The sequence below is a fragment of the Enterococcus sp. AZ171 genome (assembly GCF_051714005.1).
GTDB classification, from domain to species: domain Bacteria; phylum Bacillota; class Bacilli; order Lactobacillales; family Enterococcaceae; genus Enterococcus_B; species Enterococcus_B pernyi.
In genome coordinates, this window is the sequence record NZ_JBIORA010000001.1 from 1297071 (window position 1) to 1412413 (window position 115343).

A 115343-nucleotide genomic window follows, 5' to 3' on the forward strand; every position below is an offset into this window, starting at 1 on the left:
ATAGTAAAGAGAAATTCTATACAGAAGAAGAACTTCAATTATTCATGAACCATAATCGTGAGAATATGCGTTTAGCTGGGGAAGCGATCACCTCAGGGGAGATCAAACTGAATCCCGCTTACAAAGACAAACAACGGATTGCTTGTGAGCATTGTCCGTTCAGAAGTATTTGTACGTTTGATGTCATGCTCAAAGAAAATAATTATCATCGTTTAGAAAAACTGGATAAAGATGAAGCATTGCGCAGAATACTAAAAAGGAGTGAAGACGAGTGACATCAATTCCTTTAAAACCGGAAAATGAACGTTTTACCGATGAACAATGGCAAGCGATTTTTGACCAAGGCGACAACCTACTTGTTTCGGCTTCCGCTGGCTCAGGTAAGACGACTGTGTTAGTCCGCCGAGTGATCGAAAAGTTAAAAATGGGTGTCAATATCGACGAGTTGCTGATCGTGACGTTTACAGAAGCGGCAGCAAGAGAAATGAAGGAACGGATCCAAGTAGCCTTGCAAGAAGCAGTGAATAGTGAAAGTGATCCGGTCTGGCAAAAACATTTTACGAAACAGCTCGTTTTACTACCCACCGCCAATATCTCGACACTCCATGCGTTTTGTTTAACGGTGATCCGTAAATATTACTATTTGATCGATATCGATCCAGTCTTTCGGATGTTGACGGATGAAACGGAAACGATCTTGATGAAAGAAGATGTCTGGGATGAGATCAGAGAACAACTTTATGCAGAAAATCGCGAAGCTTTTTTTCAGCTGACGATGAACTTTTCAAATGATCGCTCAGACGATGGTTTGACTAACCTCGTGTTTTCTCTCTATGATTTTGCCAGAGCGAACCCTGATCCGTTGGCTTGGTTGAATCGTTTACCAGAAGCATATCGGCTAGAAGAGGGATTAGCAGCTTCTGCATTGTACCAAGAACAGATCCGACCGCTCGTCTTGGCTGATTTACTTCATTGTACGCAGCTATACGAAGAAATGGTCGTTTTGGCACAAGAAGAAGGACTTGAAAAAATGTTTGATCAAGTCTCACAAGAACAAGCGAGTATCCAACAAATCTATGAACGTTTCCTGAGTGATGAGTTGGACGAAGCTTACCAAGCTTTAGAAAACCTGACGTTTTCGACCTTCAAAAGTAGTCGGAAAGCAGAGTTGAACGAGCGTTCTGCTGAAGTAAAAACCTTGAGAGACCGTGCCAAAAAAATCTTACAACAAATTGGCAAAAACTACTTCCCGGTTTCACCTGCACAAATTGAAGAGTTGAGTCAAAAAGCGTTCCCCCTCGTGGAACAAATGACCGAAGTCACTAAGCTTTTCATGGAAGGCTTCAGTGCGCGCAAACGTGAAAAAGGCGTACTAGATTTCAATGATCTGGAACACTTGGCGTTACAAATATTGACGAAACAAACAGAGGAAGAGTGGCTACCAAGCGAAGCATCGGTTTATTATCGCAGAAAGTTTAAAGAAGTCATGGTCGACGAGTACCAAGATGTCAATCAATTGCAAGAAGAATTGCTCTATTGGGTCAGAGAGCCAGATGAGGAGAGAGGCAATCTCTTTATGGTGGGAGATGTCAAACAGTCGATCTACTCCTTCCGTTTAGCAGATCCAACTCTATTTATCAATAAATATGAGAAATTCTCGGAAGAAAAAGGGGGACGACGAATCGTCTTAGCTGAGAATTTCCGTTCACGGCAAGAAGTCTTAGCGTTTACTAATTTGATTTTTGAACAGCTGATGGACCCAGCAGTTGGACAAATCGCTTATGATGAAGCGGCTCGGCTAGTTCTAGGTTTTTCTGGGTTTCCAGAAAATGAACGATTTGCACCAGAAGTCTTGATCTATGAAAAGAAACAAGAAACGACAGAAAGCGAGTTGCCGATGGACGAGATGTTGGAAGACAAAACAGAAGGGGAACTCTTGATGACTGGTTTGAAAATCCGTGAATTGATCGATTCAAAATTCATGATCTACGACAAAAAAAGTCAAGAAGAGCGCCCGATCGAATTCAAAGATATCGTGTTATTGACACCAACGAAGAAAAATAATTTGACGATTTTAGAAGTATTCAAAACGTTTGATATTCCGTTGGAACTCAATGATGCCCAAAATTATTTCCAAGCGACAGAAATCAGGATCATGATTTCATTGCTCCAATTGATCGACAACCCTTATCAGGATATCCCATTAGCTTCAGTGTTACGTTCACCAGTCGTGGGCTTGATCGAACCAGAGTTAGCACGTATCCGATTAGCCGATAAGGCGCATACTTACTATGATGCAGTCTTAGCTTATCAAAATAATAACCAAGATGAATTAGCGGCTAAATTGCTTCATTTCAATGAGCAACTGGAACAATGGCGAGAGTTAGCGCGGCGTTCTTCGATCACGGACTTATTATGGGAAATCTATTACCAAACAGGGTATTTAGAATATGTCGTTGGGTTGCCAGCTGGTGCACAACGTCAAGCGAATCTGTATGCGTTAGTGGATCGTGCCAAAGCTTATGAACAAAGCTCGTTTCGTGGTCTCTATCAGTTTGTACGATTTATTGAGAAAATGCAGGAGAAAGACAAAGACTTGGCGGAACCAGTGATTGCTTCTAGTGACAATGCCGTTCGTGTCATGACTATCCATGCAAGTAAAGGATTAGAGTTCCCCATCGTTTTCTTATTAGATATGACGAAGCAATTCAATCTGCAAGACTTGAAAAACCGTTATGCCTTCGAAGAAAAACTAGGTGCGGGCGTGCGCTACATGGAGCCAGACACGCGGGTCTTGTTTGATACATTGCCTTATCAAGCCATCAAATTAGCCAAACAGAAGAAATTGCTTTCCGAAGAAATGCGTAAATTATACGTAGGACTGACTAGAGCAGAGCAAAAATTGTTTATTGTTGGTTCGTACAAAAGCAAAGAAGACACGTTCAAAGCCTGGTCAGAAGCAAGTGAGCAAACGGATGTAGTGTTAGATCCTGTGATTCGCCTGAAAAGTTCGAGTAGCTTGATGAATTGGATCGGTTACAGCTTGATCCGTCATCCTAAAATGACCGAATATTTTCCAGAAGTCATGCCTTTACCACAACTGAAAAATTCACCGGGAGATTTTACGATCACCTGGATGGATCAACAAGAGATTTTAACCCAACGCCAAGCATTGACAGTCAAAGGAGAGCAAGCAGAAGAGCAAAAAGGAGATCTAACCCCATTAACGACTGAACTACAAGCACGTTTAGCCTTCAGTTATCCTTATGAGGCTTCTGCACAAACAACGAGTTATCAATCAGTTTCTGAGATCAAACGGTTGTTTGAAGATCCAGACGACTCTCCAGAGGCACGTTTGACTTGGGAAAGCAGTGATAAAAAAGCCTTTGCTCAGCCTTTCAGGTATACGCAAGACCAATTAGCTGAACCACGCTTTGTACAAAAAGAGCGCAAAGTTTCTGCCACAGCTGTTGGGACAGCAACACATTTTCTGTTACAAGTCCTACCATTGGAACAGTTGACGAAAGAAAGCATCGAAAAAGAACTGACGACCCTCGTCAAAAAACGTTTAGTCGATGAACAAGTAGCGAAACGTGTGCCAATTGATTCCATCTTATGGTTTTATGAATCTACCCTTGGCCGATCACTGATCGAACATCCAGAAAAAGTGAAACGCGAACAACCATTTTCAATGCTTCTACAAGCAGAAAAGGTATTCGATCACTACCCGAATGAAGACGATGAATTATTGATCCATGGGATCGTCGATGGATATCTTGATTTTGGGGAGTATGTGCAGCTTTATGATTTCAAGACTGATTTTATTTTACATCCTGAAAACCCAGAGGAAATCACTAAGGTCATCAGCAAATACCGCGGGCAATTGAACTTATACCAACGGGCATTGAGTGAAGCGTTGAATAAACCCGTTCAAGATGTCTTTTTGGTTTTGTTACAGGCGAAGAAAATAATAAATCTTAATAAAGAATAAGAAGTGAGCAAACTGGACTTACACTTTGTAAGTAATATGCTATACTCATGAAAAGAGGTGAGTAAGATGGAGCTAACACAGACAGAATTCATTCTGTGTCCCAAATTTGAAAAAACATTCTCGATTTTAGGGAAAAAATGGAATGGATTGATTATCGATGTATTACTCGAAAATGGTCCGCAGCGCTTTGTTGATCTCTCTGCAAAAATCCCGATGGTCAGTGACCGTGTCTTGGTCGAACGATTAAAAGAGCTTGAAAAAGAAAAGATCGTTACCCGTAATTTTTCGTGTAATGAATCCAGTCGTTCAGAATATATGCTGACAGAAAAAGGGGCAGATCTACAAAAAGCGATGGTCCAGTTGCAGCTTTGGAGTGAGAAATGGGTCACACCCGAAGAATGCAGTTGATTTTGCATCAAAAATCTTGTACACTAGTTTTTAGTTGAATAGACAAAAAGAATGTTGACGAAAAAGAGTAGTTTGGCTAAACCAGTATAGGGAGATCTGTCATGGACTGAAAGCAGATCCTGTGTTTGAAAAATGAAGTTCACTTTCCGAGTTCGTCTGAGAGATTTTTCAGACCGGCAGTATGTCTGTCGTTATTAAAATGAGTGTACGATCTCGTTGGGATCGTAAATTAGGATGGTAACGCGAAGACCTCGTTCCTTGATAGGAATGAGGTCTTTTTTGTAGTTGAATTTAAAGGAGGAAATCGCATGTCTTTACAAGCACAACTCGAAAGCTTGAAAGAAGCAACGATCGTCAAGATCAAGCAGGCGCAGGATTTGAAAGAACTAAATCAAATTCGTGTCGAAACATTAGGGAAAAAAGGACCGATCACTGAGGTCTTACGTGGAATGAAAGATCTAAGTGCCGAAGAGCGCCCGAAAGTGGGAAGCTTTGCCAATGAGATCCGTGATCTATTGACACAAGAAATCGAAGAAAGAAAAGCAGTCTTGGAAACCGCTGCAATGAATGAAGCATTAGAAAAAGAAACCATCGATGTAACGCTTCCAGGTAGCTCAGTCAAACAAGGTACACGCCATATCTTGACGCAGATCATGGAAGAAATCGAAGATATTTTTATCGGTATGGGGTATCAAATCGTTGAAGGATATGAAGTCGAGTCAGACCACTATAACTTTGAACGAATGAATTTACCAAAAGACCATCCGGCACGTGATATGCAAGATACTTTTTATATCTCAGAAGAAATCTTGATCCGTACGCATACGTCGCCTGTGCAAGCACGTACCATGGAAAAACATGATTTTTCAAAAGGTGCGCTACGCATGATCTCACCAGGAAAAGTTTTCCGACGTGATACTGATGATGCAACACACAGCCATCAATTCCATCAAATCGAAGGATTGGTGATCGACAAGAACGTGACGATGGGTGATCTAAAAGGAACACTTGAAGTCGTGATGAAGAAAATGTTTGGTGAAGATCGCCAGATCCGTTTACGCCCAAGCTACTTCCCATTTACAGAACCATCTGTTGAAGTCGATGTCAGCTGTTTCAAATGCGGTGGTTCAGGCTGTAACGTCTGCAAACACACAGGTTGGATCGAGATCTTAGGTGCTGGTATGGTTCATCCAAATGTCTTGGAAATGTCAGGGATCGATCCTGAAGAATACTCCGGATTTGCTTTTGGACTTGGCCCAGATCGTGTCGCAATGTTACGTTATGGGGTCAACGATATTCGTAATTTCTATCAAAATGACTTGCGCTTCTTAAGTCAGTTCAAGGGGGAGTAAAAGAATGTTAGTATCATATAAATGGCTGAATCAATACGTTGATTTATCAAATGTGACACCGCAAGAACTTGCAGACAAAATGTCAGTCACAGGAATCGAAGTCGAAGGTGTAACTGTACCTGAAGAAGGCTTGAAGAAAATCGTTGTCGGAGAAGTGAAGGAATGTATTCCACATCCTGATTCGGATCATCTATCGATCTGTCAAGTCGACATCGGCGAAGAAGAATTATCACAAATCGTTTGTGGCGCACCAAATGTCAAAGCAGGAATCAAAGTCATCGTGGCTTTACCAAATTCACGGATTGCGGGCAATGTCAAAATCAAAAAAGGCAAGATGCGTGGACAAGTCTCGAATGGGATGATCTGTGCCTTACAAGAAATCGGTTATTCTGACAGTGTCGTACCGAAAGAATATTCAGAAGGCATCTACTATTTGCCACAAGAAGCGGTCAATGGAGAACCAGTCTTTTCTTATCTAGATATGGACGATGCTATCATCGAACTATCGATCACACCTAACCGTGCCGACGCATTATCAATGAGAGGTGTGGCATATGAAGTTGGCGCGATCTACCGCCAAAAACCAACATTCAATGATGAAAAGTTAGTAGAAGTTGAACGTAAAGCTTCAGAGAAAATTGCGGTAAAAGTAGAAGACGAAGAATTGGTACCAGCATACCAAATCCGCATCATTGAAAACGTCAAGATCCAACCGAGTCCACAATGGTTACAAAATATCTTGATGAATGAAGGAATCCGACCAATCAATAACGTCGTTGATATCACAAACTATATCTTATTATTGTTCGGTCAACCGTTACATGCATTCGACTATGATAAGTTAGGTTCAGAAGAAATCGTGGTGCGTCATGCAGCAGAAGAAGAGAACATCGTGACGTTAGATGGCGAAACGCGTTCATTGACTTCAGAAGACTTGGTCATCACAAATGGACAAGTGCCAGTGGCTTTAGCTGGAGTAATGGGCGGACAAGACTCAGAGATTACGGAAACAACGACAACCGTTGCGTTAGAATCCGCTTTATTCGATCCCATCTTGATTCGCCGCACAGCCAAACGTTTCAATTTACGTAGTGAATCATCTGCGCGCTTTGAAAAAGGCATCAATAAAGGAACCGTCGGCGAAGCAAGCGATGTTGCAGCAGCGATGATCGTTGCTTTAGCAGGAGGAGAAGTGTTACAAGGAGCGGTCAAAGGTTCTGAGTATCAAGCAAAAGAAGTCGAAGTACAGATCACATTGAAGCGCATCAACCAGTACCTTGGCACAATCTTAAATGTCGCTGAAGTAAGTGAGATCTTTGAAGCATTAGGATTCGGCTATCACCTCGATGGAGAAACTTATACTGTTGTTGTACCTCCAAGACGTTGGGATATCCAGATCGAAGCAGACATCATCGAAGAAGTGGCACGTATTTATGGGTATGATCGTTTACCTTCAACGTTACCAAGCGGCGAAACAGTTGCAGGTAGTTTGACACAAGAACAAGCGACAACACGAAAGATCCGTACATTACTTGAAGGCAGTGGTCTAACTGAAGCCATTAGTTATGCACTGACAACGGAAGATAAATCACGTCAATTCGCTTTGAAAGAAACAGCCATCACTCGCTTGGATTGGCCGATGAGTGAAGACCGTTCTGTCTTACGTATGAACTTGATCAGTGGTCTTTTGGATAACGTCCAATATAACACGGCACGTAAAAATTCAGATGTCGCATTTTATGAAGTAGGTCGCGTCTTCTATCAAGAAAACGATCCATTGACTCATCTACCACAAGAAGTCACTCACGTAGCTCTTGCGGTGTCTGGCACATGGGAAGAGAAGAGTTGGCAAAGTAAGCCACAAGCGGTTGATTTCTTTACAGTAAAAGGAATATTAGAAAATGTATTCGAACAACTTTCCATCAATGAGGAAATCACTTATCAAGCGTTGACAACGATCGATGAACTTCACCCAGGTCGGACGGCGGCCATTTATTTAGGTGAAACAATGATCGGGTTTGTTGGTCAAGTGCATCCTATGACTGCTAAAGCTTACGATATTCCAGAAACTTATGTGGCAGAGTTTGATTTAGCCACAGTTGTGGAAGCATCACAAAAAGGCATCACTTTCCGACCAGTCACAAAATTCCCAAGTGTGACGCGTGACATTGCGATGTTAGTAGCTGAACAAGTGACGAATCAAGAAATCGTTCGCACAATCCAAGCAGCTGCTGGCCGATTCTTGACAAATGTCGAACTATTCGATGTCTACCAAGGAGCAAATATTGAAGCAGGGCATAAATCAGTCGCCTATACGTTAAGCTTTGAAAATCCCGAAGCAACGTTGACAGATGAAGAAATCAACCAAGCAATGAGCAAGGTTGAAAAGGCGTTGACAGAAACAGTTGATGCAAGTATTCGTTAAACCTTAATAATAGAAGAAAAAACTGGGACAAAAATCATTCAATGATTTTTGTTCCAGCTTTTTTGTGTGATTACTGATTGAAATAATTGATGCCCATTGCCGCTTTCACTTCAGAAAGTGTGGCTGCCGCAACTTTAGCCGCTTCTTCACTACCATGACGTAAGATATCCATCACGGCTTGTGGGTCCTTCGCCAATTCTTCACGACGTGCGCGGATCGGTGCGAACTCTGCTTCTAATACGTCGATCAAGTAACGCTTGATTTTCACGTCACCGAGTCCACCACGACGATAGTGGGCTTTCATCTCTTCGATTGCTTCTTTGTCTGTACCAAAAACATCTAAGTACGTAAAGACCATATTGCCTTCGACTTGTCCTGGATCTTGGACATGGATGTGATTTGGATCAGTATACATACTCATCACTTTTTTCTGTAAAACATCCGCAGGGTCAGAAATGTAGATGCCATTTCCTAATGATTTACTCATTTTTCCGTTACCATCGATCCCAGGTAAACGACCCATTCCTTTAGGAGGGAAGACGGCTTTCGGTTCAACTAGTACTTCTCCATAAGTGTGATTGAAACTTTGGACGATCTCTTGCGTTTGTTCCAACATTGGTTTTTGGTCTTCACCAACTGGCACTAGATTCGCTTTGAACGCAGTGATGTCAGCAGCTTGTGAGACAGGGTAGATAAAGAAGCCTGTTGGGACACTTTCGCCAAATTTCTTTTGCTCGATCTCCGTTTTAACAGTCGGGTTACGACGCACACGACCAACACTTACTAAGTTTAAGTAATACATTGTCAACTCAGCTAATTCAGGGATTTGCGACTGGATAAACAATGTTGATTTGGCAGGATCTAAACCAACCGATAAGTAATCTAAAGCAACTTCTAATACATTGGAAGACACTTTTTCAGGGTCTTTCGCATTGTCAGTCAATGCTTGCATATCTGCGATCATTACGAACAACTGATTGTTCTCATCCGCTTGCATTTCTACACGTTTTTTCAAAGACCCGACATAATGGCCTAAGTGTAGTTTGCCAGTAGGACGGTCTCCTGTTAAAATAATATTTTTCAAAAAAGAACACCTCTTTGTAATTTCTAAGACTAATACTTAATATCTTACCGTTTTTTTGCAGAATTAACAACAGGATAAACCGAAAATCATTGAAAAAATCAGTCAGGAAATCGTTATTTATACAAATGGTAAAAGAAAACGGACAAAGGAATTTTCTTGGAAACTTTACAAGTTGCTTCGCTTTCGGATATAATGTGTTCTATTATATATCTTTAAATGAAATCTTACTAAATAATAATGGGAGTGTAATGTTATGACAATGATTAAATTTGATAGCGTGGAAAAGTATTACGGCAAATTCCATGCGTTGAAAAACATCAATCTTGAGTTTGAAAAAGGGGAAGTTGTCGTTGTCATTGGTCCATCAGGATCAGGAAAAAGTACGATGCTTCGCTGTATCAACGGCTTGGAAACAATCACTTCAGGAAAGCTTTTGATCAATGATGTCGATATTCGCGATAAAAACACAAAATTGACGGAGATTAGAAAAAATGTCGGAATGGTCTTTCAACATTTTAATCTTTACCCCAATAAAACAGTTTTAGAAAACATCACATTGGCACCAATCAAAGTATTAAAACAAGATGAGGCAACTGCTGTAAAAAATGCGGAAAAGTTTTTAAAGACAGTCAATATGCTAGATAAAAAAGATTCCTATCCTTCCATGTTATCTGGTGGACAACAACAGCGTGTAGCGATTGCTCGCGGCTTAGCGATGAATCCCGAAATGCTGTTATTTGACGAGCCAACATCTGCCTTGGACCCAGAGATGATCGGTGATGTATTGGACGTAATGAAAAAATTGGCAAGAGATGGCATGTCAATGATCGTGGTCACACACGAAATGGGCTTTGCGAAAGAAGTGGCAGACCGTGTCATTTTTATGGCGGACGGACAAGTATTAGAAGATAGTCGCGATGTACGAAATTTCTTCGATGATCCAAAAGAGGAACGTGCAAAACAATTTATCAGTAAAGTAATCAATCATTGATAGGAGGAACGATATGCGTAAGACAACATTCACTCGTTTATTATTTCTTTTTGGGCTAGTATTTCTAGTATTGAGCGGCTGTAAAGGTAGCAGTTTGGCAGAAAAAGATATTTTGACTCGTAGTAAAGAAACGAACGAGATCATTTGGGGTGTCAAATACGATACACGATTGTTTGGGATGATGGATATCGAAAGCCGCACTGTTCAAGGGTTTGATATCGATATCGCCAAAGCAATCACGAAGAAGATTTTAGGAGAGGACGGAAAAGCAGAGTTTGTCGAAGTCACTTCTAAAACAAGAATCCCATTATTAAAAAATGGGAATATCGATGCCATCATTGCGACGATGACGATTACCGAAGAACGTAAAAAGCAAGTCGATTTCTCTTCAGTTTATTTTGACGCCGGACAATCATTGCTCGTTGAAAAGGGTAGTCCCATCAAAAGTGTGGAGGATTTAAACGCTGAAACGACTGTTTTAGCGGTAAAAGGCTCGACTTCAGCTGCCAACATCAGAGAACATGCACCTGATGCGCGGATCTTGGAGTTAGAGAACTATGCAGAAGCATTTACTGCCTTACAATCGGGGCAAGGTGATGCCATGACGACAGACAATGCGATCTTACTCGGAATGGCAGCGGAGAACCCTAGCTATGAATTAGCAGGTGGAACATTTACCAAAGAGCCTTATGGTATTGCAATCAACAAAGGACAAGAAAATTTCTTAGATGCAGTCAACCAAGCATTAGCGGAAATGGTTGAAGACGGCACCTACGATAAGATTTATGAAAAATGGTTCCCAGATACGACTCAGGGAAAAATTGATTAAGGAGGGAATACAATGAGTGAATTGATACAAACTTATGGGCCAGCCTTCCTTGATGGATTTAAAGTAACGATCCTATCAAGTGTCTTGGCACTTTTATTCAGTTTGATCATCGGAACGTTGATGGCGATTTTTCAATTGTCACACAATAAATGGATTCGTGGTTTAGCGAAAGCCTATGTTGAATTTTTTAGGAATATCCCGTTATTGATCATCGTGATGTTCTTCTATGTCGTATTACCACTTTATTGGATCAGCTTTGATGGTTTTCAAGCAGGAACGATCGGGCTGACGATCTATACTTCCGCATTTATTGCAGAAACCGTTCGTTCGGGCATCCAAACTGTGCCAAAAGGTCAAATGGAGGCTGGTCTTTCATCAGGATTTACTTACTCAGAGACGATGCGTTACATCGTATTGCCACAGGCATTTAAAATCGTTATCCCACCATTAGGCAATCAATTTATCAATTTGGTCAAAAATTCATCGATTTTAGCAATTGTTGCTGGTTTGGATATCATGTATCAAGGGGATTTGATCGCTAGTGAAACTTTCAACACGTTTGATACCTATATCATCGTCGGTTTATTTTACTTGATCATTACCTTACCATTGTCTTATTTGATGGTTTATCTTGAGAAAAAATGGGCAGTTCGTTCATAGAAAGGAGAATCTCAATGGATTTTAGTGGTGCATTTTCATGGATGAATATTCGCTTTTTACTGGAAGGACTAAAAGTAACGATCGAAGTTTCGCTCTTCTCCATCATTTTTAGTTTTCTGATCGGTGGGCTGACAGGTGTTCTTCGTTTTGCGAGTATTCCTTATTTATCAAAAATAGTAGGTTTGATTATCGACATCATTCGTAATCTGCCATTATTGCTGATCATCTTTTTCACTTATTTTGCTTTACCGCAAATCGGTATCCAAATGAACATCTTTTGGTCAGCAGTTGCAGCATTGACGATTTTTGAATCTGCCATGTTATCAGAGATTTTCCGTGCAGGTTTGAATGCTGTGCCGAAAGGTCAGATGGAAGCAGGGCTTTCCACGGGATTAAGCTATGTGGAAACGATGCGTACGATCATCATGCCGCAAGCATTTAAGTCAATGATCCCTGCTATCGTCAGTCAGTTGATCTCGTTGATCAAAGACACTTCTTTAGCGGTGATCATCTCGTTGCCAGAATTGACACACCAAGCGCGGATCGTCTACGGTCAAAATACCAATTATGTCTTACCAATGTTCGTTATGATGACTTTCATGTATTTTGTCGTATGTTACGCACTTTCTTTACTTTCTTCTTACCTAGAAAGAAGAAAGTATAGTTATTAGTAGAAAAAATCGTATTTTAAATGGGAATTAAGAAGGAATCCACGAAATTTTTTTAAAAATTTTTTGTGGATTCCTTCTTACGTTATCCAAAAAATCCATCGGGACACGTGTTGAGTCGTCATGTGGAAAAAGAGCAGGAAAGCAGATTGTAGGACTTGATAAATCACGTCAAAAAGTCCACAATATAGAAGGTAGAATTTTTTTGAAAAAGGATGATTCGATTGACAGATAAACGTCCGATCGGTTTTATTGATTCAGGAGTTGGCGGTCTTACAGTCGTCAAAGAAGCATTGAAGCAATTGCCGAATGAAAACATATTATACGTTGGCGATACCGCGCGCTGTCCATATGGACCAAGACCAGCAGAGCAAGTGATCGCTTATACATGGGAAATGACGAATTATTTAGTTGAAAAAGGCATAAAGATGCTTGTGATTGCCTGTAATACGGCAACTGCGGTCGCTTTAGAAGAAATCAAAGCAACACTCTCGATTCCAGTGATCGGTGTGATTTTGCCAGGAACGAGAGCGGCAGTCAAACAAACGAAAAATCACCAAGTAGGGGTGATTGGAACAATTGGAACCGTCAAAAGTGCCGCTTACGAGACGGCCTTGCTGGATAAAGCACCCGAACTGAAAGTCACCAGCTTGGCGTGTCCAAAGTTTGTGTCAGTCGTAGAAAGTAAAGAATACCGATCATCAGTCGCTAAAAAAATCGTGGCCCAAACTTTGGCTCCATTAGAATTAAAAGGGATCGACACCTTGATTTTAGGTTGCACCCATTATCCACTCCTTCGCCCGATCATTCAGAATGTTATGGGGGATAAAGTCATGCTGATCGATTCAGGAGCAGAAACGATTGGCGAAGTTTCGATGTTACTTGACTATTTTGAAATCAGTAATTCACCACAAAATGCCCGAACGCTTTGTCAGTTTTATACGACAGGATCAGCTAAAATGTTCCATGAGATTGCCCAAGATTGGTTAGGATTAAAAGAACTGATCGTTGAATCGATTGATTTAGGAGGAAAAGAGCAATGATGCGTCATGACGGAAGAAATGTCCAAGATTTACGTAAAATCACGATTGAAACAAATGTGCTGAAGCATCCAGAAGGATCAGTTTTGATCAGCTTTGGCGATACGAAAGTGATTTGTGCGGCAACGGTTGAAGAGACAGTCCCCCCGTTTTTAAAAGGGACTGGTAAAGGATGGGTGACAGCAGAATACAGTATGTTGCCCCGCGCCACGAATACGAGAAATCGTCGTGAAAGCAGCAAAGGTAAGTTAAGTGGACGGACGATGGAGATCCAACGTTTGATCGGTCGTTCGTTGCGTGCGGTCGTCGATCTCGAGAAACTTGGTGAACGCAGTATCATCGTTGATTGTGACGTGATCCAAGCAGACGGTGGCACCCGAACAGCAAGTATTACCGGTGCATTTGTGGCTTTAAGATTAGCTATCGAAAAATTATTACAGAAAAAAGTGTTAGCGAATGATCCAATCAAAGAACATTTAGCCGCCATCAGTGTAGGGATTTTAGCTGATGGGACATGTGTGACTGATTTGGATTATCACGAAGACGTTGCAGCAGAAGTCGATATGAACTTAGTGATGACGGAATCGGGCAAATTTGTGGAAATCCAAGGGACAGGCGAAGAAGCTACCTTTGATGGTGAACAATTGAACGAAATGCTTGTTTATGGCAAAACAGCGATCGAATCACTGATTTTTGAACAAAAAAATGTTTTGTTGAGTGAATGGTCAGACACTACGCCTGAACCGACAGAAAAAACGATTGTGATTGCTACTCGAAATGCAGGCAAAGCAGAAGAATTCCGTACCTTATTTGCGAAAGAAGGCTATACAGTCAAAACATTGTTTGATTATCCTGAGATACCTGATGTCGAAGAAACAGGTACAACATTCGAAGAAAACGCTCGGTTAAAAGCAGAAACGATTGCTCAAGTATTGAACCAGCCAGTATTGGCGGATGACTCTGGCCTGAAAGTCGATGTGTTAGGTGGTAGACCAGGAGTTTATTCTGCCCGTTTTGCTGGCGAACATAAGAGTGATGCGGCAAATAACGCAAAATTACTTTTTGAATTAACCGATGTAGCTGATGAAGAACGCACCGCACAATTTCATTGTACGTTGGTTTTCGCTGAGCCAAATAAAGAAAGTTTAGTAGTGGAAGCAGAGTGGCCTGGACGAATTGGTCGGATACCTAAAGGCGAAAATGGTTTTGGCTATGACCCTTTGTTCATTCCTGATGGGTACACTCAAACAGCGGCAGAAATCTCAAGTGAAGAAAAAAATAACCACAGTCACCGAGGCTTGGCTATGGCAAAACTAAGCCAAGTTTGGCAGGGATGGTTGGAAGGAGTGGAGTAGATGCGCTATTTAGTCGTTAGTGACAACCATGGGGATCGAGCAATCATCAAAGAATTGGTGACCCAGTATCAAAATCAAGTTGATTATTTCTTTCATTGTGGCGATTCAGAACTTGACGCAACAGATGAAGTTTGGGAAACTTATCTCGGTGTACAAGGCAATTGTGATTTCGGCACAGACTTTGAGACCAAACGAGTTGTAGATACTGGGCTTGATCGGGTATATATGACGCACGGCCATTTATCGAATGTCCGCTTTGGTTTGACTCAGTTAGCCCTTGAAGCAAAAGAGCAACAAGCAACGATTGCTCTTTTTGGGCACACCCATCAACTAGGGTGTGAATTTGAAGAAGGTATCTTGTTCTTAAATCCAGGAAGCATTTCCCAACCTCGAGGAATGATCCAAATCCCAGCTTACGCAATCATTGAGAGTACGAAAGAGACACTTGCTGTCCAATACTATAATCGATCACACAAAAAAATCGATAACATGGCATTTGAATATAAACGCTGACAAACAAACTCTAATTTTTGCTAAAAAAAGAAATGTTTGTATAGATTTTGCATCCGTTTTCGGTAAAATAGAGATATTGAAAGAATTTGAAATGGAGGGCCAATACATGATTGGACCAATTGTAAGAGAGTTATTACTGCAAAATCAAGAGACATTTTTGGTTCCAGCAGAAAACGTGGCAAATGTTATGTATCAACATCCGTTATCGCATGGACTATTAGTTTTATCGAAAGTTGGCTACACTAAAATCCCTGTCTTAGGGAAAGATGATCGCTTTGTTGGTCTAGTCAGTCTGTCGAATGTTGTCAATAAGATGATGGACCTACAAACAATCAGTATGGAACCATTAGAAGGCCTAACAGTTGCTGATGTAATGGAAACCGATGTACCAACCATTGATGAAAATTGGGAACTAGAAGAAGTTCTTCATTTACTAGTGGATGCTTCGTTCTTGCCAGTTGTCACAGAGGATAAAGTGTTCAAAGGAATCATCACACGAAAAGAGTTATTGAAAGCAGTCAATTACATGGTACACGAATTAGAACGTCAAAATATTGTATCACCAAAAATAGATGTAGATGATTTAAGAGAAAGAATCGATATCGTTAGTTAAAGGTAATTGATCCTACTCACAAAATAGAAAGACATAAAACAAATGAAGCGACGCCTAAAAGTTAGATTATATTTCTAACTTCTGGACGTCGCTTCATTTGAAGTATTAAGGAATGGCACGAGTGGGAATAAAGTTTGTCCTGAGAATCAAATAATTTAGTCATTTTAGACATTTTTCTAATGATTAAAAAAAGAGGTCAAACCTAAACACTTCTGTTCATTCGGTTTTAGATGGTAGGAGAGGGCTAATGTCCCACTCCCAGCGTAGACACTACATAAACTATTTCAACACGATCGGTGTATTTGGGATGCTGTAACCGGCAGCTGTCAGTTCTTTGACATATGAACTCAAAAATTCTTCTTTCAATTCGAACTGTTTACCATTTAAAACGTAACAAATTGTCCGAATCGCAAAGTTACTGTTGCCGATATCGACCAATCCAAAGATCGATGGCTCAGTTTGTAATTCTTCTTCGTATTTTACAGCTAACGTTTCATTAACTTTTTGAATGATCTCATAGATCTTATCATAGCCTTCTTCCGGAACGATCCGAATATCAAGAACGACTTGCATATTGGAACGAGAAAGGTTACTGATCGTTGTGATACTACGGTTTGGAATGAAGTGGACGGTACCGTCAACACCTTTGAGTTGCAGTGTCCGGATACCAACGGATACCACGGTTCCTTCGATCGTAAGATTCGTTAATTTGACATAGTCGCCAACGTCCATTTGTTGTTCCATGATAATAAAGAAGCCAGTGATCACATCACTCATAAAGCCTTGTGCGCCTAAACCGATGGCTACTCCGGCAATCCCTGCTCCGGCTAATAGTGAACCAATCGGCACACCGATCACGGATAGGATGGCATAAATAAAGAAAAAGCCAATCGTATAATTGAAAATGGTATTTAAAAGACTTTGTAACGTTTTTAAGCGGCTACCGTTAAGAACGGTTTTTTTTGAATATTGTTTAAAAGATTTGTCGATCAAGTATTTACCGATTCGATTAATGAGGCCAAAAAGAATAATCAAAAAAATAAGGAATAATCCTTTTTGGATCATTGTAGAAAAAATCCCATCCCAATCAATATTATTCCAAAAACGTTGGAACGCATTGAGTTGACTAACCGCTTGATCAGTCAAATTTTCTCCAGTTGAGCTTGTTGTTTCTGCTGTTGCAATGAATGAAAACATAAAATCCCCTTTTCTAATTAGTCTCTTTTGTATTGTAACAAGAACAGCATAAAAATCAAAATAAATCATTAGATAAGCTACCAATCACACTTGCAATAACAAGTGGTTAAAATAAACGATGACAAATGGGAGAGATAGTGCTAAAATATTTCAAAACTGACGATTGGTGGTATGAACATGCAAATAGATTGGGATAACTTAGGATTTTCTTACATCAAAACACCTTGGCGCTACGTTGCCAAATGGAAAGATGGAGAGTGGGAAAAAGGCGAATTGACCGAGGATAATTATCTGTCACTTCATGAAGGATCGCCCGCACTTCACTATGGCCAACAGTGCTTTGAAGGATTAAAGGCTTATCGCAGAAAAGATGGAAAGGTCAATTTATTCCGTCCAGAGCAAAACAGTCGTCGCTTGAACCAGAGTGCCAGACGTTTATTGATGCCCATGGTTCCAGAAAAAATGTTTGTTGATGCAGTAAAAGAAGTCGTAAAAGCAAATGAAGCCTTTGTGCCACCTTATGGTTCAGGAGCAACGTTGTATTTACGGCCTTTCCTGATCGGGGTTGGAGAAAACATTGGTGTTCATCCAGCGCCTGAGTATTTGTTTGTTGTTTTCTGTACGCCTGTAGGAGCCTATTTCAAAGGTGGATTAAAACCAACGAACTTTATCGTTTCTGACTATGACCGAGCGGCACCTAATGGAACAGGAGCTGCCAAAGTAGGAGGGAACTACGCAGCAAGTCTATTACCGGGGACTGAAGCGAAAGAATTAAATTATTCAGATTGCGTTTACCTAGATCCAGCGACGCACACAAAAATTGAAGAAGTCGGCGCGGCGAATTTCTTTGGTATCACTAAAGACAACCAGTTCATCACACCGCAATCGCCTTCGATTTTACCAAGTATTACGAAGTATTCCTTGTTGCAGATTGCGGAAGAACGTTTGGGGCTTAAAGCAGTTGAGGGAGACATCTACATCGATCAACTTGATCAATTTGCAGAAGCAGGTGCGTGTGGAACCGCAGCGGTGATTTCACCGATTGGTGGAATCTACTATAAAAATGATTTACATGTCTTTTACAGTGAGACAGAAGTAGGACCAGTAACTAAGCGTTTATATGATGAATTGACGGGTATCCAGTTTGGGGATATCGAAGCACCAGAAGGTTGGATCGAAGTCGTCGAATAATGACTGGCTTTAAAAATAACTACAAAAAAATCAGCTCTCACATTGGAGGGCTGATTTTTTATTGGATCAAGATAAGTGAACACCTTTATCTACGTAAATGATATCACCGATGATCCCGCTAGATAGGGGGCTGATCAAGAAAGCACAAGTATTTCCGACTTCTTCGATCGTCACCCCTTGTTGATCGGGGGTGCGTGATTCGGATAACTCGATCAATTTTTGGTAATCCTTCACACCAGTAACTGCTAACGTTTTGATCGCACCAGCAGAGATCCCGTTGACACGGATTCCTTTAGGTGAGAATTCAGCGGCTAAGTAGCGAATGGCAGCTTCTAGTGAAGCTTTTGCAATTCCCATCATATTATAGTTAGGGATCGCTCGTTGTGAACCAAGATAAGACATACTTACGATGCCGCTGTTGGGAGCTAAGTACTTTTGGGCATACTTCGATACAGCGATCAATGAATAGCTGCTGATGTCTTGTGCTAATTGATAACCATCTCTTGAAATATCAGAAACATTACCTGAAAGCTCTTCTTTGTTGGCATAAGCAACAGCGTGGACCAAACCATGGATCTCACCGGCATATTCACCAATCGTATCCATCGCTTTTTCGATGCTCTCATCGCTAGCAACATCACACTCTACAGTGAAGGCATCTTCACCGACTAATTTGACTAGCGATTTCTTCATCCGTTCATTTTGGTACGTATAGATGATCTCAGCGCCTTGTTGCATCATTGCTTCTGCACAACCCCAAGCAATACTGCGTTTATTCGCAACACCCATGATCACGATTTTTTTTCCTTCTAAAAAAGACATATAGACACTCCTTTGATTCAATAAAAGTTTTGTTTGACGATAATATAAGTGCAAAAAAATAACTTCTTGATTTCTTATTATTCAGTAAAATGCTTTGATTGTCAAACTATTTTTTTGATGAATAAAAAATGATTGCCAAATAATCAAGAATATGATACTTTGATAATCAAAGTATTAATTACGGCAATTGCCCGAAAGAAGGAGTAAACTATGTCATACGCATTATCAGCAACGGAAGTAATGGATCTTATTCCAAACCGTTACCCAATTTGTTACATCGATTACGTGGATTCGATCGATTCAGGAAAGAAGATCATTGCAACAAAAAATGTAACGATCAATGAAGATTTTTTCCAAGGTCATTTCCCTGACAATCCTGTCATGCCCGGAGCGTTGATCCTAGAAACCCTTGCACAAGCAGGTTCGATCTTGATTTTAAAATCAGAAGAGTTCCTAGGGAAACGTGCGTATATCGGTGGGATCAACAAAGCAAAATTCCGTCAAAAAGTCGTTCCTGGGGATGTGATGAAGTGTCATTTTGAGATCATCAAAATGAAAGGACCTGTAGGGACTGCGATTTCTGAAGCTTTTGTTGACGATAAAAAAGTGTGTGAATGTGAATTTACATTTATCGTCAATGAGCAAGCATAAAGATAAAAATAAACTTTAGGAACCCATAGAGAGGTTCTAAAAATATCAATAGATATGGCAATAGGGGAGTGGGAAGTAGCTTTCCGCAAAAAAGAATCATCTTCTGAATAGTTTTCTATTCTTAGATGATCTTTTTTTGTCTATTTAAGACTGTTTTGAAAATGTTAAGTTTTACTAAAGATGAAAATAAAAAATAGTTGTAAAGTCCCAGTCATCAAAAGTTTTTTTAGTGAAAAAGGGAGTGGGACATTCGTTCATCTCACCCACCTATAACCGAATAAACGGCGGGAACAAAAGTAACCTCTTCGAAAAATAAGGCGCCATCCACAAAAATTTGAAAAACAATTTTCGTGGATGGCGCCTTATTTCTCGAGGCTGAACACTTCTGTCACGACCTCAAAGTGATCAAATGTGTGTTTATTTTGCTTCCTGTAAGATGTTGATTTTTTCGATCTTCACATCTTCTTTTGGCTTATCTGAGCTATCTGTTTCGACAGCAGCGATCGCATCAACGACGTCCATACCTTCAACGACTTGACCAAAGACAGTGTATTCACCATCTAAGCTAGGGTAGCCGCCATTTTTATAAGCGTCAATGATAGCTTGTGGGTAATCATCTTTCAATAAACCATCATGCATGTCATCAGAGTTTTGTACGATGAAGAATTGGCTGCCATTACTATTCGGGTCTTGTGTACGAGCCATTGAAAGGGCGCCGCGGATGTTATACAGTTGGTTTGAGATCTCCGTTTCGAAACCTTCTCCCCAAATACTTTCTCCGCCAGTTCCGTTCCCTTCAGGATCGCCACCTTGGATCATAAAGTCTTGGATGACACGATGGAAAGTGACGCCATCGTAATAGCCATCTTTAGCATGAGTCATAAAGTTCTCCACAGCTTTTGGTGCAAGCTCTGGGAATAGTTTGATCTTGATCGTTCCTTTAGTTGTGACCATTTCAACTAGATCTTCGTTATCAGCGACTTCTGTATTCAATTGAGGTAACTCTAAAGAATTTAAATCGATGCTTTCTACAGTGCTAGTCTCTGTTGTTTTTTCTGTAGATTCTTTTGTACTTGAAGACGCGGTATCTGAACCGTTCGACGTACAACCAGCTGCAAATAATAGCGTTGCAGCCATACTCATAGTTAAAAATAATTTTTTGTGTTTCATAAGTAATTCCTTTCTTTTTTAGTTCGTTGTTATCTTTAATGATAGCAAATTATCAGATAAATACCTACACTTTTTCGAACAATAAGCGAAATTATTTAATAAATAGCAAAAGGTGTAGACCATTTGAAAGCGGTTTGTTATAATGTAAGTGGATACAAAAACGCACATCCAGGAGGGTATCAACACATGGGAAAATTAGGAATTTCAATTTATCCAGAACGTTCAACGTTTGAAAAGGACAAAGAATATTTAGATTTAGCACATAAATACGGATTTAAACGTGTATTCACAAGTTTATTACAAATTGCAGACGATAAAGAAAAAGTCTTAGCAGACTTTAAAAAGGTAGTCGATTATGCCAATCAATTAGAGATGGAAGTCATGGTGGATATCAATCCAGCTTTATTTGAACAGTTAGAGATCTCTTATGATGATTTATCGTTCTTTGATGAGATGGGCGCTGACGGCATTCGTCTTGATATTGGATTTACTGGAGCTGAAGAAGCAAAAATGACTCGCAATCCATACAATATCAAAATTGAGATCAACATGAGTTCAGGCACGAATTATGTTGACAATATCATGAGCTATTCGCCGAACACAGATAACTTACTAGGTTCACATAACTTTTACCCTCATCGTTATTCTGGTTTAGGATATGATCATTTTGTCGCTTGTTCGGAGAAATTCCGCAAATATAATTTGAATACGATGGCATTCGTAAATTCACAAACAGCCGACTTTGGCCCATGGCCGACACAAGACGGACTTTGTTCACTAGAAGACCATCGTGATCTTGAAATCGCGACGCAAGTCAAACACTTGATGTTGACAGGTTTGATCGATGATATCTCAGTAGGAAATGCTTATGCGAGTGAAGAGGAATTACGCTCAATGTCTGAAGCCTTCTTTGCAAGTTATCCTACATTAAAAGTGGATGTAGCAGACGATATCACAGAAGACGAACGTATTTGTCTATTCGACAACCTTCATAGTTATCGTGGAGATCGCTCAGAGTATATCTTGCGTTCCACGATGACACGCATCTATTACAAAGACAAACCATTCCCAGCGCATAATACGAAAGATATGACCCGTGGGGATGTATTGATCGATAACGTTGGTTATGGTCAATATAAAGGCGAAACACAAATTGCTTTAAAGGAAATGAAAAATGATGGGCGAGTGAATGTCGTCGGACGTATCTCAGACGATGAGTTATTCTTACTTGATTTCTTAAAACCATGGTCAAACTTCAAGTTGATTGAAAGTAAATAATTATACAATTAAATATTGAAAAGACCCGTAAAGCTTTGATCGCTTTACGGGTCTTTCAATGACGATTATTATTTATTCTAGATTGCATCACACGTCCTCTTTGTTTATACTAATTATAGACAGTACATCAATGTGAAAGCAAGGAAGGTATAAGATGAAACTTTGGATCAAAATTTTAATCGGCGTGACATTACTCGTGACAGTCGTATTAGTCTTTGCGGGTAATTATTTTTATAACTATGCCGTTGTTCCTTCAGAAAAAGACTTTTTAGAAGGCGATACTCCTGGCACAACAAAAACAAATGAAGAATCGAGTGCACAATCTTGGTTTGCGAATCCTGACAATCGTAAAGAGTGGCAACAGATATCTACGGATGGGTTGAAGCTATCAGCCATTTATCTACCAGCAACAGACAGTCATAAGACGGCGATTGTGGCTCATGGATATATGGGCAATGCAGAAACGATGGCAAATTACGCAAAGATGTTTCATGATCTTGGCTATAACGTATTAGTACCTGATGCGCGTGGACACGGAAAAAGTGAAGGGGATTATATCGGCTTTGGCTGGCACGAACGGAAAGATTATGTGAAATGGATCGATCAAGTGCTTGAAACAAACGGTCAATCGGAAGAAATCGTTCTATACGGTATTAGTATGGGGGCAGCGACGGTGATGATGACTAGCGGAGAATCACTGCCTACAAATGTTAAAGCGATCATCGAAGATTGCGGTTATTCCTCTGTTAACGAAGAATTGGCTTATCAGCTCAATGAATTATTTAGCTTACCGCCGTTCCCACTGATCCAAGTAACCAGCTTGATGACAAAAATCAGAGCCGGCTATTTCTTTGGGGAAGCTGATGCGATCAAACAATTAGAAAAAAACCAATTACCGATGCTGTTTATCCATGGGGATGCGGATACATTTGTTCCTTACGAAATGTTGGACAAAGTCTACCAAGCGACGAACGGACCAAAAGAAAAATATATCGTCCCAGGAGCAGAGCATGCCAAAGCATATTCGATCGATCCTGAGAATTATCAAAAGACTGTAAGTAGTTTCCTAGAAAAATATGTAAAATAACTGTTGTGACCAAAGTGTTTCTTAAAGAACTTTAAGAACTTTCTTGAAACTTTTGGTCACAACGTTTTATTTTGTCTCCATTCGTTCTTGCAGTAAAATAAAGAAAGAGTCAGGTATTTCCGTGAAACTTTCAGTTTAATGATGGACAAACGGGCCATTCACCGATAAAATAGACAGGACTTGTGTTTATTGTGGAAATTCAGGTAGTCAGTATAGTTAGAATAGATAAAAGGAAATAGGAGGACGATAATATGTCCATGTTTTTAGATCAAGTAACAATCGACGTGAAGGCTGGTAAAGGCGGAGACGGGATGGTTGCGTTTCGTAGAGAAAAATATGTACCTGATGGAGGACCGGCTGGTGGTGATGGCGGTCAAGGAGGCGATGTGATCTTAGTCGTTGATGAAGGCTTACGCACGTTGATGGACTTCCGTTTCAACCGTCACTTTAAGGCTCAGCCCGGTGAAAATGGCATGAGTAAAGGGATGCATGGACGTGGTTCTGATGATACGTATGTCAAAGTCCCTCAAGGAACAACTGTACGTGATGCAGAAACAGGGGCACTCTTAGGAGATTTGATCGAAGATGGTCAGACTTTAGTAGTAGCAAAAGGTGGCCGCGGCGGTCGCGGAAATATCCGTTTTGCTTCTCCAAGAAACCCTGCGCCGGAAATTGCTGAAAACGGCGAACCCGGCCAAGAACGTAAAATCGAATTAGAATTAAAAGTACTAGCAGACGTAGGTCTCGTAGGTTTTCCTTCGGTTGGGAAATCGACCTTGCTTTCTGTGATCTCTTCGGCAAGACCAAAAATCGGGGCGTATCACTTTACTACCCTTGTACCAAATCTAGGGATGGTCACTACAAGTGACGGACGTAGTTTTGCGGCAGCGGATCTTCCAGGACTAATCGAAGGAGCTTCACAAGGCGTCGGATTAGGCACACAATTTTTGCGTCATATCGAACGTACTCGTGTCATTTTGCATGTGATCGATATGAGTGGAATGGAAGGGCGCGATCCTTACGAAGATTACTTGGCGATCAACCATGAGTTGTCTTCTCATAACTTGCGCTTGTTAGAGCGTCCACAGATCATTGTAGCAAATAAGATGGATATGCCGGATGCAGAAGAAAATCTAGTGAAATTCAAAGAACAACTAAATAAAAACAAAGAAGATGAATTTGCCGATGACATCCCAGTATTCCCAATCTCTGGTGTGACTCGTAAAGGACTGGATGCCTTACTGAATGCGACAGCTGATCTGTTGAAAGTAACACCAGAATTCCCATTATACGAGGAAGAGATCGAAGAAGAAACCGTTCATTATGGCTTCAATCCAGAAGGTCCTGAATTTACGATCGATCGTGAACCAGATGCGACATGGGTATTGTCAGGTGAGAAAATCGAGAAGTTGTTCCAAATGACTAACTTTGACCACGATGAAACGGTGATGCGTTTTGCTCGCCAATTACGTGGGATGGGTGTCGATGAAGCCTTGCGTGCCAGAGGTGCAAAAGATGGTGACTTGGTGCGTATTGGTGAGTTTGAGTTTGAATTTGTCGAATAATATTAGATACACCACATATTTAAGTGACTAGATAGCCGTTCAGTTCCAAGTTGTAAGGCAAAATTTGAGAAAATGATCGTTCATTTTTTTTGGTTTTGACTTACTCTCTTAGGAGCAGGCTTTCGTAGAACCTTTATCGGATTTGAGGAGTTGACGAATGTCAAACTCCTTTTTTTGTATACTGCGTTATTTTTTAAAGGTTTTCCCTTTTATTTTTGTTTATTCCAAGGTACACTAAAAGAAAATGAGAAAGAGGCGATCTTCATGAGCAAACGAGTGATCATATTGAATTTTGAGTTAGAAAGTCAAGCTTACCAAGCATTTTCCGAAATCAAGAAGCTTCACATGACGAGAGCGATCAAAGGCGAACAAATGGCGGTCATCAGCCATCAGTCTAATGGCGCCCATCAATTCAAAATCGAAGACTTCTTAGATTTTACTGGGAACAATAAATCCTCTAAAGGTGGTCTGATCGGAATGCTAGTTGGCGTTTTAGGTGGCCCATTAGGGATCTTGCTAGGATGGTTTGCGGGCGGAATGATCGGTGCGAGCCAAGATGCCAAGGAAATCAAAGATGCACAAACGGTGTTTGATTTTGTTGGAAATAAGATCGGCGAAGGCGCAACAGGTCTGATCTTGATCGCAGAAGAAGAGGACAACCGACCATTGAACCAACTTGTGATGATGGAATTAGGTGGAGAAATCACTCGATTGGATTATGAAGAAGTAGAACAAGACGTTCATGATGCAACTGAGGTAGAAAAACATGCAAAAGAAACAGCGCAGAAAAATTGGGATGAAAAGCACAAAAAGCCAACCGATAGCTCAGAGGATACTACGCCTTCTGAATAACGATAAAAAGAATGGATGTAAGAATAGTGGTACTTATTCACTCTTTTCATTTATAGGGACAGTCTTCTAAAAATTATCCTGCGAATTTCAGTTGATTGTCGGCTGATTTTACCCTAGAATTAATAAGAATGAATAGAAAGTTAGGTAAATTATGGAACTAGAATTTTTAGGTACAGGCGCAGGGGTTCCTGCTAAACATCGAAATGTCTCAAGTATCGCATTGAAACTTTTGGACGAGCGAAATGAGATTTGGTTGTTTGATTGTGGGGAAGGCACGCAAATGCAGATTCTACGAACAAATATCCGTCCAAGAAAAATAGAAAAAATATTTATCACTCATCTCCATGGGGATCATATTTTTGGTTTGCCAGGTTTAATCAGTAGTCGCTCTTTTCAGGGTGGCGAAACACCATTAGAAATCTATGGCCCTAAAGGAACGGAAGCATTTGTACGCAATGCGCTGACGATTTCTCAAACTAAACTAGGCTATCCCCTTGTTTTTATTGATTTATCAGAAGATCAAGCTATTTTTGAAGACGCACACTTTTCTGTGTATGCAAAAAAATTAAGCCATGGCATCGATAGCTACGGATATCGGATCGTTGAGCATGATCACAAAGGCGAATTACAAGTGGATAAGCTTAAAGAACTGAATATTCCAGCTGGTCCCATCTATGGAAAACTAAAAAAAGGGGAGACGGTCCAATTAGACAATGGCCAGCTCATCAATGGACGCGATTTTGTCGGTCCAGATAAAAAAGGACGAATCGTGACCATTTTAGGAGATACTCGAAAAACGACCAATTCTGTTATATTAGCAAAAAACGCAGATGTCTTGGTGCATGAAAGTACGTTTAATAAAAACGAGGCGAGAATGGCCCATAATTATTTCCATTCAACGACTCATCAAGCCGCAGAAGTGGCAAAAGAAGCAAATGTCCAAAGATTATTACTGACCCATATCAGTGCGAGATATCTAGGAAAAGCAACACAAGAACTTGAACAAGAAGCGCAAGAAATCTTTCCAAATACAAAAGTCATGAAAGATTTTGAGGTTGTGGATGTTCCGTTTCAAGAGGAGGAAAAAAGTTGAATTTAGAAAATAAAGTCGTTTTAGTCACTGGTGGCTCTGGTGGTTTAGGTGCACAAATCTGTTATGAAGCAGCAAAACAAGGAGCAATCGTTGTCACGTGTGCGAGAAGAATCCAACAAATTGGCGAAGTGATGGCGGTTTGTCAAGAACTAAGTGGAAAACCAGCATACGCGTTTCAACTAGATGTTAGTAATCCAGACAGCGTAGATGAATTGTACGACAAGGTGATGACTGAGGTCGGTCGTGTTGATATCTTAGTCAATAATGCTGGATTTGGTATCTTTGAGGATTTCTTATCCTTTGACTTAGGAAAAGCCTACGATATGTTCGAAGTCAATGTCTTGGGGATGATGGTATTGACACAAAAATTTGCGATCGATATGGCAGAAAGACGTCAAGGACATATCATCAATGTGGCATCCATGGCAGGAAAAATGGCGACAGCTAAATCTACGATCTATTCTGCTACTAAATTTGCTGTTTTGGGCTTTTCAAATGCGTTACGTTTAGAGTTGAAGCCACTAGGAGTCGCAGTCACTACGGTAAATCCCGGACCAATCGAAACGGAATTTTTTGATAAGGCTGATCCAAGTGGTAGTTATTTGGAAAAAGTCGGTCATTTAGTTTTGGATTCAACTAAATTAGCACAAACGATCGTGCGAGCGATGAAGCATCCTAAACGTGAGATCAATCAGCCGGTATTGCTAGAAATCGCGTCTAAATTTTATGCACTTTTCCCAACCATTGGGGATTATTTTGCAGGTGGAATTTTTAATAAAAAGTAGGTGAAGTAAATGAAAAAGCAAGGTAGTGTGATCGTTGGTTTTTTACTTGTACTTGTCATTGTCGTGTTCGCTGTATTGAACAATCAAAATGTTCCTGTAAGCTTTGGATTTGCTTCTTTTAATGCGCCATTGATTCTAGTGATCATTGGTTCAGCATTGATTGGTGCATTGATTGTATTTTTAACAGCCTTTACGACACTATGGCAACAGAAGAAACAATTAAAACAATTAACAAAAGAATTAGCAGAGAACCAAGCAGATATCCAAAAGAAAATCGAAGAGGCGACAGAAGAACAACAAAGACAATTTCGAAATGAACGTGCGGAACTTGAAGCGGCCTATCAAGCAGAATTACAAGCAAAGCAAATACAGATCGAACAAATGCAAACACCTTCTGAATCACCTTCTCAAACACCAAAGCAAAGCGTCAATTACTTTGATTGATCATGGATAGCTGATGTTTTTTTGAAAGTAAATAGAATAAAGTGGTAGAAATCACTGTATCAAAAATCAAATAGAGGATTTATTACTCAATTTCTAAAAGGCAACCAAAGTAGGCAAACGAATCTGTTTTGTCTACTTTGGTTTATTTAAGTTGGAGATGTCAGAATCTAATCTTCTGAAATTCTTTTTTTTAGAGAAGACGTTTGCTATAATGACTAAGTTAGGGGTGAGTATGTGAGACGAGCAAATTTTGATTGGAAGGTCAATGAAACAACACCTTCTGAATCTTTTATCCAAATAATCAAACAACAAGGATTGTCTCCTCTGATCGGGCAATTGCTATGGCAAAGAGGATACCGAGAGGAAGAAAGTATCCATCGGTTTTTACATCCAAAAGAGCAAAAGTTGCATGATCCATATTTGATGTTTGATATGGACAAGGCAATCAGCCGTATCCAAGAAGCCGTGATCAATGGTGAACAAATCTTAGTTTACGGAGATTATGATGCAGATGGCATCACCAGTGCGACCGTCATGAAAGAAACGTTAGAATTGCTTGGTGCCCAAGTGGAAGTCTTTTTACCTAATCGATTTGAACATGGGTATGGACCTAATCTAACCGTTTATCAAGAGAAAATAGCCGCAGGGACTCAATTGATCGTGACTGTCGATAATGGGGTAGCTGGGCATAAAGCAATTGCTTATGCACAACAGCACGGAGTAGATGTGATCGTGACAGATCATCATGAGTTGCCTAGTGAATTACCAGCGGCTTATGCAATCATCCATCCCCGCCATCCACAAGGCAATTATCCTTTTGGAGAATTAGCAGGTGTCGGTGTCGCGTTTAAAGTAGCGACCGCTTTGTTGGAAGAACCACCAGCAGAATTTTTAGATTTAGTCGCAATTGGCACAATCGCTGACCTTGTCTCTATGACTGATGAGAATCGGACGCTAGTGGCGTTAGGTTTAGAGGCAATTCGTCATACCGAGCGAGTAGGCTTACAGGCACTGTTTGCGAAAAGTAGTGTACGTACGAATGAAGCGGATGAAACGATGATCGGTTTTTCGATTGCCCCGCGCTTGAATGCCATCGGCCGGATGGGAGACCCTAATCCAGCAGTTGAATTACTAGCCACATTCGACGAAAGTCAAGCTCAGACATTAGCCGAGCAGTTACAAACGGTCAATGAAGAACGTAAAGCGATCGTTGAGCAAATCACCTCAGAAGCATTGGCGATGATCAATGAAGAGAACCAGATCCATTTATTAGCACATCCAGGCTGGCATGAAGGGGTACTAGGGATCGTTGCAGGAAAAATCATGAATCAAACAGGCAAACCAACAATCGTGCTAGGCATCAAAGACCAGTCCGTTGCAAAAGGATCAGGTCGAAGTATCGAAGCGTTGAATCTTTTCGATATGCTGAATGAGATGCGTGAATTGTTTACATTTTTTGGCGGCCATCACGCAGCAGTCGGATTAACAATGCCAGCGGAAAATATCCCTGAGTTACAAGACCGGATGAATGCCTATATAGAAGAAAAGCAAATCGACTTGTCTAAAGGTCCTGTGTTGGTGATCGATGAAATCGTCTCCCCAAAGGATGTAACGGTCGAACAAATCGCTACATTGAAATTACTGGCACCATTCGGAACAGATAATCCTGTACCTAACTTTTTATTCAAACAGGTTGCAGTCGAAAATGTAAAACGAATCGGTTCGAACCAACAGCACTTGAAGCTTTCTTTAGTGGATGAAGATAGTCAATTAGATGCTGTCGCGTTTGGTTTTGGCCCACAAGAAAATGAATTTGTAGATGATTCGCTTGATATTGTAGGACAATTATCGATCAATGAATGGAATGGGCGCAAAAAACCGCAGCTGATGGTTTCTGACTTTGCAGTAGAAGGATTGCAAGTATTTGATTGGCGGGCGAAACGTTACCGAACATTAGCAAATGAAATCGAAAGTCCGTTCTATTTAGCGTTTGATGAAGCATCGATCAAAGAACTAAATGAGTCGATACAAAAACACATCATTCATTGGACAGATAAAGAAATGATTCAATCATGGATTCAGGAAAATGACCCAAACGCATTAGTCGTGATCGATTGTCCAACCGATTTGAACGACTTGAAAGAGATCTTATCATTTGGGTCCTTTAGCCGAGTTTACTTTTTAGGTATTTCTGTTGATGAAGCATACTTGAACGGTGTAGGAACAAGAGAACAATATGCTCGACTCTTCAAATTGATCCATGCGCAAGAACGGATCGATATCAGACATAAATTAGGTGCAATGGCCAACTATTTAAAAATTCCACAAAAATTATTAATTTTTATGATACAGGTGTTTTTTGAGTTGAAGTTTGTTACAATAAACAATGGTGTTTTGGAGAAAGTCGCAGATCCGGCGAGTCATCTATTGACTGCAAGTGACCGCTATCAGGAGCGATTGAAAAAAATCAAATCAGAGGAATTCTTACTATTAAGTGACATTCCCACAATAAAAAAATGGTTAACAACCTAGGAGGAAACAATAAAGTGGATTTAAAAAATTATATTGCCAGTATTCCTGACTATCCGTCCAAAGGAATTATATTTAGAGATATCTCGCCATTGATGGCTGATGGAGATGCTTATCGTGAAGCAACGAAGCAAATCGTTGATTATGCGAAAGAAAAACGTATCGATATGGTCGTTGGACCAGAAGCACGTGGATTTATCGTAGGGTGTCCAGTGGCTTACGAATTAGGCGTGGGCTTTGCTCCTGTGCGTAAAAAAGGAAAATTACCTCGCGAAACGATCGAAGTCACTTACGGGCTTGAATACGGTACAGATACCTTGACGTTGCACAAAGATGCAATTCAACCAGGACAAAGAGTCTTGATCTGTGATGACTTATTAGCAACAGGTGGAACGATCAAAGCAACGATCGAATTGATCGAAGAACTTGGCGGAGTTGTTGTGGGTTGTGCCTTTTTGATCGAGTTGATGGATCTGCATGGTCGTGACAAAATCGAAGGCTACGACATGATTACTTTGATGGAGTATTAATCAAATAAAATATTGAACAGAAAACCCCCTTCCACAAACGGATGAATCGTTTGCGGAAGGGGATTTTCGTTGGATGAGTAGCCTCAATTTATTGATGGAACAAATGTGTGCAAGGAGTAGGTAGTCAGTTTGTCGTTAAAAAAAGCAAACGAGCGATCATCGTTTGCTTGGACGGATTTTTCATAGAAGCGATCTTATTTACTTTTACGAGTGCCTGGAGCTGTAATAGGTTTCGTGATAGAAGGAGTCTTCATGGGATTGACGACGTTGTGATTGACGGTATTTTTTTTCATCCCACAACATAAACCACAATGTAAACAAAGGAACAAAAACCAACAGCGCTGTACGTAGACCAAAATTACCAATAATAATACCTAAAAACAAAACGATCAATACTAAACCAAAACGTCTCATTGATTTCATGATTTTCACCTCTTTATAGAATGCGAACAAAAGTTCGTATCATTAGTATACGAACTTTTGTTCGGTTTGTAAAGAGGGAAGTTCAAAAAGAACAAAGATATCTACTAAAAGAGGAAAAGACGAGCTTGAGATCATGATCTCAAGCTCGTAAATAAATAACTGAATTTTCTTTTTTATCAATAAATATGACTACGGTACAGACCAACGACACGACCTAAGATCGACACCTCATCTAAAATGATCGGTTCCAGTAAATCATTCTCGGGTTGCAAACGGAAATGATCTCTTTCTTTATAGAACCGTTTGCAAGTTGCTTCGTCTTCTGCAGTCATCGCAATCACGATATCACCATTTTGTGCAGTTTCTTGTTTACGGACAATGACATTATCGCCATCCAATATCCCAGCATTGATCATACTTTCTCCTCGGATCGTCAACATGAACAGACTGCCTTCTTCTGAGGAAAGGTTTGGTGGGACTGGAAAGAAGTCAGAAGCTTCCTCGACAGCTAGTATCGGCTCTCCGGCAGTAACAACGCCGAGAACAGGGATCGTCGTTGGGCGAATCCCAATTTTTGATAATCCTTGTTGCGTCAATTCGATTGCACGTGGTTTCGTAGGGTCTCTTTGAATAAAGCCTTTTTTCTCTAATCGGGCAAGATGACCATGGACTGTCGATGTGGAAGAAAGCTGAACAGCTTCTCCGATCTCACGGACAGTCGGTGGATAGCCTTTTTGGGTCACTTGTTCGTGAATATATCGTAAGACTTCGATTTGTCTTGTTTCAGTTTGTCGGGCCACAAGGTACACCTTCTTTCACTTGATAACTAAATAGTACCATAGAAAATACATGATTTCAAACAAATGTTCGCATTAAAGACTATTGATGTAGTTGTTTTTTTTTCGTTTTTTATATAAGATGTAGGAGAAGCAAAAGCGAGGAGGAATAGTTGTGTTATCGCCTGAAAAAATCGAACGTATCAATCAGTTAGCTAAAAAGAAAAAAGCAGAAGGATTGACACCAGCTGAAGTCAAAGAGCAAAAGGAATTACGAGAAGCATATCTGACAGCCTTTCGTTCTGGCATGAGACATCATATTGAAGGGATGAAAGTGGTTGATCCCGATGGAAATGATGTCACACCAGATAAATTGAAAGAAATCCAGAAGAAAAAAGGCCTCCACGACCGAAATAGCAAGTTTTAGTAAAAAAAACTAAAAGTCGTTGCTTTTTCAGAGGAGATACTATAAAATTAGAAGTAGAAATATAGGTAAAAAAAACCTAAATTACAGGAGGGGTTACATTGTTTGATAAAATTGATCAGCTTGGTGTGAATACGATCCGTACATTGAGTGTCGATGCAGTACAAAAAGCAAATTCAGGACATCCGGGGTTACCAATGGGTGCCGCGCCAATGGCTTATGCCCTTTGGACGAAACACTTGAAAGTGAATCCGAAAACTTCTAAAAACTGGGCAGACCGTGACCGTTTTGTCTTATCTGCGGGACATGGTTCAGCGATGTTGTACAGCTTGTTGCACTTAGCAGGGTACCAAGTGACGATTGATGACTTGAAACAATTCCGTCAATGGGAGTCAAAAACACCAGGACACCCTGAGGTCAACCATACGGACGGCGTCGAAGCAACGACTGGTCCGTTAGGACAAGGGATCGCAATGGCTGTGGGGATGGCAATGGCAGAAGCGCATCTAGCAGCGACCTACAACAAAGATCAATTCAACGTCGTTGATCATTATACCTATGCGTTATGTGGCGATGGCGACCTGATGGAAGGTGTGTCTCAAGAAGCAAGTTCGATGGCTGGACATATGAAATTAGGAAAATTAATCGTTTTATACGATTCAAACGATATTTCTTTAGATGGACCAACCTCAAAAGCCTTCACTGAAAATGTTGGCGCACGCTATGAAGCTTATGGTTGGCAACATATCTTGGTCAAAGACGGCAATGATTTGGAAGCTATCTCAAAAGCAATTGAAGAAGCGAAAGCCGAAACAGACAAACCGACATTGATCGAAGTGAAAACGGTCATCGGATTTGGTGCACCAAACCAAGGAACTTCTGCGGTTCACGGCGCACCACTTGGCTTAGAAGGCATTCAAAAAGCTAAAGAGATCTATGGTTGGGAATACCCTGACTTTACCGTACCAGAAGAAGTGGCGGAACGCTTCCGTCAAACGATGGTTGAAGAAGGCGAAAAAGCTGAAAATGCTTGGCGTGAGATGTTCGCAGCATACAAAGCAGCGTATCCAGAATTAGCGCAACAATTCGAAGATGCTTTTGCTGGGAAGTTACCAGAGAATTGGGATGCCGAACTTCCAACGTACGACGAAGGTGAAAGCCAAGCGAGTCGTGTCTCAAGTAAAGAAGTTATCCAAGAATTATCAAAAGCGATCCCAAGCTTCTGGGGTGGTTCTGCCGATCTATCTGGATCAAACAATACGATGGTGACAGCAGACAAAGATTTCACGCCTGAACACTATGAAGGCCGCAATATTTGGTTTGGTGTTCGTGAGTTTGCGATGGCATCAGCGATGAACGGGATCCAATTGCATGGTGGTACCCGGATCTATGGGGGAACATTCTTTGTCTTTGTCGATTACTTGCGACCAGCTGTGCGTTTAGCAGCGATCCAAAACACGCCAGTTATTTTCGTCTTGACCCATGACTCTGTGGCAGTTGGTGAAGATGGCCCGACGCATGAGCCAGTGGAACAATTGGCTTCGGTTAGAAGTATGCCAGGTGTCCATGTCTTACGTCCGGCGGACGGGAACGAAACTCGTGCGGCGTGGAAAGTTGCGATGGAATCGACAGATACACCAACGATCTTAGTCTTGAGTCGTCAAAATCTACCAGTTCTTCCAACAACAAAAGAAGTGGCGGATGATATGGTTAAAAAAGGTGCCTATGTCTTGTCTCCAGCTAAAAGGGAACAACCAGAAGGAATCTTGATCGCGACAGGTTCAGAAGTGGATCTAGCGGTCAAAGCGCAAAAAGTATTAGCGGAACAAGGAAAAGATGTCTCAGTGGTTTCTATGCCAAGTTTTGATTTGTTTGAACAACAATCTGCAGAATATCAAGAAAGTGTCTTGCCAAAATCAGTGACGAAGCGTGTTGCGATTGAAGCGGCTGCTTCATTTGGATGGGAACGTTATGTAGGAATCGAAGGTCAAACGATCACGATCGATCACTTTGGTGCTTCTGCTCCTGGAAACAAAATACTTGAAGAATTTGGTTTTACAGTAGATAATGTAGTTAACGTCTTCAATCAATTATAGACAAATACTGAAAGCAGTTCGATTGGAGTGCTTGGAGATTTTTTCCAAGCCTCCAATTTTCTATTTTTTTAGATACAAATTAGTAAAAAGGGATTATTGTCGTTACTTTTGTGTTACTTTTTGATTACGTGAAGATTACAAAAAGTAAATAATTGAAGATTCGTTTGAGTTTCAATAAAATAAAACGTATAATTTAAATGATTAAGTTTCGTTTAAGAGGAAGTTTTATTTACTGTTTCATTTGAGGAGGAATTTGAATGCAAGAGCTGAGAACCCGTAGCGCTCGACACCATAGGCCCAAAAGGAAAATGACCATCAATAAAAAAGCCATTGCACCTTTAGTGGGGACAAGCCTATTAGTTGGGCCAATGTTGGTCACAGCAACACCACAAACTGTACGTGCGGATGAGTTAGATGTCGCATCTTCTGCCGATCCGCAAGCATTTATCAATCAAATCGGATGGGCTGCTTCTGAAGTTGCAGCAAGCAATGACTTATATGCATCTGTCATGATTGCACAAGCATTACTTGAAAGTGCTTATGGTACATCTGGATTATCAAGTGCACCATATTACAACTTATTTGGAGTCAAAGGTAGCGCAGGTCAATCTGTGGTATATATGAATACGCAAGAATATTTGAATGGTCAATGGGTAACGATGAACGAACCTTTCCGTCGCTATTCATCTTATTGGGAATCATTCCAAGATCATGCGAATGTTTTACGATCTACTAGTTTTTCGACAGGCGATTATCATTATTCAGGTGTATGGAAAAGTAATACAACCAGCTATTATGATGCAACAGCTTATTTAACTGGACGTTATGCAACAGATCCTAATTACGCATACAAATTAAATGAATTGATCAGCACATATAATCTGACTCGCTTTGATACACCATCAACTGGTTCAACAACAACTAGTACGACAAGTACCACAACGACCAGTACGACAACCTCTACAACGACTGCGACAAGTAGTAACCAAACTTATACTGTCGTCTCTGGAGATACACTTTGGGATATTGCTCAAAAATTTGGTATGTCCGTCGATGATCTGATGGCAAAAAATGGCATGACGATGTCAAATTATTCATTATTGGTTGGACAAGAAATCAATGTCTAACTTTATATCAACTTAAAAATAGAGGCATATCATTGGATATGCCTCTATTTTTTGCTTCTCCAGTAAGAATCACTCGCAGAAGTACCTCTTTTGTATTATGATTAATAGAGAAGCAAATGAAGGGGGAAAAAACATGACACAGATTTATCAGTCGATCACAGAATTGATCGGTAAAACACCTATCGTTCGATTAAATAAGATGGTTCCAGAAGGAGCTGCGGATGTTTTTGTTAAATTGGAATTCTTCAATCCAGGTGGAAGCGTGAAAGACCGTATTGCCTTGAATATGATTGAAAAAGCAGAACATGATGGAATATTGAAACCGGGTGATACAATCATTGAACCAACTTCAGGGAACACTGGTATTGGTTTAGCGATGGTCGGTGTAGCAAAAGGATATCATGTGAAACTTGTCATGCCTGAAACGATGAGTATCGAGCGTCGCTTATTGATGAAGGGCTACGGAGCAGAACTAATTTTGACTCCAGGGACAGAAGGCATCAGTGGTTCAATCAAAGAAGCAAAACGTCTGGCTGAAGAAAATGGGTATTTCTTGCCTCTGCAATTTGAAAACCCAGCTAATCCATTAGTTCATGAAAAAACGACTGGTCCAGAAATCCAAGCGGCGTTTGGTGTGAATGGGTTGGATGCGTTTGTCGCAGGAATCGGTACTGGTGGAACGATCACCGGTGCGGGACACGAATTAAAACGGATCAATCCAGCGCTTAAGATCGTTGGGGTTGAACCAGCCGAATCTGCCGTTTTAGAAGGAAAAGAACCTGGTCCACACAAAATCCAAGGCATCGGAACAGGGTTTGTTCCGGATACGTTAGATACGAATGTATATGATCAAGTCTTATCAGTATCTAGTGAGCAAGCAATGATCACAGCTCGCCGTATGGGGCAAGAAGAAGGTATCTTAGTGGGTGTTTCTGGAGGAGCTGCAGTTGAAGCTGCACTTAATGTAGCTAAAGAACTAGGTGCTGGAAAAAAAGTTCTTGCGATTATTCCTGATAACGGAGAACGTTATTTGTCTACTCCTTTGTATCAGGATATGTAAGTCTACGTGAAAATCTGAATAAAAAGTGTGAAATAATGGTGAAACATCTGTTATTTTACACTTTTTTTGCATAAAATAGGCAAAATTATAAAATTCTTTTCTTTTTCTTTCCATAATATGTAGATTTAAAAAAATAAAAATAGTATGATAATAAAAGAACAATAAGGTGGGGTTTTGTTTATATGGAAAATAAAAAAGTAGAAGCGGCGATCGAGCAGCTGAAAAAAGAAAATATTCGGATTACGCCGCAAAGATACGCAGTTTTAGAGTATCTGATTGAGCATCGTTCGCATCCAACTGCAGATGAAATCTACAAGGCGCTTGAGCATCGCTTTCCTAATATGAGTGTTGCTACAGTTTACAATAATTTACGATTGTTCACATCGATCGGGTTTGTTCAAGAAATGAAATATGGTGATGCATCAAGCCGATTTGATTTTAGTTCACAAAGACATTATCATGTGATTTGCCAAAATTGTGAGACGATCGTCGATTTTCATTATCCAGGGCTAGAAGATATTGAAATGGCGGCGGGGCGCTTAACTGATTTTGAAATCCATGATCATCGTTTAGAATTATATGGGCTATGTCCGAATTGCAAAAAATAAATCGTGCGAACATCTGAAACATCGATAAGGTCAAATGACTTTGTTGATGTTTTTTTGTCTTTTATTTGTGACGTGTAGAAAAACATGGAATACCTACTCCTATGAAACTAAGAGGAAAACACACTAACAGTTTTAAGAAAGGTGAAAATATTTATGCGATTTTTTATGCGATTTCGTATTCATTCACAAGCATAGAGGTGTTAGTTTAAAACATCACAAAAAGAACGTTTGTTTATCAGCGTTTTAAATCGAAAATGCGCAAAATATGATAAGTAAGCACTTGTGAATTCACAAGCATAAAACTGTTGGATACGTTTTAATTTTGCTATAGTAAAAATTGTCAAAGGACAAATCGTTTATCGGAGGGACACACATGAAAGTAGTAGTAATCGGCTGTACCCATGCAGGAACAGCAGCAGTAAAAAGCATCTTAAAAAACAACCCAGAAGCAGATGTTACAGTTTATGAACGTAACGACAATGTTTCATTTTTATCTTGTGGGATCGCATTGTATGTTGGAGGCGTCGTGAAAGACCCAGCAGGCTTGTTCTATTCAAACCCTGAAGAGTTAGCTTCGTTAGGTGCGAAAGTGAAAATGGAACATGATGTCACTGATGTTGACACAGAAAACAAACAAGTCACAGCGAAAGATTTAAAAACTGGCGAAACTGAAACAGTTTCTTATGACAAATTAGTAATGACTACTGGTTCATGGCCAATCATCCCGCCAATCAAAGGGATCGAATCTGAAAATATTCTTTTATGTAAAAACTATAATCAAGCAAACGAAATCATTGCTAAAGCAGAAGAAGCGAAGAAAGTAGTGATCGTTGGTGGTGGTTATATTGGGATCGAATTAGTCGAAGCGTTTGTCGAGTCTGGCAAAGAAGTGACATTGATCGATGGTTTAGATCGTATCTTGAATAAATATCTTGATAAACCATTTACGGATGTGTTAGAAAAAGAATTGGTTGATCGTGGAGTTACTTTAGCTTTAGGTGAAAACGTTTCTGAGTTCATTCCAGATGAGAATGGTAAAGTAAAACAAGTAACTACAGCTAGCCAAACATTTGATGCGGACATGGTTATTTTGTGTGTTGGTTTCAGACCAAATACAAAATTAGTAGAAGGTAAAGTAGAAACATTGCCAAACGGCGCAATCAAAGTAAATGAGTACATGCAAACAAGCAATCCAGATATTTTTGCAGCGGGCGATTCAGCAGTTGTCAATTATAACCCAAGTGGTACGCAAAACTACATTCCTTTAGCAACAAATGCAGTCCGTCAAGGATTGTTAGTAGGAAACAATTTAACAGAGCAAAAAATGGCTTATCGTGGAACACAAGGAACTTCTGGTTTGTACTTATTCGGTTGGACGATCGGTTCAACAGGTGTAACAACAGAAAGTGCCCCAATGAATAACTTGGATGTCCAAGCAACACTATTTGAAGATAACTATCGTCCAGAATTCATGCCAACGACTGAAAAAGTCATGATGGAATTAGTATATGAAAAAGGAACAAATCGTATCGTAGGCGCACAATTCATGTCTAAATACGACATCACTCAATCTGCTAATACGATGTCATTAGCGGTTCAAAATAAAATGACTGTTGAAGACTTAGCTCTTTCTGACTTCTTCTTCCAACCTCATTTTGACCGTCCTTGGAACTACTTGAATCTTCTTGCACAAGCAGCTCTAGGAGAAATCGAGACAGCTCAATAATTGGTCAAAGCGTCATAGACGAGCCATCTGGAAGCAATATTGTTTCCAGTTGGTTCTTTTTTTTGGAACTCAACTGGCTATTTAAAGGTCAAAATTTTTTATTGACACTTTTTGTTTTATTTCTCACGAGACAGGAATGGTTTGTTGCAGACTTCACCAGTTGCAATTAGTTGTTTTCCTTTGTTTTTTTTGTCAAAATAATAGATGTAATTAATTTCCAACAAAGCAGATGTAGTGAGTTGGACTAGAGGAGGATCATTATGGAAAAAGAATATTTTGTACAACAGGATAATTTTATTGAAGATTATAAAAAAGTGACAGGGAATGAAACGATCGATATCGATTCTTTAGCAGAAGAAGTGATCAATCAATTAAATGAAACTCAAGCAGAAGAATTCGTTTTATCTGGAGATGAGACAACAGATGGTGAGGACCATCAATTTCCGTTTAGTCGACGGATCTATACCGATGAAAATGATGGAACATTGAATACAGAGTATACGTATGAAGGACAACCATACGAGCTACGAACGGATGACGAAGTACAATAATAAACGTTCTATCGAGCGTGAGCGTCATTCTCTAAGCTGCTTGTAGATTAGATATGAGACCTTTTCATAGAGGAGAGCATATACTAATACAAGCAGCCTTTTTTTCTAGCATACATATATTCCGAAAAGTGAAAACTAAATATAAAAACCACTAAAACATTTTAAAAAAATTCAACTAATCCTTTCTTGCTTCAATTCTTGTTTTTACGTATACTAATTTTAAAGAGAGGGATAATAATGTTGAATTTAGAAAACTATTTAAAAGCTGGTCAAACGATCGTTTCCAATCTTTTGCTTAAAAATTATCATCGTATCGGCTTACAAGCAGATGAATTTTTATTTATATTACAGTTGCATATGGCACAATCAGAAGGAGATTCATTCCCGGATCTGATGAATATTTCCCAGAATATGGGCGTTAAGCAAGAAAAAGTTTTTCAAATTTTGAATCGATTGGTCAGTGGTCATTTCATAGCGATCGAAACTACACTTATTGATGGACGTAAAGCGGATCGCTATGATTTGACACCAACGTATGTGCATTTAGAAAGATTATTAGAAAAAGACTCTCTAAAGCAAGAAGAAGAAGTCCAAGAAAAAACGACACGTTCAGTCTATCAATTATTTGAACAAGAGTTTGGACGGCCCTTATCCTCTATTGAATTCCAACGGATCGGACAGTGGTTGGAAGAGGACCATTATCATCCGGAGATTTTGAAATTAGCTTTACGGGAGGCTGTATTGAACCAAGCGTATAGTTTCAATTATATCGACCGTATCTTATTATCTTGGGAACGGAAAAATTTAAAAACCAAACAGCAAGTAGAAGAAGATCAAAAACGCAGAAAGCAGCAACTGCTTCAAAAAGAAATCGATCAGCCAGCCCAACAAGAAGAGCTGCCAAAAGTATCATTAAAGAATTGGCTGGAAGAATGGGAGTAATATGTTAGGTAAACAACGTACAATGGAAGCTTTTGAGAAAATGTATGAGATGTTTCCAGAAGCGCATGGAGAATTACAACATAAGAATCCTTATGAATTATTGATTGCCGTCATTTTAAGTGCACAAGCGACAGATGTTTCGGTCAATAAGGCAACACCTGCTCTATTTCAGGCTTTTCCAACTCCTGAGGCGTTAGCTAAAGCCCCACTAGAAGAGATCATTCCTAAAATAAAAACAATTGGATTGTATCGGAATAAAGCGAAAAACATTAAAGCATGTGCGCAACAGCTGATTGATCATTTTGAAGGACAGGTCCCTCAGACAAGAGAAGAGTTGGTCTCATTACCTGGTGTGGGTAGAAAAACAGCAAATGTGGTGCTTGGGGATGCATTTGGGGTGCCAGCTATAGCAGTTGATACTCACGTAGAACGTGTGACGAAACGACTAAGAATCTGTAAATTGGATGCGTCAGTACAAGAAGTTGAACAAACATTGATGAAAAAGGTGCCGGAAAATTTATGGGTAAAAACGCATCATACATTGATTTTCTTTGGACGGTATCACTGTACTGCTAGAAGTCCCCGCTGTGAAGTATGTCCTTTACTGGATATGTGCCAGGATGGCAAAATGCGAATGAAAAATCCTGCAAACAAACACTTAAAATAAGAAAGAAGAGGTCATGACAGAAGTGTTTAGCCTCAATCAATAAGGCACCATCCACGATAATTGTTCGTCCAATTTTTGTGGATGGTGCCTTATTTCTAAATTAGTTACTTTTATTCTTGCCATTTATTCGATTTTTGAATATGTGAGCGGAGGAAAATCCCACTTTTTTTTGTAAAGAAAAAAATGTTGAGAAAAACACATGAGAGTAAAAGAATAAATAATTGTTTATAACATTACGAGCAAATTTGCTGAATGATGCAAACGAGAATTATTTCGACGAAATAAATAATAAAGGATTATCAGGATAATGAAATAAATATGTTATTTTATTATGATGTTTTTATAAAATATGTATGTTTGAATTAGGCAATTATAACACATTTAATTTATTTATTTTGTTTTAAGTATGTTATATTTTTAGTTTTAAATAAAAGAGTTTTCTGTTAGAATTTAATTATAGAGGAGGAATTATATGATTAAAAAAACATTGCTTTTATCAACTTTAGTTTTAACGATGGCTGGATGCGCTACATCTGCCCAAGGAGAAGACTCAACTAGTACAACAAATGAGACACAGAAGGAAACACAGAAGGAAACACAGAAGGAAACACCGATCATTACTCTTTCGGATGTAGAAGAAGCACAACAAGAATGGGCAGAGAATATTATTGCGATTGGTGAAGCTAGTTTGGAAAGTGACGAAAAAGCCGAAGAAAAAGCGCTTGAGACACTGGAAAATCTATATGCTTACGATGACGGTCAAGTGCTCTTCAAACCAACGAAAGCTGCGGAAGTACCATTTCGTGGAACAAAAGATGAAGCACTATCTTATTTTGTTGGTGGGGACATCGCAGAAGATGGTGGATTTGCCTTAGAGCCTTGGACAGATATCCGCTTTGATAATCACGATACGATCTTGAACGGTGATACAGCGATTTCTTCAGGTGTATATTACTTTACTTCAGGGGAGACCAACCAAGAAGTCAAAGTTGAATACACATTTGGTTATATCATGGATGAGGATGGCGACTTGAAAATCCAGTTACATCACTCAAGTGTGCCATTCGGATAAGAAAAAGATGTATGGCTAAATCAACAAAAATGGCTGACTATCCTGCTTGATCTTCTAACGCTTCCACCATGTAAGAGTGATACATAATGTAGGGTAGTCAAACGAATCATCGAAATAAATTATAGGCACCAACTGAAATGATTTTAAGCAATATTTGTAAAACAATTGGAGGATCAAACGAGGTAACTCATTGGTTCTTCAGTTTTTTTTGCTAGGTATCGTATGTAAAAAATCAATAAATTTCTTTTAAATTTATTGGTATAAAATAAATTCAAGAATATAATTATTGGAATTTTACGCATAAATATTCTAACATTAGATTGTACTTGTATTTTTATAATAGTTATTTTAGGTTATCTTTAAAAGAGAACGAAATTTTACTCTGTTTTCATGTCAAATAATTACTATAAAACAACAAGTATCTTTTGTTTTCTAAATAGTAAGAATATTTTTGCTATTTAAAAATGACAGAAAAAGATTGAGGTGATGTTATACTATTTGAATTTTTACATTTCAACTATAGATTGAGGAGAAAATAAATATGCTGCCAGATAAATTAATATTATTATTCATTACAAAAACACAATTTTTACAAATGAAGGTATTAAAAGAAATGAAACATGGAGCAGTCTCAATAAAAAAGCTGGAAGATGAAATGGATCTAACAAAAAGACAAGCAAGGAAGATACTTCAAAATTTGATGAGAGAGTATGATGAAAGTGAAATTTCAAAAAAAACGCACACCTCTTTGATTCTAGATAAAGATGAATTGCGCTGTATGCCACAACTAACCGATACGGAATATCTCGAATTGATCAATATTTTTCAAGAAAGATATTTTGCAGAGTCAAATTTGTATCAGGCATTGTTATATGTGTTGGAAAAAAGGAAATTCAGTGTTTCAGATATCGCAAAATATCTAATCTATAGTGAGTCACATGTATACAAACTTTTAGGAAAGTTGAAAGAATTGTTTCAATTACTAAAAATTGATATTCGATTGATGAAGGTCAATGAAACATTGATTGAGTTAACAGGTAGTGAATCTACTATACGTATGTTGCATTATCTGGGAATTGCAGTCATTTCAAAAGGAAACTATTGGTTGTTCAAAACGATTACACAAGAAGAAGTAATCAACTTACGCTTATCCATCAACTTTGATCATTACCAAAATTTATCTCCGCTAGGGAAAAAGCGTATCAACTATTTATTAGCGGTTAGTTTGATATCATTGAAAAATGGGTACCAAATCCAGGATCTATCCTCAGAACTCGTGGAGCTGGGAGAAACAGTCTATAAGGAGGAGATGGATGCGTGTTTAGAAAAGCTGACTGTCAAAAAGATGATAGATGGCACAAATGCACGAAATGAATGTATCCATTTCGCCTTTCTATCCAACTATTTTGCACAAGATTTAAATAAGAAAGAAGAAAAAGAAGAACTGGGAAGAAAGCTAGGGGAGCTAAAGAAGAATTCAATCGTCACCAAATGTAAAAAATTACTCACGTGCATGATTGATTACTTTCATATACCAGAAACGATTTTTTACCAACTACTCTATTATTTGACAAACAAATTAGTCACTATCCATCATTTGGAATTATATAAATTTATGCCTATATATCATGATGCATTACCAACAAATCGTTATGGAGCCTATATAGAGCGTTGCATCGATAAAAACTTAAAATCTTACCAAAATGAGCCTTCTTACCATCACATCAAAAATAGTTTTGTGCAAGTCATCTTAGGAAGCTTGGCCTCCAACAGTCTTAAATCTGAACATAAAGTTTATGTGGAATTTTTTAACCTTCCAGAATCTAAAAATATAGTCGAAAATGTTATTACTCATTACTACAATAATAAACGAATAAAAATCGTAGAATCGTATGATCATGCTGATATCGTTATTTCGGATACCCATGGATACGAAGATAAAGATTTATTTTATTTTAAGCATATCTCAGATAAGGATTCATGGACGAGGTTGGGATCGTATTTTAATAAAGTCATCGTAAATACGTACAAATTTTGACCACCGATTGACTAAATAACATAATCAGATATGACAAATCGAAGTTATTTGCTAAATCTGTTTATCATCTCTTGGTTTAAATGAACAATAAATGAATAATAGTTTTGATTTTCACAATAAATAAACACTTATTTATAAAGGTTTGTGTTTATTTTATATGTTAATTTGTGATTGATTGAACAATAAAAGCGTGCTATTTTTAAATAAGTTATTATGTTATAAAAATAATGTAACAAAAAAATATTGGAAGGAAGGTATGATATGAAAAAAAGATTATTGGGTAGTGTTGTTTTGGTTTTAAGTCTAGGAGGAATAATTTTTGGTGCGACAAAAGATGTTTCTGCACATGGGTATGTAAGGGAACCAATTAGTCGAGGATACCAAGGGTCATTAGATGCTCGCACCAACTGGACTGCAGCATTTCAGAAATATGGGGCAGTGATCAATGAGCCACAATCTTTAGAAGCATTGAAAGGCTTCCCAGCAGCAGGACCAGCGGATGGACGAATTGCTTCTGCAAATGGTGCATTAGGTTTTGAGTTAGATCAACAAACAGCAACTTTATGGACAAAGCAAGATATCAGTACTGGTCCTAATAATTTCACTTGGCATTTTACGGCAAATCACCGGACCGCGAAATATCATTACTACATCACGAAAAATGGTTGGGATCAAAACAAACCACTTGCGAGAGAGGATCTAGAGTTATTATCGGAAATCGATGGTGGCGGACAATCTTCTGCGAATATTAGCGCAACGCACACAGTCAATATTCCAGAAGACCGAATGGGGTATCACGTTATTTTAGCAATTTGGGATATTAGTGATACTGCGAATGCTTTTTACAATGTGATTGATGCGAATATCAAGAGTAATGGAGCAATACCAGTCGTACCAAATAAACCAACGAATGTCAGAGCAGTGAATACGACAAAACAGTCAGTCTCACTTTCTTGGGATGCACAAGCAGCTGTTGAAAAATACAATGTGTATCGTGACGGTCAACTGATTACTACAACTTCTGCGAACAACTATCAAGATAATCAATTAACAGCAAATACCACGTATAAGTACGAAATCGAAGCAGTATCGTTTACCGGACAAGTATCTGAAAAAAGTGATGCGCTTCAGGTAACAACGTTAGCAGATAACGAAGTAGAAGTGCCAACAAGACCAGGTAACTTACATTCAATGGGGGAAACGATGAACTCAATCTCATTGATGTGGAATCCTTCGAGCCACTCTGCAGGAATCAAAACATATGAAATCTATAGAGATGGCCAATTAGTTGGTCAAACTGCAAATACCACTTATCTAGATACTGGGTTGAATGCGGGGGCTCAGTATACGTATACGATCAAAGCAGTGAGCAATGATTCTATTCGATCAGAGGCAAGCAATCGCTTAGTGATTTCAACAAAAACAAATGAAATTGCACCACCAAGTGAACATCGTCAATTTGAGTTAGGAAGTTTGTTTAATCCTGTGAGATATACTAAGGATGAAATTATTTTTCATGAGGGAAAACTTTATACGACACTAGTTACTCATGATAATTATGGGGACCCATCTTGGGCGCCAGATAGTGCCGCTAGTTTATTTAGAATTAAATAACTTTTAAAAGTCTTTTAGTCTTTTGAATTAATTTAGGATTCCAATAGAATAGCTTTTTTATAGAAAGCTTAAAATCTCAGAGGGCCATTTATTGTAGATAAATAAAAATAGTGGGTTAGTGTTATTAATTACGCCTTAAAGAGGCTATACAATTTGTATAGTCTCTTTTTTATTGTTATCTCTCGAATCTGAAATCTATAAAAAAACTTTAAAAAAACTTCGTCTTCTAAAGAATTTTTTTTCTCTAAGTCGGGAAATACAATACCTCGAAATAAAAAAACAGATTGTTTATAGTGAAGTTGTTATGTGAAAGGGGGAAGGTAAGTGGAAGAGATTCTTGAACGATTAATATCGAATGATTACAAAAAACGTGTCGTATTTATCTTGAATACTTTAGAAAGAAGAAAAAATGTGACCGTTCAATATCTTGCAAAAAGTCTCAAAGTAACTAGAAGAACGATTACCAATGATTTAAAAACGATTCAAGATGAATTTTCCGACACAATTGAAATATTGACTTCCTATAAAGGGGTCAGCATGTTTGTATTGAACCATTTTAAATTATTCGAGAAAAAAAAATCTTATTACATGAATGAAGACTTAGTAAAAGTGACAACAAGTATCCTTACAGGTGAACTGAAGCAGGTGATCGATTGGAGCTGGGAATTACATTACTGTGAGAAAACAGTGATCCAAAAAATGCGAAAGCTAAAGAAAATCTGCCATCAATATGGTTTGAATTTAAAACTTTCACCGGTTGAATTTTTAGGGAAGGAGATCAGAATCAGAAAACTGTTTATTGATCTTTACATTAAATCAGCTTATCTAGAGATCGAAGATTATTGCCCCTATAAAAATGAAATGGAAGAAATAACCAAAATCGTTTTGGCGTTATGTTCGGATGTTTCCCAATCAATCACAAAGAAAATACTTGCTTTAACTTTTATCCGGTTTGGAAAAGATAAATTATATATCCAGTCGCGATTGTTAGATTGGTTTAGAAACAATCCCTTAACGAATCAATTATTCGTTGAATTTATTCAATTAGATTGTTTCAAGACCTATTCTAAAGAAGTCATTTTTGAAGAATGTTGTTTTATAGCTTGTATGATCCATTTACATGAATGTTATTACACAGAGATAGAAAAACACAATAAAGGATTTGCAGAATACTTTGGTTTTTCCGAGACAGTCAAACATTTAGTTTTAGATCTCAAGAGTGTTCTCGGGAATCGGATCCAAGTTGATAATGAGCAACTGTATTCAATTGTTAATTGCTTTTTATTTCAAGAGAAAATCAAACAGGAACTTGAAATTGATTTTTCATATAACGATGAAGAATCGGCGATGTTGATTGATTCAATCAACCGGCGACTATATAAAGAAATGAATACAGTCATCAAAAAAAATAAAGCGATCCAAAAGAATTTCCTTCAAAAAAGATGTGCTTCGTCATTTACTTCTGACTTATTACTTTTCTTATATACGAACAAGGCATGTGAAGTTTTAAGTACAGTTGTTGTTGCATTGAAACGAGGATTTTTAACGGATTTTGCATTAAATGAAATTATTGAAAGATATCTACACACCAGAGCAAGTATCATGTACCAGGAACAATTGGAAACCATTGAAAATCCACTTGATGTAGATATCTTAGTGACAAATATTCTACCATTTCCGTATCAAGTTGGGGATAAAACCAAAATGTTTTATCTACCAGAAAAAGCAGATATTGATCGAACGATGGACGTCGTTTCAGATTTGCTTGTTACGGATTTTAGATAATAAAAAAGATAACTTATGTCGTTTAGGAGGACAAGTTGAAAAACTCAAAGACTTGGTATTATAAATTACTTTTACTATTTTTATTTCTTGTATTCGCGTATACGGCAAATCGGACCATCCTAATTTACGAGAATTTCCGACAACAGACAGAAGATATCGCACAAGTCTTGGTTCGCACAATCGACCAATTGGGACTAGAAGTTAGTCGCTTTGAGTTTGATTTTAGCTATAGTATAGCAAGTATCATTGGTACATTTACAATCGTGGGGGGGCTTGCTCTTGGTATCTTGTATCACTCAGGCATGCCGAAACATACAGAGTTTGAATACGGAAGTGCCAGATGGGGCAACAAAAAAGACATAAAGCCGATGATGGATAAAAAAAAAGACAACAATATCATTCTCACAAAAAGTGAATCGCTGTCTATGTCTGGTCGTATGAAGATCACTAAGTCTAATAACTTTAATCGGAATAAGAATGTTATCGTAGTAGGAGGAGCTGGATCAGGGAAAACAAGGTTCTATGTAAAACCTAATTTGATGCAACTACATTCTTCCTATGTCGTCAGTGATTCTAAAGGACTCTTGTTAAGCGAAACAGCAACGATGTTTAAAGAGGCCGGATATGAAATCAAGGTTTTTGACTTGATCACGCGGGAAAATACAGACTACTATAATCCTTTTACTTACATCCGTACTGAAGACGATATTTTAAAAGTCGTCAACAACTTGATCAAAAATACTTCAGATCCTGAAAAAAAGGGTGGCGATGATTTTTGGGAAAAAGCTGAAACTGCCTTATTGATGGCTACATTCAGTTATCTTTTGCAAGAAGTTGATGAAGAAGATCAAACATTGACGAATGTCGTTGAAATGGTTCGCTTAGCAAACTGTCCAGAGGATGTGCCAGATTATGTTTCCCCACTAGATGTGATTTTCAATGAACTTGAAGAAAAAGATCCTGCCAACTTTGCAGTGGCGCAATACAAAATTTTCAAATTAGCGGGGGATCGTACCGCAAAAAGTATTTTAGTCAGCCTAGGTGTGCGATTATCACCTTTTGATATTCCGAATATCAAAAAAATCGTGAGTAAAGATACTTTAGGATTAGACACCGTTGGGGACAAGAAAACCATTATCTATATTTTATTGTCAGATACAGATACAAGTTTCAATTTCTTAGCAAGTATGTTGTACCAACAATTATTCGATAGCTTAGTTTACAAAGCAGACAATGTCTACAAAGGTCGTCTACCACATCATGTGCGATGTGTCTTAGATGAATTTGCCAATATAGGACAGATTCCAGACTTTGAAAAAGTGATTTCAGTGATTCGAAGTCGTGAGATATCAGTCAATGTGATCTTACAAAACATTAGTCAGCTTAAAAATTTGTACAAAGATACTTGGGAAACAATCATCGGGACCAGTGACGTTTTTCTTTATTTAGGTGGAATGGAGTTAAGCACCCATGAGTATATCTCTAAATTACTAGGAAAGAAAACGATCCAGCACAAGAACGTTAGCATCACCAAAGGTAGTAATGGGAACTACAGTGAAAATTATCAAAAAATGGGTCGGAATTTATTAGATGTAGATGAAGTGGCGAATCTTAGTGGAACAAAAGCGATTTTGAAGATTCGTGGAATAGTTCCGTTTATCTCAGAAAAATATGATATTACGAAACATAAAAATTATAAAAAACTCGGAGATGTGACTCCAAAGAATTGGTACGAACGAAATCAATCACCAGAAAATGAAGAGGAGAATAAATAGAAATGAACAATAACCAACAATTATTACAGGATGTATTTAACTTGATTTCAAGATTTACGATGGTTGGCGGAGGATTATGGATTATTTGGGGAACTGTTATCTTAGCCGGAGCATTAAAAGATAAAAATGGACCACAGCTACAACAAGGGATCTGGCAAGTCGTCGGCGGTGCCTTGATTTTAGTAGCCGCAGTTTGGTTCGTAACTGCATTTGATGTTGGTTCACTTTTAAGTAGGTAAAAAATTTTTTATAGAAAGAAGGTTAATCAGTGCGCTCAGCGATAATGATGCTATTTGATCGAATGATGGAATATTTAAATGGGGACAATATTGCAGAAACCTTAAGCCGTGGTTTGCAAGATTACATGGCAGATGCCTATCGAGTAGCAGGAATCATCCAACAAACGATTATAGCTCCAGTTGCATTTTCAATACTAGCGATATTCATCTTATTTGAATTTCAAAAAATTTCTTTAAAAGTTGAGAATGCAGGTGGTGCTCCAACTTTGGGATTTGAAATGATCATGAAAGCATTTGTAAAATTTATTATTTGTTATATTGTCATCTTAAGAATCCAAGTGATTCTCGATGCCATTGTCGCATTAGGGGCGATGTTAGCAGGGCAAATAATGGCCTTAAATAGAGATGATTTTTTAAGTTCTTATCGCAATGTAGTCGATTCAGCAGTAAGAAGTCTTTCGTGGTGGGAAGTAATGGTCGTATTAATGATTTTTGTTGTTCTATTTTTAGTTTCTTTAGTGGTAGGGGTCTTTATCAATGTCATTGTCTATATAAGATTTTTTGAATTATATATATTTAGTGCGATTGCTCCTATTTCGATGGCGGCATTACCCCACCAAGAATTTTCATCGATGGCAAAAGGATTTTTCAAGAATTTTGCAGCTTCCTCCTTACATGCTGTAATGATCGCATTAGTATTGACCATTTATCCTTTGATTTTTGTGAATTTCTTAAATAGTCATAGGAGTGGCATGTGGTCGCTGATTTTTGGTTTGACGATTTACATGATTGCTTTGATGTTTGCAATAAATAAGACAAAAGGATGGGCGAAAATGATTGTATCCGCCTCATAGAAAGGAATAAAAGTAATGGCAATTGAAGTCAAAGTCCATAAAGATGTACGTGAATATAAAGAGCGGATCGTAGCAGGTATGAGTGTCAGACAACTAGGGTTTCTTTCCGTCGCGGTACTGATTAATATCGTGATCAGTTTTGTCTTTGTTCGCTTTTTTGGTTACTCCATGGACGTGATCAGTTGGCTGATGATTCTCGTTTCAATGCCAATCGTCGCCTTTGGGTGGCTAAAAAAAGAGGGACTGCCTTTTGAACGTTATTTGAAATACTATTTTATTTACCATTTTGATCAAGGAGTAGTTGTGTATGAAGAATCTGATCGGCCCCAATTTAATGAAGGTGAACTTCAGACAAAACAAGAATAAGAAAAATACGCAAGAAGAAAAAAAATCTTTTTTACTTTTTGAAGAAATCTACGATAACGGTATTTGTTTAATTGCTGAGAAAGAATACTCTCTAACGATCAATATTGACGATATCAGTTATCAGCTTTGTTCCGAAGAACAACGTATGCAGATATTCATTAAATATTGTGAGTTTCTAAATTCTTTAGATGCTTCCATAGATTACAAAGTCACGTTAGTAAAAAAGAAAAAAACAGTTGAAGAATTGAACCATGTGCTTTTTAAAGAAAAAAATGAACGATATGATGATAAATACCGCCAAGAAATGAATGACTATTTAAAGTTGAAGATCAACGAAAAGAAAAATGCGTTTGAAAAGAAAATTTTTATCACCTTTACTCAAAAACACGAGAATCAGTCATTTGCTGAAAGAGAGTTATTCTTGGTTGCCGATCAAGTGGATCTATTCGCTCGAAAAATTGGCTCGACGATCCATATTTTAAAAGGAGAAGAACGCAAAAAATTGATTGGTCAAATATTAAACAATGAGAATCACGAATTGCTACCAAAGCGAATCGAGCTTAAATCTGATAAGCGCTTGATCAAGGTGGACGACAAACTAAATCAGACGCTCTATTTGGATGGCTATCCGGCTGAACTATCAGATGAATGTTTGACAGGCCTTATGGAAATCGATGAAGAAATCACTCTTACGGTTAGTTGCAAACCAATACCAATGGCAAACAGTTTCGACTTAGTAAAGACTAAAATGGCGTATATGGATCAGCAAAAAGTGGATGAACAGCGAAAAGCCTTAAATAGTGGGTACGATTATGACATGCTACCGTATGACTTATCTTATTCCATGGATGAAGCAAAAGAGCTTTTAGATTCATTACAAAGCAAAAGTCAGAAACTATTTGAAGTGACCGTATTGATCAATTTCTATGCAGATAATCAGGAAAAGTTAAATAAAATTGCAAGTAAAATCAAGTCGGTAGGCCGAAGATTTGGCTGTACGATCATTGGATTAGCCTATTTACAGAAGTTTGCTTTAAATACAGTGTTACCAATAGGAAAAAATCATATTCCTTTAAATCGCTTATTGGCAACTTCTGCAGTTTCGGCGTTGATGCCATTTTCGATCGCTGAAATGCTCCATGAGAATGGAAATTATTATGGGATCAATTCTGTGACAAAAAATCTGACGATTCTTGATCGGAAAAAACTAATGGCGCCCAATGGGTTTGTCTTAGGTACACCAGGATCAGGTAAGAGTTTTTCTGTCAAACGGGAAATTGTCAATGTTTTATTAAGAAACGCTGAAGATGAAGTGATCGTCATTGATCCTGAATCAGAATATCAGCATATTTGTTCAGAATTTGATGGCCAAATGGTTCGATTGGCTGGTAATTCAAACACCTGCATCAATCCAATGGATATCAATAGTAACTATGGCGATGATGCAGACCCAATCGCTTTAAAAACCCAGTTTTTGATTTCACTTTGTGAGCTGATCACTGGAGGTATTTTAGGATTATCTTCCCAACAAAAAACAATCATCGACCGAGTATGCCGAAAAATTTACCAAGAACAGACGCAGTTACCGACATTAAAAGAGTTTTATATGGCGCTAAATGTACAGCCAGAAGAAGAAGCAAAGCAATTGGCGATTGAATTAGAACTTTACACAGAAGGTAGTCTAGCACTATTTTCTAAAAAAACAAATGTGGATCTGAATAAACGTTTGATTATTTTTGACATCAAAGATTTAGGAAAACAACTCAAGCCGTTTGGAATGTTAGTTGTGTTAGATCAAATTTGGAACCGAATCACGTTGAATCGAGAATCAGGAATTCGTACATGGTTATATATTGATGAATTACAGTTACTCTTTACAAATGAATACTCAGAAAATTATTTCTTTGAATTGTGGAGTAGGGCAAGAAAGTGGGGCGCTATACCGACGGGGATCACCCAAAATGTAGAGACGTTATTGCTTTCGGATCTAGCTAGAAGAATGCTTTCAAATAGTGACTTCGTTGTTATGTTCAATCAAGCAAAATCTGACCGCTCAGAGTTGACTCGTTTATTCGATATATCGGAAGAGCAGGAAAAGTATGTATTGAATGGAAGTGAAGGTACTGGATTGATGGTGTTTGGGGACACGATCATCCCATTTGAAGACCGACTTCCTAAAGAAACAAGTCTCTATCAAATTATGACAACTAAACCTGGTGAAGAGGTAAAGACAAAGCAAGATTATGAGTGAAACATATGACGGGAATAAACAAGAAAACAACAAGCCGCAAGATTTGTTATCAATCAAATTGAACCGTGTCAGTACGAAAGAGCAAAAAAAGAAAGCATTGAAGAAGCGCCTCCGATTAAAAAAACGTCAACAACAATTAGCAAGAAAAAAAAGAGACAACTTACAGCTGAAAAACAGAAATATCGTTGATTTCAAACAACATATGGTGAAGAGCCAGTCAAGAAAAGATCCATTAAGTAAAGGCGTAACAAGCACAAAAACAAACGACAGTGGTTTTAAAAAGCGCTATCTTATGACAAATAAAAAAAAGTTAAACAAAATAAACAGAAATAAAAAACATAGTACCACTAGAGAAAAGGCCTATTTCATAAAGAATAAACATCGCTCACCTAAAGAAATCGATCATGCGCTTTTAGGAATAAAAAAGAGACAAACTTCATCCAATAATATAGGGACGAATCAGCGAAGTCAGCTTTCTACTGATAAAATCAATAAACAAAAACTAGGATCAAAAAAATTTTATCATAAGAAACAAGAAAAGCTTGACAAAAATATTCTCAATCTAGCTGGAATAAAGAATACACTTACTGCGACTAAACAGACCAGAACTAAGAAGCTTGAAGAGAAACTATTCGGCATCAAAGACAAACTTGAACGTAAACATCAAGTATTAAGTAACTCCAACAAAATCAAACGATTAAAAAAGCAAACAAAAATTCCATCGAAAAAAAAATTCAAACCCAAACTGAAAAAAAATCTGGCACAAACAGCCATAGACACAGTTGGCAGGAACAAAGATGGCGAATTAAATATTCTTGGAGTGCTTTTAGTCTTATTTATTATTCTCAAACTAATCCTCATGTTGTTGTCTGTCAAAGTAATGATGATCTTGGCGGTCGTCATCGTCGTCATCGTCGTTATTATCGCCATCTTTAATTTTATCGCTAGTATATTTACTATAAAAACGGAAGATATGGCATTAGCAGAGGCATATGAGCATATCACACTTTTGGATGCCAGAAAGAACAAAGAAGTACAACGGGTTTTTGAAGATTTTTCAGAAAATTCTGAAATTGAAGAAGTTTATTTTGTTGTAAATGGTGTTGCAAGACCAGATAACAATTTTATCTATAGCTCTGATGCAGATACGTACCTCTATTACCTGAATGCAAAATATGAAGATTATAACATCAGTAAACGTATTTCAGCGAGTAGCAATATCTTTGGTGCAACTAGAGTTCGTGGAGAAGTAGAAGGGATCCATGGGTATACCTTTAATTACACGACAGAAATCGAAACAAGAGAAGTACCAATCATTTATCCTGATGAGCCTAATCCAGAAGAGGATGAATCGGAAGACCCTGATGATTCAGAAGAAGATGAGCAACCAGAAGAAGACCCTGATGATTCAGAAGAAGATGAGGAACTAGAAGAAGACCCTGATGATTCAGAAGAAGATGAGGAACTAGAAGAAGACCCTGATGATTCAGAAGAAGATGAGGAACTAGAAGAAGACCCTGATGATTCAGAAGAAGATGAGGAACTAGAAGAAGACCCTGATGATTCAGAAGAAGATGAGGAACTAGAAGAAGACCCTGATGATTCAGAAGAAAATGTGGAACCAGAAGAAAAGCCTGCTGATATAGAAGGAGACAAGGAACTAGAAGAAATTGATGATCTAAATGAAGATCACGAGCCTGAAGAAGACCCAGAGGAGCTGGAAGAAGAATCTGAAGCAAATCAAACGAATGAAGGCCCGACTTTGGACCGACACGTTCCCCCTCATAATGAAGAAGATCGTCCAACCCATCGCACGATAAAAGTGGCATTGATCAATATTGAAATCAAAACAATCAGTCAATTCATTGATGAAAATTCAGACACGATGTCGGAGGAAGAACTAGATAAATTCGGACCAATTCAGGAATTGGACCGATTTGAAAATAAATTGTTTTTGCAAAGTCCTTTTGGTATGAATCAAGATGCCATCGTTGTTCAAAAATATGGCTATCGTGGATCAGATGACAGAAATAGACATAACCACATTGAGCTGTTGGCTCAGCCTGGTACCCCTGTCTACGGGATCGATAATTCTGGATCAGGAAGAGTTCATGCTGCTGGGAATGATTATGTAACTATCAATACTTCTTTGAGTAAAAGAGTTGTTTTGTCTCCATTAAAAAATGTCCGAGTGAGAAATGGAGAATGGGTAGATGCCGATACCCTAGTTGGAGAAACGACCGGGAATTTGAAGGTTGAAGTCATTGAACGTCGAACATTCTGGCCAAACAGACACATTTATCCATCTGCTTATATTTTTGATCTGGAATTTCAATATCCATCTGAGATAGAAGGGTTTACACATAATTCTTCAAGATCGATCTCAGGAAGTCTTAAAAATCCTGGACAAATGATTTTACAATGGGAACATCTTGTTCGAGAAGCCTGTGAAAAGTATGGGATTCCAGAGTATGTCAACATGATCTTGGCAATCATCCAAGTAGAATCAGGTGGTGATGCAGAAAGATTCCCTGACATCATGCAGGCCAGTGAGTCACAAGGTTTGTCTCCTAATACGATCGATGATCCAGAACTATCAATTGATCGAGGCACCCACTATTTTGCGCAATTATTAAGTAAAGCGAGAGAATTACATCTGGATGACCGTGCGGCACTTCAAGCCTATAACTACGGAGAAGACTTTTTAAATTGGTTAGCAAATACCAATAAGCAATATAGCTTCTTTCATGCAGAGTTATATGCAAGAGAAAAAAGCAATAGACAAACCGTTCGTTATACCCATCCAGTAGCTTTAGCACATGGATTTTCATGGCGATATGCTTACGGAAATATGTTCTATGTACCTATAGTAACTAACTATCTATGGCTCGAAAACTCAGATTTCCTTGAGGCCGCAATCAACGAGATTGGCACGATTCAAGGTGAGAAATACTGGCAATGGTATGGATTTGAAGGAAGAGTAGAATGGTGTGCGATCTTTGTAAGCTGGGTAGCAGATCAAGTAGGTTATCTCAATCAAGAAAAAATAATCAAGTCTGCTAACTGTTTAGAAATGATCAACCGGTTAACAGAAAAGGGAAACTATAAGAAAGCTTCAGAGAACTATCATCCACAACCAGGTGATTTGATTTTCTTTGATTGGAATGGAGGTGGTACAGGAAAAGATCATGTGGGAATCGTAGAGTTTTCAGATGGAAATATCATTCAGACCATCGAAGGGAATACTGCCAACAAAGTAGCTAGAAGGACCTATTTCGTCAATGATCCAAGTATTTCAGGTTACGGTATTCTTCAATAAAGAAAGAAAAGGATGAACAATGAAACAAATAAAAAATATAGTTGAGTCAAAAGAAGGTAAAAGAATCGTGTTTATAGCTGTCGGTATTTTCATCGCAATGTTCAGTTTTATTTTTTACTCGCTATTTTTTCATCGCAATACGGATGAAAACGCAGGATCTACTACAAATAGTGAACCCTTGTCTGTAAATGAGCAAAAAAAAGAGGACCTAAATTTAGTGGAAAAAAACGAAGCCTTAGTCTATAGAGGGATTTGGTACTCTGATCGAGCGGATGGCATGGTCTTAGAATTAAAAAATGATGGGACCTATCAGAGTACTGATTGGCTCTCAACCGGTAATTATCGCTTGGTGGATACAAAACTTGTGTTGACCGACAAAGACGAGAAGGAAGTTACTTTTGAGCTGATGACCAGGCTAGGGGAAACGATCTTCTTTTATAAAGACAATGAGGGGGACATTACCTATTTCTATCCAAGTGTTGAATTGATGGAGAAAGCAAAAGAAATGATGGATTCTGGTGGTGATGAAGTGAACGAGATGATTAGTCAGAAATGGAATGACGTGTTACTTCAAGGTAGTTGGACAGGTACAACGATGAATAGTCAAGTGTTGATTGATTTCACAGAAGATACATTTGTTCAACGAAAAGTGGATGACGGAGACGAAATAAGTCGAACTTTTTACTATCGAGTCATTTCTGAAGATATTTCTGAGACGTCATGTGTGTTAGAACTGTCAGTCACCGATGAAAATTCAGCAGTTAAAAAATTTGAAATCACATTAGAAGAAACAGAATTTGGGTATCGCATGAATTCCCTCCCAGGAATGTTTTTATGGGTAAATAATTACGAAAAACCACATCAAGCAGTGCGATTAACTCAAACAGGTGTATATAGGGAAGAAAATACATCATTAGAACAGTTGCTTGAACATCGCTTAAATGGTTAATCGACTCTTAAAAAATTCTTCATTGAATGGAGGAGACCGATGTTTTATAAAAAATATGAAGACTATCTTAAAGAATATCTAAACAAAGATATTTCAATAAAATCAGTAAAACCTCATGAAGAAAAAATATTCAATGAGTTTCAAGCAAAAGCAATATTGGATAGCAACTCTGAAACTTTGAGAGAAGAATTCCACTTCGTTCTAGACTTGATTTCTTCACGAAAAGAAGTGAATGAAGAAAAGACAAATGATTTAAAAAAATCATTTGAAAGAATGATCCAAGGCATTGATCCATCAGACTATAATGCGCTGAGATTCTCCATATATAAATCGCGGATGATGGTCTTAAAAGAAAATATACGTGAGCGAGAAACAAGTTCAAAAGAAGTGCCACCTACTTTTACGTCGAACACATCATTACAAGCATCTGATGAATTGGTAAGTCCTAAATTAGTGGCGGAACAGGAAAAAAGATTTGCAGAACAAGCAACACTCAATAAAAGAGACAACGGAAAGCAAGAAGCTTTATCCAATGAGCAGATAAAAGAGAATGTCGCGACGTACGTAAATTTGGCCCATACTACGAATCAATCTACAAAAGAAGAACAGCACCAAAGACCTAAAGTGAGTGATTTAAAAGAACGATTTGAAAAAGAACGTTCTTATAATAAAGAACCCCATTCAGCTGAAGTACCATCAGGGACAGTCAACCGATTGCGCCAATACTATGAAGGTCTGAATCATTCAACAAATGATCATTCACCATTAGAAAGTCAAAAGTCGTCTAGATGGAGAACCTCGCAAACGAATGATTCACCGAATGTTCAAAATAGGCAAAATCAACCGACAGATCGACAGAACCAAAGAAATGAAGGAACATCATCTTATCAAAAATCTCCTCCATTAAAAGGTACTAGCGAGTTTGTGCGTAGAGGATACGAACGTACAGTCTATACGAATGAATCATCACCCACAAATAAAGCAGAGCCGGATCAAACCGGCATGACGAACGAAGAACTTCAAAGACGACGAGACCGGTTTGGCAATATGCCTGGACCAAGTAACGAACCACCAGTCATAAAGAGAACAACCCAAAGCGAACCGTATAATTATCAGACAGCTACTTATCAAAATCCACCTAGGCAGCAACGAAGTAGTGAGCTAGTGCAAGAAGGTCAAGCTAGTAGGATAGATAACAATGATTCATTGAGGACAAACAATGCAGAATGGAGTCAAACTGGTAGGGCGAACGAAGAATTTCAAAGATATCGAGACCGATTTGGCAATATGCCTGGACCAAGTAATGAACCACCAGTCATAGAGAGAACAACCCAAAGCGAACCGTATAATTATCAGACAGTTGCTTATCAAAATCCACCTAGGCAGCAACGAAGTAGTGAGCTAGTACATGAAGGTCAAACTAGTAGGATAGATAACAATGACTCATTAAGGACAAACAATGTAGAACTGAATCAAACTGGGAGGGCAGACGAAGAATTTCAAAACCTTTTTGCTCGATTTGAAAATCAGACTAGTACAAGCAATGAACCATCGTTTTCCAAGAAAAAGAGTCGTGGAGAGAATGAACATCAAGGAACTTCTTATCAAAGAGCTACCACCCTGCATGGCAGTAGCGAAATCGTACGTAAAGGAAACGGAAGTGCAGTTCATACGAATGATTCAGCATCTGCAAACGAAACAAAATCGAATCAAAACGACATGACGAACGAAGAATTTCAAAACCGTCGCACTCGATTCGAAAATTCCAGTGTAAAAAGTGATAACCACCTTGCATCAGAATCCACGGGTCGAGTGAAAGCAGTGAGAGATCAGTTTGAAAATCCGAACGCCTTTAGCAATGAACGATCAATTCCAGAACCCACGGGTCAAGTGAGAGCAGCGAGAGAACGGTTCGAAAAAGCGAATGTCCTTCGTGATAAGCGACCAGCTCCAGAATCCACGGGACGAGTGAGAGCAGCGAGAGAACGGTTCGAAAAAGCGAATGTCCTTCGTGATGAGCGACCAGCTCCAGAATCCACGGGACGAGTGAAGGCAGCGAGCGATCAGTTTGAAAAAGCGAACGATCATCCTAATGAGCGACCAGCTCCAGAATCCACGGGACGAGTGAAGGCAGCGAGCGATCAGTTTGAAAAAGCGAACGATCATCCTAATGAGCGACCAGCTCCAGAATCCACGGGACGAGTGAGAGCAGCGAGAGAATGGTTCGAAAAAGCGAATATCCTTCGTGATGAGCGACCAGTTCCAGAATCCACGGGACGAGTGAGAGCAGCGAGAGAACGGTTCGAAAAAGCGAATGTCCTTCGTGATGAGCGACCAGTTCCAGAATCCACGGGTCAAGTGAGAGCAGCGAGCGACCGGTTTGAAAAAGCAAATGAGTTTTCTAACAACCGCCCATTTCCAGAATCCACGGGTCAAGTGAGAGCAACGAGCGACCGGTTTGAAAAAGCGAATGAGTTTTCCAACGACCGCCCAGTTCCAGAACCCACGGGACAAGTGAAAGCAGCGAGAGATCGGTTTGAAAAAGCGAATGAGTTTTCTAACGACCGCCTTGCTCCAGAATCCACGGGTCGAGTTGAAGCGATGCGAAGACAGCACGAGTCCAGAACTGGGAGAGAAACTGAAGCTAGTGTCTCTAATGAAACATTACAGCAACAAAATGGCTTGGCTAATGAAAGATTTCGTCAACGCCAAAACCAATTTGAAAATCCTGCTGGAACAAGTAGTGATGGCCCAAAATCGGAAGAAACGGTTATAGCCGATCAGCTAGATCGTAGAAAAGAAACAAGCAACCAACCTACTGCTCTCTCTGCTGATCAAACAGGTATTGTTGATGGTAACACAAAAAAAATCCGTGAATTGTTAGCTGATAAACTCAAATTTAATCCAATAGAGAAAGAACCACCTGAAACAAACACTCAAACAGATAGTTCCCACGCATCAGTAGAGGAATCTTCCTCAGACACTCAAAACAGCCAAATGAGAAATCAGATGAGTGAAGGTGGGGAACCGAAACCAACGAAACTGGATGAAGCGAGCATAGCCACTCGAGGAATGGATAAAAAACAGTCGGAAAACATAACTGATCCTTTAGATAAACTTGGAATAGACGCTAGTAGTAGTACTCTTGGTTTAAATGAGAATGCTTCAGAAAAAACGGATAAAACTACAGAAACCGATTTTATGGATGACGATATAGAATTGCCAGAGTCAGGACCGCATACACAAAAAAAGAAAATCCACACAAAAAAAAGCCGAGCCATTCAAATCGGAAGAATTTTGTTGAACTTACTACCATTAGCATCTTGGCCATTGATCAGCATGTGGGTAACTGGCATTTTAGGTATCGTTCCAATCTACTTTGCTATGTATGGGCTACCACTAACTCTGTTCATTTACGGTACGGTTTTGGCTGCCTTTTATGGGCCAAAACTCATCAACTATATTCGTAAACTTCGTTCTAGAATACAAAACTACCGCCAAGCAGAACGAAATCGACAGAGAAACTTAAAAGATCGAGTGATTGATCCAAAAGAAAAATCAATTCAAAGAGAAACTGCTGCTCATGAGAAAGAAACAGCAAAAACAAAAAAACAGAATCACGCATCAGAAAAAGTTGGTTTTGAAAATCCAGAAAAAGACAAATCTGTAAAGGGCTATTTTAAAAGAAATTGGAAATCTTTTGCGATCATCATTGGTGTTGGCTTAGCTGTAGCAGGAATTGGTATTGCACTGACACCAGTAGTAGCACCATATATCTTTGCGGCGGCCACTTCAACTCCTTTATTTATGTACAAAGCAACTTCAGTTATTGCAATGGCACTTGCGGTTTCCTTTGGTGTGACTGCCTTGAGTAAAGGACTGCATGCACTACAAAGAAAGTTTTATAAAAAAGAAAATCAAACATTAGAAACCACGACACAAAAAGAAACAATCGAAAAAAATTCTTTAGAGGTAGATAAGGATTTTGATAAAGTCTATGAAAAAGTGGATAAGGATGATCGTGCACCTGCCCATGATAATTCTTCAATAGAAAGTGCTGGATCAAAAGAAGATAGAATAAAACTCGCTAGTAATGAAACGAAGTCAATGGAAAAAAGTCCATATGCATGGGTCTATGGTCAAGAGACAGAAAATAAAGCACAAAATGAATCGAATCGTTCAAGTCGGACGAATTCGTTCAATACCCATGAAACACTTCATGTAAAAGCGGATATTCATGAGCCACCGTCACAGTCATTACGTGAAAACCGTGCGACGAATCAATTAAGTGAAGCCGCAAGATATCAGGTAGATAATAGGAAATCTGAAAGTAATCCACAAATTGCTGAACAGAATAAAGGAATCAATCGTCAGCCAGCCGTCAAAGAGGCATTTGATTCAATCAAACAAAAAGCAATTTCAAAGAGTAATAATGTCAGTGGCAAGCCCCTACTGAAAGGTCAAATATCTTTTGAAAAATAGAGAATACGGAGTGATTCAATGAATAAAATCAAACTTATGAGCATATTTAGCGTCATCTTGTTGCTCTTGCATTTTCCAGTGAGTGTTTATGCTGTTCTTAATCCTATTTTTAATCCTGAGATGCTCAATGAAAACCATCAAGGAAAGACCTTGCGAGCATGGTTGTATGACGAAGGAGAAAACGCAATCTCTCAACAAATCAAGGCTATACCACAAGTAGATGGTTCTTTGGGGGTGGATATGGGGGATAGTGTGAGTTTTTCGATTGATATTCCTACCTACGCCTTAGTGGCAGACCGAGGTGGCTGGATTCCAACACTGACGGGAGGTAAGAGTGGAAATGTGTTTGTACCCAATTATTTTTATAAAGAGATGCGTTATGAAAAGGCACCAAATCTGACAGGTGATTTTAGCATAGGTGAGGTGACCGCGTCAAATCTTCCTTTGGGAGTGACCATTAGTAGAGTCGTTGGCTCGACTACGGGAAATTTTACAAAAGTTGATGTGACAGTTACTAGGACTCAGGTGAGTGATATAAATGGTCATACTAACTCAATCAATCTTAACTTGAGTTCGCTTTATTTAGATACATGGGCGAGTGAAACACCAAATTCTAATTCTCCTGGACAAAGTCCGATGAATGTAGGGGGCATCACACTTACTAATCTTAATTTAGGCACATTGTCACTGCGAACAAAAAATTCAATCAGAGTGAGATATATCGATGAGGCAGGAAATGATCTCCAAGAGCAGCTGGTCGAACAAATGGAGGTTGGTCAAAACTATGCGTATACACCTCCAGCCATTCCGGGATATACCTATAGCAGATTATCACCTGGAAGCGTAAGTGCTTCCGGTCAGATGGTAGCTGGTTCGGAAAGACTTGTTGAATTTGTCTATACAAAGAATCCAACGGTAGGCGGAGCAATCACAGTGAACCATGAATTTATCGGTGATCCGACATTGAATACGAGTGAGCGATTCACGGATGTCGGTAATGTAGGCGATCGATTTGATTTGACGCCTAGAACAGAAGTTGGCTGGCAAGTAAAAGGTGAGTTGCCACAAGTGACAGTGATGGAACAAGCACAAACAGTAACCATCCAATATGAACGTCAAACCGGCGGAGCAATCACAGTGAACCATGAATTTATCGGTGATCCGACATTGAATACGAGTGAGCGATTCACGGATGTCGGTAATGTAGGCGATCGCTTTGAGTTGACGCCTAGAACAGAAGTTGGCTGGCAAGTAAAAGGTGAATTGCCACAAGTGACAGTGACGGAACAAGCACAAACGGTAACGATCCAATACGAGCGTAAAGTTGGCGGTCAAGTAGTCGTCAACCACATTTTTGAGGAAGCACCTGAAAAAAATCGAATGGACATTCTACTTGGACGTTGGGGAGAAGCTTTTAAGGCGGAGCCAATGCAAATAGCTGGTTGGGAAGTGAAAGAAACCATCGGCCAACCTACAGGTGTATTTACAGATGAGGAGCAAGAGATAAATTTCATCTATGTTAGAAATGAGGAGCAGCCGATACCAGAGGAAGACAAACCTAATGATAATAAGGAAAAGCACCCTGAAACAAAACCGGTGGACCAAACAACTGACAAAAAAACTTCAACTAAAAATAATGATGGGGTCGCAATCAGAAGAAAAGAAGAGAAGCGTTCGCTACCAAGATTGAATAGTCAAGCAGGAATTTCCTTAACTGTAGTAGGGACGTCAATCGTTGCATTTGTCTTTTGGAAACAACTAAAAAAGCGAACTAAATGTAAAAATAAATGATACCAAACGTTTGATTTAAAGGAGGAGTTCGATGATCACCAATGAACAGCCAGATCCAGAGGTAAAAATGCTACAAAAAACATCCTTGAAAACGCCTAAATTTGGTTTTATGGGACTAAAATATTTAGGACGATTTGTCGTCAAGGTGACGAAGATGATCAAAAATAGAATCACAAAAAAGAAAGAAAAAGAGCAATCACCTTTAGAAGCATCTGCTAATACGACGAAGGCAGCTAAAAAACAACCTGTCAAGCTGGAAGCTGCGAAAGAAAAAGCGCCTGTTGTAAAAAATATCGCAACAAAAACCAATCGGAACCTTTTTCAGTTTTTATACAAATTAGGGACGAACTTCATGAAGGTTGATCTTTTAAAAAGTATAAAAACACTAGGTATCAGTGCAACATCCTCTCAACGAAGAATCAAATCTGCCGAAGTCAAAACAGTGAAAGCGGCAAAACAACAATCCGTTGCTAAAATCAAAAAATTGAGCTTTGCCACAGTAAAAAAAGAGGCAATCAGTAAAAGTAATAAAATCAATCAGTTATCAAAAAATAATCAGTTAACAAGAAGACCATCATTGCAAAGATCATAAGGAATTTTCATGATCAATTTGAACCATCCTGATTGGAGGAGAAAGAATGGAACATGAGCGTATGAGTGATGAACAACGAAGAATCGGCCGCGAAACTAAGCGAATCCAAACAATGAAAAGGATAGAAGAAAACAAGAGAGAGCAAGAACGCGTTTATTTGGAGAGTGTTCGATCGTCAGAGGGATTCAAACGTTCGTTACTAAAGAAAAATAAAAAATAGGAAATAAGTCATTTTGTTCATAAATAATTTCGCAAAGACAGATAAAGGATTTCTTTAAGAAAGTGGGAATGATAATGGATGAACAACTAGCAAAATTAAACCAAAAAATTGCACGTATAAAAGATATCAATGATCCTGAATATGATCGCTTAGTAGCAGAGAGAAATAAGCTGCGACAACAAATCACTGCACAGAATGAAAGACAGTCAACCGCTACATCTAGTACCTCTATAGCTACTGAGGTAAAATCAGACCCTGAGAAGATTGAGCAATTAACGGAAAAAATCTCACGGAAACAAGCCCAAATAGACCGCCTCAAAGATTTGAGTGATCCTCGCTATGAACAATATGAAGCGGAGAAAGCACAGTTGATTCAAGAAAGAGAAGCAGAAAGACTTAAATCAGATCAGGGTAGTAAATCGACAAAAAGAATAGACGTATCTAACCAAATGAAAGAGACGGCACCAATCGTTCAAGCAGATTTAAAACAAGCCAAAAAAATGATCCATCATGAACTTGACGATCAATTTGAAAAATTATCTGTTTTTTTTGATCAATATAAATTTCAGTATGATTCAGCAAAAGATGAAAAAAATATCAATGAGTTAGGTGATAAAATCGCAATGCATAAAAAAAGATATGACTTGAAGATGGATGCTAGTTTCAAGGATTCGGATTTTTATGGCAGGTTTAAACAACATCAAACACAAAGTGAATTAGCACTTGGTAATTTCATTGAAAACTGGAAAGAAAATCAAGGATACTATCGAGATACTCATTCCGTTTTTGAAAACATCCATGAATTAAAAGAAACAATTATAAAAAATCATAGTTTAGAGAAATACAGTATGAAAGTCATCACGAAACAAAATGAATTAACCGAATTACAAAGTAAAAAACAGCGAATCAATTTTTTTAGTAAGTATATTTTTAACCGCGCAAAATATCGTCAATTAAAAAATCAGATCAGTGAATTGAAAAATGACTTAAATATCGCACAAAAAGCTCGATTACTAGCCATGAAAGGCGATTATTCAAAGGCAGAGGCTTTATTCAATGTGAGTGATCGCACGGGGACGTCTCATGAAGTGAAGCAACGAAGACTGACGCAAAAAACATTAACACCTTCCTTAGCGACAAATATCGCCGGTCCCAGTAAGCTACAAAACAAAATGGAAGCAAGCGTAAACAAATCAGCAGAAATCATGCAACGCAAAAGTTCAGAGAAATTGCGTAGTTCTTCCCCTAAAGAGCAACGCGCATAAAAAAAGTATCTCTAATCGCTAAAAATTTTATCGATTAGAGATATCAATGATTAATTGTCTGATGAATAGTCACGTTGTTAATTTATAAGAACTCTAACAAAGAAAGAATATTCGCTTGTTGCAACAGCTAAAAGTTAAGGAGTACCAATGAAAAGTAAAATAAATAGTAAAAAAATAATCATCTTAATGACTGTATTAGTGATTCTTTTGACCCATCTACCTTTTCATTTTGCCTATGGATCAGAAACTAGTGAACTTGCACCCGAAAGCCAAAATGATCCAAGTTTAGGAGTAGAGAGAAATGCAACAATCACATTTGAAACAAGCCCTTCAGAAGGTGGTAGACCTAGTTCTATACCTCATATAACTCCGCCAGGGGGAAATTTATTATACACTATCAGTGCAAATCCGAACCAAGGGTTTCGTTTTGTTCGATGGGAGCTAATCAACGGATGGAATGCTTCGATAGGCAATCTAAATGCAGAAACAACAAGTCTTACTATCTCTACTGGTGGCCCTATAGGACCACCAGTGCATGAGACGATAACGATACGAGCAATATATGAGAGGGTTTACAATTTAACTTTCCAATCTTCTCCAAATGCTGGAGGAAATCCAAGAGCGGATAAAGCAATACTGGCACAAGGTGAAACGACCACGATCCATGCCAACGTTTCGAATGGATATCGCTTTGTTCAATGGGAACTTGTTTCTGGAAACACGACTATCGCAAACCGAACGAGTCAAAGTACATTCATTACGATGGGGGCAGGGGATTCGTCCATTCGAGCAGTCTATGAACAAATCACTCATAGTGTGAGTGTGCAGGCCAATCCAACGATTGGTGGCAATCCTACGGTTTCAGCTTCATCCGCTGCCCAAGGAGCAACCATCAATTTGAATGCGAATCCAGCTGTCGGATATCGGTTTGACAATTGGCAGTTTCTAACCCAAAACGGAGCGACGATTACAAACAGTAATCTTGCGAATACCAGTTTACGAATGGGTACGGGACCTGTGAGCGTTCAAGCCAATTATGAACGCTTGCAACAAGGCAGTGTCGTCGTAAGGTATGTGGACGAAGAGGGTAATGAGATAGCTCAAAGCGATATTTTAACGGGATTTAGCGGAGAAGCATATCGTACAGAAGCAAAAGAAATCGAAGGGTGGGAATTGCTTGTTGCACCGGAAAATGCAACAGGGGTTTTCACGAATGTTGAGCAAATAGTCACCTATACTTATCGGAAGAACCAGCAGTTATGGGGAACTGTCCCTTGGGAATACGACGAGGCAACGAAAACGATCCATTTGTATGGTGGAATCGGTGGATCGGTCCCAGAAGCGCCATGGAAAAGCCATTCCGAAGTTGAAACGATCATTGTCACCAACGAGGTATTTTTACCGGAAAATAGCGCATCTCTTTTTAACGGGGCAAGACAGTTAGAAAGTATTGAAGGTGTAGGGAATTTTAATACATCTAAGGTCACGAATATGGATGAGATGTTTGCACGTACTTCGGCACTAAAAGAGCTAGATATTAGTCAATGGGATGTGTCTAATGTAACTAGCATGAGTCACACATTTGCTTGGATGACCAATTTAAGAAAGCTAGATGTCAGTCAATGGGATGTGTCAAATGTGACAACGTTGACTCATGCATTTGCGTGGACATCCAACCTTGTTGATATAGATGTTAGTCAATGGAATGTTGGTAAGGTTTCTAGCATGAGCAATTTATTTATGTCTTCCTTTTCGCTAACTGAATTAGATTTGAGCAATTGGGACACAAGAAATAAAAATATCAGTGGCATGTTCTATCTTGCATCAAGACTTTCATCCCTTAAATTAGGAGAAGAATCAGTTATCGGAAATACCAGCTTACGAACTATCGTTCCTACAGCGGAGTATACAGGACGATGGGTGCTTGAAGAAAGTTTGGATAGTTCAGTTCGAACCATCGCGTTTGAGAATTCAAACGAATTTATGGCAAATTATGACGGAAATCATCCAGGAACTTATGTATGGGAGCGTTCTCGTCCGGAAGAATTAGTGGCAGCATTAGAGCCATTAAGTGACCAATCAACAGCAATCACTGGCTGGATGACAGAAGTAACGGATAATCGAACGATCACCTATCAAAATACAGCGGGACAAACAGTCACTGTAACTAAAGAATCACCGAGGATCAAGTGGGGAGATTACCAAGATGCAGATCAACGGATTCGACAGTTTGAGATACCCTTAGCAGAAAATGAGCGTTTAGCAACAGACACAGAGGTAACGCTCACTGTTGCTAAACCATCCGTCGAAACAACTGGTGATTTGACGATTGACAAAAAGGTAATCAAAGGTCTCGACTACACTGCAAATCACTTCACTTTGGAGCGTAAGAAGTTAGAGGCATTAACCAGTCAAGCAGAACTCCATGAATTGATTCTGAAGGAAAGTCAGGCAACAGCACACGATGTTTTGACACAGGACGATCGCAGTCAGGAAATTAAAATCGTGGCTACAGATTTAACCAAGGATGAAGTGGACGATGGCACGTATTTCGCTACATTTCAAGTAGGGAACAAAGCCTATCAATTTACAATAGGCATTGATGTTAATTCGAAGATCCATCATCTAAAAGTTTCCATACCGACGAAAATGGTGTTCGAATCCCTCTACCAAGGCGAGGAAACTAATCGTGAATTTGTTAGTCCAGATTACGAGATCCGTAATCATTCAGATCTTTCTGTTGATACGTATGTAAATCAGTTCATTATTGAAGATGATGCAGGGGTCACCTTGTTAAGGGAGGATGAAAATCCTTTAGATCACGCGCCATTGCAAGAAGGACAACCGAAAAACTTCTCTGATATCAAACAACCACTATTGGAATTACAGTTGATGTCTAATGAAACCAAAATTTCTTTATATGGACGAAGAAGTGAACAACGCTTGGCACAAGTTGCACCATACTCAAGTGTCCCTTTCCATTTGACCGGTCGATTTTATGGGCCCTATCCTAAGTGGATCTCGGAAAGTGACAATGAACAAGGGGGCTATTATCAAGATTCATTCGTTCCTACCTATCGTATGATTTTACGATTTGTTCCCAGATAGAGGGCATAAATGTACGAGATAAAAGAATGATAATAACTAGGAGACGTTCAACCAATGAGTAAAACAAAACGAAGGAATCAACAAAAGAAACGACGGAAGAACGGCGTCTTATTATTGTTTGTTTTTTTAATGGTGATGGCTGTTGCTAGTTGGTATTGGTTTAGTCACGAAGGACCCACTCCAGTTATCAGCGCGGATTTGTTACCTGAAATCGGTGATGCGAGTGATCTACGGATTTCTGAGCGTGCGCAAGAACTAGCAGATGCAAATTATTTCACCTTGCAGATCAACCCAGAAGCAGTTTTCGAAAATGGCAGAAGTCGTGGATCGATCGAAATCGTCAATCCTGGCACGAATGTTTATCCGATTGCGGTCGATATCACGATCAATGATACGAAAGAAGTGATTTATTCTTCTGGCGCGATTTATCCCAATCAATTGATTGAAGAGGTGTATTTGAAGCGACCTTTAGAAAAAGGAGAATATCCTGCAACAGCGACAGTCAGTATCTATGATCCAGAAACCAAAGAAAAACAAGGCGTAACCGAAGCAGAAATTAGCATATTGATAAAAAATTAATCCAATTTAAGTGAGGCTACCTAAATGAAAAAAGCAACAAAATTAGTATTAAGCATTCTAACAATTACAGGAGTATGTATTAGTGGAATTACCGCTTTTGCTAGTCCAGTCCAAACCATCGATGGGCGAGAAGGCGCAACTTCTGGAGATATCACTATAAAGGGGATCATCGGTGAATTTGATAATACAAAGCCTGGTCCAAATCCAGAAAATCTCGATCAATGGATCAATGTGACCCTACCGACGACAGCTATTTTCCGGACAACAGAAGAATCTGAGCATAAAAAGATTACTTCTCCGGCTTATCACGTGACGAACCATTCTGCGCTAAGTGTGCGAGCTTCCGTTTCAAATGTGACAGAAGTCAAAGAAATGAGCGAAGTGGATCGACTAATGATCAATACGATCGAATTATTTAAAGACGGAGTTTCGACAGTTGCAGCTACGCCTTTATTCACCTTATCTGGTAATGAGGGGAATCATACGGTTGGTAACTTCCGATTTAGTGGGGATGCGGCACCGAAAAATGCTTCCGTAGAAAGTAATCCGAGTTTTAAACTAGTATTAAATTTTGCAGTAGAGGAATAAAGTAAATGGAAAATCTACTATCAGATAGTAAGATGAGGAAGTCTAGAAGTAAAAAATGGCAAATTTTATCGGTACTACACATACTTCTTATTATCAGCTTATCCTTTTCAACCCTAGTTAAGGCAGAAGAGGTGCAATCCACTCACAATATCAGAGTATCTGGTACGATTGGATCGACTGTTGAAGAAACAAAAGAAACAAATAAGCATCAGACACTAGTCGCTGATCTTTCTGCGATCACTCAAAAAAATCTACCGGAAACTGGAACAGTAGTAAATCAACGAATCGTTTTCTTAGGCTATCTATTGATTGGAATTTCTGGGGGAGTATTTTTGTTTTGTAGGAAACAAAAATATCCTATTGAATACTTTAAATGATCAAGCTAGTAGGGCAATGATCATTGAAAAATAACAGAAAACGAGTAAACAAAAAAGCCATCCGCAGAGGATGGCTTCAGACTGTAGACAAACTCCTAAATTTGGAGTGTTGTTTGCAGTTTTTTTGTTTTATACTCATTGTATAAACTATTCTGGGAGTGATTCTAATGATGAGAAAACAATCGATTGAAGGTAGAAATCAATTTGCTATGTTAACAATTGATGATCTTGTACCTAAAGATCACTTAGTTCGAAAGATTGATGCTGCGATTCAGTTTGATTTCATTTATCCCATTGTAGAATCTACGTATTCGACCCATGGTCGTCCCAGTATTGATCCAGTGGTCTTAATTAAATTAGTATTTATCCAATATTTATTTGGTATCCGTTCGATGAGACAGACCATTAAAGACGTTGAAACAAATGTTGCTTATCGTTGGTTTTTAGGTTATTCATTCGAGGATCCTATCCCGCATTTCTCTACTTTTGGTAAAAACTATGTTCGAAGATTTAGAGAAACAACTTTATTTGAAGACATTTTCTCTCATATTCTAGAACAAGCTGTAAAAGCTGGCTTCGTTACGGAAGACAACCTTTATATTGATTCTACTCATATTAAGGCAAATGCCAATAAACATAAGTTCACAAAAGAAATGACCTACGGTCAAGCTAAAGCTTATCAAGATGAATTAGAAGATGAAATAAATAAAGAACGTATTGCTGTAGGAAAACGTCCTTTTACATGGGACACAGAAAGTGAGTTGAGTCTTCAAAAAATAAGTCATTCAGATCCAGAAAGTGGTTACTATGTTAAAGGTGAACGAGAAAAACAATTTGCTTATTCCGCGCATACTTCCTGTGAAGATAATGGTTTTATCTTATCTACATTAATCACACCAGGAAATGTACATGACAGCCAAGTCGCAATCGATCTGGTCAAACAGTCGAAAAGAGCTTTTCCAAATATAAAGCGTGTTGTCGCTGATGCAGGATATAAGACGCCTAAATTTGTTCATTTTCTGTCACACTTGAAACTCTACCCGATTCTTCCATATACTGTACCTCATGGAGTAAAAGGAATGTTTCGTAAAAAAGACTTTGTTTATGATGCCTATTTTGACTGCTATTTATGTCCCAATAATCAACCGTTGTTATTTTCAACTATCACTCGTGATGGTTATCGAACCTATAAATCAAATCCAAAATTCTGTAGGAGTTGTCCATTACTTAAAAACTGTACTTTGAGTACAAAACATCAAAAAATAGTAACTCGACATGTTTGGGCGGATCTTATGGATGAACTTGAACACCAACGCCATACGGCGTTGAATAGAGAAATTTATAAAAAGAGAAAACAAACTATTGAACGAATATTTGCAGATGCAAAAGAAAAGCATGGTATGCGTTGGACAAAATATCGAGGTCTCGAAAAAGTCGCCACGCACACGATGCTTACGTTTGCTGCCATGAATTTAAAAAAACTAGCCTCATGGCTATGGAAAGCAAAAAAGCCTATGGCTTTTTATTTCAAATTTCTACAAAGACTAATAAAAAGGAGTTGGCAATTAAGCCACTCCTTTTTGTCTACAGTCTGAGCCATCCGCAGAGGATGGCTTTTTTCTATTGGTCAATCACTACTGTTTCTTGACGAAGCTCGAGTAGAAGGTGCAGTTCGTGTCCCGCTGTCACCGCCAGCAGCATTTGTATCTTCAGAGCTTGATGGCGTAGCAGAGGATTCAGGTGGTGCTTCCTCGCTAGAAGAGGCTGGTGGTTCTGTAGAAGGCACACTACTTGGTTCAGTTGGTTCACTACTTGGTGGTGTCGACTGTTCAGAGCTACTAGGTTCAGTCGTTGAGCTTGTAGAAGTCTCAGGAACAGTTTCACTAGTTGAAGAGTCTGGAACAGGAGTTACAGGGACGACCGCAGATGAAGAAGGAATCGTCGTTGAAGGCACCGTAGCGTTTGAATTGCCAGATGATGATGCATTTCTAAAGAATAATTCACCACCAGAACGGTACAGTCCGCTAGGCATCGTCCAATCCGTATTTGTCACATTTGCGGAGACAAATTTCATCAATTCGCGATAAACATCTGAAGCTACATCTGTTCCAGTGGAAGTGATCGGAGTCATTTTATCATTGTATCCCGTCCACACAGAAATTGCATAATTCGGTGTGTAACCAGCAAATAAAATATCTGGATAAACGCCCGTTGAGGTACCTAACTTAGCATATTCCTCGTCCGTATAATTAGATGTTCCTGTTTTACCTGCTTGAATCAACCCTGGGATTGCGGCATTCGTACCAGTTCCGCGAGTAATCGTATCTTTCAAGATGTCAGTAACCATATACGCTGTTTCTTCAGACATCGCTCTCGTTCCTTCTGGTTCAAACGTTTCTTCAGTGCCATCTTGGAAAACGATCCGATTAACGTATTGTGGTTTATAGTAAGTGCCACCGTTTGCTAAGGCAGCGTATGCTGCGGCCATTTTTTCAGAAGAAGCACCGTATTTTGTACCATCTTGTTGTTCAGTATTACTTGAAATCGCATTTGACTGATGGATCGTGCTATATTCGATCCCTAAGCTACTCAAGAATTCTGCGACTTTATCTGCGCCAACTTCATTGAAGAGCTTGACTGCCGGGACGTTTCTTGAAAGGTATAACGCTTGGCGCAAGGTGACCATTCCCATGTAACGGTTGTCCCAGTTCGAAACAGGAATAGAAGTTCCTTCATAATTGTAAGGTGCATCGGCGATCAATTTGCCAGTAGAATAGTTCAATTCTTCAAATGCTGGCGCGTAGTCAGTGATCGGTTTCATGGTTGAACCAAAGTCACGAGAGGTATTAACAGCCAAGTTATTACCTAAAGCGACATCATCCGGAATGTTTCTTCCACCGATCTGCGCGGTGACTTGTCCAGTATTGACATCGATCAACGTAGTGGCAACTTGCATTTGATCATCTGGATATGCAACGTATTGATCTGTATTCACTACATCATATAAGTGTTTTTGGGCATTCAAGTCTAAGTTCGTATAAATATCTAAGCCATCGGTATAGACATTCTTGTCTGTTTTAGCATGGACTTCATTGATGACCTCTTTGACATAATTGTCGACGATCCGTGTATTAGTGTCTTCTTGGGTTAATTCTTGTAAACCATCCGTGATCGGTGTGTTGATCGCTGTATTGTACTCTGTTTGAGAGATTTTTTCGTTTTGGAGCATCGTGTACAAGACAGTGTCACGACGTTTTTTTGCTTGCTCTGGAAACTGGTAAGGATCATAAGCTGACGGTGCTTGAGGCATTCCTGCTAAAAGCGCGGTTTGCGGTAAATTCAATTCGCTTAATGTTTTTCCAAAGTAAGATTGAGCCGCTGTTTCCATGCCATAAAGACCGTTAGACATATAGACTTTATTGACATAATAGGTCAATATCTCTTGTTTTGATTTCGTTTGTTCCAGTCTGACAGCCATCCAAGCTTCTTGGGCTTTACGTCTGATTGTTTGGTCTTCGGTACTAGTTGAGAAGAAAGAGAGCTTGATCAGCTGCTGAGTCAACGTACTACCACCCTGTAAGCCGCCAGATGTAAAGTTGGATAATGCGGCACCGATGATCCGAACAGGGTCGACACCGATATGTTTGTAAAATCTTCGGTCTTCGACTGAAACGATGGCATCTTCAAGTGTCTTTGGCAGTTCGTTGGCAGAAATTTTCTCTCTTTTTTCCGCCCCTAGATCCTCAAACAACTCGCCATCTTTTGTATAAAGTTTTGACGAAACTGTTGCATCCAGTTTTTCGTCGGTCAAAGCAGGAGCATCTTTGGCATAAAACCAAAAAAGTCCGACCCCTGCGAGAAAAGCGACACAGATCAAGGAAAGACCAATTAAAAGAATACGTGTGATCAATCCTTTTCGATCTTTTCCAGTGCCTTTTTTCGTTGATTGTTTTCCTCTTTTCTTTGGAGAAGAAGAGGAGGTGCTTCTTTTAGAAGATCTCGTTTGATTAGTTGGCATTCTTTGGTTCTCCTTCATTAGATTCTAAGTACTGGTCGATTGCTTGCAAGTATGGAACACGAGGGGCAAAGCCACTTGGAATCTCGATTCCTAATTCTTCGATCAATGAAAGCGGCAAGGATTTTCTTCCTTGTGTCTGTTGTTCGTGCCAATAGTGGATTAAATGTGTACTATCTAAATAAAAACAACGCTGTAAGGTAGAAAACCATAAAAGGACAAAACAGATTCCTCCTTGTTTTTGACAAGCTTCCATATGTGAGATTTGATGGGGATGAAAATTTTTAAATGGAAATGAAGTTTTGTTTTTTGTCTCTTTTGCTTCAAAATCCAAATAGAAACCTCGATAGACACCGTTATAATCAGTTGTGGAAGCTTGTGTAAAATAAGCTTCTTTAATGACAGCGGCACTACGTCGAGGGTAGTCAACTTTTACGATTTGAACCGGTGTTGGCTTTTTATGGATAACGGCCATTTGATGTGCCAGGTAATACTCGTTGCTTTCATTGATGGCTTCTTCAAATCGCATCCCGCGATTGCCAAACTCCGTATTTGGGTTCCTTTTTACTTGTTTTTTTTCTTTGGACGAGGCATCCTTGATATAAGGACGGCCATTTGGATAGCGTAAAACCATGATCGAATCACTCTCCTAGGCCACATTATAGCAAAAAAGCACAGAGAAAGAAAAGGAAACTGGAATGGATACAATAAAAGTAATGTATATCTCTGGTTATCGCAGTTTTGAATTAGGCATATTCAAAGATAATGACCCTAAAATGACAGTTATTAAAAAAGTTTTAAAAAATGAATTGACTCAATTAGTGGAAGAAGGATTGGAATGGGTGATCATCAGCGGTAACTTAGGTGTCGAATTATGGGCAGGTGAAGTCGTCGCTGAAATGAAGACGGATTATCCAGAATTGAAGCTTGGGATCATTTATCCGTTTGCAGAGTTTGGCAATGGTTGGAATGAGAACAATCAGGAAAAGAAAAGACTGGTAGAACAGCTTTCTGACTATCGTGAGTCGGTGAGTCATCAACCCTATCAATTACCAAGTCAACTAAGGAATCATACCCAATTTATTCTACAACACACAGACGGGACCCTATTGATTTATGATCCAGAATATCCTGGAAAAACAGACTATTTTTTTAAGGATGCACAAAAATATCAAGGGAGTCATCCTTATGAGATTCGAACCGTCAGCATGGATGATTTGCAAAATTTTAGTGAATAAAATAATATAGTGTTTGATTTATCAAGTCTTTTCCGATACAATAAAAAAGTAGAAACGTTAATACGTAAATGAGAACTAGAGGTGTAAATATGGCGAATTTGATTTATAGTCCTAAAGACATTTTACAACAAGAATTCAAAACAAAAATGCGCGGATATGATCCGATCGAAGTGGACGAATTCTTAGACAATATTATCAAAGATTATGAGAATTACAGCAAACAACTCCTTGCTTTACAAGAAGAAAACGATAAATTAAGTGCAAAAGTCGCTCAATTATCGAAAAACCAAGGAGCAGCTCCAAGTCGTGCACAACAAACAGAAACTCCGAAAAGTGCGGCAGTAACAAATTTTGATATTTTAAAACGTCTATCAAATCTTGAACGTGAAGTATTTGGTAAAAAATTAGATGCACAAGCAGGAAATGTACCACCAGTAACACCTAATCCAAACAACTATACAACAACAAACGAAGATGACAACGAAGCAACACGTCAGTTTTAAGCAATGAATCGATTTGTGGTTTTCGGGTAATCGCGGTCTGGCTTTGACCAGACTGAGGAAAGTCCATGCTCGCACAGGCTGTGATGCCTGTAGTGTTCGTGCTTAGCGAAAAAATAAGCTAAGGTACTCTTTTTAGAGTAACGGCAGGAAAACAAGCTAAGGTTTCGGCTATGCTTCAGTATCCTTGAAAGTGCCACAGTGACGAAGCGAACGAGGAAACTTGTTCGGTGGAACGCGGTAAACCCCTCGAGCGAGCAACCCAAACAACGGTAGGGGCGCTTTTTGTCGGGGAATCAGAACGAGACAAAAGGGCAGTTGATCTGCAGATAGATGGTTACCGCTTTGTTTTTTCTCCCTGGAAAAACAAAGTACAGAACATGGCTTATAGAAAACCACATCTTCAGGGAATAAATCGTTAGGCGAATAACAGCCTACAAAATCAGTACTAACAATAGCTTTTTCCTACGTCAAGCCTTTTCACATAGAAAAGATCGGATGTAGGGGATTTAGAAGAGGGTGTGACGGAAGCGCACAGCTCCAAGAATTAAGCAGCAACATACGAAAATAGCTTATCGTATTTTTGGGTGTTGTTGCTTATTTTCTAAGGGCTGCTTCTGCCACACCATTTGTTTGATTATAGAGGACGAAGATCATCATGCCTTTTTTTTGATTGATAAGGAGAATACAATGGATAAAAATAGAGAATTCAATTTAATAGCGACAGCGGCAAGCGGGCTAGAAGCATTAGTAGGAAAAGAACTTAGAGATCTTGGCATCGAGTGCCAAGTCGAAAATGGTCGTGCGCGTTTCAAAGGGACGATGGAAACGATTGCTACAACCAATCTATGGTTACGTACAGCAGATCGTATCAAGATCGTCGTGGGTGAATTTGATGCCCGTACGTTTGATGAATTGTTCGAGCAAGTCAAAGCGTTACCATGGGAAGATTACCTTCCGTTAGACGCCTCTTTCCCGGTTGCAGGAAAATCGATCAAATCGACGCTTTATAGTACACCAGACTGTCAAGCCATCACTAAGAAAGCAATTGTTGAAAGACTACGTACGTATTATCATCGTCCGTCTACTGTGCCATTGACAGAAACCGGTGCACATTTCCAACTAGAAGTTGCTTTACTGAAAGATCATGTGTTAGTGACCCTTGATACAACTGGTCCAAGTTTGTTCAAACGCGGTTATCGCTTAGAAAAAGGTGGTGCCCCATTAAAAGAAAATATGGCAGCAGCTTTAGTGATGTTGACGAACTGGCGAAAAGATCGTCCGTTTTATGATCCCGTTTGTGGTTCAGGAACACTGTGTATCGAAGCTGCACTGATCGGTCATAATATCGCCCCTGGTTTCAATCGTGAATTTGTGTGTGAGACGTGGGATTGGTTCGATCCGGCTATCATGGAAAAAGTTCGTGCAGCAGCAGAAGAACAGGCAGATTATGATATCGAATTAGATATCACTGGGTCTGATATCAATGGTCAATTGATCGGTATCGCCAGAGCCAATGCGGAAGAGATCGGGTTAGGAGATTCCATCACTTTCCAACAACGGGCAGTGAAGGACTTCAAAACGGAAAAAGAATACGGCGTGATCGTTGCTAATCCCCCTTATGGTGAACGCTTAGGTGAAGAAGAGTCTGTTCGTCGTCTCTACAAAGAAATGGGTGAGGTCTTCCGACCATTGAAAACGTGGAGTAAGTACATCTTGACAAGTGATTTAGCATTTGAAGAATTTTACGGACAAAAAGCAACAAAAAAACGTAAATTATACAATGGTGCATTGCGCACAGATCTGTTCCAATATTGGGGAACTCGGCCACCAAGAAAAGAACGGACTGAAAACGAATAACTAGGATATAAGTATGGACACCTAAAAACCATGGTTGGGACTTTAAGACCTTTGACCCTATGATTTTTGGAGGAATTCAAAATGAATGAACAAGCAAAAAAGTATTGGAAAGAATTTTGGCAAGGTGAATTCCCTCCAACAAATGTTACGGCAGAGCAGTGGGGTTGGGAAGGGACACCGATGGCAGATGAATTGGCGGACTTGATTTTAAAGGGGATCAAAACGGCGTCATGTTCATCATACGATGAATGCCTGTATTACGATGAAGCCCCGTTGTCTAAAATCGGCAGTTATACCATTGTTTTAAATAGTAAAGACGAACCTGTAGGCATCATAAAATATACAGATATGACGGTAATGCCAATGAATGAAGTAACAGAAGAAATTGCCCGTGCTGAGGGTGAGGGTGATTTGAGCTATGATTACTGGTATAAAGTTCATAAAAAATTTTTTAGGGAGTTACTGCCCCAAATTGGAAAAGAATTTTATGAAGAGATCCCCCTTGCTGTTGAACGGTTTGAATTAATCAACGCAAAGGAAATGTCGTAAAAGTAAGTGAGCGATAACTATTGGATAAATGATAACTAGGATAAGTTGGAGGATTTTTGGATGAATGAAAAGGAATTTTTGAAAGAAGTCAAAGAAATCGATTTAATGAGTCAAGCGTTAACAGTATTGGACTGGGATATCCAAACAGGCATGCCAGAAAAATCAAGTGAAGAACGCAGTGAAGTCAACAGTTATTTATATGGGCTATATTTCTCAAAAAAAGTCGGACCGAAAATCGCAGAAGCAATCGAATACTTCTCTGCGCACCCTGACGAATTGTCTGAACTTGGAAAAACGGTTTTTGAGAAAGTCAAAGAAGACTATGAATTAGAGCATAAAGTACCGGAAGAATTGATGATTGCTTTAACTTCTGCGACTTCTAAAGCCCACACAAAATGGCAAGAATCGCGTGAATCAAAACAATTTGGTGATTTTGAATCCGCGTTATCTGAAAACATCAAGATCACAAAACAATTGATTCCATATTGGCGTAAAGAGGAGAAAACAGACTATGATGTGCTGTTGAATCAATATGAACCAGGCATGACCGTAGAGATCTTAGATCAAGTATTTGATCAAGTCAAAGAAGGTATTATGTCCATCCGTCAAGCCTTAGTCGAAAAAGGAACAGCACCGGAGACAGATTTTCTTTCACGTAAAATGACGAAGGAACAACAAAAACGTTTTGTAGTCGGTGTGATCAAACAGTTAGGATATGATTTTTCTAGAGGTCGCTTAGATGACACGATCCATCCATTTATGATCGGGATCAATCGTAATGATGTCCGCATCACGACACGTTGGAATGAAGAGGACTTCAAAATGGCAACGTTTGGAGTGATCCATGAAGCCGGACACGGGATGTATGAACAAAATATTGATGAAAAATATATGTATACACCAGTTGGTGAAGGTACTTCGATGGGCATCCATGAGTCGCAATCACTTTTCAATGAAATCATTGTCGGCAGCAACCGCAGTTTCTGGGAAAAGCAGTACCCATTCTTCCAAGAGTGTGCTGAAGGAACCTTTGATGATATTTCTTTTGATGATTTCTATCGTTCATTACAGTATACAAAAGCAAGCTTGATTCGGATCGAAGCAGACAGTTTGACGTATCCATTACACATCATTATACGTTATGAGATCGAAAAAATGATGTTTAATGAAGGGTTAGAAGTTGAGAAATTACCAGAAGTATGGAACCAAAAATATGAAGAGTATTTAGGTATCCGTCCAACAAACGATTTAGAAGGAATCTTACAAGATGTCCATTGGTCAGGTGCAAGTTTTGGTTACTTCCCATCTTATGCGTTAGGATTCATGTATGCTGCACAATTATTACATGCAATGAAAAAAGATATCGCTGTTGATGAGATTTTGGCTTCTGATGATTACTCACCGATCAAAGAGTGGATGACAGAAAAAATCCATCAGTACGGCGCATCAAGAAAACCAAATCAATTGATTCAAGAGGCGACAGGAGAAGCATTGAATCCGCAGTACTTGATCGATTTTATGCGAAAACTTTACTTTAGCGTTTATGGTGTTGAAGAAGTCTAAAAAATTCTCAAATAGAAGGTGAAAGCGGCAGTGGATAAATTAAATGAAATTGCTAACTACAGCATGGCACAATTGGCTTTGGATCGTTCAGGACATGGTGTGGACCATACGAATCGAGTAGTCGAACTTTCCCGACAAGTCCTTGAGACACTACCGCAAGCCAATCCTTTTATCACGCTGGCAGCGGCATATCTACACGATACGATCGATGATAAAGTGGTTGAAGATGAAGAGCAAGCGAAAGAAGGACTCAGAGTCTTTTTGGCAAACATCGGAGTTGCAGAATCAGAGATTCATCAAATCTTTCATATCATCGAAAATATGTCTTTTTCAAAAAGTTTGTCTGATAACGTCGAATTGTCCTTAGAAGGCAAGATCGTACAGGATGCAGATCGCTTAGAGGCGTTAGGCGCGATGGGTATCTTACGTACGGCATATTATGGAGGACATAAGGGGCATCCGATTTTTGACCCAGCCATCCAGACAATCAATTATACGAACAAACAAGATTATCGTAAAGGCTCGACAGTCATCAATCATTTTTATGAAAAATTGTTGTTATTGCCAGATCAAATGAATACGGGGTACGCGAAACAAGAAGCAAAACGACGTGAAGTGTTCATGCGTGAATTTCTAGAGGAGTTCTACAAAGAATGGTTTGTCGGCGATGATTCACTAGATGCACAAATCTGGCGTAACCGATAATTAAATAGATACGTCTGAGCCATTCGTCCTCTCGCGTCATCTAAAATCAAATAGATACGTCTGAGCCATTCGTCCTCTCGCGTCATCTAAAATCAAATAAACGGCGGGAACAGAAGGAAGTTCTTCGTAAAATAAGGCGTCATCCACAAAAAGTTGAAAAACAATTTTCGTGGATGACGCCTTATTTTTTGAGGTTAAACACTTCTGTTTCGATCTCGTCTTTCTATTTGTTTTTTCGAATTTGCTTGATCCTTAACAATGCTCGGAAGATATTCAACAAAAATAATAAAGTAGCAATTCCAATCGGTACCCAGATCAAATAGACAGAATAGCCAAGTTCTGCAGAAAGTTCTGCACTTGAAGAATGTGAAAGCTCAGAGACTGCTTGTTGCCATGTCTGTAAGTTGAAAACAAGCATAAAGCCTGCGATGATCAATAGAATAAAGCCTAAGTAATGGATCGATGTCCGCTTACGAATCAATGCAAAGACTAAATAGAGAATAAGTAAAAATGCTGGAACACCAAATACAAAATAAATATTAAGCAAAATGAATCGCCTCCTCATAATAATCATACTTCAATTGATAGGAATTTAAAAATAATTTAGTCATTACTTGCATTCTTTTCACCAATATTGCTAAGATAACTGTATTCAAAGGAGGTCTTTTTGTTTTATGGCAAGTTATATCGAGCCGATTCGTTTTGCGTTGATTGTCTTTCCTTTTCTTGCATTGGCGATTTCTGCTATCTTTTTTATTTATGAATACCGAAAGTATGGAACGTTTCTCCTAACTAGAGCGGTCATTTTATATTCATTTGTCTTTTATCTATTATGTGCTTACTTTTTAGTGATTTTACCTTTACCTACTAAGGAAGCTGTTGCGAAAATGACAGGTCCAAAAATGGAATTACACCTATTTGCGTCTTGGGAGAACTTCAGAGCGAATACAGTCCTCGTGTTGTCCGATCCGAGTACCTATTTACCTGCGATGCGACAAAGTGTTTTTTTAGAGCCATTATTCAATGTCTTTTTACTCTTACCTTTTGGCATCTATTTAAGGTATTATTTCCGACTATCCTTCGTCAAAACGGTCATTGCAAGTTTCTGTCTCTCCCTATTTTTTGAGTTGACACAATTAACCGGTCTTTACTTTATTTATCCACGTCCGTATCGATTATTCGATGTCAATGATTTACTGACCAATACATTTGGCGGAATGCTTGGCTATCTTGTGACGCCAATCTTTACGTTTATGTTGCCAACAAGAGCGAGAATGGATGAAGTATCTTATGAAAAAGGCAAGACAGTCTCTTTGACACGCCGTCTGGTTGCCTATTTGATCGATTGGTTTTTCTTATCTATTTGTACGTCAATCATCGGAGTGGTTTCCGGATTGTCGATTGGAAGTAGCGAGTTCACCTCCTATAGTTGGTGGTTGTTCGTGCAAGTCTTTCTCTATTTCATGCTTCTTCCTGTCTTTACAAATGGTCGAACACTTGGGAAAAAAATCGTCCGGATCAAGCTTGTTGAAGATGGGAGGGAACGAATCAGATTTCGTGCATTGTTCATTCGATATGCGTATCTCTATTTCTTATTTTATGGGCTAGGCTGGTTGAGCCAATTAGTTGGTCCAGTCATCAATCAAGCGACTGGTGTCACACAGATGAGTGCAGTATTCATTTTCTTATGTACCTTGGTTGCACAGTTCATCTTCGGCCTGAATCTATTCTTATCTTTTATTCGCAAAAAGAGAGTTTTATTCTATGAGAAAGCGAGTCATACTTATACGATCAGTACGATCAAAGATAGAAAAGCCTGACCTTTTCAAGCAAAATAAGCAAATTTATGGTATAATTCCAAAGTCGTGAAAAATACAAAGAGAAGAGGTGTCGAAATGAGTCATTTTAAACAATTCAATTTTCATCCGTTTATCAACGAAGCGTTAGCAGAAAAAGGGTTCCAACAACCAACAGAAGTGCAAGAACGATTGATTCCTTTGATTTTAAAAGGGAAAAATATCATCGGACAATCACAAACTGGTTCAGGAAAAACGCATACGTTTCTTTTGCCTCTATTTCAAAAAATCAATGCCAATAAAGAAGAAGTCCAAGTGGTGATCACAGCACCAAGTCGTGAACTGGCGACGCAGATCTATGAAGCTGCTATTCAAATCGCTAAGTTTTCCGATCCGGAGATTCGCGTATCGAATTTTGTCGGCGGAACAGACAAACAACGTCAATTAAATCGCTTGAATCACCTACAACCGCAAATCGTTGTCGGTACACCAGGGCGTATCCTGGACATGATGAATGAGCAAGCTTTAAAGATCCATACAGCCTTTGCGTTCATCGTGGATGAAGCAGATATGACCTTAGATATGGGATTCTTGAATGAAGTTGATCAAATCGCTAGCCGCTTGCCAGAAAAATTACAATTTTTAGTTTTCTCAGCAACGATTCCAGAAAAACTACGCCCATTCTTGCGTAAATATATGGAAAATCCAATCATCGAAGAAATCAAACCAAAAGCAGTGATCTCAGAAGATATCGAGAATTGGTTAGTTTCAACAAAAGGAAAGGATAAGAATCAAACGATCTATCAATTATTGACGATCGGGCATCCTTATTTAGCAATTGTCTTTGCAAATACGAAACAACATGTAGACGAAATCGCTGATTACTTGAAAAACCAAGGCTTGAAAGTAGCGAAGATCCATGGAGATATCACTCCTCGTGAGCGTAAGCGTGTGATGCGTCAAGTGCAAAACTTAGAGTATCAATATGTAGTTGCGACAGACTTAGCTGCTCGTGGTATCGATATCGAAGGCGTTTCTCATGTCATCAATGCGGAGGTTCCAGAAGATCTAGATTTCTTTATCCACCGTGTCGGTCGTACTGGTAGAAATGGCTTAAAAGGAACCGCGATCACTTTATATGCACCAAGTGATGAGCCATTGATCGAAGGCATCGAAAAAATCGGTGTTGTTTTTGAGCCAATGGAAATCAAAAATGGTGAAATCGTTAAAACCTATGACCGTAACCGTCGGACAAAACGTGAAAAATCAAAAGATAGTCTTGACCCAACGCTGATTGGTTTAGTCAAAAAGAAAAAGAAAAAAATCAAACCTGGTTACAAGAAAAAAATCGACTGGGCGATTGCGGAGAAAAATAAAAAAGACCGCAAGATCGAAAGACGTCAACAAACGCGTACAGCCAGAAAAAATAAAAAGAATTCCAACCAATAAGAGCAGTCATGAGCGAATCACGCTGCCCTTGACTTTTAGCCCCAAAAACCTAAATAGGAAATCTATTTTGGGTTTTGGGGCTGATTTTTTTGATTAAACAGTTGATATTAGGAGAGCTGTTTTCGCATCTGTTGACAAAGAATGCCGTCTTCGATCAGTGGGTCTGAAAAACTCTGATAGCCCTGCTTTTCGTAGAAAGGAACGGCGGGAATTTCTGCAATCAAATAAATTTTTTTGAATGCTTCATTTAGTGCTCGCTTTTCTGCCAATTGAAGCATTTCTCTGCCAATTCCACGTTTGCGCCAATCTTTTGCGACACAAAAACGATCAAATTGGATTTGTTCGTCACTTTGTTTTTGGTAACGTAAGGTAGCAATTGGCTGTTCGTTATGGATCATGACAAGGTTTGGGTAATAGGCATCCTTACCGTCAAATTCTAAATGAGCAGGTATTTCTTGCTCTAACACGAATACGTCATAACGTAAAACGTAACTGCTGGCTTTTATCCATTCTTCGGTTCCAAAATACGTTTCCATTGTTTTGCCTCCCTAGGGTTCTTTCCTGATTATAGCAAGGAAAACGTAGACCGCAAACAATGAAAAATCAAAAAAGTAGGATTGACAGCATCGCTAAGAATACGTATACTGATAAAGTACAAAAAGGACATAGTTTGTTTTAGACTGACTCACAGAAAATTCTTTCTCGGCTGAAAAAAGAATAGTCACTGTTCAAACTGCTCCCTTTTTCAATTTGATAGAAATATCAACGCGACTCAGCGTTAACGAGTTTAAGAGGTAATGAGTAAACATCATTGCAATCAAGGTGGTACCGCGAGTTTTCGTCCTTGGCTGTAATGGTGTTTTTTGTCGTTTATTATGTAGAAAGAAGGTAAAACAATGAAAAAATTAAGCAGTGCAGAAGTACGTCAAATGTTTTTAGACTTTTTCCAAGAAAAAGGACATACGATCGAACCTAGTGCTTCACTAGTACCGGTCAATGATCCAACCTTATTATGGATCAACTCAGGAGTGGCGACACTAAAGAAATATTTTGATGGATCTGTTGTACCAGACAATCCAAGAATCACGAATGCGCAAAAATCGATTCGTACGAACGACATCGAAAATGTAGGGAAAACTGCACGTCATCATACGATGTTTGAAATGTTAGGGAACTTCTCGATCGGCGATTATTTCAAAGAAGAGGCAATCCACTGGGCATGGGAATTTTTAACAAGTCCAAAATGGATGGCGTTTGATCCTGAGAAATTATATGTCACTGTTTATCCAAAAGATACAGAAGCAAAACGTATCTGGCACGAAGAAGTAGGATTATCTCTTGACCATATCGTGGATGTAGAAGATAACTTTTGGGATATCGGTGCTGGACCATGTGGGCCAGATACAGAGATTTTTTATGATCGTGGCGAAGCCTATAATGACTTGGAAGAAGATGATCCTGAAAACTACCCTGGTGGCGAAAATGAACGTTATCTTGAAATCTGGAACTTAGTATTTTCAGAGTTCAACCACAAACCAGATAATACGTTTGAACCTCTTCCACATAAAAACATTGATACGGGCATGGGCTTGGAACGAATGGTTTCAATCGTTCAAGATGCACCAACCAACTTTGAAACAGATTTATTTATGCCGATCATCCATGCAGTTGAGCAATTGAGCAACAAAGTAAAATACGGTGAGGATGCCTTAACTGATATTTCATATAAAGTAATCGCTGACCATATCCGAGCATTATCCTTTGCAATCGGTGACGGGGCATTGCCTTCAAATGAAGGTCGTGGCTATGTCTTGCGTCGTTTGTTACGTCGAGCAGTCATGCACGGGAAAAAATTAGGGATCGAGCAAGCTTTCTTATACCGTTTAGTGCCTGTTGTTGGCGAAATCATGGAGAGCTACTACCCTGAAGTTTTGGAACAAAAAGAATTCATCGAAAAAGTCGTTCGTATGGAAGAAGAACGTTTCAATGAAACGATCAACGAAGGGCTTGAGATCTTGAACCAAGTGATCAAAGAGGTAAAACAAGCAAACGGAACAACGCTTGCCGGAAAAGATATCTTTAAACTTTACGATACGTATGGATTCCCAGTTGAATTGACAGAAGAAGTGGCGGAAGATGAAGGATTGAATGTCGATCACGCAGGCTTTGAAACAGAAATGCAGGCGCAACGTGATCGCGCGCGTGCGGCTCGTAATACAGAAACATCTATGGGTGTTCAATCTGCTTTATTGACAGATATCAAAGTAGATAGCACATTCATCGGTTATGACCATATTGAATCTGACAGTGAATTACTAGTGATCGTCCAAGACGAAACAATCGTCAGTGAACTATCAGATGGGGAAGCGCAATTGATCTTTGATCAAACACCATTTTATGCTGAAATGGGTGGACAAGTAGCCGATCAAGGTTGGATCATTGATGCCTCTGGTGAAACAGTAGCAAATGTGACTGATGTTCGTAAAGCACCAAATGGACAATTCTTGCATAAAGTAGAAGTCCTTTCTGAGATCAAAGAAGGAAACACCTATCATTTATTGATTGATGAACCAAGACGTAACCGAATCATCAAAAACCATACGGCTACTCACTTATTGCACAAAGCATTAAAAGAAGTATTAGGCGATCATGCCAACCAAGCAGGTTCATTGGTTGCACCAGGTCATTTGCGTTTTGACTTCACACATTTTGGTCAAATCACAAGTGAAGAATTAGCGAAAATGGAACAAATCGTAAACGAAAAAATCTGGGAAGCCATTCCTGTTGAAACGATCGAAACAGACATCGATACAGCGAAAAATATGGGCGCAATGGCATTGTTTGGCGAAAAATATGGCAACGAAGTCCGCGTGGTCAATATCGGCGGTTGGTCGATCGAGTTATGTGGTGGTACGCATGTTGGTAATACCGAAAACATCGGAATCTTTAAAATCGTTTCTGAATCAGGGATCGGTGCAGGGGTTCGTCGGATCGAAGCGGTGACAAGTAAAGAAGCTTATGAATTGTTGGAAAGCGAAGAACAACAACTAAAAGAAGTTGCGGCAATCGTGAAATCACCACAATTGAAAGAAGTCGTAGCTAAAGCAGAACAATTGCAACAACAATTAAGAGAACTACAAAAAGAAAATGAACAATTGGCAAGTAAGTTAGCCAACCAACAAGCAGGAGATATTTTCAAAAATGCAGAGACGATCAATGGTAAAACGATCATCACTGCACAAGTTAAAGTAAAAGACATAAATCAATTACGTCAATTAGCCGATCAATGGAAACAAAAAGCAGTTTCAGATATTCTTGTCTTGGCAAACGAACAAGAAGGTAAAGTCAGCTTGTTAGCAGCAATGACGCCTGAAGCAAATGAAGCAGGTTTAAAAGCTGGCGATTTGATCAAAGCAATCGCACCGAAAGTTGGCGGTGGTGGCGGTGGTCGTCCAGATATGGCGCAAGCAGGTGGAAAAAAACCAGCTGGTATCTCAGACGCATTGACAGAAGCAAAAACATGGTTAGAAAATAAATACAAGCAAGCGTAGTTTTTTACTACAAATAAATGGCAAGCGAGTTTGGGATGATTTCCCAAGCTCGTTGCTTTATTTTCATTGGCTCAACGGTTGTTGCTATGTACACATTTATTGACAAATCAACAAAACGCTATAGGATTAGAGTAAAGCAAACAGGGGGAGATTCAATGAATAGCAAAAATAAAACATTTCGGTTAGTACTTCGTGCCATTTTGTTAGCCATCATTATCGTTCAATCAATGATTCCATGGTTAGGCTTTATCCCATTAGGTTTTATTAGCTTGACGATCATCCATATCACAGTAATCGTAGCGGCCGTAGTATTAGGACCGAAAGATGGCATGTTGATCGGCTTGTTCTGGGGAATTGCGACGATCATCCGAGCCTACGCGATGCCAACTACACCGTTCGATACATTGGTTTTTACCAATCCAATCATCTCAGTTGTACCCAGAGTTTTAGTGGGACTAGTGGCTGGCTTAGTATTCCATTGGTTGTATAAGCGTTCCTCTACGATCGTCGTACCGGCTGTTGTAGCTGGGATTCTAGGCTCTCTAGTCAATACGATCCTTGTTTTAGGATTTATGGGCTTATTTTATACGAATGCCACAGCTCAAGCTTATGGTGTCGATGCTTCGGTCTTGTTCAAGACACTTGCTGGGATTGCTGCAATCAATGGGATTCCAGAAGCTATCGGCGCGGGGATCATCACACCATTACTCGCCAAAGCATTATTTGCAGCAACACCTTTAAAACCTGAATGATATAAGACCAGCAATCACAGATAAAAGGAGTCACAAATTTGGCAAAGAAACAAGAAACACTAACAGCAAAAGAACGAACAAAAAAAGCATTGATGGCAGGAGTATGGGGACTGTTAACTAATGTGATCCTATTCGTTGCGAAATTGATGATCGGACTACTCTCTGGAAGTGTGTCGATCATGGCGGATGCCATCAACAGTTTGTCGGATACCGCTTCTTCTGTTTTGACTTTGGTTGGCTTCAAAATCGCGGCAAAACCAGCAGATCCGGAACATCCTTATGGACACGAACGTTTTGAATATATTAGTGGACTATTCGTATCTCTCATCATCACGTATGTCGGATTCCAGTTCTTACACTCCTCAATTGAAAAAATCATCGATCCGGAAAATATTGCCTTATCACCGATCATCTTTTTAGTTTTAGTCTTTTCGATTGCTTTAAAAGTTATTCAGGGACGTATGTACAAGAAAACCGCAAAAATGATCGATTCGGAAACGTTACATGCCACTGCCAAAGACAGTTATAATGATGTATATACGACCTTTGCTGTTTTACTCTCAGCTTCTGTCGAATGGTTGACAGAGTGGCGCGTGGATGGCTATATTGGCTTCTTGTTAGCACTTTACATTTTGTACAGCGGCGTAATGATGTTAAGAGAATTCGTATATGAATTATTAGGGAGCCGTCCTACTGTTGAACAGATCCAGGCGATGGAGGAGCAGCTAAATGGCTATACAAAAATACTCGGTTATCATGACTTGTTAGTGCATAATTACGGACCAAATCAACGTTTTGCTTCAGTTCACGTGGAAGTCGATGATCGGCTAGATTTGAATGAAGCACACAAGATCATGGACATTATCGAAAAGGATTTTAAACGATCATTAGGTGTAGAATTAGTCTGTCATATAGATCCTGTACCAGTCAACAATGAGAATTATCAAGAGATTCTTAATGAGTTGAAAAAAATCATCAATGAGACAGCAGAAGGTCTGAAAATCCATGATTTCCGCATGATCCATAAAGGACAGATCCTACAATTTGATGTCGTTGTCCCTGAAGGTACGCGTTTGTCTGACGAGGAATTAGAACGAATGATGCGTATCCAAATAGAAAAGAGAGTCGGGCAGTATCAATTAGATATCACCTTTGATCATAATTATTTACTTTTCTAAATTGTTGACAAAAAATAATACGCGATGTTTAAATATCTATACGACCTATCTGTCGCGATGAGATTTTGACTAAACTTAAAATAAGCAAAAAACCTGAAATCTTAAATAATCGGGTTTTTTGCTTATTTTAAAACAAATCTTTTAGCCTTTCATTTTGGTTATTAGAAATACTATAATGGATGACAGTAGACTTTTACGTTATATTGTTCTGAAAGACGTATGTGTTTTCTAGGACAAAATAGGATAACCAAAACAGACAATGGCTGCTTCTTCGTTGTACCTACAAATGTTTGACTGAACCTAGATGAAAGTTTTCGCGGATTTGTTCGTCACGCTAAATCGAATTTTGATGGTGAAAGAATCAGAAGAGGCAACTTCTCGTCGGATTTAGACATGGACAAATAGTACATCCGAGGGATAATAAAAGGAAGTGAAAAATTTGGCAGAAAACTAAAAACGAATCCTCTTTTGGAACAGACTTCAATGATAGCTTTTATATCTTATCATGACCCATAAAGACAGCGTTGATAAAATAAACAGAATGATCGATACATATATGGATAGTCAGACTTTTTCAGAAAATACCTTGGAGATTATGAGGTCATGTTAGCTGAATTCGGCGTATGTTAATAGTTGACCAAAATAAAGCAGTCAAAAATTTTGTCGGAATCTAGCTATCAGGACTTATTTATTCTAATCGATAACTGGAAACAATAAACATTTATTTTTCCCTTACAATCTTTGAGTTAGTCCAAATAACAGCGACATAAAATGCTGAATATTTAGCAAATGTTTGAAAGAATCGTGTCTCAACATTTGTTGATCTATTATTATGAATATGTTCTTTTATAGACCGAGACAAAAGAAGAAGTTGACCGTATAAAGTGCTTGCAAATCAAGGTACGATTACTAATTGCTTTGTTCCAATATTTTATAAAAATTTTTGTAAAGCTTGTCTAGCTAGATTATCAGCGCCTTTATTTTTACTTTCAGGTACCCACTGAAGGATCAACATTGAAAAATCTTTTAATAGACTTTGTATTTTTTCTAAATAAGGTAAAAAATCTTTGTTGTTCGTATGATTTTTATCGATAGTTGATACAAGTACTTTACTATCGGAATAGCAGAGAATGATTTCTTCGGTCATCTGTCTATTCTTTAGAATTTCTAAAGTTTTTAAAAAGACTTCAAACTCGGCTTGATGGTTTGAACCAAAGGACAAAGGGATAGACAACTGTTCTTGTTGTTGATCAGCGATTATTAATATTCCTCCACCACTAGGTCCAGGGTTGCCTTTTGTTGATGCGTCAATGTATACTTTTAACATAAGGAAAAACACGCCCTTCAAAAATTGTCGGTTTGACTTATTATACCACTACAGATAAAGACACGAGGTTGAAGAATGAAAAAAAATATTCGCTGGCAGCCCGAAACGGCACAGTCGATCATTTATTGGTCATCAACATTTATTCTATTATTTTTGAGTTTGATTTTATCGTTAGAAAATACAAGGCCTTATTGGAAAAGTAATATTTTAATGGGAATTTTCTTTATTTTTCTTTTGCTAGGATTTCGACGCTCACTAGTTTTAAAGAAAGAGGCAATAAAAATAAAATATGCTGCTTTTTGGAGAGATCGCGACATACCTATCAATGAAATCAAGGAAGTCCACGTACAAAAACGTAAAGTATCTTTATCTCTTGTAAAAGGCAAAGAGCCATTCGTGATTTTCGTCAATCAGAAGGCACAAGGAAAATTGCTTGATCACTTGAAACATCCACATAAACAAACGATCAACACTTCTTCACTGTTAAAGAATACGAATGATTTAGTTGAGTAAAAAATAACAATAGAGACTTTAGCTATTTTTAACTGCACAGAGAGTCGTCTATAATAATAAAAAAGCTATTCCGAAAAACACCGGAATAGCTTATTTTGTTTGATTGGACTAAGCTTGATCATTGATCTTTTTGACATGGGCCGCCTGAATGCCTCGATTACCTTCAATGACGGTAAATTCTACCACTTGGTTTTCTTCAAGTGTTTTGAATCCTTCTTCTTCGATTGCAGTAAAATGTACGAAGATCTCTTCTGTTTCATCATAACTAATAAAGCCATATCCTTTTTTGTTATCGAACCATTTCACCATTCCTGTGGTCAAAACACTCACGACCTTTCTATGTCTGATCATAGCCTATATTATAAAGAGAATTAATAGGTACGTCAAATAAATTAAAAGTCAGTTTTTTTTGTTTTTTTTTACAAAGAAAACAGGTATAATGGATTTAACTTAACAAAATATAATTATTTTTATATATAGTTCGTGAAAAGGGGCGTTTTAATGAAGAATGATTTAGAAATTTCACAAGAAACACAGCTAAAACCGATAGTTAGAGTTGCGGATAGCATTGGAATCAATGAAGATGATTTGGAATTATATGGAAAATACAAAGCAAAAATAAACTTTACCGCAATAAATGATTTTTCGGAAAAAGAGGATGGTCGCCTCATATTGGTAACTTCTATCAATCCAACACCAGCGGGAGAAGGAAAATCAACAGTTACAGTCGGATTAGGTGACGCGTTGAACCAAATAGACAAAAAAGCAGTGATTGCATTGCGTGAGCCCTCATTAGGTCCGGTTATGGGAATCAAGGGCGGAGCGACAGGAGGTGGCTACGCACAAGTATTACCAATGGAAGATATCAATTTGCATTTTACTGGCGATATGCATGCCATCACTTCTGCAAACAATGCATTGTCAGCTCTATTAGATAATCATATCCATCAAGGAAATGAGCTGGGGATCGATCCTCGACGTGTCATTTGGAAACGTGTGGTGGATTTAAACGACCGAGCATTGCGAAATGTGATCGTTGGGCTGGGCGGACCGATGCAAGGGGTACCAAGAGAAGATGGATTCGACATTACTGTGGCTAGTGAAATCATGGCAATTTTGTGTTTAGCTGCTGATTTAGATGATTTAAAAGCTCGGTTAGCACGAATCGTGATTGGCTACACCTATGATCGTCGCCCTGTAACAGCAGGGGATCTAAAAGCAGAGGGTTCCCTTGCTTTGTTATTAAAAGATGCAATTAAACCGAATCTCGTACAAACGATCTATGGTACACCAGCATTTATCCATGGTGGACCATTTGCAAATATTGCTCATGGCTGTAATAGTGTACTAGCAACTAAAACTGCTTTGAAAATTGCGGATTATGTAGTGACTGAAGCTGGTTTTGGTGCTGATTTAGGAGGAGAAAAATTCCTAGATATCAAAGTTCCTAATTTGCAGAAAGCACCAGATGCGATTGTGATCGTAGCAACTGTCCGTGCGTTAAAAATGCACGGGGGATTGGATAAGGCAGAATTACAAAATGAAAATCTCAAGGCGTTGCAAACTGGATATGCGAACTTAAAACGGCATATTCGTAATATGAAAAGTTACCAGATTCCAGTGATCGTCGCAATCAATGAGTTTGTGACTGATACAGACGCTGAATTAGAATTACTGAAAGAATTGTGTGAAAAAGAAGGAGTCGTAGCAAAACGCGCAAGTGTTTGGGAAAATGGTGCGGAAGGTGGCGTGGACTTAGCAAAGGCAGTCGTAGAATTGATCGATACAGAAAGCGCGGATTACGTTCCATTGTACCAATCCAGTGATCCGATTAAAACAAAAGTCCAAGCGGTTGTTCAAAAAATCTACGGTGGCAAAGAAGTCTTTTTTAGTAAAAAAGCAGAAAATCAAATCATTGAATTTGAGAAAAATGGTTGGTCTGACTTACCGGTTTGTATGGCAAAAACCCAGTACTCTTTTTCTGATGATCCAACATTATTAGGTGCACCAGAGGATTTCACAATCACGATCCGTGAATTTGTACCTAAGTTAGGTGCCGGATTTTTAGTCGCTTTGACAGGCGAAGTGATGACGATGCCTGGATTACCAAAAAAACCAGCCGCCTTGAATATGAACGTAACGAATCAAGGAGAAGTAATCGGTTTATTCTAATCGTAAAATTAAAAATTTGAAGTAGTCTTAACTAGACCTTTTCAATATGAAAGTGCATAATCTAAAAAATAGAGCAACTATTTTCTTGCTCTTTGTCAATCAGGATTAATGCGTTGAAAAAAATCAAATCTGGATCAGAATGAACCTCATTCTGGTTCAGATTTTTTGTTATCTCACTTTAATTAATTGATTTAATAGATTCTATTTTTCATGTGGACAAACAGTTTAAATCCTTAAGATAATCGCTTTATTGTCTTTACGTGGGCATTCTTCGCTTCTATATTTTAATTAGAGTAAGGATAGATCATCTCATTGGTGATGCCTTCTACTGATTCATAAAAAAGAGCACACCTCTTTTTTGGAATGTTGAAACCCCAATCAATCAAGCATCATTACTTCAGTAAGAAATGGGTATTTATTTAGGTGCTCGGAAACTGTTGTATGTTTCATATTCACGCGGAAATGATTGCACGTTTTTTTAGTAGAAAGCGCCAGTTCTTGTTCAGTTTTTCTGCATAGCACGTATAGGCAACTCACTGAAAGCTTGAATCTATATTTGACAATATGACATCGATCAATCACTTCACTTGTATTTGGCAGAACACATTTGGCGGGCTGTAAGTAGTCGGGGTGCATGTCGGCGACTAAGAAGGATATTTCTTTCGATAATCTCAGTATATTTTGTAATGATTTCCTTCTATTAGAGCTTGTTATGTTTTTTTATCTCTAAAATGAAAATGGGACTGAAGAATTAATTCTACTTATTCAGTTCAAAAATTTTAAAAGAAATAATGCTTTTCCTGTATTTTTATTATCACTAATCTTCATTTTCTTTCTTTTGAAGCAATATATGTTTTACATTTAGTAAGATATAGTTTACAATCAGGATGACTGAGAAGAATGGAGGTTAACCATCAAGTTGAAAAACATCCGAATGAAACTCGCGCGTTTAGCAAATGATTTAAGCCAAGAAGAATTGGCCCAACGTGTAGGAGTGACAAGGCAAACGATTGGATTGATTGAAGCAGGGAAGTATAATCCCACACTAAAGTTGTGTCAGGCCATCTGCCATGAATTAAATCAAACATTAGATGATCTATTTTGGGAGGATAAAGATGAAAAAGAATAAACTTAAAGATGAACGTATCGTACAGGTCAATAATCAAATACAAAGTGAAGCCTTTTTGTTATTATTGGTATTATTAGGGACTTCGATCTTTGTAAAAAGTTATTTGTTGGAGCAACCAGTTTCTGAAGTGTTTACCGAATTATTGTTGCTAGGAGTAGCGTTCATCTATTTATTGATCCGTGGCTCACTGATTGGTCACGAGCTTATCGATCAATCCAAACATGCAAAGAAATTACGAGTTTTAGCAGTCATTGTTGGAAGTGTATTCGTTTCTGCAGTTACTGGGGTGAGAAATTATAGCTTATATCATGAGTTATACACTGGTTATTTCGATCCTCATTTTTTAGCGATTTTAGGGATTACATTTATATCTTCGGCTTTATTTATGTCTGCCTTAGTGTTTTTGGTTTCTTCTGTCAATCGATTTGGGCAGAAAAGACTGGAAAGTAAATTAGAGGATGAAAATGAGGAAAAATGACTGCTGAAAAAGATGATATAAGGATCGATCCATTAGGGATAACAGAGATTCCGCTTGTGTTTTGATAGAGACTAACGCATAATAGGAGGAGCGAAAATGGAAGTGAATGTTACTAGAGATACGGGATTTTACGGAATGGGTAGTCCAATCACATTACGGGTGGATGATCGGAAAATCAGTTTGGGGCAAAACCAATCTGTTACTCTAGATGTAGACGCCCCGTTTCAGATGCAAGTCACCTTTTTTTGGCTCAAAAGTCCAGTCTATACGATAGCAGAACCAACTAAAAACTATCGGATTACGATGAATTTATTGCTATTACAGTTATATCCCGTACTTTTCTTGTTTACAGGGATCAGTGCTGTTGCTATTCAAAGTATCCTTTATAGTTTACTGATCGTCGTCGTAATGATTGGTTTCTTTCTATTTATAAAAAATAAAGCATATGTCATCAAGGAGGCTAGTGATGAAGAATTCTGATCTTTTTTTGAGTAGCTTTAATCGGATCGAAAAATGGATGCAAGAAGAGATGGGGAATCCACGAAATATGGGGTTCACTGAACTCGTTCGTCGTTTAGCACAAAAGCAACACCAAAGTATAAAAAAATATGAGGATGACTTACTACAGTTGGCTCAATTACGTAATGCGATCGTGCATGATCGGATCGCCGTCGATTTTATTATCGCTGAACCTAATGAATGGGCGACGAAGCGTATCCAAAGAATCGAGCAAGAACTGATTCGTCCAGAAACAGTGTTACCGCGTTTCGCAAAGCATGTAACTGGGTTTGAATGGGACATCCCATTACCTAGTTTGTTGGAGACTGTTGCTCAAAAGCGTTATTCTCAGTTCCCGCTTTATCATAAAGGAACATTCAAAGGATTAGTGACGTTGCGGATGTTAGGTTTTTGGTTAGCCAAAGAAAGTCATCATGGTGTGATCGATCTTCAAGGAAAAATAGCTGCCGATCTGATCACTCAAGATGGTAAGTACACCAATTATCATTTTGTATCCGCTCAGACAACGATTGCTGAAGTAGAAAAAATGTTTGGCGAGCAGGGTACGCTTGAAGCTGTGTTGATCACCAAAAACGGCGACCCTAACGGAAATTTATTAGGGATCATCAGACCAAGAGATATTTATCATGAAGTAGAAAAGGAATGATTGTTTGTTAGCGATATATTGGATTATAAGTGCCTTGATCATCGGCTTAGATCAATGGGTAAAATGGTTGATCGTCGATAACTTTGCTTTAGGAGAAACGAAATCAGTGATTCCAGGGATCTTGTCCTTGAATCATATCCGTAATTTCGGAGCAGCTTGGAGTTTACTAGAAGGAAAAATGTGGTTTTTTACTGTCGTGACGATCATCGCAGTTGTAGTGATCTTGACGTTGATGATCAAAAATCGTAGCAACGGAAATCGTTGGTTCATGATCGGTCTGACATTGATTCTAGCTGGAGCAATCGGTAATTTTATCGATCGTGTCCGTTTAGGGTATGTGATCGATATGTTCCAAACTGATTTCATGAATTTCCCGATTTTTAATGTGGCAGACATTTCTCTAGTGATCGGTGTGATCTGCGTATTGATTTATATTATTTTAGATGAAAAGGAACAACGAAAAAAATGACACAATTAAAAGCAACTATCAAAGAAGAAAAAGGACGGATCGATAAAGTTTTGGCAGCATTTTTTGCGGATCATAGTCGTTCACAAGTTCAACAATGGTTGAAAGACGGTGCCGTTTCCGTAAATGGGGAATCAGTAAAAGCGAATTACAAAGTAAAATCGGCTGATGCAATCGTCGTGGAAGTACCAGAGCCTGAAGAACTTGAGATCGTAGCAGAAGACTTACCAATAGAAATCGTCTATGAAGATGACGACGTAGCTGTGGTCAATAAACCACAAGGCATGGTCGTTCATCCTTCTGCTGGTCATGCCCAAGGAACACTAGTCAATGCGTTGATGTACCATATGAAAAATCTATCATCGATCAATGGCGTGATCCGTCCAGGGATCGTCCATCGAATCGATAAAGACACGTCTGGATTATTGATGATCGCCAAAAATGATCAAGCCCATGAAGCGTTGGCGCAGCAATTGAAAGATAAAACTTCCCTAAGAAAATATATTGCTTTAGTCCATGGCGTTATTCCTCATGAAAAAGGGACGATCAATGCACCTATCGGGCGCTCAAAAGTCGATCGAAAAATGCAAGCGATCCGCGAAGATGGAAAACCAGCTGTGACGCATTTTACTGTACTAGAACGTTTTGAGAATTTCACTTTAGTAGAGTTACAATTAGAAACAGGGCGTACGCATCAGATCCGTGTGCATATGAAGTATATTGGTTATCCTTTAGCAGGTGATCCCGTATATGGACCAAAGAAAACCCTCAAAGGCAATGGCCAATTTTTACATGCGAAATTATTAGGTTTCACTCATCCTCAAACGAATGAACGAATGACCTTTGAGGCACCATTGCCAGAAGTTTTTAAAAAAACTTTAGAGAAGTTGAGAAAAGATATTGCTTTTTAAAGTACTTAACGGTATAGTAATAAACAATAAAAGAAAAACTTAATAGCAGTCCTTTAAGTTTAGTCCCGTGAGGCTAAGAAGGGTGTGAGTAAGAATTCCTGTGGTGCGCCATAGCGAGACTTGCTCAATGACGTCGCATACACAAAGCGACCAGTGTGGTAGTATACACTCAGTCTAAACATTCCTCCTGTCCTCTTAGGGCAGGAGTTTTTTTGTGTAAAAAATGGAGGGGAAAAATGATGCAAGCAAAAGAAGTAGTGGATCAAGTAACGATGAAACGAGCGCTAACACGTATCACTTACGAAATCATCGAAAGAAATCAAAGTATCGAAGAGATCGTCTTAGTCGGAATCAAAACGAGAGGGATCTACATCGCTGCTCGAATTGCCGAACGTCTGAAACAACTCGAAAATATCGAAGTACCTGTAGGGGAACTTGATATCACATTGTACCGTGACGATAAAAAAGAGATCGCTCAAGAACCAGAATTGCATTCTTCAGATATTCCAGTCAGTTTAGAAGGAAAAGAAGTTATCTTGATCGATGATGTGTTATACACAGGACGGACGATCCGCGCTGCAATGGATGCAGTCATGGACTTTGGTCGTCCAAGAAAAATCTCACTAGCAGTTCTAGTTGATCGGGGACACCGAGAATTACCGATCCGCGCAGATTACGTAGGAAAAAATATCCCTACAGCAAAAAAAGAAGAAATCTTAGTAGAGATGCAAGAATTAGATGGACAAGATCGCATCATGATCTTAAACGAGGAAAAGTAGAGGAGTAAGGCAAGATGGCAGAAGAAAAAAAGTTCCACAACGATAGTGTGGTATTAGACATCCATGATCGACCAACCATTGGACACTGGGTGGGTTTAAGTTTACAGCATTTATTCACGATGTTCGGTGCAACTGTCTTAGTACCGATCTTAGTCGGAATCGACCCTGGGATTGCCTTGGTCAGTTCAGGATTAGGAACGATCGTTTACTTGATTACAACAAAAGGGAAGATTCCAGCATATCTAGGCAGTAGCTTTGCGTTCATCGCCGCTATGCAGATGTTGATGAAAACCGACGGCTTCCCGGCGATCGCACAAGGCGCGATGACAACAGCACTTGTCTATCTGATCGTTGCGTTGATCATCAAGAAAATCGGTTCGGCTTGGTTAGACAAAATCTTGCCACCGATCGTGGTTGGCCCAGTCATCATGGTCATCGGTTTAGGTTTAGCTGCCAACGCAGCAAACAACGCGATGTTCAATCAAGACCATTACGATTTCAAATATCTATCAGTTGCGTTGATCACTTTAGGATTGACGATTTTCTTCAATATGTTCTTACGCGGGTTTCTAGGATTATTACCGATCTTGCTTGGCATCATCTCTGGTTACATCGTGGCTTTGCTTTTCGGGATCGTTGACACCCAACCAATCATCGATGCGCCATGGTTCGCGCTGCCTAACTTTGAGATTCCATTTGTGCAATATCAACCGAAGTTATATATAGGGGCAATCACTACGATGGCACCGATCGCCTTTGTCACAATGACCGAACACATCGGCCATTTGATGGTCTTGAACAAATTGACCAAACGAAATTTCTTTGAAGATCCAGGCTTACACCGTACATTGACAGGAGATGGCTTGGCTCAATTAGTGGCAGCTTTTGTTGGTGGGCCGCCAGTGACAAGTTATGGTGAAAATATCGGCGTCTTGGCAATCACTCGCGTACACAGCGTGTTCGTGATCGGAGGCGCAGCGGTCTTCGCAGTGATCCTTGGCTTCATTGGCAAACTAAGTGCTTTGATATTAAGTATTCCTGGCCCAGTCATTTCAGGTATCAGTTTCATCCTATTCGGAGTGATTGCGGCAAGTGGGATGAAAATCTTAGTCGAAAACAAAATCGATTTTGATAAAAAGAAAAATCTATTGATTGCTTCAGTCATCTTAGTCGTAGGTATCGGGGGATTAGTCCTAGAAGTCGGGACATTCACTTTATCTGCCATGGCACTAGCAACAGTTTTAGGAATCATTTTAAATCTTATCTTACCAGAAACTTCACGCAGCGAAGAAAATTAAGGAGGACATCGCATGATCATCAAATCAGAACGCATCAGTTTAAAACACTTATTAACGGTAGAAGCATTAACAGACCAAGAAGTAATGGGGTTGATCCGACGAGGACAAGAGTTCAAACAGGGCGCAACTTGGTCACCACAAAAATCCCAATATTTTGCAACGAACTTGTTCTTTGAAAACAGTACACGAACGCATAAAAGTTTTGATGTAGCAGAAAAGAAACTTGGTCTTGAAGTGATCGAATTTGAAGCAAGTACAAGTTCAGTTACAAAAGGTGAAACATTATACGATACCGTTCTAACGATGTCTGCACTTGGGGTGGATGTAGCTGTTATCCGTCATGGAGATGAAAACTACTATGACGAATTGATCCAAAGTAAAACGATCCAATGCTCGATCATCAATGGCGGTGACGGTAGCGGGCAACATCCAACGCAGTGCTTACTTGATTTGATGACGATCTATGAAGAATTTGGCTATTTTGAAGGCTTGAAAGTGGCGATCGTCGGAGATATCACACATTCTCGTGTCGCAAAATCGAATATGCAGATGTTGAAACGTCTTGGCGCACAGGTTTTCTTCTCAGGTCCAAGAGAATGGTATGACGATGAATTTGAAGTTTACGGTCATTACTTACCACTAGATGACTTGCTGGATCAAGTCGATGTCATGATGATGTTACGTGTGCAACATGAACGCCACGATGGAAAAGAAAGTTTTTCAAAAGAAGGCTATCATCAAGAGTACGGCTTGACAGTCGAACGCGCTAAAAAAATGCAAAAACATGCAATCATCATGCACCCGGCACCAGTCAATCGAGATGTCGAATTGGCGGATTCACTGGTTGAAGGGTTACAGTCACGGATCATTCAACAAATGAGCAATGGTGTATTTGTCAGAATGGCGATCTTAGAAGCTGTATTAAGTGGAAAAGCATAAACATAAGAGGAGGAAGAAACATGAAAACACTCATTAAAAACGGTCAAATCAATACAAAAAGAAATGAAACAACACCAGCAGAAATTTGGATCGAAGAAGGAAAGATCAAAGCAATCGGTACAGGCTTTCCTGAGGCTGAATTTGATGAAGTGTTTGATGCACAAGGGCAGTTGATCACACCTGGATTAGTGGATGTCCATGTCCATCTGAGAGAGCCTGGCTTTACTTACAAGGAAACGATCGAAGCTGGCACGAAAGCAGCTGCTCGAGGTGGGTTCACCACTGTTTGTGCGATGCCAAATCTTGACCCAGTACCTAATACAGCAGAAAAATTAAAACAAGTCTATGACATCATCAAACGTGATGCTGTCGTCAAAGTATTACAGTATGCACCGATCACTGAAAATCTTCGAAGTGAAGAACTGGTCGATCAAGAAGCATTGATCAATGAAGGCGCATTTGCTTTTACCAATGATGGTGTCGGCGTGCAAACAGCAGGCACGATGTACTTAGCGATGAAAGAAGCTGCGAAAAACAATAAAGCACTCGTTGCTCACACAGAAGATGAATCATTATTATTTGGCGGTGTGATGCACGCAGGAGAAAAAGCAGAAGAGCTAGGGTTGCCAGGTATTTTGAGTGTGACTGAGTCTTCTCAAATTGCTCGTGATCTCCTATTAGCGGAAGCAACAGGCGTTCACTATCATGTCTGCCATGTTTCAACAAAAGAAAGTGTGCGGGTGATCCGCGATGCGAAAAAAGCCGGGATTCACGTGACTGCAGAGGTTTCACCGCATCATCTGATCTTGATCGATGAAGATATCCCAGAAGATTTTGGTTTTTGGAAAATGAATCCACCGTTGAGAGGCAAAGCCGATCGCGAGGCATTGATCGAAGGCTTGCTTGATGGCACGATCGATTGTATTGCCACCGACCATGCTCCACACGGATTAGAAGAAAAAAGTCAAAGTTTCTTGCAATCACCTTTCGGGATCGTTGGAAGTGAAACAGCCTTCCAACTCGTGTATACACATTTTGTTGAAACAGGAAAATTCACACTAGAGCAAGTGATTGACTGGATGGCAGTTAAACCAGCAGCCATCTTTGGTTTGGAAGCTGGCACCTTGACGATCGGCGCACCAGCAGACTTGGCAGTTTACGATATTGCGCATTCTGCAGTAATCGATAAAAAAGATTTCTTATCAAAAGGCGAGAACACACCTTTCGTCGGTTGGGAAATCAAAGGGGAAACATTGATGACATTTGTCAACGGAAAACTTGTTTGGCATAAGGGGGAATAATTGGATGGAACGGTTGCTGATTTTAGAAGATGGCACAGTATTTAAAGGGAAATCATTTGGCGCGACAGCCAATGTGTTTGGAGAAATCGTCTTTACGACAAGTATGACAGGATATCAAGAAACGATCACAGACCAAAGTTTTAATGGACAGATCATTACATTTACGTACCCGATGGTAGGGAATTATGGCGTCAACCGTGATGATTATGAATCGATTGCACCAACGTGTAAAGGTGTAGTGGTCAAAGAGCATGCACGTGTTGCGTCAAGTTGGCGTAACCAAATGACATTAGACGAGTTCTTGAAACAAAAAGGAATCCCTGGTATCTCTGGCATCGATACACGGGCGTTGACACGAAAAATCCGTGAAGTTGGGACGATGAAAGCCAGTATCGTGGATGCAGGCGACACATTTGAACATGCGTTTGACCAGCTAAAAGCAACCGTCTTGGCAACGAACCAAGTCCAACAAGTTTCAACCAATAAACCTTATCCTAGCCCAGGAACAGGAAGAAATGTGGCAGTCATTGATTTTGGATTGAAACATAGCATCTTACGTGAATTGAGTAAGCGTGACTGTAATTTAACAGTCTTACCGTACAATACGGATGCGGAAACGATCCTTTCATTATCGCCAGACGGCGTGATGCTGACGAATGGACCAGGGGATCCGAAAGATGTACCAGAAGCGATCGAGATGATCAAACAAATCCAAGGAAAAATCCCGATTTTCGGCATCTGCTTGGGGCATCAACTTTTTGCACTAGCAAATGGTGCAGATACGTACAAGATGAAATTTGGTCATCGTGGACTGAATCATCCTGTGCGTGAAGTTGCAACAGGAAGAATCGATTTTACGTCACAAAACCATGGCTATGCGGTAAATGAACAAACGATCGATCCGGAAAAATTAATTGTCACTCATGTGGAAGTTAATGATGGCACAGTCGAAGGTGTCCGTCACCGTCGCTATCCTGCCTTCAGTGTGCAATTCCATCCAGATGCAGCACCTGGCCCACATGATGCACTACATTTATTTGATGAATTTATGGAAATGATGGACGCTGGAAAGGAGCAATTCTAATGCCAAAACGCACAGATATCAATAAAATCATGGTGATCGGTTCTGGTCCGATCATCATTGGTCAAGCCGCTGAGTTTGACTATGCAGGTACACAGGCTTGTCTTGCTTTAAAAGAAGAAGGCTACGAAGTCGTCTTAGTCAACTCCAATCCAGCAACGATCATGACTGATAAAGAAATTGCCGATCAAGTCTACCTAGAACCAATCACATTAGAATTTGTCTCACGAATTTTGCGAAAAGAACGTCCTGATGCGATCTTACCGACATTAGGTGGGCAAACAGGTTTGAATATGGCGATGGAATTAGCTGAATCAGGAATCTTGGACGAATTAGGCATCGAATTATTAGGGACGAAATTAAGTGCGATCGACCAAGCAGAAGATCGTGACTTGTTCAAAAAGTTGATGGAAGAATTAAATCAACCGATCCCAGAATCAGAAATCGTGACAACGGTGGAAGAAGCAGTCGCCTTTGCCAATAAAATCGGTTACCCGATCATCGTTCGACCAGCCTTCACATTAGGGGGGACTGGTGGTGGTATGTGTGAGAATGAAGCCGAACTACGACAAATCGCAGAAAATGGCTTGAGCTTGTCGCCCGTCACACAATGTTTGATTGAACGTAGTATTGCAGGCTTCAAGGAAATCGAATATGAAGTGATGCGCGACTCTGCCGATAATGCCATCGTTGTCTGCAACATGGAAAATTTCGATCCAGTCGGTATCCATACAGGGGATTCAATCGTCTTTGCACCGAGTCAAACATTAGCAGACCATGAATATCAAATGTTAAGAGATGCGTCACTATCGATCATCCGTGCATTGAAAATCGAAGGTGGCTGTAACGTTCAGTTAGCATTAGACCCTCATAGTTTCAACTACTATGTCATCGAAGTGAACCCTCGTGTTTCACGCTCCTCTGCTTTAGCAAGTAAAGCGACCGGCTATCCGATCGCAAAATTAGCAGCTAAAATCGCGTTAGGCTTGACCTTGGATGAAATGAAAAATCCAGTAACAGGAACGACTTATGCAGAATTTGAGCCCGCATTGGATTATGTAGTAGCAAAAATCCCACGTTGGCCTTTCGACAAATTCGAAAACGGTGAACGTGTCTTAGGCACGCAAATGAAAGCAACCGGCGAAGTGATGGCGATCGGTCGTAACATCGAAGAATCTTTATTAAAAGCCGTTCGTTCATTAGAAATCGGGGCGCACCACCTTGAATTGCCAGAACTGAAGCCAGTCAGTGAAGAACGTTTGATGGAGAAAATCGTCCGAGCACAAGATGATCGTTTATTCTACTTAGCCGAAGCGATCCGTCGTGGCTATCCGATCCAAGAATTGGCAGACTTGACGAAAATCGATTTATTCTTCTTGGATAAATTGTTGCATATCATTGAATTAGAAGAGGAGCTTTCGGCACAACCGAATCAGCTGGATCTACTTCTTGCTGTGAAACAAAATGGCTTCACAGATCGCAAAATTGCGGAATTGTGGAAAACGACGACGGAAGCGATTCGCCAATTACGTACGGAAAATAACATTCAACCTGTTTACAAAATGGTCGATACGTGTGCTGCCGAATTTGAATCCCACACACCTTACTTCTATAGTACGTATGAAATCGAAAATGAAAGCCATCGTTCAGAAAAACCGTCTGTTCTAGTACTTGGTTCTGGACCGATCCGTATCGGACAAGGGGTAGAATTTGATTATGCAACAGTTCATTCAGTCAAAGCCATTCAACAAGCAGGCTATGAAGCAATCATCATGAATAGTAATCCTGAAACCGTTTCGACAGATTTCTCGATTTCTGATAAACTTTACTTTGAGCCTTTGACTTTTGAAGATGTGATGAATGTCATCGAGTTGGAACAACCAATCGGTGTCATCGTCCAATTTGGAGGACAAACAGCGATCAATCTAGCTGAACCATTAGCAAAAGCAGGTGTAAAAATCCTAGGCACAACGATCGAAGACCTTGATCGTGCGGAGAACCGTGATCTATTCGAACAAGCGTTACAAGAATTAGGGGTGCCTCAGCCACTAGGAGATACTGCGACAAGTAAAGAAGAAGCAGTTGCAGTTGCCAATAAAATCGGCTATCCAGTACTTGTTCGTCCAAGCTATGTCTTGGGAGGTCGGGCAATGGAGATCGTTGAGAACCAACGCGATCTAGAAGATTATATGGAACATGCGGTCAAAGCTTCACCAGAACATCCAGTCTTAGTCGATCGTTACTTGATCGGTAGTGAGTGCGAAGTCGATGCGATCTGTGATGGCGAAACCGTCTTGATCCCAGGAATCATGGAACATATCGAACGTGCAGGGGTCCATTCAGGCGATTCTATGGCGGTTTATCCACCACAAGCGCTGTCAGAGGAAATCAAGCAAACAATCGAAGATTACACGATCCGTTTAGCACGAGGGTTGAATTGTATCGGGATGATGAACATCCAATTCGTGATCCATGACAACCAAGTATATGTCATCGAAGTGAACCCACGTGCGAGTCGAACGGTTCCTTTCTTGAGCAAAGTGACGAATATCCCGATGGCACAGATCGCTACAAAAGCCATCTTAGGAGAAAAATTGAAAGACTTAGGCTATGAAGATGGTTTGTACCCTGAAACTGCCAACGTCCATGTCAAAGCGCCAGTTTTCTCATTTACGAAGTTGCATAAAGTGGACACTTATTTAGGCCCAGAGATGAAATCGACAGGTGAAGTCATGGGTTCGGATCAAAACTTAGACAAAGCGCTGTATAAAGCGTTCGAAGCATCTGGTTTACGCTTGCCTGATTATGGTGCTGTCTTGTTTACGATCGCCGATGAAACGAAAGAAGAAGCCTTAGGTCTAGCAAAACGCTTTGCAGAAATCGGCTATAGCTTATTGGCAACGAAAAATACCGCAGCGTTCTTTGAACAACACGGACTTGTGGTGACACCAGTAGCTAAAATCTCTGAGGAAACAAAAGAGAAAAATGTCGTTGACCTGATTCGTGCGGGCAAAGCACGAGTGGTCGTCAATACCATTGATAAAGATCGTGGGAATGCGTCAAAAGATGGTTTTATCATTCGACGTGAAGCAGTAGAGCATGGCACGCCATTGTTTACTTCCCTTGATACTGCGGATGCGATCGTCCGCGTGATGGAATCCCGAGCATTTTCAACACAAGCAATCTAATCGTGGAGGGCAATTGCCCTCCTATTTAAAAAATGAAAAAAGCAAAGCAGTCTAGCGAAAAGTCCCAAAACATAGGAGTGTTAAGATGAAACAAGAAGTAATGAAAATCGTTCACCAACGGCAACTAGCACCACGAATCTATGAAATGACACTGACTGGGGAATTAGTCCAAGAAATGACACGCCCTGGACAATTCCTTCATATTCGCGTACCCCGAGCAGATTTGTTGTTGCGCCGACCAATCAGTATCAACCAGATCGATCAATCACAAAAAACTTGTCGTATCATCTACCGTGTAGAAGGAGACGGAACAAAGCATTTCGCAGAATTGACTGCTGGTGATTCTTTAGACGTCTTAGGGCCTTTAGGGAATGGCTTCGATCTTTCAGGATTAACGAACAAAGATGAGGTCTTCATTGTCGGTGGAGGGATCGGTGTTCCTCCTTTATACGAACTATCGAAACAGCTGAAGGAACTAGGCGTCAAAGCGATTCACTTTCTAGGCTTTGCTTCACAAGAAGTAATGTATTATGAAGAAGAATTTCTAAAGCTAGGTGATACAAGGATCGCAACGGATGACGGCACCTATGGACTCCATGGGAATGTCGGTAATCTATTACTTGCGGCAAAAGATAAGCCTGCTGCTATTTTTGCATGCGGTTCAAATGGATTACTAAAGACAGTGGAACAGCTTTTCGCCGGTCATCCTAACGTCCAATTGTCATTAGAGTCTCGCATGGCCTGTGGTGTCGGTGCATGTTACGCATGTATCTGTCATGTCCCAGGCGATGAAACAGGAACGAAAAGCTTGAAAGTCTGTGATGAAGGACCGATTTTCCAAGCAGGAGAGGTGATTTTATGAGTAACCCTTTAGCAGTTAAACTTCCAGGACTAAACTTGAAGAATCCAATCATGCCAGCAAGTGGCTGCTTTGGATTTGGCAAAGAATATGGCAAATACTACGATTTGAACCAACTTGGCGCAATCATGGTCAAGGCGACGACACCTAAAGCGCGCTTTGGTAATCCCACGCCGCGAGTAGCAGAAACACCTTCTGGTATGCTCAATGCGATCGGGTTGCAAAATCCTGGAATGGAAGTGGTCATGGAAAAATCGCTACCTGAATTAGCCACCTATAAAGATTTGCCGATCATAGCAAATGTCGCTGGCGCCTGTGAAGAAGACTATGTTGAAGTTTGTGGCAAGATCGGTGATGCACCGAATGTCCATGCCATCGAACTTAATATCTCGTGTCCAAATGTCAAACATGGCGGAATTGCTTTTGGTACTGACCCAGATGTGGCGTTCCAACTGACACAAGCGGTGGAAAAAGTGGCGAATGTCCCTGTCTATGTCAAATTATCTCCTAATGTTACGGATATCGTGCCAGTGGCACAGGCTATTGAAGCTGGCGGCGCCGATGGGTTTACGATGATCAATACCTTGCTGGGGATGCGTATCGATCTGAAAACTAGAAAACCGATTCTTGCCAATCAAACAGGCGGTCTCTCAGGACCAGCAATCAAACCGGTGGCTATTCGTTTGATCCATCAGGTGGCAAGTGTCTCAAACTTGCCGATCATTGGGATGGGCGGTGTGCAAACCGTTGATGATGTACTGGAGATGTATATGGCAGGTGCAAGTGCAGTTGCTGTTGGGACAGCCAACTTTACCGACCCTTATATCTGTCCAAAACTGATTGCAGACCTACCAGCGAGAATGAGCGAGTTAGGCATTGAGTCTTTAGAGCAATTGATCAAAGAAGTGAAAGAAGGTAGAAATCAATGAATCAACGACCAATTATTGCTTTAGATTTTTCATCTTGGCAAGAAGTAGAAACCTTTATGCAACGTTTCCCAGAAGACGAAAAGTTATTCGTTAAAATCGGTATGGAGCTCTTTTATCAAGAAGGACCAATCATCGTTCGTTGGTTAAAAGACGCTGGACATGACGTTTTCTTAGATTTGAAATTACATGATATCCCAAATACCGTGGAAAAAGCGATGCGAGGCCTAGCAAAATTAGGCGTAGACATTACTTGTGTCCATGCTGCCGGCGGTATCCGTATGATGGAAGCAGCGATGCGTGGCTTGACAGATGGAACACCCGAAGGTAAGAAACGACCTTTACTTTTAGCAATCACGCAACTGACTTCCACAAGTGAAGAAGAGATGCACCATGATCAACTGATCGAAGTACCCTTAGAAGAAAGTGTGATCCACTACGCAGCTTGTGCAAAAGAAGCAGGTTTAGATGGGGTCGTATCTTCAGCACTTGAAGTGGCATCGATCAAAGCAAAAGCAGGTGACACATTTACGTGTCTAACCCCTGGCATCCGACCGGAAGGAACAGTTGCTGGTGACCAAACCAGAATCGTGACACCAGCCCGTGCAAAAGAAATCGGCTCAACCTTTATCGTTGTCGGTCGACCTATCACACAAGCAGAAGATCCTTACCAAGCCTATCAAACAATCAAAGCAGAATGGAGTCGTTGATCTATGAATATCGAACAAACTATTGCCAAAGACCTTTTAGAAATCGAAGCTGTTTTCTTAAGCCCAAACCAACCATTTACTTGGGCAAGTGGCATCAAAAGCCCCATCTATTGTGACAATCGCATCACGATGAGTTATCCAAAAGTAAGAAAAGAAATCGCTCAAGGATTAGCTGAAAAAATCAAGCAAGAATTTCCAGAAGTCGAAGTGATTGCTGGAACGGCAACTGCAGGAATCCCTCATGCAGCATGGGTAGCTGAGATCTTAGACTTACCAATGGTCTATATTCGCAGCAAAGCGAAAGCTCATGGCAAAGGGAACCAAATCGAAGGACGGATCTTCGAAGGACAAAAAATGGTGGTCATTGAAGATTTGATCTCAACAGGTGGAAGTGTACTAGAAGCCGCTGAAGCAGCGAAACGAGAAGGTGCGGATGTTTTAGGTGTCGCAGCTATCTTTACTTACGAGTTGCCAAAAGGAAAAGCTAACTTTGAAGCAGCGGGTCTACCATTGGTTACTTTGACGAATTATTCTGTGCTGATCGAATTTGCTTTAGAAAATAAAACCATCGACGAAACAGAATTAGCTTTACTAAAAGAATGGAAAAAAGATCCTGAGAACTGGGTGACGGATTAAGTTAAAAAAAGGGCGGAAAACATTTGTTGTTTCAGCCCTTTTTCTATTTGTGGAATAGCTAAATCCTGATGATACATAGTAAAAACTATTCTTTTATAAATGAAAACCTCTAAAGATAATAAGCTGAAAATTTGCGAATTCAAGTTATTTAATGATAAGATTATCGGAAAAGTCATCTCAAGGAGGAGGAATCTTTATGGGATTGAATGAATTTATTTTAGGACTAAATAACTTAGAAAGAATCACACGGGCGCCAGGTTTCTTCAAACACACTGAACATACTGTTGCGGCTCATTCCTATCGTGTGGCTTCAATTGCGCAAGTCTTAGGTGATATTGAAGAACTCCATGGGCAATCAATCGATTGGAAACTCTTGTATGAAAAAGCTTTGAACCATGATTACACTGAACGTTTTATCGGCGACATCAAAACTCCAGTAAAATATGCAAGTAAAGAGTTGCGGGGGATGCTACAGACTGTCGAAGAAAAAATGACGGATGAGTTCATCAATCAAGAAATTCCCGAAGCGTTACAAGACGTCTATCGTCGCCGCTTGTTCGAAGGAAAAGACGATACGGTCGAAGGCGAATTATTAGCAGTTTCAGATAAAATCGATTTGTTGTACGAATCATTTGATGAGATCAGTAAAAATAATCCGGAGAAAGTCTATAAAGAGATGTTTATTGAGGCAGTCACAACGATCAAAGGCTTCGACCATCGACCTTCCGTCCAATATTTTTTCAAGGAGATCTTTCCGGAGTTGCTCAATCAAGAATTCTATGGAAAAGAGGATTTCTTAGCAGCTGTTTCAAACATTGTCAAAAAAGAAAAAGAATAGTCGAAGTGCCTTGTAGGTAACTGATTCAGGAGGAATTTTAGTTGAAGAAGAATATGGATGTTGAGTGGGGTTATTCTGGTGAAAGAGGACCGGAACATTGGGCAGGATTGTGCGATTGGTTTGCAAAAGGAGCCGAATTTGAGTGGCAATCGCCCATTTCTCTAGTTACATGTGAAGAAAGCAGTGACACGAAAGAAACACTGTCTTTTCATTATCAGGAGCAACGCTTCACGGATAAGGAGTTCAAGAACACGATCCATCTTGTGCCATACGATCAAATCAGTTACGTTCTTTTCAATGAAGACAAATACTATTTGACCGACATCCATTTTCATATGCCGTCAGAACACGTCATCAATGGGAAACAAGAAGATATCGAGTTTCACTTTGTCCATACGAACGAACGACAAGAAAACTTAGTGGTTGGTGCGATGTACCATCTATCAAATGATGAGGGTTGGTTGTACGATCGCCAAAATGGCGACAAATGGGATCTCGATGCCCATGAGCATTGGACCGATGCCTCTGTCTTTTTCCCTGAGCAGAAAAGTCATTATCATTACGTTGGTTCATTGACCACTCCGCCAACGAGTGGGCCGATCCAATGGTTCGTCATGGATCAAGTCGGTCAATTGAATCGTGATTTTTTGATCCCATTCAAAGGACAATATGCGCAACCAAATAATCGTCCATTACAACCACTAAAGGAACGAAAAATTTATTATTACAAGGGGACGAAATGAACATCCAACAATTGAAATATGTCACTGCGGTAGCGAATAATGGAAGTTTTCGAGAAGCAGCAAAAAAATTGTTTGTTTCTCAACCAAGCCTTTCTGCAGCGATCAAAGAATTGGAAAATGAATTAAGTATCACTTTATTTACCCGCACGAATCGAGGTGCCTATCTAACAGAAGATGGTCAAGCCTTTTTAAAACGGGCGGAACGGATTTTAGTACAATTAGATTCTTTGGAAAACTATTACCAAAAAAGTGAAAAGCGAGAAAGCTTTTCGATTGCTTCACAACACTATGATTTTCTAGGACCATTGACTGCGCAACTGATCGAGACGTTTAAAGCAGAAGTGAAGCAGTTTCGGATCATGGAAACGACAACAGCAAACGTGATCGAAGAAGTCCAACAGCAGCAAAGCGAGTTAGGTATCCTTTATATGAATGACCATAATCGCACAGGGATCAAGCGTTACTTAGAACAAGGGGAATTAGTCGCGCAGTCTTTAGGAACATTTAAGACCCATATCTTTCTTAGACAGCGCCATCCACTTGCCCAGCAAGAAGAAATAAAGGTAGAAGAGTTAGCAGCATTTCCACAAGTTCGGTTTACACAAGATGGCAATAATTTTCCTTACTTTTATGAAGATCTAATTGAGATCCCTGAACAAGAATCGGTGATCTATACGAGTGACCGTGGCACGTTGATGAACATTGTGTTAGAAACAGATGCCTATGCTTCAGGCTCTGGCATCGTGATCGGGGAGATCAAAGAATATTTACGCTTGATTCCTTTAGCGGATAGTCCGATGAATGAGTTATATGTCATTTATTCTGGAAAGCAGCCATTAAGTGATATCGCCAAGAAGTTTATCACAAGTATCCAACAGGTGATGAAACAGGTGAAGTGAACGTTTAAAATCGAATCAATCCTTTCATTGGAAAAGAAGGTAAAGCAAAAGATAAGTCGTGAAATCAGTGAATGTTGATTTCAGGCTTATTTTTTTGTTCTTTCAAGTCTGACTGTATTGTTGCAGTAAAGTACATACTATCATTAATAAAACGATCGGTAACGATTTCATCATCGGTTTATCAATAATGATAAAGGGGATCAGCAAAATGAAAAAAGTAATTAAATTAATGTTAGGAGTAGTGGGAGCGACGAGTGTAGGACTATTTAAAGGGGAGGCTGTTGCTTGTGCGGATGATTCGCTTCCACAAATCGGAGAAGGGTATTTGAAATCGGTCAATCAAAGCACGATCGATCGCATGAGTACGATGGCCTATGCTTTATCCTACCAAATGTATCAATGGGGAGATATTGGTGTGAATGAAAGACTCACTGGCAATGAATACAATCCAAAAAATGTGTCCAGTCAATCCTATTCAGTAGGAGTCAATAGTGATATGGGAACGAAACAAACGTCAAAAACTGTGAATACAAGTGTTTTTCATAATCAAACAAATCAAGATCAAACGTTTACCACACCTTCTTATACCGAAACTTATATAGATTCGATTACGACATCAACCACACATTCTGCAGGTATTTCTACATCAGCGAGTACTGAAATCAGTGTACTAATGTTTGGTTCGGCAAGTATGGGTCTTGAATTAAGTTACAATTTTAGTACAACCACTTCGCATACACGGGAGACACAAAAAGGCTGGACTGTTCCTGGTCAAGCCATCAATGTTCGACCGGGACATACAGTCGAAGTCAATTGGGGATTTTATACGGGTGAAGCAACAGGAACGGTTGATTTACAAGAACGCATCCGAGCAGATATCCCATACAAAAAAGATGCTGCTGGGCGCATCCATACATATGGACTTGGACTGGTAGTTGGCGACCGCCAAGTGCTGTCAGATAGTTATTGGGATCGCTATATCACAGAAACTCGTAATAACTGGAAGAAAGTCGATGCAAATGTGGCAGGACATAAAATTGGTGCGGGTACCTATCGTGTCGATTATGGTTCAGGATTTGTCTTAGAAGCCTTTGACCGTACAACTGGCACAAAAGAAATCATTGCGACAGGCTACCAATTTTAATTGAAGATAGTTTTAAACACACAAAAAAACCGATCGTCAGAAGTCATGACTTCTTGACGTCGGTTTTTTTAGCAAAATCAATCTTTCGTCATTGCTTGGATTTTTTCTTCTTCTGGCGTCACAATGATCGTTTTTTGGTTTTCGTAAATCACATATCCTGGTTTAGCGCCCTTCGGTTTGCGAATATGTTTGACTTGCACTAGATCCACAGGCACTTGTGCAGAGTGGCGATATTTGGAGTAATACGCAGCTAGTTCAGCAGCTTCCGTAATGGTTTCATCAGAAGGCTGATCACTCTTGATGATCACGTGAGACCCTGGAATGTTTTGCGCGTGCAACCAGTGATCCGTTTTTCTTGCAGTTCTCATGGTTAATTGATCATTTTGCAGATTGTTTTTACCAACTAAAATCTCAGTGCCGTCAGAAGAGAAGTAGCGATCAGGTTGAGAAGGTTTTGCTTTCTTTTGTTTTTTGTTTGTTTTCTTTTTCAAGTAGCCCTCTGCTAATAGCTCTTCTTTGATCACTTCGATATCCATCGGTCCAGCAATCTCCAATTGCGAAAGGACAGATTCAAGGTACTGGATCTCGCTTTTCGCTTCTTCGATTTGTTTCCCGATCAATTTGACCGCATTTTTAAGTTTTTGGTAGCGATGAAAGTACTTTTGCGCATTCTGATTAGGTGTTAAGGCGGGATCAAGAGCAATCCGGATTGGTTGATTCTCTTCATAATAATTCGCCAAGGTCACTTCAGTCGCGCCACGAGGAACTTGAGTCATGAAAGTCGTCAATAGTTCGCCATCACGACGAAACTCTTCCGCATTTTCTGAATCGAGCAAGGTCTGCTCGCGCTTTTTCAATTTATTGCGATTACGTTTCAGTTCATTTTCGATTTTACGGATCAGTTCGCCGCCTTGTTGTTTTGCTCGATCTTTTTCCGCTTTTTCCTGGTAAAACGCATCTAACAACGCGCTTAATGTGGCGTATTCTTGTGCTGAATCGGCTTGTTTTGCCAATTCTTGATAAGCAATCGGCGTAAAGTATTCTTTTGTGCCGACTTCATAGTGTGTGGGTGTAGGTTGATTGATCGCAGTAAAGAATTCTTCCCAGACAGCCATTTTTTCATTCGGTCGCTGATTGATCCGTTCGACTAATTCTAATGCAGTGTCGTGACCTAATCCTTGAAATGCTTGTTGTAGTGCTTTTGCATTTGGCTCGATTTTTGATAGGCGTTCAAATACTTGTTCTTTTGTTGCTTCAAAAGGATCAAGTACCGCTTGTTCAGGTGGTGCGACATATTCGACACCAGGGAGTAACGAACGATAGGTGTTTTGTGAGCTGCCGATATGTTTGATCGCTTCTAGGATCTTTTGTGTTTGTTGATTCACTAAAACGATGGTACTGTGTCGTCCCATCAATTCAACGATCAAAACAATATTTTGTAAGTCGCCTAGTTCATCCCGCTTTGAAAAATGGAAGTGGATCACTCGGTCATTTTTGATTTGCTTGATATTTTCTAAAATCGCACCATCTAAATGTTTACGCAACATCATCACGAAGTTCGGTGGATTTTCTGGATTTTGATAATCGATCTCTGTGATCTGGACACGGGCATAGCTTGGATGAGCAGATAACAACAATCGGTGGTTCTTTCCACGAGAACGAATCACCAAAATGATTTCATTTTCATACGGTTGGTGGATCTTTGAGACCCGACCAGATAATAGTGTTTCGCGCAATTCATGGATCATTGCATGGGTAAATACACCATCAAAGGACATGATTCATTCCTCATTTCTATTCATAAGTACACTTATTATAACGAAAAAAGAAAGGAAAGACCAATGGACCGGATGATTTCTTCTGTAAAAGAGAGAATAAAGAAAGAAATTACATGAAAA

The 115343-nt window shown here is 39.4% G+C and carries 101 protein-coding genes and 1 other RNA gene (1 of these 102 only partly in view); 88 read left to right on the forward strand and 14 right to left on the reverse strand.

Annotated features, from left to right (window positions below; all coding sequences use genetic code 11):
- The 5 genes from IGJ49_RS06325 to pheT form a co-directional block, all read left to right on the forward strand.
- A protein-coding gene (locus IGJ49_RS06325; RefSeq protein WP_438722794.1) for a PD-(D/E)XK nuclease family protein crosses the window boundary here: on the forward strand, positions 1–275 show its final stretch. 3256 nt of this gene lie to the left of the window's left edge; 275 of the gene's 3531 nt are visible here — the last part of the coding sequence; its start codon lies off the left edge, out of view; the stop codon is at positions 273–275.
- On the forward strand, positions 272–3991 hold the full coding sequence (gene addA, locus IGJ49_RS06330; RefSeq protein WP_438722796.1) for a helicase-exonuclease AddAB subunit AddA: 3720 nt from the start codon (positions 272–274) through the stop codon (positions 3989–3991). The genes IGJ49_RS06325 and addA overlap by 4 nt, the downstream gene beginning before the upstream one ends.
- A 66-nt stretch (positions 3992–4057) precedes the next feature.
- Entirely contained in the window at positions 4058–4399 is a 342-nt protein-coding gene (locus IGJ49_RS06335) for a winged helix-turn-helix transcriptional regulator (protein WP_019724054.1), read from the forward strand.
- Between the two features lie 308 nt (positions 4400–4707).
- Positions 4708–5751 carry a phenylalanine--tRNA ligase subunit alpha gene (gene pheS / locus IGJ49_RS06340; protein WP_010735597.1) on the forward strand — a complete coding sequence of 348 codons (1044 nt, stop codon included), beginning with the start codon at positions 4708–4710 and terminating at the stop codon, positions 5749–5751.
- A gap of 4 nt (positions 5752–5755) precedes the next feature.
- On the forward strand, positions 5756–8176 hold the full coding sequence (pheT, locus tag IGJ49_RS06345; protein WP_010735596.1) for a phenylalanine--tRNA ligase subunit beta: 2421 nt from the start codon (positions 5756–5758) through the stop codon (positions 8174–8176).
- A gap of 70 nt (positions 8177–8246) precedes the next feature.
- On the opposite strand, the gene trpS is transcribed toward pheT, so the two are convergent.
- A complete protein-coding gene (trpS, locus tag IGJ49_RS06350) occupies positions 8247–9260 on the reverse strand; it encodes a tryptophan--tRNA ligase (protein ID WP_010735595.1) in 1014 nt (337 codons plus the stop codon).
- 253 nt (positions 9261–9513) lie between these two features.
- On the opposite strand from trpS, the gene IGJ49_RS06355 reads away from it, so the two are divergent.
- The 8 genes from IGJ49_RS06355 to cbpB all read left to right on the forward strand — a co-directional run bounded on the left by IGJ49_RS06355 (position 9514) and on the right by cbpB (position 15929).
- Positions 9514–10251: an amino acid ABC transporter ATP-binding protein gene (locus tag IGJ49_RS06355; RefSeq protein ID WP_010735594.1), complete on the forward strand. Its 738-nt coding sequence runs from the start codon at positions 9514–9516 to the stop codon at positions 10249–10251.
- A gap of 13 nt (positions 10252–10264) precedes the next feature.
- Positions 10265–11080, forward strand: coding sequence for a transporter substrate-binding domain-containing protein (locus tag IGJ49_RS06360; RefSeq protein WP_010735593.1), 816 nt, complete (start codon positions 10265–10267; stop codon positions 11078–11080).
- A 12-nt stretch (positions 11081–11092) separates the two neighbouring features.
- Positions 11093–11740 (forward strand): amino acid ABC transporter permease, encoded by a 648-nt coding sequence (locus tag IGJ49_RS06365; RefSeq protein ID WP_023519564.1) that lies wholly within the window; start codon positions 11093–11095, stop codon positions 11738–11740.
- A gap of 14 nt (positions 11741–11754) precedes the next feature.
- Positions 11755–12411 carry an amino acid ABC transporter permease gene (locus tag IGJ49_RS06370; protein ID WP_010735591.1) on the forward strand — a complete coding sequence of 219 codons (657 nt, stop codon included), beginning with the start codon at positions 11755–11757 and terminating at the stop codon, positions 12409–12411.
- A gap of 212 nt (positions 12412–12623) precedes the next feature.
- Positions 12624–13451, forward strand: a complete 828-nt coding sequence (gene racE, locus IGJ49_RS06375; RefSeq protein ID WP_349521364.1) for a glutamate racemase — start codon at positions 12624–12626, stop codon at positions 13449–13451.
- Positions 13451–14803 carry a ribonuclease PH gene (rph, locus tag IGJ49_RS06380; protein WP_034691725.1) on the forward strand — a complete coding sequence of 451 codons (1353 nt, stop codon included), beginning with the start codon at positions 13451–13453 and terminating at the stop codon, positions 14801–14803. The genes racE and rph overlap by 1 nt, the downstream gene beginning before the upstream one ends.
- Positions 14804–15316 carry a metallophosphoesterase gene (locus IGJ49_RS06385; RefSeq protein WP_438722801.1) on the forward strand — a complete coding sequence of 171 codons (513 nt, stop codon included), beginning with the start codon at positions 14804–14806 and terminating at the stop codon, positions 15314–15316.
- Between the two features lie 106 nt (positions 15317–15422).
- A complete protein-coding gene (gene cbpB, locus IGJ49_RS06390; protein WP_010735587.1) occupies positions 15423–15929 on the forward strand; it encodes a cyclic-di-AMP-binding protein CbpB in 507 nt (168 codons plus the stop codon).
- A gap of 279 nt (positions 15930–16208) precedes the next feature.
- Here the strand turns inward: cbpB and IGJ49_RS06395 are convergent, their stop codons facing one another.
- A complete protein-coding gene (locus tag IGJ49_RS06395) occupies positions 16209–17126 on the reverse strand; it encodes a mechanosensitive ion channel family protein (RefSeq protein ID WP_010735586.1) in 918 nt (305 codons plus the stop codon).
- A 177-nt stretch (positions 17127–17303) separates the two neighbouring features.
- Between IGJ49_RS06395 and IGJ49_RS06400 the strand changes: the two genes are divergently transcribed.
- A complete protein-coding gene (locus tag IGJ49_RS06400) occupies positions 17304–18317 on the forward strand; it encodes a branched-chain amino acid aminotransferase (protein WP_137072360.1) in 1014 nt (337 codons plus the stop codon).
- A gap of 66 nt (positions 18318–18383) precedes the next feature.
- Here the strand turns inward: IGJ49_RS06400 and fabI are convergent, their stop codons facing one another.
- Positions 18384–19139, reverse strand: a complete 756-nt coding sequence (fabI, locus tag IGJ49_RS06405) for an enoyl-ACP reductase FabI (protein WP_010735584.1) — start codon at positions 19137–19139, stop codon at positions 18384–18386.
- A 210-nt stretch (positions 19140–19349) separates the two neighbouring features.
- On the opposite strand from fabI, the gene fabZ reads away from it, so the two are divergent.
- On the forward strand, positions 19350–19790 hold the full coding sequence (gene fabZ, locus IGJ49_RS06410; RefSeq protein WP_010735583.1) for a 3-hydroxyacyl-ACP dehydratase FabZ: 441 nt from the start codon (positions 19350–19352) through the stop codon (positions 19788–19790).
- A gap of 417 nt (positions 19791–20207) precedes the next feature.
- Here fabZ and IGJ49_RS06415 read toward each other — a convergent pair whose 3' ends face one another.
- A complete protein-coding gene (locus IGJ49_RS06415) occupies positions 20208–20960 on the reverse strand; it encodes a peptidylprolyl isomerase (protein WP_019723747.1) in 753 nt (250 codons plus the stop codon).
- 186 nt (positions 20961–21146) lie between these two features.
- Here IGJ49_RS06415 and IGJ49_RS06420 point away from each other — a divergent pair, with 186 nt between their 5' ends.
- The 9 genes from IGJ49_RS06420 to IGJ49_RS06460 all read left to right on the forward strand — a co-directional run bounded on the left by IGJ49_RS06420 (position 21147) and on the right by IGJ49_RS06460 (position 31123).
- The gene (locus IGJ49_RS06420) at positions 21147–22238 is read left to right on the forward strand and encodes a DUF871 domain-containing protein (protein ID WP_438722805.1); all 1092 of its coding nucleotides are present in this window, start codon (positions 21147–21149) and stop codon (positions 22236–22238) included.
- 154 nt (positions 22239–22392) lie between these two features.
- Positions 22393–23325 (forward strand): alpha/beta hydrolase, encoded by a 933-nt coding sequence (locus IGJ49_RS06425; RefSeq protein WP_010735580.1) that lies wholly within the window; start codon positions 22393–22395, stop codon positions 23323–23325.
- 251 nt (positions 23326–23576) lie between these two features.
- On the forward strand, positions 23577–24890 hold the full coding sequence (gene obgE / locus IGJ49_RS06430) for a GTPase ObgE (protein WP_438722808.1): 1314 nt from the start codon (positions 23577–23579) through the stop codon (positions 24888–24890).
- Positions 24891–25154: 264 nt separating this feature from the next.
- Complete coding sequence (locus IGJ49_RS06435) at positions 25155–25742, forward strand: hypothetical protein (protein ID WP_023519572.1); 588 nt, start codon at positions 25155–25157, stop codon at positions 25740–25742.
- Between the two features lie 151 nt (positions 25743–25893).
- The gene (gene rnz / locus IGJ49_RS06440) at positions 25894–26835 is read left to right on the forward strand and encodes a ribonuclease Z (protein WP_023519573.1); all 942 of its coding nucleotides are present in this window, start codon (positions 25894–25896) and stop codon (positions 26833–26835) included.
- A complete protein-coding gene (locus IGJ49_RS06445; RefSeq protein ID WP_010735576.1) occupies positions 26832–27620 on the forward strand; it encodes an SDR family NAD(P)-dependent oxidoreductase in 789 nt (262 codons plus the stop codon). Before rnz ends, IGJ49_RS06445 begins: the two co-directional genes overlap by 4 nt.
- A gap of 9 nt (positions 27621–27629) precedes the next feature.
- Positions 27630–28064 (forward strand): LapA family protein, encoded by a 435-nt coding sequence (locus IGJ49_RS06450; protein ID WP_023519574.1) that lies wholly within the window; start codon positions 27630–27632, stop codon positions 28062–28064.
- 234 nt (positions 28065–28298) lie between these two features.
- Positions 28299–30596, forward strand: coding sequence for a single-stranded-DNA-specific exonuclease RecJ (recJ, locus tag IGJ49_RS06455; protein WP_438722812.1), 2298 nt, complete (start codon positions 28299–28301; stop codon positions 30594–30596).
- Positions 30597–30610: 14 nt separating this feature from the next.
- Positions 30611–31123 (forward strand): adenine phosphoribosyltransferase, encoded by a 513-nt coding sequence (locus IGJ49_RS06460; protein WP_010735573.1) that lies wholly within the window; start codon positions 30611–30613, stop codon positions 31121–31123.
- A gap of 204 nt (positions 31124–31327) precedes the next feature.
- Here the strand turns inward: IGJ49_RS06460 and IGJ49_RS06465 are convergent, their stop codons facing one another.
- Both IGJ49_RS06465 and lexA read right to left on the reverse strand, forming a co-directional pair.
- Positions 31328–31546, reverse strand: coding sequence for a hypothetical protein (locus IGJ49_RS06465; protein WP_023519576.1), 219 nt, complete (start codon positions 31544–31546; stop codon positions 31328–31330).
- A gap of 176 nt (positions 31547–31722) precedes the next feature.
- Positions 31723–32346 (reverse strand): transcriptional repressor LexA, encoded by a 624-nt coding sequence (lexA, locus tag IGJ49_RS06470; RefSeq protein WP_010735571.1) that lies wholly within the window; start codon positions 32344–32346, stop codon positions 31723–31725.
- Positions 32347–32497: 151 nt separating this feature from the next.
- Here lexA and IGJ49_RS06475 point away from each other — a divergent pair, with 151 nt between their 5' ends.
- From IGJ49_RS06475 to IGJ49_RS06620, 30 genes are all read left to right on the forward strand, one after another.
- Complete coding sequence (locus IGJ49_RS06475) at positions 32498–32749, forward strand: DUF896 family protein (protein WP_010735570.1); 252 nt, start codon at positions 32498–32500, stop codon at positions 32747–32749.
- Between the two features lie 98 nt (positions 32750–32847).
- Positions 32848–34842 (forward strand): transketolase, encoded by a 1995-nt coding sequence (gene tkt, locus IGJ49_RS06480; protein ID WP_438722815.1) that lies wholly within the window; start codon positions 32848–32850, stop codon positions 34840–34842.
- Positions 34843–35099: 257 nt separating this feature from the next.
- Positions 35100–35969, forward strand: a complete 870-nt coding sequence (locus tag IGJ49_RS06485) for a glucosaminidase domain-containing protein (RefSeq protein ID WP_074801879.1) — start codon at positions 35100–35102, stop codon at positions 35967–35969.
- A gap of 133 nt (positions 35970–36102) precedes the next feature.
- Entirely contained in the window at positions 36103–37029 is a 927-nt protein-coding gene (gene cysK, locus IGJ49_RS06490) for a cysteine synthase A (protein WP_010735567.1), read from the forward strand.
- A gap of 182 nt (positions 37030–37211) precedes the next feature.
- Entirely contained in the window at positions 37212–37637 is a 426-nt protein-coding gene (locus tag IGJ49_RS06495) for a Fur family transcriptional regulator (RefSeq protein WP_019724202.1), read from the forward strand.
- Positions 37638–38010: 373 nt separating this feature from the next.
- Positions 38011–39363 (forward strand): NADH oxidase, encoded by a 1353-nt coding sequence (locus IGJ49_RS06500; RefSeq protein ID WP_010735565.1) that lies wholly within the window; start codon positions 38011–38013, stop codon positions 39361–39363.
- 260 nt (positions 39364–39623) lie between these two features.
- Complete coding sequence (locus IGJ49_RS06505; protein WP_023519579.1) at positions 39624–39914, forward strand: DUF5960 family protein; 291 nt, start codon at positions 39624–39626, stop codon at positions 39912–39914.
- Between the two features lie 237 nt (positions 39915–40151).
- Entirely contained in the window at positions 40152–40856 is a 705-nt protein-coding gene (locus IGJ49_RS06510; protein WP_010735563.1) for a DnaD domain-containing protein, read from the forward strand.
- A gap of 1 nt (position 40857) precedes the next feature.
- The gene (gene nth / locus IGJ49_RS06515) at positions 40858–41523 is read left to right on the forward strand and encodes an endonuclease III (protein ID WP_010735562.1); all 666 of its coding nucleotides are present in this window, start codon (positions 40858–40860) and stop codon (positions 41521–41523) included.
- A 472-nt stretch (positions 41524–41995) separates the two neighbouring features.
- Positions 41996–42595: a hypothetical protein gene (locus IGJ49_RS06520; protein ID WP_438722820.1), complete on the forward strand. Its 600-nt coding sequence runs from the start codon at positions 41996–41998 to the stop codon at positions 42593–42595.
- A 541-nt stretch (positions 42596–43136) separates the two neighbouring features.
- On the forward strand, positions 43137–44633 hold the full coding sequence (locus IGJ49_RS06525) for a helix-turn-helix domain-containing protein (protein WP_224434701.1): 1497 nt from the start codon (positions 43137–43139) through the stop codon (positions 44631–44633).
- Between the two features lie 261 nt (positions 44634–44894).
- On the forward strand, positions 44895–46247 hold the full coding sequence (locus tag IGJ49_RS06530) for a lytic polysaccharide monooxygenase (RefSeq protein ID WP_438722823.1): 1353 nt from the start codon (positions 44895–44897) through the stop codon (positions 46245–46247).
- A 324-nt stretch (positions 46248–46571) separates the two neighbouring features.
- Positions 46572–48032, forward strand: a complete 1461-nt coding sequence (locus IGJ49_RS06535) for an HTH domain-containing protein (protein WP_096081506.1) — start codon at positions 46572–46574, stop codon at positions 48030–48032.
- A 35-nt stretch (positions 48033–48067) separates the two neighbouring features.
- The gene (locus IGJ49_RS06540; protein WP_438722825.1) at positions 48068–49807 is read left to right on the forward strand and encodes a VirD4-like conjugal transfer protein, CD1115 family; all 1740 of its coding nucleotides are present in this window, start codon (positions 48068–48070) and stop codon (positions 49805–49807) included.
- Between the two features lie 2 nt (positions 49808–49809).
- On the forward strand, positions 49810–50046 hold the full coding sequence (locus IGJ49_RS06545) for a hypothetical protein (RefSeq protein ID WP_010735554.1): 237 nt from the start codon (positions 49810–49812) through the stop codon (positions 50044–50046).
- 29 nt (positions 50047–50075) lie between these two features.
- The gene (locus IGJ49_RS06550) at positions 50076–50900 is read left to right on the forward strand and encodes a hypothetical protein (RefSeq protein WP_062805304.1); all 825 of its coding nucleotides are present in this window, start codon (positions 50076–50078) and stop codon (positions 50898–50900) included.
- 15 nt (positions 50901–50915) lie between these two features.
- The gene (locus tag IGJ49_RS06555; RefSeq protein WP_062805303.1) at positions 50916–51266 is read left to right on the forward strand and encodes a PrgI family protein; all 351 of its coding nucleotides are present in this window, start codon (positions 50916–50918) and stop codon (positions 51264–51266) included.
- A complete protein-coding gene (locus IGJ49_RS06560) occupies positions 51208–53517 on the forward strand; it encodes a VirB4-like conjugal transfer ATPase, CD1110 family (protein WP_077151368.1) in 2310 nt (769 codons plus the stop codon). The genes IGJ49_RS06555 and IGJ49_RS06560 overlap by 59 nt, the downstream gene beginning before the upstream one ends.
- Entirely contained in the window at positions 53510–56836 is a 3327-nt protein-coding gene (locus IGJ49_RS06565) for a lysozyme family protein (protein ID WP_438722829.1), read from the forward strand. The genes IGJ49_RS06560 and IGJ49_RS06565 overlap by 8 nt, the downstream gene beginning before the upstream one ends.
- 19 nt (positions 56837–56855) lie before the next feature.
- Positions 56856–57785: a hypothetical protein gene (locus IGJ49_RS06570; protein ID WP_062805300.1), complete on the forward strand. Its 930-nt coding sequence runs from the start codon at positions 56856–56858 to the stop codon at positions 57783–57785.
- A 39-nt stretch (positions 57786–57824) separates the two neighbouring features.
- Positions 57825–62267: a hypothetical protein gene (locus IGJ49_RS06575; protein ID WP_438722831.1), complete on the forward strand. Its 4443-nt coding sequence runs from the start codon at positions 57825–57827 to the stop codon at positions 62265–62267.
- Between the two features lie 18 nt (positions 62268–62285).
- Positions 62286–64058 carry a MucBP domain-containing protein gene (locus IGJ49_RS06580; protein ID WP_438722833.1) on the forward strand — a complete coding sequence of 591 codons (1773 nt, stop codon included), beginning with the start codon at positions 62286–62288 and terminating at the stop codon, positions 64056–64058.
- A gap of 31 nt (positions 64059–64089) precedes the next feature.
- On the forward strand, positions 64090–64650 hold the full coding sequence (locus tag IGJ49_RS06585) for a hypothetical protein (RefSeq protein ID WP_062805298.1): 561 nt from the start codon (positions 64090–64092) through the stop codon (positions 64648–64650).
- A 46-nt stretch (positions 64651–64696) separates the two neighbouring features.
- Entirely contained in the window at positions 64697–64870 is a 174-nt protein-coding gene (locus tag IGJ49_RS06590) for a hypothetical protein (protein WP_023519596.1), read from the forward strand.
- A 74-nt stretch (positions 64871–64944) separates the two neighbouring features.
- Positions 64945–66135 carry a hypothetical protein gene (locus tag IGJ49_RS06595; protein ID WP_224434705.1) on the forward strand — a complete coding sequence of 397 codons (1191 nt, stop codon included), beginning with the start codon at positions 64945–64947 and terminating at the stop codon, positions 66133–66135.
- A gap of 147 nt (positions 66136–66282) precedes the next feature.
- Positions 66283–69243, forward strand: a complete 2961-nt coding sequence (locus IGJ49_RS06600; protein WP_224434706.1) for a BspA family leucine-rich repeat surface protein — start codon at positions 66283–66285, stop codon at positions 69241–69243.
- Between the two features lie 129 nt (positions 69244–69372).
- The gene (locus tag IGJ49_RS06605) at positions 69373–69822 is read left to right on the forward strand and encodes a hypothetical protein (RefSeq protein ID WP_371740692.1); all 450 of its coding nucleotides are present in this window, start codon (positions 69373–69375) and stop codon (positions 69820–69822) included.
- 24 nt (positions 69823–69846) lie between these two features.
- Positions 69847–70410 carry a hypothetical protein gene (locus IGJ49_RS06610; RefSeq protein WP_153829870.1) on the forward strand — a complete coding sequence of 188 codons (564 nt, stop codon included), beginning with the start codon at positions 69847–69849 and terminating at the stop codon, positions 70408–70410.
- 5 nt (positions 70411–70415) lie between these two features.
- Positions 70416–70787 (forward strand): hypothetical protein, encoded by a 372-nt coding sequence (locus IGJ49_RS06615; RefSeq protein WP_023519602.1) that lies wholly within the window; start codon positions 70416–70418, stop codon positions 70785–70787.
- Between the two features lie 167 nt (positions 70788–70954).
- The gene (locus IGJ49_RS06620; protein ID WP_371740615.1) at positions 70955–72382 is read left to right on the forward strand and encodes an IS1182 family transposase; all 1428 of its coding nucleotides are present in this window, start codon (positions 70955–70957) and stop codon (positions 72380–72382) included.
- Positions 72383–72414: 32 nt separating this feature from the next.
- Here the strand turns inward: IGJ49_RS06620 and IGJ49_RS06625 are convergent, their stop codons facing one another.
- Together IGJ49_RS06625 and recU are read right to left on the reverse strand one after the other, a co-directional pair.
- Entirely contained in the window at positions 72415–74805 is a 2391-nt protein-coding gene (locus IGJ49_RS06625; RefSeq protein WP_023519603.1) for a PBP1A family penicillin-binding protein, read from the reverse strand.
- Positions 74795–75436: a Holliday junction resolvase RecU gene (gene recU / locus IGJ49_RS06630; protein ID WP_010735547.1), complete on the reverse strand. Its 642-nt coding sequence runs from the start codon at positions 75434–75436 to the stop codon at positions 74795–74797. The genes IGJ49_RS06625 and recU overlap by 11 nt, the downstream gene beginning before the upstream one ends.
- Before the next feature lie 64 nt (positions 75437–75500).
- Here recU and IGJ49_RS06635 point away from each other — a divergent pair, with 64 nt between their 5' ends.
- The 7 genes from IGJ49_RS06635 (at position 75501) to IGJ49_RS06665 (ending at position 81217) form a co-directional block, all read left to right on the forward strand.
- Positions 75501–76040 (forward strand): DUF1273 domain-containing protein, encoded by a 540-nt coding sequence (locus IGJ49_RS06635; protein WP_438722838.1) that lies wholly within the window; start codon positions 75501–75503, stop codon positions 76038–76040.
- Between the two features lie 89 nt (positions 76041–76129).
- On the forward strand, positions 76130–76543 hold the full coding sequence (gpsB, locus tag IGJ49_RS06640) for a cell division regulator GpsB (RefSeq protein ID WP_023519604.1): 414 nt from the start codon (positions 76130–76132) through the stop codon (positions 76541–76543).
- 18 nt (positions 76544–76561) lie between these two features.
- Positions 76562–76933, forward strand: an RNA gene (gene rnpB / locus IGJ49_RS06645) — RNase P RNA component class B.
- A 297-nt stretch (positions 76934–77230) separates the two neighbouring features.
- On the forward strand, positions 77231–78400 hold the full coding sequence (locus IGJ49_RS06650; protein ID WP_010735544.1) for a THUMP domain-containing class I SAM-dependent RNA methyltransferase: 1170 nt from the start codon (positions 77231–77233) through the stop codon (positions 78398–78400).
- 81 nt (positions 78401–78481) lie between these two features.
- Positions 78482–78949, forward strand: coding sequence for an ASCH domain-containing protein (locus tag IGJ49_RS06655; protein WP_023519606.1), 468 nt, complete (start codon positions 78482–78484; stop codon positions 78947–78949).
- A gap of 60 nt (positions 78950–79009) precedes the next feature.
- On the forward strand, positions 79010–80512 hold the full coding sequence (locus IGJ49_RS06660) for a carboxypeptidase M32 (RefSeq protein WP_023519607.1): 1503 nt from the start codon (positions 79010–79012) through the stop codon (positions 80510–80512).
- A gap of 30 nt (positions 80513–80542) precedes the next feature.
- Positions 80543–81217 carry an HD domain-containing protein gene (locus tag IGJ49_RS06665; RefSeq protein WP_023519608.1) on the forward strand — a complete coding sequence of 225 codons (675 nt, stop codon included), beginning with the start codon at positions 80543–80545 and terminating at the stop codon, positions 81215–81217.
- Positions 81218–81440: 223 nt separating this feature from the next.
- On the opposite strand, the gene IGJ49_RS06670 is transcribed toward IGJ49_RS06665, so the two are convergent.
- Entirely contained in the window at positions 81441–81764 is a 324-nt protein-coding gene (locus tag IGJ49_RS06670; protein ID WP_010735540.1) for a hypothetical protein, read from the reverse strand.
- Positions 81765–81891: 127 nt separating this feature from the next.
- Between IGJ49_RS06670 and IGJ49_RS06675 the strand changes: the two genes are divergently transcribed.
- Both IGJ49_RS06675 and IGJ49_RS06680 read left to right on the forward strand, forming a co-directional pair.
- Entirely contained in the window at positions 81892–83037 is a 1146-nt protein-coding gene (locus tag IGJ49_RS06675; protein ID WP_438722842.1) for a VanZ family protein, read from the forward strand.
- A gap of 75 nt (positions 83038–83112) precedes the next feature.
- Positions 83113–84462 carry a DEAD/DEAH box helicase gene (locus IGJ49_RS06680; RefSeq protein ID WP_137072405.1) on the forward strand — a complete coding sequence of 450 codons (1350 nt, stop codon included), beginning with the start codon at positions 83113–83115 and terminating at the stop codon, positions 84460–84462.
- 107 nt (positions 84463–84569) lie between these two features.
- Here the strand turns inward: IGJ49_RS06680 and IGJ49_RS06685 are convergent, their stop codons facing one another.
- Positions 84570–84998 (reverse strand): GNAT family N-acetyltransferase, encoded by a 429-nt coding sequence (locus IGJ49_RS06685; RefSeq protein WP_137072407.1) that lies wholly within the window; start codon positions 84996–84998, stop codon positions 84570–84572.
- Positions 84999–85358: 360 nt separating this feature from the next.
- On the opposite strand from IGJ49_RS06685, the gene alaS reads away from it, so the two are divergent.
- From alaS to IGJ49_RS06700, 3 genes are all read left to right on the forward strand, one after another.
- Complete coding sequence (alaS, locus tag IGJ49_RS06690) at positions 85359–88013, forward strand: alanine--tRNA ligase (protein ID WP_010735536.1); 2655 nt, start codon at positions 85359–85361, stop codon at positions 88011–88013.
- Positions 88014–88168: 155 nt separating this feature from the next.
- Positions 88169–88765: an ECF transporter S component gene (locus IGJ49_RS06695; protein WP_065095763.1), complete on the forward strand. Its 597-nt coding sequence runs from the start codon at positions 88169–88171 to the stop codon at positions 88763–88765.
- Between the two features lie 38 nt (positions 88766–88803).
- Positions 88804–89943 (forward strand): cation diffusion facilitator family transporter, encoded by a 1140-nt coding sequence (locus tag IGJ49_RS06700; RefSeq protein WP_137072409.1) that lies wholly within the window; start codon positions 88804–88806, stop codon positions 89941–89943.
- Between the two features lie 931 nt (positions 89944–90874).
- On the opposite strand, the gene IGJ49_RS06705 is transcribed toward IGJ49_RS06700, so the two are convergent.
- Positions 90875–91270 carry a ribonuclease HI family protein gene (locus IGJ49_RS06705; protein WP_010735533.1) on the reverse strand — a complete coding sequence of 132 codons (396 nt, stop codon included), beginning with the start codon at positions 91268–91270 and terminating at the stop codon, positions 90875–90877.
- Positions 91271–91345: 75 nt separating this feature from the next.
- Here IGJ49_RS06705 and IGJ49_RS06710 point away from each other — a divergent pair, with 75 nt between their 5' ends.
- Positions 91346–91783 carry an EbsA family protein gene (locus tag IGJ49_RS06710; RefSeq protein ID WP_010735532.1) on the forward strand — a complete coding sequence of 146 codons (438 nt, stop codon included), beginning with the start codon at positions 91346–91348 and terminating at the stop codon, positions 91781–91783.
- Between the two features lie 108 nt (positions 91784–91891).
- On the opposite strand, the gene IGJ49_RS06715 is transcribed toward IGJ49_RS06710, so the two are convergent.
- Positions 91892–92104, reverse strand: coding sequence for a cold-shock protein (locus IGJ49_RS06715; protein WP_062805278.1), 213 nt, complete (start codon positions 92102–92104; stop codon positions 91892–91894).
- Between the two features lie 180 nt (positions 92105–92284).
- On the opposite strand from IGJ49_RS06715, the gene IGJ49_RS06720 reads away from it, so the two are divergent.
- Positions 92285–93955, forward strand: coding sequence for a formate--tetrahydrofolate ligase (locus tag IGJ49_RS06720; RefSeq protein WP_438722847.1), 1671 nt, complete (start codon positions 92285–92287; stop codon positions 93953–93955).
- 378 nt (positions 93956–94333) lie between these two features.
- On the opposite strand, the gene IGJ49_RS06725 is transcribed toward IGJ49_RS06720, so the two are convergent.
- Positions 94334–94669 (reverse strand): transposase, encoded by a 336-nt coding sequence (locus IGJ49_RS06725; protein ID WP_224434893.1) that lies wholly within the window; start codon positions 94667–94669, stop codon positions 94334–94336.
- 220 nt (positions 94670–94889) lie between these two features.
- Between IGJ49_RS06725 and IGJ49_RS06730 the strand changes: the two genes are divergently transcribed.
- The 20 genes from IGJ49_RS06730 (at position 94890) to IGJ49_RS06825 (ending at position 113445) form a co-directional block, all read left to right on the forward strand.
- Positions 94890–95084, forward strand: coding sequence for a helix-turn-helix transcriptional regulator (locus tag IGJ49_RS06730; protein ID WP_196768995.1), 195 nt, complete (start codon positions 94890–94892; stop codon positions 95082–95084).
- The gene (locus IGJ49_RS06735) at positions 95071–95562 is read left to right on the forward strand and encodes a DUF6773 family protein (protein WP_010735523.1); all 492 of its coding nucleotides are present in this window, start codon (positions 95071–95073) and stop codon (positions 95560–95562) included. The genes IGJ49_RS06730 and IGJ49_RS06735 overlap by 14 nt, the downstream gene beginning before the upstream one ends.
- A gap of 96 nt (positions 95563–95658) precedes the next feature.
- Positions 95659–96042 carry a hypothetical protein gene (locus tag IGJ49_RS06740; protein ID WP_195273441.1) on the forward strand — a complete coding sequence of 128 codons (384 nt, stop codon included), beginning with the start codon at positions 95659–95661 and terminating at the stop codon, positions 96040–96042.
- Positions 96029–96727 (forward strand): CBS domain-containing protein, encoded by a 699-nt coding sequence (locus tag IGJ49_RS06745; protein WP_023519620.1) that lies wholly within the window; start codon positions 96029–96031, stop codon positions 96725–96727. The genes IGJ49_RS06740 and IGJ49_RS06745 overlap by 14 nt, the downstream gene beginning before the upstream one ends.
- Before the next feature lie 4 nt (positions 96728–96731).
- Positions 96732–97196 (forward strand): signal peptidase II, encoded by a 465-nt coding sequence (gene lspA / locus IGJ49_RS06750; RefSeq protein WP_062805267.1) that lies wholly within the window; start codon positions 96732–96734, stop codon positions 97194–97196.
- The gene (locus tag IGJ49_RS06755; RefSeq protein WP_438722851.1) at positions 97193–98104 is read left to right on the forward strand and encodes an RluA family pseudouridine synthase; all 912 of its coding nucleotides are present in this window, start codon (positions 97193–97195) and stop codon (positions 98102–98104) included. Before lspA ends, IGJ49_RS06755 begins: the two co-directional genes overlap by 4 nt.
- A 239-nt stretch (positions 98105–98343) precedes the next feature.
- A complete protein-coding gene (pyrR, locus tag IGJ49_RS06760; protein ID WP_029594119.1) occupies positions 98344–98883 on the forward strand; it encodes a bifunctional pyr operon transcriptional regulator/uracil phosphoribosyltransferase PyrR in 540 nt (179 codons plus the stop codon).
- A 14-nt stretch (positions 98884–98897) separates the two neighbouring features.
- Complete coding sequence (locus IGJ49_RS06765) at positions 98898–100181, forward strand: solute carrier family 23 protein (RefSeq protein WP_010735517.1); 1284 nt, start codon at positions 98898–98900, stop codon at positions 100179–100181.
- 12 nt (positions 100182–100193) lie between these two features.
- The gene (locus tag IGJ49_RS06770) at positions 100194–101120 is read left to right on the forward strand and encodes an aspartate carbamoyltransferase catalytic subunit (protein WP_023519624.1); all 927 of its coding nucleotides are present in this window, start codon (positions 100194–100196) and stop codon (positions 101118–101120) included.
- Between the two features lie 20 nt (positions 101121–101140).
- The gene (locus tag IGJ49_RS06775; protein ID WP_438722854.1) at positions 101141–102421 is read left to right on the forward strand and encodes a dihydroorotase; all 1281 of its coding nucleotides are present in this window, start codon (positions 101141–101143) and stop codon (positions 102419–102421) included.
- Between the two features lie 4 nt (positions 102422–102425).
- Positions 102426–103505 carry a carbamoyl phosphate synthase small subunit gene (locus IGJ49_RS06780; RefSeq protein WP_438722855.1) on the forward strand — a complete coding sequence of 360 codons (1080 nt, stop codon included), beginning with the start codon at positions 102426–102428 and terminating at the stop codon, positions 103503–103505.
- Positions 103505–106690 carry a carbamoyl-phosphate synthase large subunit gene (gene carB, locus IGJ49_RS06785; RefSeq protein ID WP_438722857.1) on the forward strand — a complete coding sequence of 1062 codons (3186 nt, stop codon included), beginning with the start codon at positions 103505–103507 and terminating at the stop codon, positions 106688–106690. The genes IGJ49_RS06780 and carB overlap by 1 nt, the downstream gene beginning before the upstream one ends.
- An 85-nt stretch (positions 106691–106775) precedes the next feature.
- Positions 106776–107552 carry a dihydroorotate dehydrogenase electron transfer subunit gene (locus tag IGJ49_RS06790; RefSeq protein WP_438722858.1) on the forward strand — a complete coding sequence of 259 codons (777 nt, stop codon included), beginning with the start codon at positions 106776–106778 and terminating at the stop codon, positions 107550–107552.
- Positions 107549–108478, forward strand: coding sequence for a dihydroorotate dehydrogenase (locus tag IGJ49_RS06795; protein WP_438722860.1), 930 nt, complete (start codon positions 107549–107551; stop codon positions 108476–108478). The genes IGJ49_RS06790 and IGJ49_RS06795 overlap by 4 nt, the downstream gene beginning before the upstream one ends.
- Complete coding sequence (gene pyrF, locus IGJ49_RS06800; RefSeq protein ID WP_019723949.1) at positions 108475–109185, forward strand: orotidine-5'-phosphate decarboxylase; 711 nt, start codon at positions 108475–108477, stop codon at positions 109183–109185. Before IGJ49_RS06795 ends, pyrF begins: the two co-directional genes overlap by 4 nt.
- 3 nt (positions 109186–109188) lie before the next feature.
- Positions 109189–109821 (forward strand): orotate phosphoribosyltransferase, encoded by a 633-nt coding sequence (gene pyrE / locus IGJ49_RS06805; RefSeq protein ID WP_010735509.1) that lies wholly within the window; start codon positions 109189–109191, stop codon positions 109819–109821.
- A 196-nt stretch (positions 109822–110017) separates the two neighbouring features.
- Complete coding sequence (locus IGJ49_RS06810; protein ID WP_010735508.1) at positions 110018–110659, forward strand: YfbR-like 5'-deoxynucleotidase; 642 nt, start codon at positions 110018–110020, stop codon at positions 110657–110659.
- A 41-nt stretch (positions 110660–110700) separates the two neighbouring features.
- Positions 110701–111402: a carbonic anhydrase family protein gene (locus tag IGJ49_RS06815; RefSeq protein WP_375152274.1), complete on the forward strand. Its 702-nt coding sequence runs from the start codon at positions 110701–110703 to the stop codon at positions 111400–111402.
- Positions 111399–112301: a LysR family transcriptional regulator gene (locus IGJ49_RS06820; RefSeq protein ID WP_010735506.1), complete on the forward strand. Its 903-nt coding sequence runs from the start codon at positions 111399–111401 to the stop codon at positions 112299–112301. The genes IGJ49_RS06815 and IGJ49_RS06820 overlap by 4 nt, the downstream gene beginning before the upstream one ends.
- A 208-nt stretch (positions 112302–112509) precedes the next feature.
- Positions 112510–113445, forward strand: a complete 936-nt coding sequence (locus IGJ49_RS06825; RefSeq protein ID WP_438722864.1) for an ETX/MTX2 family pore-forming toxin — start codon at positions 112510–112512, stop codon at positions 113443–113445.
- Positions 113446–113522: 77 nt separating this feature from the next.
- Here the strand turns inward: IGJ49_RS06825 and efbA are convergent, their stop codons facing one another.
- On the reverse strand, positions 113523–115223 hold the full coding sequence (efbA, locus tag IGJ49_RS06830; protein WP_438722867.1) for a fibronectin-binding protein EfbA: 1701 nt from the start codon (positions 115221–115223) through the stop codon (positions 113523–113525).
- Positions 115224–115343 lie beyond the last annotated feature (120 nt).

Excerpts from the sequence above, each read along its gene's own strand:
- IGJ49_RS06545 (WP_010735554.1), top strand. The coding sequence starts at position 49,810 with ATGAACAATAACCAACAATTATTACAGGATGTATTTAACTTGATTTCA.
- IGJ49_RS06680 (WP_137072405.1), top strand. The coding sequence starts at position 83,113 with ATGAGTCATTTTAAACAATTCAATTTTCATCCGTTTATCAACGAAGCG.
- IGJ49_RS06765 (WP_010735517.1), top strand. The coding sequence starts at position 98,898 with ATGGCAGAAGAAAAAAAGTTCCACAACGATAGTGTGGTATTAGACATC.
- IGJ49_RS06525 (WP_224434701.1), top strand. The coding sequence starts at position 43,137 with ATGCTGCCAGATAAATTAATATTATTATTCATTACAAAAACACAATTT.
- fabZ (WP_010735583.1), top strand. The coding sequence starts at position 19,350 with ATGTCATACGCATTATCAGCAACGGAAGTAATGGATCTTATTCCAAAC.
- pyrR (WP_029594119.1), top strand. The coding sequence starts at position 98,344 with ATGCAAGCAAAAGAAGTAGTGGATCAAGTAACGATGAAACGAGCGCTA.
- IGJ49_RS06565 (WP_438722829.1), top strand. The coding sequence starts at position 53,510 with ATGAGTGAAACATATGACGGGAATAAACAAGAAAACAACAAGCCGCAA.
- IGJ49_RS06485 (WP_074801879.1), top strand. The coding sequence starts at position 35,100 with ATGCAAGAGCTGAGAACCCGTAGCGCTCGACACCATAGGCCCAAAAGG.
- IGJ49_RS06560 (WP_077151368.1), top strand. The coding sequence starts at position 51,208 with ATGAAGAATCTGATCGGCCCCAATTTAATGAAGGTGAACTTCAGACAA.
- IGJ49_RS06555 (WP_062805303.1), top strand. The coding sequence starts at position 50,916 with ATGGCAATTGAAGTCAAAGTCCATAAAGATGTACGTGAATATAAAGAG.
- IGJ49_RS06720 (WP_438722847.1), top strand. The coding sequence starts at position 92,285 with ATGAAGAATGATTTAGAAATTTCACAAGAAACACAGCTAAAACCGATA.
- IGJ49_RS06735 (WP_010735523.1), top strand. The coding sequence starts at position 95,071 with ATGAAAAAGAATAAACTTAAAGATGAACGTATCGTACAGGTCAATAAT.
- IGJ49_RS06450 (WP_023519574.1), top strand. The coding sequence starts at position 27,630 with ATGAAAAAGCAAGGTAGTGTGATCGTTGGTTTTTTACTTGTACTTGTC.
- IGJ49_RS06595 (WP_224434705.1), top strand. The coding sequence starts at position 64,945 with ATGGATGAACAACTAGCAAAATTAAACCAAAAAATTGCACGTATAAAA.
- IGJ49_RS06780 (WP_438722855.1), top strand. The coding sequence starts at position 102,426 with ATGGAACGGTTGCTGATTTTAGAAGATGGCACAGTATTTAAAGGGAAA.
- IGJ49_RS06705 (WP_010735533.1), bottom strand. The coding sequence starts at position 91,270 with ATGTTAAAAGTATACATTGACGCATCAACAAAAGGCAACCCTGGACCT.
- IGJ49_RS06400 (WP_137072360.1), top strand. The coding sequence starts at position 17,304 with ATGCAAATAGATTGGGATAACTTAGGATTTTCTTACATCAAAACACCT.
- nth (WP_010735562.1), top strand. The coding sequence starts at position 40,858 with ATGTTAGGTAAACAACGTACAATGGAAGCTTTTGAGAAAATGTATGAG.
- IGJ49_RS06795 (WP_438722860.1), top strand. The coding sequence starts at position 107,549 with ATGAGTAACCCTTTAGCAGTTAAACTTCCAGGACTAAACTTGAAGAAT.
- IGJ49_RS06605 (WP_371740692.1), top strand. The coding sequence starts at position 69,373 with ATGGTGATGGCTGTTGCTAGTTGGTATTGGTTTAGTCACGAAGGACCC.
- cbpB (WP_010735587.1), top strand. The coding sequence starts at position 15,423 with ATGATTGGACCAATTGTAAGAGAGTTATTACTGCAAAATCAAGAGACA.
- pyrE (WP_010735509.1), top strand. The coding sequence starts at position 109,189 with ATGAATATCGAACAAACTATTGCCAAAGACCTTTTAGAAATCGAAGCT.
- IGJ49_RS06710 (WP_010735532.1), top strand. The coding sequence starts at position 91,346 with ATGAAAAAAAATATTCGCTGGCAGCCCGAAACGGCACAGTCGATCATT.
- obgE (WP_438722808.1), top strand. The coding sequence starts at position 23,577 with ATGTCCATGTTTTTAGATCAAGTAACAATCGACGTGAAGGCTGGTAAA.
- IGJ49_RS06590 (WP_023519596.1), top strand. The coding sequence starts at position 64,697 with ATGGAACATGAGCGTATGAGTGATGAACAACGAAGAATCGGCCGCGAA.
- IGJ49_RS06580 (WP_438722833.1), top strand. The coding sequence starts at position 62,286 with ATGAATAAAATCAAACTTATGAGCATATTTAGCGTCATCTTGTTGCTC.
- carB (WP_438722857.1), top strand. The coding sequence starts at position 103,505 with ATGCCAAAACGCACAGATATCAATAAAATCATGGTGATCGGTTCTGGT.
- IGJ49_RS06335 (WP_019724054.1), top strand. The coding sequence starts at position 4,058 with ATGGAGCTAACACAGACAGAATTCATTCTGTGTCCCAAATTTGAAAAA.
- IGJ49_RS06385 (WP_438722801.1), top strand. The coding sequence starts at position 14,804 with ATGCGCTATTTAGTCGTTAGTGACAACCATGGGGATCGAGCAATCATC.
- alaS (WP_010735536.1), top strand. The coding sequence starts at position 85,359 with ATGAAAAAATTAAGCAGTGCAGAAGTACGTCAAATGTTTTTAGACTTT.
- IGJ49_RS06655 (WP_023519606.1), top strand. The coding sequence starts at position 78,482 with ATGAATGAACAAGCAAAAAAGTATTGGAAAGAATTTTGGCAAGGTGAA.
- IGJ49_RS06775 (WP_438722854.1), top strand. The coding sequence starts at position 101,141 with ATGAAAACACTCATTAAAAACGGTCAAATCAATACAAAAAGAAATGAA.
- IGJ49_RS06695 (WP_065095763.1), top strand. The coding sequence starts at position 88,169 with ATGAATAGCAAAAATAAAACATTTCGGTTAGTACTTCGTGCCATTTTG.
- IGJ49_RS06355 (WP_010735594.1), top strand. The coding sequence starts at position 9,514 with ATGACAATGATTAAATTTGATAGCGTGGAAAAGTATTACGGCAAATTC.
- fabI (WP_010735584.1), bottom strand. The coding sequence starts at position 19,139 with ATGTCTTTTTTAGAAGGAAAAAAAATCGTGATCATGGGTGTTGCGAAT.
- IGJ49_RS06570 (WP_062805300.1), top strand. The coding sequence starts at position 56,856 with ATGAAACAAATAAAAAATATAGTTGAGTCAAAAGAAGGTAAAAGAATC.
- IGJ49_RS06650 (WP_010735544.1), top strand. The coding sequence starts at position 77,231 with ATGGATAAAAATAGAGAATTCAATTTAATAGCGACAGCGGCAAGCGGG.
- IGJ49_RS06620 (WP_371740615.1), top strand. The coding sequence starts at position 70,955 with ATGATGAGAAAACAATCGATTGAAGGTAGAAATCAATTTGCTATGTTA.
- IGJ49_RS06395 (WP_010735586.1), bottom strand. The coding sequence starts at position 17,126 with ATGTTTTCATTCATTGCAACAGCAGAAACAACAAGCTCAACTGGAGAA.
- IGJ49_RS06415 (WP_019723747.1), bottom strand. The coding sequence starts at position 20,960 with ATGAAACACAAAAAATTATTTTTAACTATGAGTATGGCTGCAACGCTA.
- IGJ49_RS06610 (WP_153829870.1), top strand. The coding sequence starts at position 69,847 with ATGAAAAAAGCAACAAAATTAGTATTAAGCATTCTAACAATTACAGGA.
- IGJ49_RS06360 (WP_010735593.1), top strand. The coding sequence starts at position 10,265 with ATGCGTAAGACAACATTCACTCGTTTATTATTTCTTTTTGGGCTAGTA.
- IGJ49_RS06435 (WP_023519572.1), top strand. The coding sequence starts at position 25,155 with ATGAGCAAACGAGTGATCATATTGAATTTTGAGTTAGAAAGTCAAGCT.
- gpsB (WP_023519604.1), top strand. The coding sequence starts at position 76,130 with ATGGCGAATTTGATTTATAGTCCTAAAGACATTTTACAACAAGAATTC.
- IGJ49_RS06425 (WP_010735580.1), top strand. The coding sequence starts at position 22,393 with ATGAAACTTTGGATCAAAATTTTAATCGGCGTGACATTACTCGTGACA.
- IGJ49_RS06495 (WP_019724202.1), top strand. The coding sequence starts at position 37,212 with ATGGAAAATAAAAAAGTAGAAGCGGCGATCGAGCAGCTGAAAAAAGAA.
- IGJ49_RS06585 (WP_062805298.1), top strand. The coding sequence starts at position 64,090 with ATGATCACCAATGAACAGCCAGATCCAGAGGTAAAAATGCTACAAAAA.
- IGJ49_RS06675 (WP_438722842.1), top strand. The coding sequence starts at position 81,892 with ATGGCAAGTTATATCGAGCCGATTCGTTTTGCGTTGATTGTCTTTCCT.
- pheT (WP_010735596.1), top strand. The coding sequence starts at position 5,756 with ATGTTAGTATCATATAAATGGCTGAATCAATACGTTGATTTATCAAAT.
- IGJ49_RS06820 (WP_010735506.1), top strand. The coding sequence starts at position 111,399 with ATGAACATCCAACAATTGAAATATGTCACTGCGGTAGCGAATAATGGA.
- cysK (WP_010735567.1), top strand. The coding sequence starts at position 36,103 with ATGACACAGATTTATCAGTCGATCACAGAATTGATCGGTAAAACACCT.
- pheS (WP_010735597.1), top strand. The coding sequence starts at position 4,708 with ATGTCTTTACAAGCACAACTCGAAAGCTTGAAAGAAGCAACGATCGTC.
- rph (WP_034691725.1), top strand. The coding sequence starts at position 13,451 with ATGCGTCATGACGGAAGAAATGTCCAAGATTTACGTAAAATCACGATT.
- IGJ49_RS06790 (WP_438722858.1), top strand. The coding sequence starts at position 106,776 with ATGAAACAAGAAGTAATGAAAATCGTTCACCAACGGCAACTAGCACCA.
- IGJ49_RS06615 (WP_023519602.1), top strand. The coding sequence starts at position 70,416 with ATGGAAAATCTACTATCAGATAGTAAGATGAGGAAGTCTAGAAGTAAA.
- IGJ49_RS06510 (WP_010735563.1), top strand. The coding sequence starts at position 40,152 with ATGTTGAATTTAGAAAACTATTTAAAAGCTGGTCAAACGATCGTTTCC.
- IGJ49_RS06370 (WP_010735591.1), top strand. The coding sequence starts at position 11,755 with ATGGATTTTAGTGGTGCATTTTCATGGATGAATATTCGCTTTTTACTG.
- IGJ49_RS06740 (WP_195273441.1), top strand. The coding sequence starts at position 95,659 with ATGGAAGTGAATGTTACTAGAGATACGGGATTTTACGGAATGGGTAGT.
- racE (WP_349521364.1), top strand. The coding sequence starts at position 12,624 with ATGATTCGATTGACAGATAAACGTCCGATCGGTTTTATTGATTCAGGA.
- IGJ49_RS06625 (WP_023519603.1), bottom strand. The coding sequence starts at position 74,805 with ATGCCAACTAATCAAACGAGATCTTCTAAAAGAAGCACCTCCTCTTCT.
- IGJ49_RS06365 (WP_023519564.1), top strand. The coding sequence starts at position 11,093 with ATGAGTGAATTGATACAAACTTATGGGCCAGCCTTCCTTGATGGATTT.
- IGJ49_RS06770 (WP_023519624.1), top strand. The coding sequence starts at position 100,194 with ATGATCATCAAATCAGAACGCATCAGTTTAAAACACTTATTAACGGTA.
- recU (WP_010735547.1), bottom strand. The coding sequence starts at position 75,436 with ATGGTTTTACGCTATCCAAATGGCCGTCCTTATATCAAGGATGCCTCG.
- IGJ49_RS06685 (WP_137072407.1), bottom strand. The coding sequence starts at position 84,998 with ATGGAAACGTATTTTGGAACCGAAGAATGGATAAAAGCCAGCAGTTAC.
- IGJ49_RS06745 (WP_023519620.1), top strand. The coding sequence starts at position 96,029 with ATGAAGAATTCTGATCTTTTTTTGAGTAGCTTTAATCGGATCGAAAAA.
- IGJ49_RS06420 (WP_438722805.1), top strand. The coding sequence starts at position 21,147 with ATGGGAAAATTAGGAATTTCAATTTATCCAGAACGTTCAACGTTTGAA.
- IGJ49_RS06730 (WP_196768995.1), top strand. The coding sequence starts at position 94,890 with ATGAAACTCGCGCGTTTAGCAAATGATTTAAGCCAAGAAGAATTGGCC.
- IGJ49_RS06825 (WP_438722864.1), top strand. The coding sequence starts at position 112,510 with ATGAAAAAAGTAATTAAATTAATGTTAGGAGTAGTGGGAGCGACGAGT.
- IGJ49_RS06810 (WP_010735508.1), top strand. The coding sequence starts at position 110,018 with ATGGGATTGAATGAATTTATTTTAGGACTAAATAACTTAGAAAGAATC.
- IGJ49_RS06755 (WP_438722851.1), top strand. The coding sequence starts at position 97,193 with ATGACACAATTAAAAGCAACTATCAAAGAAGAAAAAGGACGGATCGAT.
- IGJ49_RS06505 (WP_023519579.1), top strand. The coding sequence starts at position 39,624 with ATGGAAAAAGAATATTTTGTACAACAGGATAATTTTATTGAAGATTAT.
- IGJ49_RS06635 (WP_438722838.1), top strand. The coding sequence starts at position 75,501 with ATGGATACAATAAAAGTAATGTATATCTCTGGTTATCGCAGTTTTGAA.
- IGJ49_RS06500 (WP_010735565.1), top strand. The coding sequence starts at position 38,011 with ATGAAAGTAGTAGTAATCGGCTGTACCCATGCAGGAACAGCAGCAGTA.
- IGJ49_RS06530 (WP_438722823.1), top strand. The coding sequence starts at position 44,895 with ATGAAAAAAAGATTATTGGGTAGTGTTGTTTTGGTTTTAAGTCTAGGA.
- IGJ49_RS06520 (WP_438722820.1), top strand. The coding sequence starts at position 41,996 with ATGATTAAAAAAACATTGCTTTTATCAACTTTAGTTTTAACGATGGCT.
- IGJ49_RS06600 (WP_224434706.1), top strand. The coding sequence starts at position 66,283 with ATGAAAAGTAAAATAAATAGTAAAAAAATAATCATCTTAATGACTGTA.
- rnz (WP_023519573.1), top strand. The coding sequence starts at position 25,894 with ATGGAACTAGAATTTTTAGGTACAGGCGCAGGGGTTCCTGCTAAACAT.
- IGJ49_RS06575 (WP_438722831.1), top strand. The coding sequence starts at position 57,825 with ATGTTTTATAAAAAATATGAAGACTATCTTAAAGAATATCTAAACAAA.
- IGJ49_RS06465 (WP_023519576.1), bottom strand. The coding sequence starts at position 31,546 with ATGAAATCAATGAGACGTTTTGGTTTAGTATTGATCGTTTTGTTTTTA.
- efbA (WP_438722867.1), bottom strand. The coding sequence starts at position 115,223 with ATGTCCTTTGATGGTGTATTTACCCATGCAATGATCCATGAATTGCGC.
- IGJ49_RS06660 (WP_023519607.1), top strand. The coding sequence starts at position 79,010 with ATGAATGAAAAGGAATTTTTGAAAGAAGTCAAAGAAATCGATTTAATG.
- pyrF (WP_019723949.1), top strand. The coding sequence starts at position 108,475 with ATGAATCAACGACCAATTATTGCTTTAGATTTTTCATCTTGGCAAGAA.